Raw genomic sequence first — 115,343 nt, forward strand, 5'->3', positions numbered from 1 at the left:
TNGCTTAACGGTNAGTCTNNANGTNTACAACCGCTGGGGTAATCTGGTCTACAAAAACGAGGATTACAAAAACGACTGGGATGGCAAGCCNAACACGGGCATCGTGCTCAGCTCGGCCGACTCCAACGGCGTACCCGATGGCACCTACTACTACGTAGTCAACCTGAGCGATGGCCGCAAGTTTGTTCGATACATGACTATTAACCGCTAATTCGGATGGCAAACCAGTTTNNAANTAAACTTTGGGCCGCNGGNNTNGNGCTGCTGATGCTGGGCATCNGCAGCCGCCCCGTGCGGGCTCAGCAGGACAAGATGTTCTCTCAGTACATGTTCAACATGATGGCTCTGAATCCGGCCTATGCCGGNAGNCGGGATGTACTGAGTATGTCGGCGCTGTACCGCAACCAGTGGACGGGCGTCGAAGGGGCACCCCAGACAGCGACCTTCACGGCCGACATGCCCCTGAANCANGAACGGGTNGGGGTGGGNCTGCAACTCTACGGCGACAAGGCCGGGGTGATTCAGGAAGCCGGAGCGTTTGCTTCCTATGCGTTTCGGATCAAAGTAGGGAGTCGGACTACACTGGCGTTAGGGTTGCAGGCGGGGGCTTCGAGCTATCAGGCCAACCTGCTGGAGGTGCGTACCTCGCCCGACAACCAGATCGATCCGGCCTTTGCCAGCAACATTTCCAAGATACTGCCCAACTTCGGAACGGGGATCTACCTCAGCAACGACAAGGCATATCTGGGTTTGTCGGTGCCCCGGCTGATCAAGAATCGGCTGAGTGAGTACAATGTAGGGGATTACCGATCGGTGCAGGCCCGTCATGCGTATCTGGCGGCCGGTTTTGTGGTGGGTCTCAGNCCGGTGGTGAAGATGAAGCCTTCGATGCTGGTNAAGTATGCGGAAGGGGCTCCNTTGGGCTTCGACGGGAACNTCAACTTCTGGTTTGCGGACCGGATCGCGATTGGGGCCTCGATTCGCCGGAATCAGTTTTCGACCTGGTCGACGTTCACGACGGATGCGGTGGTAGGGATGCTGGAGGTACAGTTGACGGACCAGTTCCGGTTCGGGTATGCGTATGACCGGACGATGAACGGNTTGCAGAGTGTGGCTCCGAGTTCGCACGAGATCATGATTCGGTATGAGTTTGGTTTCGGCAAGAACCGGATCCTGACGCCGAGGTATTTCTAAAGCGAAAGCGCGACAAAGGGCAAGCGTGCCCCTGTGAAGAAGCGAAAAATTGCATCAGCATTTCGCTCTTTCACAGGGGCACGCTTGCCCTTTATCGTAGGCCATAAGGCCATTTGGCGGTTTTTCATTTTTCGATCATTCGCTCGTTTATGTATTGATTTTCGGCGTAGATTTTGCTTATGAAAGGGTATATTCTTCTGGATTCCGGCGGAGTGTACCCTTTCTTTTTTGCTACTGAAGTTTTCCAACTTTTATAGTGTATGAAGCATATTTTCTCTATTATCGTACTTGCCTGGGTTTTGGTAAGACCGGCTCTGGCTCAGTCGTTAGTAAAACAGGCCGATCGGCAGTTTGATCAGTTAGCCTATACCAAAGCTATTGAACTGTATGAACAGGCGCTAAAGAATCCATCTACACTTGCTGAAACGGATCGATTGGCGGCCCGCGCTAAATTAGGCTACAGCTATCAGCAAACGCGTGATATGCCCAACGCCGAGCGTGTATACCGGGAACTTATCAGCCAGGGAGCATTACCAGCCGATTATACCAAATGTTACTTGTACTACGCTCAGACGTTGGCCAGTAACGGTAAATATCGCGAAGCCCAGGAGGCCTATGACAAATATGGGGCTACCCAGACGAGTGATAAACGCGGTCAGGGATTTTCAAAATTGTATCAGGATGTAAGCGCATTGACCCGCAATGCCGGGAGCTATAAGGTTGAATACCTGAGTATGAATACCCGACAGGCTGAGTTTAGCCCTATGATGTATAAAGATGGGCTGGTTTTTGTATCGACGGGCAATGGGAGCACTGGTGTAAAACGGGTTTTTAAATGGAATAATACCCCCTTTCTGGATTTGTATTACCTGCCCGATCTGAAATCGATCCGTGGGTCAAAAGCCGCTAGTCTGGGGGGGAGTTCGGCGGCTACCAAACGCATTCGTACCCAGTTGATTCGCCCACTTGGTAGTGACGACTTTACGGCTCCAACCGCCAACGACTCCCGGACGGTTGGCTTCTATGGAGGTACCAACATCAGCCAGGGGTATGAAGATCAGCCCATTAGCGAGTCCGATCAGTTTAGCCGGACCTTGAATACCAAATACCACGAAGGGCCTGCGACCTTTACCAAAGATGGCTCACGGGTGATCTTTACCCGGAACAACTACAACGGTGGAAAGTACCGGAAAAGCAGTGATGGCATCAACAAATTAAAGCTATACACGGCTACACAAACGAGTGGGGTATGGAGTAAAGCGGAAGAACTGCCTTTCAACAATGACGAATACTCAACCGGGCACCCGGCGCTATCGAAAGACGACCAGTTGCTTTATTTCGCATCGGATCGGCCCGGCGGATTCGGTGGCACCGATATTTACGTGTCAAAATGGGTGAATGGCAAATGGGGCGAACCCGTCAACCTGGGTAAAGAAGTGAATACAAAAGGCAATGAGCTGTTCCCGTTTGTTGATGAAAAAGGAAACATCTACTTCTCCTCCGATGGACGGCCCGGCCTGGGCGATCTGGATATGTTCTATGCCCAGCTCTCGCCCGATGGGCAACAGGCTTTACTGTCGCGGAATCTGGGTGAGCCACTAAACTCGTCAAAAGATGATTTTGGCATTGTAACGGATGGCGACCGAATGAGCGGTTACTTCAGTAGCAACCGTAAAAATGGAGGGGCTGATGATGACCTGTATCGGTTTACCCGTGAAGGCTCTCTGTACCCTTGCCGCGAACTTACCGTCAGTATTGTTGATGCCGAAACCAAGCAGCCACTGGCTAATACGTCGATTGCGATGGACAATCCCGCCAGCAACGGTCAAAAACAGCTTAAAACGGATACCGAAGGGCTGGTTCGGGTCTGTCTGACGGTCGATAGCGACTTCAAATTCCTGGCTACTCGGGAAGGGTATCTGGATAACCAAATCGGATTCTCAACAAAAGATATGTCCGACGACCAGCCGTCGCGGCTCGAAATTCCGCTTTCGAAACCGAAGGTAGAAGAAAAGCCGACCCTGGGTATGACCACGTTGCGTGGGCGTATTACGACCCAAACCGATAAGCAACCTATTGAGGGAGTAAAAGTCGTGCTGGTGAACGAGTGCGATGGAACCTCTCAGGAAACGACTACCGGACCAGATGGCAGTTATGAATTTTCGGTAAAACCCGGCTGCGATTATGCCATTGAAGCCATGAAAGACAACATGGGCACAACCGGGAGCCGAATTACCAAAGAGGGCGTTGGCTCAACAGACATCGCTATGTTCAAAAAGGGGGATATTATTAAAATCGACAACATCTACTACGATCTGAATAAATCAGCAATTCGGCCCGATGCCGCTGTTGAGTTGGATAAAGTAGTAGCGCTGATGAAAAAATACCCGACTATGAATATCGAAATGCGCTCACATACCGATAGCCGTGCATCGACCAAGTATAACGCTACCCTATCGAGCAATCGGGCCAAAGCAGCTGTATCGTACATCAAATCGAAAGGCATTGCTGCCAAGCGGATGATCGCTAAAGGGTATGGCGAAAGCCAGCTATTGAATAAATGCAAAGACGGTGTGAACTGCCCTGAAGAAGACCATCAGCAAAACCGCCGGACAGAAATCAAGATTCTGAAATTTTAGAAAACTAGTCCGTAGTACAGGTATAGACAGAGCCGATCGGTAGGTTCAGGGAGCATACAAGCTGATCCTCCCTGAACCTATCGATCGGTTCTGCGTAATGCTGGGTACTAATTTTAAGTAGGTTTTTCAGGCAAAACCTTGCAATTTGGGCCACTTTTCCTGCAGCTTTATGCGTGTTTTTACGTCTGTTATCGTCTCATTTTGTTTAGGGGTCGCTACCTTGCTGATTTCCAGTCAGCATGCATATGGCCAGAAGGAAGTGCTGTATTCGCAATACCTCCTGAACCCGCTCAGTATCAATCCGGCCTATGCGGGCAGTCGTGAGTCGTTTCATCTGACCGCCTTTCTCCGACGAAAATGGATTAGTGTACGGTATGCGCCCGTTACCCAGAGCGTTTCGGCCGATGGGGCCATTGCCAATGGGCGGCTGGGAGTAGGCTTTCAGGCATTAAATGACCGGATGGGGCTGTTTACGGCAACGGGAGTTTATGGAAGTGTGGCGTACCGTTTTAACCTCCCTGCACTGGCCAAATTGTCCATAGGTGTTCAGGGGGGCGTCAGTGTTGTTCCACTCTATGATGTGACCAGTGCCACAAGCATCAATCGGGCGGTAAGCAGTTTAGGCGTTGGGATTTACTACCGATCCGATCGTTTTTTTGCGGGCCTTTCAGCGCCTGAGCTAAGCGGGCAGATCAAGGATATTACGGGCCGCTATTCGTTTAAGGGCGTTCAGCCGATTATGCTACAGGTAGGTGTTCCCTTCGAAGTGGGCGAAACTACGGTCCTGATTCCGTCGGTTCTGCTGTCGAAAATAGCCGATCGTCCACTGGGTTTCGATATCAATATGCGAGCCTGGTTTCAGGAACAATTTGGGTTTGGGTTATCTTATCGGCAAAACAGTCCGGGCTATATCTCGACCAATTATGTGCAGGCCCTTGCCGAGTATCAATTGAGTAAATCGATTCGGATAGGGTATATTTTTAACTCGCAAACCCCCGAAAGTCCTAACGCCATGCAGTATGATCAGAAGAGCGTACACGAGATCATGCTGCGATTTGCCCCCAACGTACTTTCCACGACCTATTGATTAAAAGACCGCAAGAGTCAACCAAAAAAACAGTACATTGGTACCTTAGAAACGTAACATACCGCCCGATTGGAAGCCAACAAAGAGATTTTCAGGAACGATATGTTGCGCTATTTGTCGGCCAGCAGTCGTATGCCTAATCAATCCAGTATTCAGAATTTATACATTCCCAGCGATCTCGACCGAGAGTTTCCGCTGGCCCCTCATTTTGTCCAGGCATTTGGTAGCTATCCCAATTACCTTCATTTCAACGATGATTTTAAGCCATCGGCTCAACAGTTGCTCGATAGCCGGGGATTTGTACTGATCAATCATTCAACCCGCGTTACCGATAAAGGATGGCATGTTATTGAGCGAATCTATCAGCATGATGAGGGGTTGGTGATAAAGGCAGAGTTCGTTGGGGATCGATTCATCCGTCTATACGGTTACTTTCGGGACGAAACCTCCGCAAAAAGCTTACTGGATGGTTTTGAGGAGCACAGGTATGTGCATGAAGATAACCAGACACACATCTACCTCATTCAAAGCGGGCTGGGTGGACTGCACACCGAGCGGGTCGAAATTCTGCCGCCCGAAATTGATCTGGAGCTTCATTATAACGACGATTTTCCCGCCGTCCACGAGCGGCTGGTAGCCTTGTTGGGGCAGCCTAAGAGTAAAGGTCTGATTCTGTTGCACGGTGAGCCTGGTACGGGCAAAACAACCTACATCAAATACCTCAGTTCGCTGGTCAAAAAGGATATGCTCATTTTGCCGCCTTATATGACCAACTACCTGACCTCTCCCGAAATTATTCCGTTCTTGCTGGATAATAAAGATTCGGTACTGATTATTGAAGATGCCGAACGGATTCTGCAATCGCGCGAAGCCGGTGGGGATACCAATAGTGTGTCCAACATCCTGAACCTGACCGACGGTCTACTGGCCGACTGTATGCACATCCAGGTTATTGCAACCTTTAATGCCAGTAAACACCTTCTTGACAAAGCTCTCCTCCGGAAAGGCCGTCTGATGGTCGATTATGCGTTTGGAAAGCTAGCCCCTGCCAAAGCCAACCGACTGCTCGAACACCTGAGCATGGAGTACCGTACCAGTCAGCCGATGACGCTGGCCGATATTTTCAACCTCGATGAGCAGACCGTTTCGGGCGAGCGGCAGGAGGTCAGAATGGGATTCTAGGGCAGTGCGTTGACCCGCATTTTTTGTCTAATCCGCTTTAATGAAAAGCCCTCCCGCTTAACTGGATCATTAAAATTAGCCAGTTAAGCGGGAGGGCTTTTTGGAGTATATCAAATACTTAGAAAAATTAAGCTAAAGCCGATTCGCTTTCCATTTGCTCTGCCTGGTTGTAATAGCAGTAGAGCCATTCGGTTTGGGTTTGGCTGTTTCCAGAAGCCAGGCACTGAGTACGGCGGCTAGTTCGCGTTCTTGGGTATCAGGCGTAGGGGTAAGTTTATCGGGGGTGAAATAGCGGCTTACAAATCCTGTATCGAACTGGCCGGAGCGAAACGCTTCGTGCTCCATCACAAAACGGCAGAACGGTAAGGTCGTTTGTACCCCCGAAATCTGATACTCATCGATAGCCCGGATCATTTTCTGAATGGCTTCCTCCCGCGAATCGCCATACGTAATGAGTTTGGCAATCATCGGGTCGTAGTAGATCGGGATCGCCATGCCCTGCTCGAATCCATCATCTACACGAACGCCATTCCCCTGTGGACGCACATAGGTGTCGAGCGTACCCACATCGGGCAGGAAGTTATTGGCCGGGTCTTCGGCATACACCCGCACTTCTACAGCGTGGCCCTTGATCTGTAAATCGTCCTGTTTGATCGTCAATGGTTTTCCTTCGGCAATGTAAATCATTTGTTTTACCAGATCCACACCCGTGATTTGCTCCGTAACCGGGTGCTCTACCTGAAGGCGGGTATTCATTTCCAGAAAGTAGAAGTCCAGGTTATCGTTGACGATGAACTCGACTGTCCCTGCTCCATAGTAGCCGCAGGCACGAGCTACGTCTACAGCCGCACGGCCCATAGCCTCCCGAATTTCGGGCGTCAGAATAGCCGATGGCGCTTCTTCTACCACTTTCTGGTGTCGGCGCTGAACGGAACACTCCCGCTCAAACAAGTGGATAATGTTGCCGTGCTGATCGCCCAGAACCTGAATCTCGACGTGCCGGGGCGAGGTAACGTACTTTTCAATAAACACCGACCCGTCGCCAAATGCCGACTGAGCTTCACTAACGGCCCGATCCATCTGTTCGTCGAAATCAGCTTCCTGCTCCACCACACGCATCCCTTTACCCCCACCACCCGCGCTGGCTTTTATCAGAATCGGATAGCCAATTTTGGCTGAGATGGCTTTGGCTTCGGTACGATCCGTAATAGCCGACGGAGTGCCCGGTACCATCGGGATATTGTAATCGGCTACGGCTGCTTTAGCGGCCAGCTTACTTCCCATAACCTCGATACTTTCGGGCGATGGACCAATAAAAATGAGTCCAGCCTCACGCACCTGCCGGGCAAAATTGGCATTCTCAGACAGAAAACCGTACCCAGGGTGGATGGCATCTACCTGAAGTTTTCGGCATACGTCAATGATAACATCGGCGCGGAGATACGATTCGGTCGATGGGGGCGGGCCAACACAAACTGCTTCGTCGGCATAGCGGACATGCAGGGCATTACGGTCGACTTCCGAATAAATAGCAACGGTTTGAATCCCCATTTCGCGGGCCGTTCGCATGATCCGCAGGGCAATCTCTCCCCGATTGGCAACGAGAATTTTTTTTATGGTCATTGGGTATCGGTCATTCATGGTCCTTGGTCGTCATGAATAGTGACGATCAATGGATGGCCCTGAATGACAACCAATGACCCTGAATGACGACTTCATGACAATAATACGGAATTGAATTTTATGACTTCCGTTTGCGCTACCAAAAGATAACCGTATTTTTGCACTTACCGTATAAAAAAACGAGGCTGTAGCCTGATAAACACCAATAAAAAGTGGATTTATTTGAGAAACTGCGTAACAACTTAGGGCCTATCGGTTCACCGGCTAGGGATTTTAATGGCCACCACTATTTTGCATTCCCAAAACTGGAAGGAGAACTGGGTCCTCACATGCGTTTCCGGGGCAAGGAGGTGTTGAACTGGAGCCTGAACAATTACCTGGGTTTAGCCAATCATCCCGAGATTCGGAAGGTCGATGCCGAAGCGTCGAAGCAGTGGGGGCTGGCTTACCCAATGGGCGCTCGTATGATGTCGGGCAATAGCGACCTCCACGAGCAGTTTGAGAAAGAGCTGGCTCAGTTTGTTGGTAAAGAAGACGCATTTCTGCTAAACTATGGTTACCAGGGCGTTATGTCGGCTATCGAAGCCGTCGTTGATCATCGGGATGTCATCGTATATGATGCTGAATGCCACGCCTGCCTGATCGACGGTATTCGTCTGCACAAGGCCAAAATGGGTGAGTACTATAAGTTCAACCACAACGACATCGACAGCCTGGATAAAAACCTGCAACGGGCAACCAAAAAAGCCGCTGAAAAAGGAGGAGGTATTCTGGTGATTACCGAAGGTGTGTTTGGGATGTCGGGTAAAGTCGGTAGTCTGGATAAGATTGTTGCCCTGAAAGAGAAGTACGAATTTAAGCTGCTGGTCGATGATGCGCATGGATTTGGCACGATGGGCAAAACAGGCGCCGGTGTAGGCGAAATGCTGGGTTGCCAGGATGGTATCGATTTGTACTTTTCGACGTTTGCCAAGTCGATGGCCGCTATCGGAGCCTTTATCGCGGCCGATCACGACATCATCATGTACCTCAAATACAACATGCGGTCGCAAACCTACGCAAAGGCGCTTCCAATGCCTTATGTAGTAGGTGGAATGAAGCGGCTGGAGATGATCCGCAACTCGTCGGAATTCCGCGACAAGTTGTGGGAAAACGTTCGGGCGCTGCAAAGCGGTTTACGTGAGCGCGGCTTCGATATTGGCGATACACAATCGCCCGTGACCCCCGTATTCCTGCACAATCTGGAAGGGGGTGTTCCCGAAGTAGCGGCTCTTACCAAAGACCTGCGCGAGAATATGGGCGTGTTCTGTTCGATTGTGGTATACCCCGTTGTGCCAAAGGGAACCATTATGTTACGGATCATTCCAACTGCTTCACATTCGCTGGAAGATGTAGAGTATACCTTGAATGCGTTTTCGTTAGTAGGCGAACGGCTGCAAAAGGGTTACTACAAGAAATTTGCGGCTGAAATCGCCCAAAAAACGCTTCAAGTATCGGCCGAAGCGGCTACAGAATAGGGTTTTGTGCCGAAAATAGGATTTTTTGGGCATTTTTTTGGCTCAGCTATTGCGCTGTATGATAGAATGCTTAAATTTCCAACCAAAACCGCGTTTTTAGCGGAATTTGGGCATTTTTCACACTTAAACCCATACGTATCGCTATGGCACGCTTCGAAGAAGTAAAGAATTTGGTTATGTCGCTCGAGAGCGATTTCGAGAAATTTTACGAGAAAAATAACCAGGCTGCCGGTACCCGCGTTCGGAAAGGAATGCAAGATTTAAAAACGCTGGCGCAAAACATTCGGGCTGAAGTTCAAAATACCAAGAACACACCCGCTAAGTAGCGTTAGCATCTGGTCGATTGGCCAACTATAAAAACTCCCCTGTCAGGCAATGTTCTTACAGGGGAGTTTTTATTTGGCTGGTCATCAGGTCAGGAAGGTATCGGGTTGAGTAGCCATTCGCCGACTCCCAAAGGGTATTACCCTATAGGCCGCCCGCCCTTGCTATGGATTATATTTTTTCCCGGTGCATCAGTGTAGCTATACCCCGTGTGGTGACTTTCCCCGTTTGGACATCTTTAAGTTCGCCAAGAATCTGGGCGGTATGTTTGACCGGGTCGACCGATTGAACGGTAAACGTGGCTTCGTAGTCGGTATCGACAAACATAGGCCGTAAAAACTCCAGCGTTTGCCCCAGATAAACCGACCCATAGCCTGGGAATTCGGTACCCAGAACTTTGGTGAAGATACTTGCCCCCAGCATACCATGAATAATAGGTCGTTTAAATGGGGTTTGCGCTGCGAAATCAGCATCAAGGTGCAATGGATTGTTATCGCCCGTAACTCTGGCAAAATCAATTACGTCGGCCTGTGAGAACCGAAAGCCGTAGCGATGAACAGCATGTAGACCAAATTCCATATGGGAAATGGATAATGTACAATGAAAAATGAATACCAATGACGGCAAAGTTCGTCATGGAATTCCATTTTCCATTTTTCAATATCCATTATCCATTATTTATTCCTCCGTACCTTCGCGGATACTTATGCTTACGAAACTATTTTCAACCGATACGGCGACAGCAAAGCGCGTATTTGGGCTGGATGTAATGCGGGCGCTGGCTATCCTGATTGTTGTAGACGCCCATGCTACCATTGCGCTTAAAGAGTACTATAACGGGCTATTTATACACCATCTGCTGCCCGATGGCGTTGAGTTATTTTTTGTTCTGAGTGGCTTTCTGATTGGTGGTATACTGATCCGTTCGTACGAAAAGAAAGGCCATTTCAATCGGGAGCTATTGCTGAATTTCTGGACGCGACGCTGGTTTCGGACCCTGCCGAATTATTACCTTGTGCTGAGTGGGTTGATCCTGTTCGCGCTGGTACGTGCCTGGCGAAGTGGGTTGCACCATACCTTACCGGGCAAAGTAACCTTGATTAAGTACTACCTTTTCATTCAGAATTTTGCAAACCCGGTTCCCGACTTTTTCCCCGAAACCTGGAGCCTGGCCATTGAAGAATGGTCGTACATTACTCTACCACTGGTTTTGTGGGTAATGCATACGCTGTTTTCGTCCCGGTGGCCCCGTCAGCGGATTGTTTTGTCGACCATCCTGATCATTATCGTCGGAACCAATCTATATCGATTCATTACAGCCCTTCAAATTCCGCTTTCAGAAGGCGAGTTGCAATATCGGGGCATGGTAATAACCCGGCTGGATGCGATTTCTTACGGGGTGCTGGCGGCTTATGCCAAAAATTACTGGCCGAGCTACTGGACCAACAAGACCCTTCAGCGACGACTGCTGCTGATTGGTATATTGATTAGTGCGCTGGTTTCCTTTTCGGCATCGATTCTGGTCATTGGCTATTACTATAAAGCGGGTATCCATCTGGGTTATACATTCTTTAAGCGGACTTTCTATTTTCCGCTGATGGGGTTGAGTATGGCCCTGATTGTACCCTATATGGACGGCTGGCGGACAGCAACGGGCATTTGGGCGAAAGCCGGAATCAGTCGGATTATTACGCATATCAGTCTGATTTCGTATTCGATGTACCTCCTGAATCTAACGCCCATTATGCTGACTATTGTGGAGCGAATACCCACTACATCGTTTGCCGTTGGCTGGACCAAAGTTGGTGTATTCTGGGTGCTGGTCCTGGTTGCGTCGACGCTTTTATATCATTTCTTTGAAAAACCTGTCACCGAACTCCGCGAACGAATTTCAGCCAAAGAACCAACCCTGTTAATGAATGAACGAGTGAACGAGTAGGCTGACACAGCCGCAAAATTCCCTCGTTCATTTAGCTTGTATGGTCGCTGATGATGACCCAGCGCCGTTTGACTTTACGCCAGAGCAGGGTGAAATACCCATCGGTATCACCTACTTTGGGGCGCGTGAGGTGAAACCGACCAATCACATAGGCGACATTCGGACTTGGGAAATCCATATTGAGCACATCGAACCGGAGTTTCCCCATCGAAGCGCGGTCGGGATATCGCTTTTTATAGTTTTCGAGGGTAGCCTGATAGCCGTACGTAATGCCGGCTTTGCCTATAAACGTCAGCGAATCGGATGTCCAGTAAGCAGTCATGAACTTGTCGATACGCCCGGCATTCCAGTCGTCGGTCTGACGCTTTAAAAGCTGGAGAATTGCCCGTCGGTCGGGGGCAGTGCCAATGGATTGGGCGCGTACACCTATCTCGAAAAATAAGCTAAGAATAAGGAGGGTACTTAGTTGGCGCATCATAAGCCGGTTTTGTGGAGTTTAACGAGACAACAACCCGAATACGGGACTATTGTCTGGCAGTAAGTTAATCAGGAATTGATTGACAAGTTCGCAATAGTTTAGCGTTATTCGCTGCATTATTCGATTACTCTGTTTCTAAACCGGAAGTTATGCGATTACAGAATAAAGTGGCTATCATAACGGGGGCTGCACGGGGCATTGGCCAGAAAGCAGCCGACGTATTTTGCCGGGAAGGGGCTACGGTCATTATCTGGGATGTACTGGACGAAGGCGAAACCACCGCCCATACGTTACGTTCGCAGGGATTCCATTGTGAGTTTAAGCATGTGAGCACAACGGATGTAGAACGTATTGAAGCCGCTGCCCGTGAAGTGATTGACGCGTACGGCCGGATTGATATTCTGATCAATAATGCGGGCATCACACGCGATAAAACCCTGCTGAAAATGTCGTTTGCCGAGTGGCAGCAAGTGATTGACGTGAACCTGACGGGCGTGTTCAACTGCACGAAAATCGTAGCGCCCTATATGGTCGAACAGAAGTACGGACGAATTATCTGTACGTCGTCGATCAATGGCGTACACGGGGCATTCGGGCAGACGAACTACGCAGCCGCCAAAGCCGGTATTATCGGGATGGTCCGGTCGTGGGCTAAAGAACTGGGGCCCAAAGGTGTCACGGCCAATGCCGTAGCCCCCGGTTTTATCCAGACCGCCATGACCGATGCCATGCCCGAAGATGTTCGGAATCATGCCGTTGCGGCCATCCCTGTCCGGCGGATCGGAAAACCCGAAGATATTGCCTATGCCTACCTTTTCCTGGCATCCGACGAAGCCTCCTTTGTGAATGGTCATGTCTTGGCCGTAAATGGCGGGCAGGCACTTTGAGTGTTTACGGTTTCAAGTATTCTGGTAAGTTGCCTGACAAGGGTAGTGCCTGACACCTGAAACCGTAAACTGACTATCTTTACAAACGCATTTACCGTAACTTGATCATGTGGAAAAAAATTCTGGACTTTTATCAGGAGTATAAGCCGTATGTGTTTTCAGACGGCTGGTACTATATTTTTATCGTCGTGTTTATTCTCATCCTGTTCATTTTCTTTTCCTGACAGGGTAGGGGCAGACTGTACAATTGTAACCTTTAATTCATCTACGTGGCAATCCGGTCAAAAGTTCTGGCCATTATTAATCCCAACTCAGGCACAACCTCGGCCGAGCAAAAGCAAGTGCTTCTGGATGCGTTTATGCGTCGTGCCGAAGCGCTGGAGTATGATCCCGAAGTCCTGCTGACGACGCACGCAGGGCACGCTACCGAACTGGCAGCCGATGCCGTAAAGCGCGGAGTGAACCGGGTGCTAACCATTGGGGGCGATGGCACCATCAACGAAATTGCCCAGGCCCTTCGTCGAACATCCACCGCTCTGGGTATTGTGCCCATCGGCTCTGGCAATGGTCTGGCCCGGCATTTGGGCGTTCCCCTGAATCCAATGAAGGCCATCGACCGGGCTTTGAGTGGGCGCCCGGTGGTGATCGATAGTGCGGAGATTAACGAGTATCCGTTTTTCTGTACGGCAGGAATGGGTTTTGAAGCGTACGTTGCGCATGAATTCGCTAAGGCTCCCATACGTGGGCTACCCACCTATATCCGAACGGCTTTTCGGGCCTTTTGGGCCTACAAGCCGCAACGCTACCGAATTGACGGACAGGAGAAAGCCTTGTTTTCAATGACCTTCGCCAATGCCGGACAATTCGGTAACAATGCCTGGATGGCCCCAACTGCCAACATTGCCGATGGGAAACTGGAACAATGCGAAATCAGACCATTTCCAGTTCAGTCGGCAGGTATGCTCACCTGGCGGCTCTTCAACAAAAGCCTGAACCAATCTGCCTATTGGCGTGGCCGCTCCATTACCAAAGCTGTGGTTGAGGCCGATGAACCGCTGCGCATTCATGCCGATGGCGAGCCGCTGACATTGCCCACAGGCCGGGCCGAGGTGCGCGTGTTGCCGGGTAGTTTACTGGTGTTGTTGTAGGAGCGAATTGCGGAAGATAAAAATTGAATAGTACCTGGGTTATTGACGATCAACGGAACTGTCGGTTTTTGTCAGCAATCGAATACAAACCAGCAGAGAGGATTTCTTAAGGTCTGGTCATCCAGAACAAGCTCACGAATGTCGGGGGGAAGTTGGTCACGCTGCCATTGGCATTCAGCCTGCCCCATTTTGTCCTTCCCGGTTTCGTCGACAGATTCTCTGACGGCTCGAATGGCATAGGCTGCCGCACCAAGTTCATGGGCCGCAACATGGGCTACTGCCACGGCCTGTCCGGCAGCCAGGGCGGCAAACCGGGCCGCTTCGGGCATGCCTTTGGCGGCAGCATTGGCCGCGAAAGCCGCCTTGTGCGCTTGTTTCATGCTGATTTCTCCATTGACCCACGCTCGCGCCAGTTCGATGGCTTTTCGGGGCCGTTCGTCATTCGGGTTAGCCTGTTCAAACAGATGAAGCACGTGTTCGGCACAGGTAGCCGCCCATAAGGCAAGCAACTGGTGGTTTGAATCGGTCAAGGTACCGCCACGGCGTAGGGTAATAAATCGGGGGTCTCTTTCTTTTGGTAAGATCATGGTCTGCCTGACGAAAATAGCTGTTGTGCGCTGCTTTATTTAGCATTCAGTTCTTCGGCTAGCCCGATCAAAAGTCCTTCGGGACCGCGAATGTAGCACAGCCGATATACGTCTTCGTACTGAACCACCTCGCCAACTAGATGGGCACCCTGTTTGTAGAGTCTGGTGAGTAGTTCATCAAGGTCTTTGACGGCGAACATGACACGCAGATAACCCAGCGCATTGACAGGGGCATCTCGATGGTCGGCAACGACAGGCGGGTTGAGAAACCGAGAGAGTTCGAGTCGGCTGTGGCCATCCGGGGTTACCATCATGGCAATCTCGACGCTCTGATCGCCTAGCCCGGTGACCCGCCCGGCCCATTCACCTTCGACCATGAATCGCCCCTGAAGCTTCAGACCCAGCTCAGTAAAAAAAGAAATAACTTCGTCCAGAGATTCTACTACGATACCGACATTGTCCATTCGTAGCAGGTTGTTGTTTACCATAGTATGCATTCGTTTTATTGTTCAGCGTGAAGCCCGACCTTGTTTCCTTCGCTGTCGAGGATGATGGCGATGAACCCTGCCGGGATTTGCATTTTTGGGGCAATGATCTTTCCACCTGCCTGATCAACACGGTCAAGAACAGGTTGAATACTCGGGCTTGCGTTGATGTAAACAACCGTGCCGTTGCTTGACGGATGGTTCCTTGCCGACTTTGATAATACGCCTGTGATCCGCCCCGATGTTGCCTGAATAACGCCTGGATTAAACGGAAAGAAAACGGCTTCATCGTTTCCGTCTGCCCGTTTCACCATGTCAATGTCCAAAATAGTTTCGTAGAATTTTTTCGCCCTGTCAATGTCGGTTACAGGTATTTCAAACCAGGTCAAAACATTCGTTTCCTCGTCAATCTTCTTTAGCTTTTGCATAGTTTCCAGTTTTTTCTGCAAAGGTCAAAAGCAGCGCAATGGGCTACCTGTGATAAACGTCACATAATTACGTCAACACCCTACGCTTTCTTATCCGACTTAACGTTTCCCTGGCTACCCCCAGAAAAGAGGCTAATTGAGTGAGTGAAACCCGTTGTAAAATTTCGGGGTGATTGCTTTCCAGGTATTCCAAACGCTCCTGGGCTGAATAGAGGTTGAATAAGGTTGAGAACTCTTCTTGCTTGATCGCAAACAAGCGGATGCAGTTTCGTCCCAACGCTTCTATCTCGCTGGATTGTTTAGACGCCTGAAATAAGTTGTCCTTGTCGAACACGATTGCGGTCAGCGGTTCACAGGCCACGATAGCATAGGTCGATTTCTGCCCGTTTCCAAAGCTGCTGATGTTGGTTGCGATATCGTTTTCAAAGAAAAACCCTGTGTTTTTTATAGCTCCGTCAATGACATAATAGCTTTTACAATAACCCCTCTCAATGTAAAAAAGTGAGTTGCAAACCTGCCCTTCGTTCAGTAGATAGTCATTTTTCTTAAACTCTTTTTTCGTTAATGCACCCTGCAATAGTTCCCAGCTTTGGTCTGAAAAATCGGTCAGTGAGCGAATATACTTTAATAGATTGTTCATGTAATTTGTATCTGCTGTGCAGCCTATGCTCCTAGCCGTCAATGTGCCTTGGTTCGGGGTGTGGTGGGTTTTAGTACAGTAATACAACAAATGGAATACTCAGTGGTTTCTAAAATTCCATTTCGAATTATCGCTGTCAAACTCAAATTCGGCTAAGGTTGGGGTGCTATCGCCGGATGATACCAGCGCTAACTTCTTGCCTGAATTCGGTACTACCTTCGGCATGATCCGGTAGGTGCCGTCTGTCAACTGATCGATTCGCCATAACTGTTCGGGTGCGCCGGTGAAGGCCGGCACGGTGATCACGTCTTCATTGGCCGTGGCGGCTAGGGCCCGATCGGTTCCGGCCAGTACAATTTTGTAATAGGGGCCACCTAAATACCCGGTGGTATCCGGCGCATCGGTAATGGTCCATTGCTGATGAGGGCGGGACATGTAATCGCCTATTCGCAAATTGATGTTCCCGGTGGGCCAGGTTTTCTGGACATCGGCGAGTTGCTGAGCCGGAACGGGCTTGATGGGCTCATTGTTGGGCTGACCAAATCCCCGTACAACGGGCATCCGTGTAAAATCAACGGCCAGTTCTAAAGCATAGCCGCGTCGAACGGATTCAATCTCATACGTACCTTCTTTAAATTTTTCTCCGGCAATGGGCCATCCATCTTTCCAGACCACCGGAAGGATGCCTAATACGCTTCGACCGCTCTGCTCCAGATCGGCTTCGTAATGGATAGACATTTTCTCAACGCCTTTCTCCAGAACGATGTGCCCGAAATGGCCGGGGCCAATCAATCCGCCACGGGTAGCGACTACTAGCTTACCACCGCCTTCCAGCATGCTTCTGCCAACATTATCGAGGTATGGGCCGGTTATTTTTTTGGAACGACCCACCACCACATTGTAAGTCGAATTAGCTCCATCGCAGCAACTGCCATGCGTGGCCAGTAGGTAGTACCAGCCATCGCGATAGACCAACGTGCTGGCTTCACAGACAATGGCGACATCGACGGGTTTATTGCCCGCCTTGAGCTTGCCGGTTTTGGGGTCTAATTCGATCAGGCGCGTATAGCCAAAATAGGTGCCGTAAGTGAGCCAAAGGCGTCCGGTGGTTGGGTCCAGCATAAGGCCGGGGTCGATGGCGTCGTTCTCTTCATAGCCATCCGACGTGGCCACCACAATCGGTTCAGAATACTTAAAATCAGGCGACTTGGGGTCTAATGTCTTGTTCCACATGGTCAGGATGGCGCCTTTGTGGTTGGGCGAACCACCCGTGGCCCCATAGACGACCAAATACCGATCCCCAATTTTGAGAATGTCGGGGGCCGCACCACCACCCGGTCTTATCCCGCCCCCATGCCACGTCCAGCCATCGTTGGAAATTAATCCACCACCGCCTGTGCCGAAGGTGTAATACTTGCCGTCGCATTCGGTAACGGTTGCCGGATCATGAATAAAGGGTCTGCCGACCTGGGCTAGCACGGTTTGGGTTATCAATAAGGCGAAGAAGGTAGTCAGGGTGGTTTTCATTATTTTATGGACTATGTTGTCTTAACTAGCGTAAAACAGACTAAGAACTTATTTGAACCTTTTTGTCAAAAGCGTTTTTGTCATCCCGACGCAGGAGGGATCTTCGGGTGAGGCTGAAAACCTTCGATTATCGAAGATCCCTCCTGCGTCGGGATGACAAACGTGTTCGTAATGAATCGATTACAGAAAGTATAAAAGGAACCTATCACTCAATTCCAATACGGAGGTTTTTGATGGGAGCCCCTTTTTTATCCAAAAAGCGCATACAAAAGTTAGCCATGCCCGGTCCGTTTATGACGGCTCCCCGGATGATGTTTTTGCCCTTTTTGAGCGTTAAACGGCCAGAGGTACCATTGTCGGCAATCATATCCCGGTCGCCGGAGAGTAGCAGGGCTTCCTGACCATTCAGCCACCACATACTTCCCGAATTACACCCGGCCGCCAGCCTGACGTTTTGGACTTCTTCGGGGCTATCGATGACCGTGACCAGCCAGACCAATATGCCGTATTTAGGCTTGTTGAGGGCGTAGGTAAAATGATATAGGTTGAAGTTGAACGCCTTGCTATCCAGCGCATACCACTTTAGATCCTGACTTCCTACTTTTACGGTTTCGCCATTGTGGGGAACGAGGGTGTAGTCGCTGGAAAAATTATCGGTCGAAAACGTGGTTCGGAGGTAGTTGTCGGTGAATATATTGTTTCGGACAATATCTTTCTTGACGGGTTCCAGCACCAGCCATCGTTGAATAAAGCCCTGGGCATCCGGTGCTTTTTTAGCGGCAGAGGCCGGGGTAAAGTGTTTGGATAGGGTATGGGTCGTATCGCCTTTTAGCGGAATGGGTGGGAGGGGGATGCGTGGCCCCGGCCCTTGGGCAAAAGCCGTAAGGCTGCCTAGTTGTAAGCTTACTAAAACGACAAACGATAGAAACGGCAACAAGGGTTTATTGTGTCTGTTCATAGCAGATTGCCCTGGTAAGGATCAGTGTTTATACAGTAAGCGTAGTTTAGGCAAACCTACTCAAGCTATTACATAGGGTTTGATTCAGCGAACTTTAGATTCTCTTGGATTTAGGGTAATTATAAAAAGTGGCAGATGCTGGGGATAAACGTTAGCACCTTATACTACTTTTCATTTAGCAGTTCCTGAAATCGGTCGGCAAATAGCCCAACATGGTAACCATCCATCAAGCCGTGATGAACATGTATTGAAACGGGCATCGATTTGATCTGATCTTGCTCTGTCAGTTTTCCAAAAGATATTTTTGGAGAACTATCGGGAAAAGAAAAGCTTCTGGCGTGCGATAAACTTGTAAAGTTCAGCCAGGGAATTGCTGAAAAGTGAATAACACTTTCACCCGAAACGGCTGGCCGCAAACCACTTACCTGACGAACCTTTTCCATTTCCACACGAGCGCTTTCGTAAAACTCATTTTCATTGGTTGTATAATCAATATACGAAAACCCAAATGTTCCGTTTGGGCGATTCACAGTAGCCGACGCTTGTGTGCTATCATATACATATACTTCATTCTCGTAAATCCGGTAGCGGAAATTTTCTACTTCGTTAGCTGCTTTTATAGCCCGGTACAGGTAATAGAGAAAGAATGAAATGTTCCTGGATTTTGCCTGTTGATAAGCCAGTGTGCAATTAACTGATATAACAACACCAAAGAATGGCTCTTCAAATTGGGAGAAAAAAAGATAGTGTTCTTTCCGGTTCCAATGGTCAATATTGATACCCCGTTTCATTGCTACAGCAGATAAGTAAGAATGTCATCAATGGATTGTAATTCAAAAAAACGATCGTGTTCCACTCTTGCTTCGTAGCGTTCGTGCTGCCAGGTAACATGATAAGGGGTGTGTGCAGCAAAGCCGCCAAGTTCCAGGACGGGGAGTATGTCTGACTTAATGGAGTTGCCTAGCATGAGCAAGTTTTCGGCCTTGCAATCGAGATGTTTGATAAGTTTTTGATAGTTAGTAACTTGCTTGTCGCTCATGATTTCAATGTGGTGGAAGTATGTCTCCAGCCCCGATTGTTTAAGCTTGTTTTCCTGGTCGAGCAAATCACCTTTTGTAGCCACTACCAGCCGGAAATTTCCTTGTAGTTGTTTCAGCGTTTCAGCAACGCCCGGCAATAATTCAATTGGTTTTTGCAACAATACCTTTCCGATCTGGATGACTTTTTCTGCCAGGTCTATATTGGCCTTCCCGTTTGTAATCCGGTTTGCTGTTTCTACCATGCAAAGCATAAACCCTTTTACGCCGTATCCATACAAAGCGAGGTTTTGCATTTCAGTTTTAAACAGTTCCTGAGCTGTTGAGTGCTGTGGCAGGTAGTCTTCCATCAGTTCGCAAAACAGCTTTTCGGCTTCCTGGAAATAAGGTTCGTTTATCCACAGCGTGTCGTCGGCATCAAAGACTACGGTGGTGATGGTATCTTTTAGCATATTGTCTATATTCGGTGGGCAAAAGTGAGCAGGGCGCAAAACAAAAAAAAGGACATTTGTCTCACCGTACAGATTTTATGGTACGCACCAATCAGACGTTTTTAGAATACATCGAAACGCTTTACGAAAAGCAGCAGCACAAAGAGGAAATTCGTATAAAGCAGTTTACAAAGGGGCAAAATCTGTTGAGGCAGGGCGAAGCTGCTACCAAAGTAATGCTGATAAAGGAAGGCATTACAAAATGTTATCTCAGTGAAGAGAATGACAAAGAGTACATTGTTGAATTTCTGGGAACAGGCGAAATCGTTGGCGAAATAGAGAGTATAAGAGCAATCACCTGCTTATGCAGTGTAGATGCCATAACCGATACGTCGGTATTTGCGTTTTCAACTCCATATTTTCTTCACTTACTACAAACCGATTTACAATTGAATCATTTGCTGTTAAATTCATTTGCCGGGCGAATTATTAACACATCCATCCGTGCATCATATCAACAACTTTATACGGTAGAACATAGCCTGAAAAAATTGTTGGAACTACAAGCCAAATATGACCTTAAACTTTCAAAAGAAGAAATGGCTTCTTATCTGGGCGTTACAATCCGTACGTTAAATAGAAGCCTGAAAGGTTTATTAGATTAACTGTTTTAAGGCTAACAGCACTGCCGCTAATTCTTGAATATACGAATTAAGAACCTACGTAAGCCTGATTGCCGAGATTGCTCCCAACGGTCGTATTTACGTGGCGGGCCAGAACCAAGCGTTCAAAGGTGAAGATATAGTCGCTTCGGTGATCGGGTTGGTATTTAAGTCAACTTTATAAGTGCTACCGGAAACACTACGACATTAATTCACGGAGCAATAAACACCATGTTATAGCCAGTGCTTTTCAATATTTTTTCAGTTACAGTCCATTATCTTTGAACTGGTGTAGGAATAATTTTGAAAAAGCAGAAATATCAATAGCGTAAGTACAGAATTTGTATTAGCCGTGCAAAAGACATTGTAATGGGCGTTGTGTAGGCAACTTCTTTGCGGCACGTTGCAGACCGCAACATAAGGTGGTTTGTTGCGAGCAATACTCATGCATCGGTACACTCTCACTAACGAAAGGCTGGAATTAAGGCGGGTTTTTCGGGAACAAGCCCGATATTTGCCCCTCCAAAACTAGACTGATCATCGGGTGGTTAGTAGCCCGGTATCTTTTTGCCGATGTCTCAAAAAGTAGTTCTTGCCTTTAGTGGAGGTCTTGATACCTCCTTCTGCGTTAAATATCTGTCCGAAGACCGGGGTATGGATGTGTACTCGGTACTGGTCGATACGGGCGGTTTTTCGGATGCCGAACTCAAAGCCATTGAAGAGCGGGCGTATTCGCTGGGCGTGAAATCGCACAAAACGATTTCGAAAACCGACGATTATTACCAGCAGTGCCTGAAGTTTCTGGTGTTCGGTAATGTCCTGAAAAACAATACCTATCCGCTGAGCGTGAGTGCCGAACGAATTTTCCAGGCGATTGCTGCGGCTGAATATGCCCGTGAAATCGGTGCGTCGGCCATAGCCCACGGAAGTACGGGGGCTGGTAATGATCAGGTGCGGTTCGACATGGCGTTTCGGATCATAGCGCCCGACGCTGAAATCATCACGCCCATTCGCGATCTGCGTCTGTCGCGGGAAGCCGAAATCGAATACCTCAAGTCGAAAGGCGTGGATCAGGAGTGGCACAAAGCGGCCTATTCGATCAATAAAGGTTTGTGGGGAACATCGGTGGGTGGTAAGGAAACCCTGACATCCGATCAGTTCCTGCCCGAAGCGGCCTGGCCTACCCAGATCACCAAAACTGAACCCGAAACCATTACGCTGACGTTCCAGCATGGCGAAATCCGGGGTGTGTCGGGCGCTACGTTCTCCGAAATGTACCCCAATTCGGTCGATGCCATCCGCAAAATCACTGAACTCGCCGGGCCATTCGGCATTGGCCGCGACATCCACGTAGGCGACACCATCATCGGTATCAAAGGGCGTGTCGGTTTCGAAGCTCCCGCACCGCTGATTCTGATCAAGGCGCACCATACGCTCGAAAAGCACGTACTGGGTAAATGGCAACTATACTGGAAAGAGCAACTGGCCAACTGGTACGGCACCATGCTGCACGAAGGCCAGTTTATGGACCCCGTCATGCGCAACATCGAAACCTTCCTGGCCGATACGCAGGCGCATGTGTCGGGAAAAGTACACGTACTGCTGGCTCCGCATCGGTTCCAGGTGCTGGGGATTGAGTCGGAGCATGATCTGATGTCGTCGAAGTTTGGTTCCTATGGCGAAATGAACAATGCCTGGACTGGCGACGACGTACGGGGCTTCTCGAAAGTGGCCTCCAATCAGGTGATGATCTACGAGAAAATTAACAACCAGTGATCGGTAAAGCCCGAAAATACTGCGCTCCCCGGAGTGTAGCCTATCCGCTGCAACTGCTCGATGTCGTGGTGGATGGCTATGCCCGGGGTAGCTACTCCCGTCGGGATTTTGGTGCGCCAAACCTGGATGCGCCCGTTATCCTGGTGATGACATCGGGTCACCTGGGCGATGCGTTGATCCTGTCGTACATTTTCCCGCTTATCCGGCAGCGTTACCCCTACGCACAGATCGATGTGCTGGCCGGAAGCTGGTGCGACCCCATCTGGAAAGGCAATCCCTTCATCCGGCGGGTCGTCCATCTGGACCATCCGAACACCAATCGGCGGCCCCTGTCGACATGGGCCAAATGGCAGGCGTTTTACCAGACCACAAAAGCCGCGATTGACACCCTGCACGATACCGTCTACGATTTTTCGATTGATGTACGGTTTTCGGATTCGCCCATGCACTTTGTGCTGCCTTATCTGAAAGTGAAGCGTAAAATCGGCTATGGCACGCGCGGCTTCGGTGGCCTGCTCGATCACGAGTTTTTTATGCCCGACGAGGAGGTGCATAACTTCGACCTGATTCTAAAGCTGTTGAAGCCGATGGGTATCGAAGCTGATCTACGAACCGTTACGCCTTATTTCGTGCATCCAGCCGAATCGTCTGAGCAATTGTGGTCTAAACTAGGGCGACCCGTTCCCGATCAGAAACCGATTTTGATCTTCCCCGAATCGGGCGATGAAGTGCGGATGCTGCCAATTGCGTATTGGGCTAAGCTTGCCGTTCGGCTGTTGCAGGAAAGTGCGTCGCCCATTGTCTTTGGCGGTCAGAAAGCGTTTACGACAAACCTGTATGAGCAGGTTCGGGCGGCTGAGCCTGCCTTGGCCGACCGACTGGTATCGGCGGTGGGTAAGCTAACGCTACAGGATATGGCCAGTCTGAGCGAACAGGCCAGGGCCGCGTTTACGCTCGATTCGTTGCCGATGCACCTGTGCTGTCTAGGCTGCCCTACGCTTTCGTTTCAGAAAAGTGGCATGGGGATTCAGTTCTTTCCCATTTCGAGTCAGCCGACACTGGTCATCCACAATCACCAACTCAGCCGATCCCTCACACTCGACCGTCCCGATTTTACCAGCGAATACGTCACTACGTTCGATGATGCCGTACTGGATCGGGCGATGGAATGGTTTCGGACAATAACTGGTTAGATAGCTATGGCACAGAGATACATGAAGAAAAACGGAGATTCACAGAGGTTTTAGATTCTGTTTAAGAGCGGTTAAAAATCCGAATAAAAGTTGAAATGGCTGTTTTTGTCATGGCTCCGGCCACCCGGTCCGACGAAGGAGGAATCTTAATAGTTTCCTACCTCTGAGTGTTTGGAACCTTGACAAAAACACTCTAATCGGAGCCTTCTCAGGAAATTTCAACCGATTCAGTATCAAGTATTTCTTTGTGAATCTCTGCATCCCTCCTTGTATCTCTGTGTTCCAACTCTTTACATAATGGAAAAAATTAACGTTGGTATTATTGGCGGAGCAGGCTACACGGGTGGCGAACTGCTGCGTATTTTGATTAATCACCCCTTTGTCAACGTCGCGTTTGTACACAGCAAGAGCCAGGCCGGAAAACCCGTCTGGTCAACGCATACCGATCTGCTAGGCGATACCGATCTGACCTTTTCGGGCGCGGAAACGACTGAACTGGTGGCTCAGGAGGGGCTGGATGCTATTTTCCTTTGCTCGGGGCATGGCGCATCGGCGACCTTTATGGCCGATCATGACGTATCCGACGATGTGATGGTGATCGACCTCAGCGCTGATTTTCGGGATGAGCACAACGATTTTGTATACGGCCTGCCCGAACTGCAACGCGAGCGGATTCAGGAGGCTACCCGGATTGCCAACCCCGGCTGCTTTGCGACCAGTATTCAACTGGCGTTGCTTCCCTTAGCGAAAGCGGGTAAACTGACCGATGCTGTACAGGTGAGCGCTATTACGGGTAGCACTGGGGCCGGACAGGCGCTTGTTCCCACTACGGGCTTTACCTGGCGGAACAACAACGTGTCGATCTATAAAGCGTTTACGCACCAGCATCTGGCCGAAATCCGCCAAAGCCTGACGCAGTTGGAGCCTGATTTTAAAGCGGCTATCAATTTTGTTCCGTACCGGGGCGATTTTACGCGGGGCATCATGGCTAATGTGTACACGCCTTTTTCGGGTACGCTGGACGAAGCGAAACAATTGTATAAAAACTACTACGGCAGCCATCCGTTTACGCACGTGAGCGACAACCCTGTGGATGTGAAACAGGTGGTGAATACCAACAAATGTTTGCTCCATCTCGAAGTACACGACGGCCAGTTGCTCATTACCAGTGTGATCGATAACCTGACTAAAGGCGCATCGGGTCAGGCCGTTCAGAACCTGAATCTGGTGTTTGGCTTACCGGAGGATTCCGGCCTTCGGTTGAAGTCGGTAGCGTTTTAATGTCGTAACGCGGCTGGGAAGCCGCAGCCTAGCCAGAATAACCACGGCTTCCCAGCCGCGTTACAGATATGTTTGAAACCGATCGCCTATTACTTCAAAAGTTCACGGTCGAGGACGCACCCTTCATTCTGGAGTTGCTGAATACCCCAGCCTGGCTTCGGTTTATAGGTGATCGGGGCGTTCGGACGCTTGGTGATGCCCGGCAGTATATTCTGGAAGGGCCTCTGCGGAGCTATGAACAACATGGCTTTGGGCCCTATCTGGTCAGGCTAAAAGAAGCGGGGCTGCCTATCGGAATGTGCGGCTTATTCAAGCGTGATACGCTGGAAGATATGGACATCGGGTTCGCTTATCTGCCTGAGCACATTGGTAAGGGCTATGGCCTGGAAGCCGCCACTATTGTGCTGGATTTTGCCCGTAATGAGCTAAACGCGAGCCGTATCGTGGGGGTGGTTGATCCGCAGAATACCAATTCGATCCGGCTGCTTGAAAAGCTGGGCATGCATTATGAACGCAGCGTTCGATTAAATGGTCACGAAGAAGAGTCGTGGTTATTTGCCCGTGCTCAGTAATTTTTTTCTGACAGGATTTACAGGATTAACATGATTTCAAATGAATAAAAATCATGTTAATCCTGTAAATCCTGTCAGAAAAAATCATAGACGAGCCAACGCATCCTGCCATTTTTTGAATGCTGTCCGGTACACTTTGTGTCGATGTAAATCCGGCTCAAAGGTTTGTCCAAAGGCCACGCGTTCGGCGGCTTCTTCTAATGTTTTGACTAGTCCAATGGCTTTCATGGTCAGCAAGATAGCGCCCATCGAGCCACTCTCATTGCTGGCATTCAACCGAACGGGTACGCCAGCCATATCGGCCAGCATCTGCACCCACAGGGTCGATTGCGCAAATCCACCATTGGCATGAATAACACGGGCTGGACCTGTAAATTCGGTCAGGAGCTCGTTAATGCTGAGCAGGTTAAAGAGAACGCCCTCCAGTGCCGCCCGTACAAAATGCGCCCGCGTATGCTGCCAGTCGACGTGGAGGTAAGCCCCACGTACCGAAGCATCCCATAACGGAGCCCGTTCTCCTTGCAGATAGGGGAGGAACAGTAACCCGTCGGAGCCGGGATCGATTGTAGCGGCTTCTTCCAAAACCGCTTTTGTTTCCTGCTGGGTAAGTTTTTCGGAAACCCATTCCAGCACATTCCCGCCGTTGTTGGTCGGTCCGCCCACTGCATAATGGCCTTCGTCCAGATAATAACAGAACAGGCGAATCTGGGCATCACGGAGGGGTTTTCGAACGGTTTGGCGAATGGCCCCACTCGTACCGATCGTCAGTGTGGCCGTACCGCGTTTGATGGCTCCTGCGCCCAAATTGGCCAGACACCCATCCGATGCCCCAATCAGCAGCGAAACGCCAGCGGGTAAATTGGTAGACCGAGAGCTGGAATTTGGCTGATACGTGCGCTGGTAGGTGGTTGGTACAGGGGGTGAAAGCTGGTCGGGGCGGACACCGGCATAATCGAGGGCTATTTTGCTCCACTCCCGGGCGCTTTCGTTGAACAGCCCGGTAGCGGTCGCAATCGAAAAATCGACTTCGAACGCGCCGGTAAGCTTATGCCACAAAAACTCTTTGATGGACCCAAAGTGAGCGGTCCGGCGGAGCATACGTGGATCATGTTCGCGTAACCAGGCCAGTTTGCAGAGTGGAATCATCGGATGCAACGGCGTTCCCGTTTCCTGATAGATCGACTTGCCTAAATCGGCTTTTGTAGTTCGAAGTTCGGTAGCCTGCGCTTCGGCGCGGTTATCGGACCAGAGGATGGCGTTGCCCAGGGGTTTTCCGTCATCGTCCATCGGCAGGAGGCTGTGCATAGCGGTACAGAAGGCCAGATGGGTGATCGTATGCCCACCTTTGGCCGTTTCCTGAACTACTTCCGCAATAACCTGTACAAATGCTGACCAGATTTCGTTGGGGTCCTGTTCGGCATAGCCGGGCTCAGGGTTCAGCATTGTCAGCGGGGCCGATGCATGGGCCAGAATCTGACTCAGATCGGCAGGCATAGCCATGGCTTTTACATTTGTGGTGCCGACATCAACCCCAACAAAACAATCCATACAATTGGTGGTAATTAATTGTTACACAGAGCTACACGAAGACATCATGGAGGTTCACTGAGAAAAATAAACCTTTGTGAATCTCCCTATCTCCTCCGTGTAGCTCTGTGTTTTAATTTTTTAGCTCAACCGATAAAACGACACGGCATTCGCACCAAAAACTTTAGCCCGTACTTCGTCGCCCCAGGGTGCTACGTACTCTTCGATCAATGTTTTGACCTGAGTATAATTGGCAGCTACCAGACAAACCGGCCAGTCGGACCCAAACAGGAGCCGATCCGGACCAAACTGCTCAAATACCACATCCAGATACGGGAAAAAATCCTGCTTGCTCCAGTTGTGCCAGTCTGCTTCGGTCACCATGCCCGACAGTTTGCAGGAAACATTCGGGTGGTGGGCAATCTCGGTCATGTAATTCGACCAGCGATTGATTTCCTTTTTCGTAATGTACGGCTTTGCCAGGTGGTCGATCACAAAGTTGACCTCCGGTACCGCGCGTACCAGTTGCAGCGCGGCTTTTAACTGGCTGGGATAAATCAGAATATCGTAGGTCAGGCCAAACTCAGCCAGTTGACGGATGCCTTCGATCACGGCAGGTCGGGCCAGAAAATCGTCGGGTTCGGCCTGAGCAACGTGGCGGTATCCTTTGATCTGGCTATGTTCCGATAAAACCGTCAGGCGATTCTTTAGCTGCTCCGACTGTAAATCGACCCAGCCAACAACGCCTTTCACGATGTCGTAGGATTGGGCCATGTTGACCAGAAACAGCGTTTCTTCTTCCGACTGGGATGCCTGAACTGCTACACAACCGTCGATGCCGTTGGCTTTGAGCACAGGTTCCAGGTCGGCCGGCAGAAAATCGCGTTGGATGACGGCCATATCATCCGTTATCCAACTATCGCGGACGGGGTCGAAATGCCAGAAGTGCTGGTGCGAATCGATGGTCATTGAAAACTAACAGCTACTTGCTTTTGTGAGCCCAGCCCTTCGATGCCTAATTCAACGACGTCGCCTGGTTTGAGGAAACGCTGGGGTTTCAGACCCATACCGACACCGGCTGGCGTACCTGTCGAGATCACATCACCAGGGAGCAACGTCATGAACTGGCTGATGTAGCTAACCAGCGTTGGTACGTTAAAAATCATGTCGTCGGTATTCGAGTTCTGCAATTCCTCCCCGTTCAGATTCAGCCAGAGCGGTAGGTTATTGGGTTCAGGCACTTCGTCTTTCGTAACCAGATAGGGGCCTAGTGGAGCAAAGGTGTCAGCACTTTTGCCTTTTACCCATTGGCCGTTGCGCTCCAGTTGCCAGGCGCGTTCGCTGTAGTCGTTATGAACAGCATAACCCGCGATGTAATCGAAAGCGTCGTCCAGTTCGACATAGCTGGCTCGTTTGCCGATGATGATCGCCAGTTCAACCTCCCAGTCGGTTTTTTCGGAGCGTTTCGGGATCACAATGGTATCGTTTGGCCCCGATAGTGCCGTAGTTGATTTGAAAAACAGAATGGGTTCTGTTGGTACGGGGGCATTGGTTTCTGCTGCGTGTTTGGCGTAGTTCAGGCCAACGCATACGATTTTGGAAGGTCGCTTGACACAAGGGCCAAAGCGGTCGGGTGTCACCTCCGGGCAGGTATGGGCATGCGCCGTTAGCCAGTGAGCGAGCCGTTCGGGGCCGTTGCTGGCGAAAAACGATTCGTCATAATCTTCACCAAAATGGGTGACATCAATGTGCTGGCCGGTAGGTAATACAACGCCAGGGTGTTCGTGGTCGGGTAAGCCGAAGCGGAAAAGTTTCATGCGGTAAAATTCAGATTTTTTTTGATAAAAGACGCCCTCAAATTCTTTTTAATCAGGCTACCACCGACTTTCTGAGGGTTTTTGGCCGATAGGGTTCAGGGAGAAAGTAGATAAAGGTAATTTGAATGATAGCGGGAAAAATCTGTAATATTGCCTGTCATTAAAGCCTACACTGCCCTTTGATGATGCATTATGACAAGCCCTGTTCGTTCTGACGTACCTGATACTGAGCTATGGGACGCCTTTCGGCGGGGCGATGAGTTGGCGTTTGGTCAGATTGCCCAGCGGTATTATAAAAGTTTGTTCAGCTACGGAGCAAAGTTTTCAAAAGACCGCGAGTTCGTCAAGGATTGTTTGCAGGATTTATTTATGGAACTCTGGTATCGGCGCGAAACCCTGGGCGATACGGAGTTCGTTAAATTCTATCTGCTAAAATCACTTCGGCGGAAGATTTACAGGGAAAGTCTTAAACACCAATGGCTTACCAGTGAAGAGGAACTGGATTTTGAAGCCGATGGTCTGGGCGAACTTTCCATCGAACAGCAGATCATTGAAGGCGAAACGCATCATTTACAGCTACAGCAACTGAACCGGCATCTGGCTACACTCTCCAAACGGCAGCAGGAAATTATTTATCTTAAATTTTACGAAGGGCTTGAAAATGAGGCTATCGCGCAGGTAATGTCTATTTCAAGGCCTGCCGTAGCCAACTTGCTTTACCGAACGGTGCAGGAGTTGAAAAGCAGGTTGTAAGGGTATCTTTTCAGGTCTGGTCCAGTCGTTGAAAAAAAATCTGATTTTTTTTGATTATTCCCTGCCAAAGGCTGCCTATGTATGGTAGAAGCCTTTGCTACGATGGACCACTACGCCGACTATTGCCTTGAAGATTTTGTATTGGATGCGCGTTTTCAGCGTTGGGTGCGGTATCCGTCTCCCGATGAAGAAACCTTTTGGCATACCTTTCTTGCACAGCATCCGCAGCAAACCCAGGAAATTGAACGAGCCAGAACATTGCTTCAAAGTGTTTATCGGCGTTATGAAAGCCAACTGAGCGATTCAGAAATTGATCTTGAAATCCAGAAGTTGATTGCCAGAGCACGCGCCAGTAAAGAGTCCAGCGCTGGTAAGTTCACGGTTGAAGAAGAGTCGCCAGCACCCAAAATCATCTCGTTCAGGGGGCAGTATGGATGGCTCTTACGGGCTGCTAGTGTTGTTCTGGTGCTGGGTGTTGCGGGCTGGTTGTGGCTGGCTCAATCGCCCAAAAGCGCTTACGATCAGCGGGTAGCGGGGCAGTCGCTTACCGAACATACGAACCATACCCGTACCCGGCAGCTTATTCGGCTGGCAGATGGCAGCAAAGTAACCCTCGAACCAAATGCCCGGCTGAGCTATCCGGCTCAGTTCTCGGCCAGTAAACGACAGGTGTACTTATCGGGAACGGCTTTCTTCGACGTGGCTAAAGATGCGAAACGCCCCTTTCTGGTATATGCCAATGAGTTGGTTACGAAGGTGTTGGGTACTAGCTTTATTGTCAGGGCCCCCGACCGATCGGCCCGGACAATTGTGGAGGTGAAAGAGGGGAGGGTGTCGGTAATGGAAGCGGCAAACAGCCCATCGCACCAGTTGGAAGCGAGCCGGGAGCTAACAGGGCTGATTTTAACGGCTAACCAGAAAGTTATTTTTGAACGGGAGCAGGATCGTATGGTCAAAACCCTCCGGGATACACCAGAAATTGTGCCTTCTGCCAGCCAGGTTCCGACCTTTCAATTTAAGGATACGCCGATTTCAGAGGTGTTGACGGAACTGGAGCAGGCGTATCAGGTCGATATTTTGTTCGATAAAGAGGTGCTGAGCCATTGCCCATTGACGGCCACCCTGACCGATCAGCCACTTTTCGAAAAACTAACCGTGATCTGCGAAGCTATCGGAGCCCATTATGAAGTACTGGATGGGCAGATTGTAGTCGATAGTAAAGGTTGTAAATGAGAATCTATCAATGAGTTGTCTACCCTTTCTCCCCTGTATTTTCCCTATGCCTGTAGCGTAATCCTGCCTTTTCAACACAAAAGAGCACCAGTGGTTCCAGCACCGGTGCCCTATGTCTGATTCCCCGCCACTTTTTGCCTGATCGAACATCTTCTATAAAGATGACGGGGCTTGCTGTATCAAAATTTTCACCTTAATACAAAGCCAAAACAATGAAAAAACGACTATACTTCCAAATAGTCCTGACCCTTATGCGCCTATCGCTCACTCAATTCATTTTTATTGTATCGTTTGTGAGCGGTGCTTATGCCATTGATGGTAAAGCCCAGGAGGTATTGCAACAGAAAGTAACCTTCCATTCACAAAAACAGAACGTAGAAACGTTGCTGTCGCATCTCGAAAAACAGGTGACAGCCCGTTTTGTGTTCAGCGGGACGCTCATTCAGGCTGATCGAAAAGTTAGTATTCATGCCGAACAGCAACCCCTGGTCAGGGTACTTGAAGAACTACTGACCCCTCTGGAGTTGAATTATCGGGTTTCGGGTAAACTGATCATTATAACCCCAGCCCCTAAATCAGAAGCTCCGGCAACCAATGTGACGAAAGAAGCTCCCAAAGCCAATCACAAAATTTCGGGACGGGTGACTGATGCCAAAGGTGAACCGCTGATCGGAACGACCGTTATGCTCAGTTACCAGAATATGGGCCAGGTGACCGATCAGAGCGGAACGTTCGCCTTCAACAACATTCCTGAAGGTATATACACACTCAGTTTGAGCAGTATTGGATTCATTACGTTAAAAAAGGATGTGGCTGTTGGGGCAAATGATGTTCAGCTTGAACTGACTTTACAGGAAGATAACTTACAGTTAGAACAGGTCATTGTTACCTCCAGTGGCTCACCTAAAAAGAAAATAGAGTCCAGTGTCGCGATTTCAACGGTTAATGCCAAACAGCTTAGCCAGCGGCCGCCCCTCAACAGTACTGATATGCTCAAAGCCATTCCGGGGCTGTCGCCGGAGGCTAGTGGGGGCGATGGGCCTGGTAGCGTGCGAGTGCGTGGACTGCCCGGTGGTGGGTACGTATTTATGGGTGTGATGGAAGATGGACTGCCCGTATTGCCAACCGGCTTCAGCAGCATCCCATCGGCCGATCAATACTATAAAGTTGACTTAACCGTAAAAACGGTAGAGGCCGTTCGGGGTGGTCACGCGGCTATTTTGCTGGCGAATACGCCGGGGGCGCTGATCAACGTGATTTCGAATACGGGTACTGACCGATTGTCGGGGAAAGTGAAAGTTACACGCGGTTTGTCGCAGAATGCCAATCGATTCGACTTTAATCTGGGCGGCCCTCTGGCTCCTAAACTAAAATTCAATGTAGGGGGCTTCTATCGGGCCGATGATGGCATTCGCCCGCCTTCGTATCGCGCTAACGACGGAGGCCAGCTAAAAGCTAACCTGACGTATCAGTTTAAGCCCAACAGTTATATCCGAGTATATGGTAAATACCTGAACGACAAAACCTCATGGCTGGTGCCAGCCTACTACAGTTATGATGGCTCAGGAGTAGGGAAGGCGCTACCTTCGTTCGATCTGCTGACCCAGACGTTGGCTACCCGCGATACAAAGGTCAGTGTGAAAGCGCCCAATGGGATTACGTATAATTATGACCTGGCCGATGGTTTCCATACAAAGTCACTGGCAGGAGGGGTCGAGTTTAAACATACTACGCAAAATGAGTGGACGATCAAAAACAATCTGCGGTACCAGAAAACGGATGGTAGCTTCAACGGAGCTATCGTGACGGCGGCATCGGCCTATCGAAGTGACGCCAAGTATTATTATCTGGGCGGTCAGCAACTGGTTAATCCAACCGGATACTACACGGGCCAGTCGCTTACGGCTACGACCAATGCCGATAAGCAATTTGCCGACAATCTGGATATAACCAAGCAGATCAGGAACCATGCCCTATCAATCGGGGCCGGTATTCATACGTATGATATCGATATGCTCACCATTGGGGCTGCGTTCAATACCGAAATAGTGGATAAGCCCCGAATTCTGCTGGTAAATACCGATCAGGGCAATGGGTTTTCCAATGTGACTATTTCGACCTATCGGAAGGGCACAACGACCACGGCTTCAGCCTGGGCTTCCGATGAGGTGAACTGGGGTAACTGGACCGTCGATCTGGGGTTGCGGATGGATCGTTTCCGCATCAAAGGACAGCGTTTGCAAAATGTAGCGCCTTACAGCAATTATACCCCGTTCGACGAAAACAATACCTATGCTACGGTTTCGCTCGGCTTGAACTATAAAATTAATGAGCAGCATGCGCTTTTTGCCCGGTCTACCCGTACATACAGCGCGCTCACGATTGGGGACTATGCCAACTTTAACTTCGATCCGGCCGGAGTGAAAGATCGGGGGGTATTCATGGCCGAAGCGGGCTACAAAGTCAACATGCCGAAGTTTTCGCTGTTTAGTTCGCTGATTTACGCGAGTCTGACCAATATCTCGTCCAGTATGTTGATTCCTGACACGAAAGGGTCGTTCATTACGATTCCAACCTTTGCATCGAGCCGGAATCTGAGTGCGGAGATCGAAGCCACCTACATGCCAAAGCCCAACCTGAATTTCCGGTTTGTGGCTACCTTCCAGAATAGCAAGTACACCAATTATGAAGTCGTAGCCCCATCGACGGCACGGGCCGATCTGGCTGGCAAACCGTTTGTCTGGTCGGGTAACAAAGCCGAACGGATTCCAGACGCACTGCTTGAGCTTTCGGCAACATACACCTATAAAAAGACAGACCTCTTTGCCAGTATCCGGCACATCGGCAAACGGTGGAGTTCGCCCAGTAACGTATATCAGTTAGGGGGATATAACGAGCTGTCGGTGGGAGTCGATTACCGGCTTCTGAAGGCTGTCAATCTGCGTGTTTGGGGCGATAATCTGCTAAATAGCCGAGGATTGACCGAAGGCAATGTGCGCGGTGACCAGTTCCTCCAAAATGGAAATTTCGAAACCGGCTCCTTACAGATTGGCCGGATCATTCTGCCAAGAAGTTTCTGGGCGTCACTCACCTATTCTTTCTAGTTCAGCAAGGGGGATAAAGCTACTCTCCCTCGTCTTACCGAACTCAATACCGCTCCGTAGTGTCCACACCATCCTAAATCCCTCCTCTGAAATCAGGGGAGGGACTTTACTAATTTCTGTTTTAAGCACCTTCTCTGAAGTTCAGGGGAGGGGTTGTTAAAATCGCAATCGCTCCAGATAATCGTTTTCCTATTTTTTATGATCCGGTTCGCGTTTCTTTTTTGTCTGATTCCAGCCTGTTTGATAGCTCAGCCTGTCAGCCCGATGTCAAAGGCTTCAACTAGCCCCCAGTTAATTACGCGACCTAAACTGGTGGTTGGCGTAGTTGTCGATCAAATGCGTTACGACTATTGGTATCGCTATTACAATAAATATACTGACGGTGGTTTTAAACGGCTGCTGCGTGAGGGGTTTACGTGCCGGGATCACCATTATCACTATGCCCTCACGGTTACAGCAGCGGGGCATGCTTCGGTCTACACCGGATCGCAGCCCGCTATGCATGGTATTGTTGGGAATGAGTGGTACGATCAGCGATCGGGCAGACGAGTGTATTGCGTAGAAGACAGTACGGTAAAAGCCGTAGGGACTACCAATGCCGGAGCGGGAAGCATGTCGCCTAAAAACCTGATGGTCAGTACGATTACCGATCAGTTACGGATCGCTACCAACTACCAGTCCAAAACCATTGGTATTGCGCTCAAAGATCGGGGGGCAATTTTACCCGCTGGTCATACGGCCAACGGCGCATACTGGTTTGATAGCAAGACAGGCAACTGGATTACCAGCTCATTCTATCGCACCGAACTACCCCAATGGGTAAGTGCCTATAACAGCAAAAAACGACCGGCCGAATTGATGAAGTCGGGCTGGCAAACCCTGCTGCCGATCGAGCAGTATACCGAGAGTACGGCCGACGACCAGCGGTATGAGTATAAACTGCCGGGCGCACAAAAGTCGGTGTTCCCCTACGATTTGGCCGGGCAGTCGGGAGATGTGTTTGGGATTATAGCCAGCACCCCGCATGGCAATACGATTACGAAAGAAATAGCCCTTGAAGCCTTGACGCATGAAAACCTGGGTAAGGGTGAGGCAACCGATTTTCTGGCGATTAGTTTTTCAACGCCTGATTACGTTGGCCATGCTTTCGGCCCGAATTCGGTAGAAGAAGAGGATATTTATCTCCGGCTCGACCGCGATCTGGCCGATCTGCTGACGGCTCTGGATGGTTGGGTTGGTAAAGGGAACTATCTGTTTTTTTTAACCGCCGACCACGGGGTAATGGATGTGGTCGATTTGTGGAAAGACCATCATCTGCCTGCGGGTCGACTGAATATTGGGGCGATCAATACGGCGATTAAAGCCGCCCTGACTACCGCGTTTGGCGACGGTGATTATATCCGTACATCGGACAATTATCAGTTTTACCTGAATCATGATGTGTTGCGCGCAAAGAAGATTACCGTACAGGATGTCTGCCAGGTTATGCGCGACGTTACACGAAATACAGACGGGGTCGCCAATGTTGTTAACCTACATGAACTGGGAACCGCCAGTCTTAACGATTATCAGTTGACCCTCTACAAAAATGGAACGCATGCCAAGCGTAGCGGAGATATTCAGCTTGTGATCGAACCGGGGTGGATGGCGGGTTCGATTGCAGCAAGTCACGGTGGGCCTTATGCCTACGATACGCACATTCCGCTGTTGTTTTATGGGTGGGGGGTTAAGCCGGGCGAAACGTTTGCGCGTACGTCTGTGGCCGATACGGCTCCTACCCTGGCCGCTTTGCTTAAAATTCTGGAGCCGAATGGCAGTGTGGGCAAGGTTATAGGAACGCTGATCAAATAACTTCCCAACTGTGACCAGATGGGCCGAGCATGAAAAAAGCCCTTGCTGTTTTGCAGGGGCTTTTTTCATATAGCGATTTCTGTTTATTACCCAACGCTGCCTTCCAGGCTAATGGCGAGTAGTTTTTGGGCTTCAACGGCAAACTCCATTGGCAACTGATTCAGCACTTCTTTGGCGTACCCGTTGATAATCAGGGCTACCGCCTGTTCGGTTGGAATGCCGCGCTGGTTGCAGTAAAACAACTGATCTTCACCAATTTTTGACGTTGTCGCTTCGTGCTCGACGGTGGCTGTTGGATTTTTTACTTCCAGATACGGGAACGTGTGTGCTCCGCATTTATCACCCAGCAACAACGAGTCACATTGCGAGTAGTTACGGGCATTTTCGGCACGCTTCATCACCTCCACCAGACCCCGGTACGAATTCTGGCTTTTACCCGCCGAAATCCCTTTCGATACGATCCGGCTTTTGGTGTTTTTACCAATGTGGATCATTTTGGTCCCCGTGTCGGCCTGCTGCATGTTGTTGGTAACGGCCACCGAATAGAACTCACCGATGGAGTTATCGCCTTTCAGAATGACCGAGGGGTATTTCCAGGTGATGGCCGAACCCGTTTCAACCTGCGTCCACGAAATTTTGGCGTTCGGGCCATCGCAGATACCGCGTTTGGTTACGAAGTTGTAAATACCACCTTTCCCGTCTTTATCGCCCGGATACCAGTTCTGTACGGTCGAGTATTTGATTTCGGCATCGGCATGGGCAATCAGTTCAACGACAGCCGCATGGAGCTGATTTTCGTCGCGCATTGGGGCTGTACAGCCTTCCAGATAGCTCACGTACGAACCCTCGTCGGCAATGATCAGCGTCCGTTCGAACTGCCCCGTTCCGGCTGCATTGATGCGGAAATAGGTCGACAGCTCCATTGGACAACGAACACCTTTCGGAATGTAGCAGAAAGATCCATCGGTAAAGACGGCTGCGTTCAGAGCGGCAAAGTAATTGTCTTTGGCAGGAACCACCGATCCCAGGTATTTTTTGACCAGTTCGGGGTGTTCATGTACGGCTTCGGTGATCGAGCAGAAAATAATTCCCCGTTCGGCCAGATCTTTTTTGAAGGTCGTTGCTACCGACACAGAGTCCATGACAGCATCGACCGCTACGCGTGGCCGATCGCCCTGGGGCTCATCGACAACCCCCGCCAGCCGTTTCTGTTCGCTCAGCGAAATACCGAGCCGATTGAAGGTGTCCAGTAATTCGGGATCGATTTCGTCGAGCGAATTAACGGTTTTCTTTTGCTTGGGAGCAGAGTAATACTTGATCGCCTGATAGTCGATTTTGGGATAATGAACATTAGGCCAGGTAGGCTCCGTCATTTCCTGCCACATCCGAAATGCTTTCAACCGACTTTCGAGCAGCCACTCAGGTTCCTGTTTCTTCGCAGAAATAAAACGGATAATATCGTCATCAAGACCTGGAGGGGCTTCATCGGCCTCAATCAACGTCTCGAATCCATACTTATACTCGGCGTTGGTAATACTCTCTAAAATTTCAACGTCCTTGCTCATAGTCTCGGTTAATTGACTGGTAGAAAGAACCAGTGCAATGTATTTTTAACAATTTGCCGGATAGGTACGTTCCGGGCAGGCTGGACAAATATCGGAAACTTTCCGTTATTTCAGGTCTATTTTCTACCAATAGCCTATCTGCTTATGGCTGTTTCCAAATCCCGTTTCAACATTGAACGGCTCCTCGGCATCTCAGCAACGTTTTGAGTGCCGATACCTGGCTGCAGAGTGTGCTGAATACCTCAATAGGCTGGTTTCATAAAACCGACATCACCTCACAATCAGACGATCTATAAAAAAACACCCATGCCCTTACAGATTCGTAGAGGCATGGGTGACAATTGAATAGAAATGGGTACTACTGGAACAGCACATTTACTTTGCTGTAATACAGGGTTGTTAGGCCTTCAAAACCCGAATCCGTGCCGATGAGCAGCCAGAGTTCTCCTTTGTCGTTGGTGGTTACGCTGAAAGGCTTATCGGCATTCGTACGGGTAATGAGCGAGTAGCCTTCTTTGTCGTCGGTGGTAGCGATATTGCCCAACCGAATGGCATCTTTCCCATCATTATTCTGCGCACCCTTATCGAGGTTGAGCGAATAGAAATCGTCCTTCAACACACTTACAGGTTCAACCACAGAAGCTCCGGCTTTGAGGAAGACACTGCTTCCCGGCGATCCCCCAATGCCAATTGAGTTTTCGCCATACTGGGAGGCTAGTTCAATAGTGAACACCAGCTTATACTCCTTGTTGGGCTGTAAACCAACCACTTTCTTTTTGATGAACATGAAAGCATCATCACTCCGATTCATGCTCGATAGCATAAGCGATTTACGAGTCGTATCCAACGGGGCAGGCAGCCCTTTCCACGCTGCTTTAAACTCCATGCTGTTTTCCTGCGCCTTTCCAAAATCTGTAATCCCGGCCGACCATCCATCCGAGCCAGCCTGAAACGAGGATTGATACGGCAGTCCGGGCTGGAGGGGTACGTTGTCCTGATTACAAGCTGAAAAGGTGAATAAACTGCCTGCCAAAACGGCGATTACCATGAACGTTGATTGCATTATACACTTGGTTTGTTTCGTTTACAGACTCCCCAAGCTGAACGACCGTTGTAATGGTTTTAGGAATTAACGGAATCGGTTTGGCCCAGATTCTTCCAAGCCACTGAGCGCTAGGTAGAAAGCAATGATATAAATTAATTGATTTCCGGCCGTAGTCCAATCTTCTTTCAGGGTAGTACCGAACAGGAGGGCACTGACCGTCAATCCGCCCAAAAAATAGCCCCATTTACCGATCTGACCACCGACCAGGATCAAAATACCAACCGTCAGTTCAACAAAGGGCAGGGTATACAGAAAGGCTTTTGTGAGTAAAGAGGGCAGCATTGTATTTGCAAAACCAGCCTCCGTTTTCGCCACAAATGCGCCTAGCTTGGGAATGCGTACAAGGCCATGCATGAGCATGTTAATCCCCAGGCCGAGCCGGATAACGAGATGAGCTAACGCTTTGGCATTCATTCTTCATTCTCCAGTTCAACCTCGCCCTTTTCTACGGTTTCTTCTGCCAGCAGATCGTCGTTTATGCCCGGGTCTCCATCTGGGTCGGCCACTTCGGCTTTCTCTGGTTCGGGACCTGATGCGGTGATGGCCCGTAATGGGCTATCCTGAGGAACGCCCGTGTTCGACGCTTCGCTTTGCGCCAGTACCTGCACAACGCCCTGATTGTCGTCGTCGGCAGGATTATATGTGTTGTTATTTGTATTCATCGAATGATTGGTTCGTATCGTCTTAAGAACTTCTGGATACTTTTCAGGACGTGTTGGTTAGGAGCCCGAACGTGTCACATGGCCACCTAAGGCATAATTGTCGTCCTGATGATGATCATGTTCACCCGTTGGATCCCCATCTTCATCGAGGGGTTCATCGTATAATTCCTCGTCGGCCCCGTTTTCATCCACCTCATCTTTCTCGTCGACGGCGGGGTCATTCTGGTTTCGGAAAATGTCAGGGTCAATCCGGTCGATTCGGGAGCCAATGACGCCTGTGTCCGTTGCGACGGGATAATCGAATATCGTTTTCATACGGTTGAGTTGTTGGTTTTCATAGGGATAACCCGGTAGAATGCCGAAAGGTTAGGCTTATTGGCCTGTTCCTGATGAAGATAATCATCTTATGAGCGAGATAACCAACGGTGTTGCCTGTATGAAATCACTACTTCTGTCTGTTTGTTTGCTAATCGCTGTACTGGGCCAGGCTCAATCGAATCGGGAGCCGCTCTTTACCTCGTTCGATGGTACAAAAATCCACTACGATATTCTGGGTGAAGGCAAGCCGGTTGTACTCATACATGGCTTTATCAGCACCAGCGAAAGCTGGAAACGGTCGGCGGTACGGCAGACCCTGGCCGATGCCGGTTTTAAAGTGGTGACGCTCGATTTACGGGGCAATGGCCTGTCCGACAAGCCCCATGCAGCCGAAGCCTACCGCGATAACACCGAGTTGAAGGATGTGATGGCGTTGATGAAGCACCTCGGTTTGAAGAACTATGATGTAGTAGGCTATTCACGTGGAGCCATCCTGACGGCCAAATTGCTGACGATGGATAAACAGGTGCGCCGGGCGGTTATGGGAGGCATCAGTGTCGATTTTTCGGACCCCAACTGGATTCGACGTCGGAATTTCTTCGAAGCCTTAACGAAGCCCGGAAGCCACCCTGAACTGCAACCCGCCGTCGATAATGCCAAGAAAGCCGGGGCCGATACGGTGGTACTGGCGCGTTTACAGGAGTTTCAACCTGTAACTACCAAAGCCGAGCTGGCGAAAATCAGGATTCCGGTATTGGTCGTGAACGGGGATCAGGATATGGACAATGGTGATCCGCAAACGCTGGTCGATGCCATTCCGGGTTCACGGCTGGTCATTGTACCGGGAAATCACGGCGGTGCCATGCGGACGCCCGAATTCGCCAAAGCTGTAGTCGAGTTTCTGACGAAATAATCATTAAGCGTTTTCAACAGGTTACAGTCTCGGTTCGTTTTACCGATCGGTCAAGGATACTCACTATGAAAGCTACCACGCTGCTTAGCTTACTATTTATTGTTCCGGGTTTTGTCTGTGCGCAGAAAACCGGAACAACATTTCGCAATACAAAAGATAGCTCTGCCAACTATTATGTAACGGTTGAGCCTGTTGGAACCCCCAAAGGGCTTTTAGTTCTTCTGCCCGGTTTTGGTGAGCTGCCCGAGTCTGCCTATGTTGAAACAGAGTTGCCAAAAGAAGCTACGCAACGGGGACTTGTAACGGCTATTATTACACTCCAACAAGGCTGGCAATCCTTTTACATTGATGAGGCTTCTCAACAGACCATAGGTGAGGTAATCAGAGAAATCCAGGACCGCTACAAACTCGCAGGGAAAAAGCTTTATCTGGGTGGTTTCTCGTTAGGCGGAAGCGGTGCCGTTCGGTACGCCGAACGCGCTAGTGCTCATGCTGCTTTACCTAAACCGAATGCGGTGTTTGCAGGTGATCCACCGCTGGATTTTGTGCGATTTTATGAGGCTGCCTTGCACCAGCGGAAATACGGTAAAGTAGCTGTAGCCGTCAATGAAGCCAGTTTTCTGATAGATCGGATGGACAAAGAATTTGGCGGACCGCCAACCCGAAAATTTTCGCAGTATGTTGCCTTAGCTCCCTATTGCCGTGCCGATACCATGAATAGCAACGCTGATCTGTTAAAAAATATGCCCATCAGACTGATTAGTGAGCCTGATCTGGTCTGGCAACTAACAGAACGGAATCGGGATTTGTATGATTTGAATACGATTGACTGTGTTGGCCTGATCAATTATCTACGAACCACTGGAAATATGAACGCCGTTTTTGTGCCCACATCCGGCAAAGGCTATCGAAAACAACAAAAAAACAGAAACCCGCATTCATGGTCTATCATTGATCCAAAGGAAACGTTGGACTGGCTGATGCATTTCTGATGGCCTCCAATCAACTTGTTGATTCACAAGCCGTCGATTTGCAGCAGCTCGTTCGGATTGGGGCAAATAGCCAGGAATTTCGCCCGATCAGCTACTGAGCACACACCGGGGAAATCCCCTTTCAGCCCCAGCATGTCGGTCATGAGTTGAAAATGCAGGTGCGGGGGCCAGTCGCCGTTTTCGGGGTAGGGGCCTATCTCGCCCAGTTTATCACCAGCATTAAACGATTTCCCTTCATACAACCCTTCCAGCGATTGGCGGGTCATATGCCCGTAGAGAGTGTAAAGCGGCCCAGAAGCCAGATCATGGTGCTCCAGAATGATCGTCGGCCCATAATCGCCAAAATGAGCATTGTCCTGAAAACTATGAACGATACCGTCCAACGGGGCAAAAACGGGTGTACCGGCATTCGCCCAAAGGTCGATACCAAGGTGAATCTCGCGGGGTTCGGCTTCAGCATCGTTAAAATGAGGACTCCGACGGTAAATGACCCGGTGTTCATTATAACCGCCTACACCGACCTGAACACCAGCGGCTTTCAGTTTACTAAAAACGTAGTCGGTAAAAACAGCTGTATCGGTTAAATTGAGGCTGGCAAGATCGGGATTGGTAGCGGAGAAGTCGAGAATCAAATACGGGTCTTTCCGGAAGTCGAAGGGAAGAAGCATGCTGGAATCCAGTAAGAGACGGCAACGAAGAAAACAATGACGAAACGTTGGCTCAAAATAGGGTAAGTTGGTCTGTTGACCAACGATTCATCAGCAGAAAATCGTTCTTTTTACCTAAAAAGCCTGTTCAATACATGAAAATCAAGCTTCTATGGATGTGTATAGGCGTCGGCCTTTTGAGTCTGCTGGACGGCTGTACAGAAATGACGTCAGTAAATACCACCTTGGGAGACTGGACGGCAAAATCAGCGTTGGAGGGCGTCGGCCGTTCCGGAGCAACTGGTTTTGTTATTGGCAGCGTAGCTTACCTGGGCACCGGGCAGGATGCATCGAAAAATGCACTTACCGATTTCTGGGCGTATGATCCAGCCAGTAACGCCTGGACGCAGAAAGCAGCATTTCCCGGAAAAGGCCGAAGCGAAGCCGTTGGTTTTGCCATTGGGACGAAGGGGTATCTGGGTACTGGGGCCGATGCACAGGGCAACATGTTTCGGGATATGTATGCGTATGATACCTATAGCAACACCTGGCAGCGCGTGGCCGACTTTAGCGGAACCTCCCGCAGATCGGCAGTTGGCTTCAGCCTGTATGACGTTGGCTTTATTGGATTGGGTTTTGATGGGAGTGAACGGGCTGATCTTTGGCGCTATAACCCTTCGGCCAACATCTGGACACAGCGAAAATACTTTAGTAATACGGCTCGTGTAGGGGCTGTAGCCTTTGTGGTCAATAACCTGGTGTATGTAGGTATGGGCAGTTCGGGCGGAAACAATCGCAACGATTTATGGCAATACGATATGGACCAGGATACCTGGACTCAACGGCAAAGTTTGCCCGCATCCATACCTTCCAGTTCGTATGGGGTCAGTTTCACGATTAATGGGACAGGCTATGTCGTAACGGGTACTACAACCATAAACAATGTGCTAGCCTATACGCCCGGTACGGATTCCTGGGCGATAAAAGGCTCGTTTGAAGGGGCTTCCCGGTCTAAAGCCGTTGGTTTTTCGGTCGGTTCGAGAGGGTATGTGACAACGGGATTAACCGGAAATGCACCACTTGATGATACGTGGGCATACGATCCGTCGTATTGATGCGGCTTGCCACTTTTCGGGGATGAGGGTATATTTACAGCTATTTTTTCGTTATTTACCCATATTCTTTGGCAAACTAATCGATTCTCAAAACTGAATGGAAGCTACACCAGCTCAAACCGACGCAAAATCTGCTGCTACATATCCCCGGAGTATCCCTTTTATTATTGGCAACGAAGCTGCCGAACGGTTCAGTTTCTACGGCATGCGCTCCATTCTTAGTACGTTTCTGGTAGCCCAGTTTTTTAACCCCACGCATAATCCGGCGCTGCAATCGGTGGCTGAAGCCAAGGCAAATGACCAGGTTCATTTTTTCGTAGCACTGGCTTACTTCATGCCGTTGATCGGTGGACTGGTGGCCGACTGGTTTTTCGGAAAGTACAAAGTGATTCTGTACGTGTCGATGATCTATTGCGTAGGGCACTTGTTTCTGGCGCTGTTCGATACGGACCTGGAGTGGTTTACGTATGGGTTGCTGCTGATTGCGATTGGTGCGGGTGGAATTAAGTCCTGTGTATCGGCCAATGTGGGTGACCAGTTCGATCAGTCGAATCAGCACCTGATGTCGAAAATATACGGATGGTTTTATTTTAGTATCAATTCGGGGTCGGTCATCGCGACTATGCTCATTCCGTATTTGTATGCTACGTATGGAGCCAGTGTTGCCTTTGGTGTGCCGGGTATCCTGATGGCGTTGGCTACTCTGATTTTCTGGTTGGGTCGTGATCGCTACGTTAAAGTGCCGCCGATTGGTCTGAAAAATGCGCTGGCCGATGTGCAGATGTGGAAAGAGAACCTGGGAGCTATGGGGCGGGTGCTCTCCGTCTTTATTTTTATTCCGGTATTCTGGGCGCTCTGGGATCAGAACCTGTCGGAGTGGGTATTGCAGGCCACCAAGCTCGACCTGACCCTGGTGGATGGGTTTACCGTGCTGCCCGAACAGGTTCAAACTGTGAATCCCTTCTTTTTGGTAACTATGATTCCTGTTTTCACCTACGGGGTTTATCCGTTGCTGGAGCGACTGGGCGTAAAGGTTACTCCACTTCGGAAAATGGGGGTAGGTTTTCTGTTGGCGGGAGTGTCGTTTGTTATTATTGCCCAGTTGCAGGAGCGGATCGATGCCGGCCAGCACCCAACGGTCTGGTGGCAAATTCTGGCTTATCTGGTGTTATCGGCCAGTGAAGTACTAGTGTCGGTAACGAGCCTGGAGTATGCGTATACCCATTCGCCCAAAGCCATTAAAAGCCTGATGTCGTCGTTCTACCTGCTGGTGATTTCGGCAGGTAACTTATTTGTGTCCTTCGTCAACCAGAGTATTGCGAACAAAGGGTTTTTCTCCCGGTTCGAAGGGGCCAATTATTACTGGTTCTTTGTTGAACTGATGGCTGTTAATTTGGTCCTTTATCTCATTGCGACAGCCTTTGTTAAGGAAAAAGTGTACGTAGGACAGACAGAAGAAACGGGTCACCTACCTGAATAAATCCGATAACCCTCCAATAGTACGAAAGCCAAATGAAGCGCCAGGAGCCTCGTTTGGCTTTTGTACTATTGGGAGGTTTTGTTTGATAAATGTAACTGAGAACCTGCCGATAATTGGTGTAATAAGTAGATATACACCGCTCAGTAAATAAATTGTTACTCAGAAGGGCTTTTTTGATCTAAAGAATAAAATCACACATACTTAAATTTAGATTTTATAATTAGTGTACACTAAACTTGTTGTTTAACCTAACGCATGTTCACTTCATTGACTGATGAAGAACTACTTCGTCAATGTTTACCATCGCAGCCGAATCAATGTTTTGAAACACTTTATAATCGATATGTTAATAAGGTTTATCGTCGTTGTTTATCAATGACCAAAGATGCTGACCAGGCTCAGGATTTTACACATGACATTTTTATAAAGGTATTCAATAAACTTGATGCGTTTCAGGAGCGATCAAGCTTTTCGACCTGGCTCTATTCCATTGCGTTTAATTATTGCTCGGATCAGTTGCGACTGGCTAAACGGCTGCCGACAACGGCCATCGAAGAAGAACTGGAAGAAAATAGAGCTGAGTCGACAGAAACACACTTGCATGAAGAAACCCTTCATATTGTGAAACAGGCTATGGATAAGCTTTCTCAAAAAGAAAGGGCCCTGCTCCGGTTGAAGTATGAGGATGGTATGAGTATTGACGAAATTGCCCAGTTATACGATCTGAAACCCAGTGCGGTGAAAATGCGGCTGAAGCGAAGCCGTGAGAAAATATACAGCCTTTGCGCCCAGCACGTTTTGAATTGAACAGATAATATTGAAATTTTTTTCTGCTTTTGTGTGACTAAAAGTTTTATTTAACGTCAAAAGGTTGATTAAATGTTACTGTTGTTGTGAATAGGGTTCGGTCGATTAGCGATCGGGCTTTTTGGTTTATATAGACAATCAACTCGTAACAAAGTATATGTAGCTTATTTACTGCATTTTTATTGTCTGGTTTTCAATAGGTTACCTAGCTGTTGCGCTGTTCGAATTAAGTTTTGCCTGGTATTCGTAAGGGCTGTGGGCAAATCGGTTGGCCCATTGCCGATGGCCAGCAGCATATCGAAATACTTACCTAGTCCATCATGTTGATCAAGCGGTATTTTCCCGGCGAGGCCAATAACGGGTAAATTTTTCGCTTTCGCCCGAAACGCTACGCCATAAGGCCCTTTGCCATGTAGGGTCTGTTCGTCGATACTTCCCTCACCCGTAATGACCAGATCGGCATCCGCTAACGCTTCGTCAAAGCGGGTGAAGTCGAGGAAAAACTCAATCCCATTGATCAGTTTGGCCTTCAGAAAGGTGTAAAGTCCGGCCGACACTCCCCCGGCTGCTCCCCCATGTTTAACAGCGGCCATATCGATGCCCGTTAAGGACTGAGCCACATTCGCCAGGGTAGCCAGCCCGGCATCCAGCGTTTGCACCGCTTCGGGGGTAGCGCCTTTCTGGGGGCCAAATACAGCCGCTGAACCCTGATCGCCCAGGAGTGTATTGTCGACATCACATAGAATAGAAATGTCGCAGGTAAATACGCGCGGTTCCAGTTTCGAAACATCGATCGTTGTGATTTCGGTAAATCGGCCCGGTTCGGTAAGATCGTTACCCGATGCATCGAGAAAACGAATGCCTAAAGCCCGTAATATACCTGTGCCGCCGTCGACCGTGGCTGAGCCGCCAATGGCCAGAACAAGTTGGGTAACGCCCATATCCAGCGCCAGTTTAATCAGTTCGCCAGTCCCAAACGACGTAGCCCTCAAGGGGTTCAGTTCACTGGGGTCAACCAGATGAAGCCCTGATGCGCTGGCCATTTCAATAATAGCGGTTTTGCCCTTGGCGACGAGTCCGAACGAAGCGGTTATTTTTCGTCCGAAGGGATCATCGACTTCGGCCGAAACCCGCTGGCCGTTGTGCTTTCGAATCATCAGTTCGCCCGTTCCATCGCCCCCATCGCCAATGGGGAAGCATTCACACGTACAGTCGAGCGTACTCTGTTGAAATCCTTCCTGAATGGCAAGGGCAGCATCCAGCGCATTAAGACTGTGTTTAAACGCATTAGGGGCAATGAGAATGCGGGTCTGTGGCATAAGGGTAAGGAAGAAAAGACAAAATTACTTTTTTAGGTGGCTTGTTTGTTTGGCTATCGATACAAGCTGACCAGCATCTCGAAGTCATCGACTTTCGGCACGATACACTCGACCCAGCCATTGGTCTGGGTAAACGGCAAATGGGTACCTGCCCGCATCAGTCTTAGTTGCTTAACGGGTTTAGCGGGCTTGAAACGAACACGTGTATTTTGAATGGAGATTGGTTCGCGAAGCGACGCGCCGATTTGACCTGAGTGGTTGATCAGACCGATCCACTCGAAAGCACTGTTTCGGTTGGCCAGATGTGTCATTTCGATCAGGGGTGATGCATTGGTTTTGAGTGAACTGGCCGTTTGTAAGATAGTTTGGAGAGCGGCAATAAATAAAGCCCGGTGACCGTGATGGCCTTTGAACTCATATTGGGTGCCCAGGCGCCAGGGGATAAAAACGGTTTTGCCCTGCCCATACGTATTGGCTACTAATCCTGGAGCGTCGGTAATGTCGGTGGCAGTAAAGTACGATTTTTCGGGCGGGCCAAAGCGGGTATTCGGTACTAATCGCAGGTAAGACTGAGCCGATCCGCTGGGCTTGCAGTTGAGCAGGTCGGAATACATCATCAACAAATCGAGGTCTTTGAACCCGTCGGCTCCCAGCGTTTTTTTGTCGGCCTGACTGATTTGGAGGTAGGTCGATTTGGTTTGCGGAAATAGTTCGTAGTCTGGTAAAACCCCCAACGACTTCAGCCGAATACGTTTGAGTGGTTTACCTGTTTCATCATTGGTTGAACTGAACCCGGTGACCAGCAGTTTTCCGCCTTTCTGCACATACTCATCCAGTTGAGCCGTGAGCTGGTCCGACATATTGGCGACATCACCCACCAGGATGGCATCATACGCCTGCAACGGCTGGGGAGCAGTTTTGCTGCCGACGGTAGCGGGTTCGATGATGTCGTACATGATGTGTTCTTCGGAAAGCAGCTTGATCATTCCCCGGTATTCTTTTTCCGACCCTTTCAGCAGACCGACGTGACTCACGGGTTTCAGGTTGGTAAAGAATGCTTCATGCTTCTTATGAAAGCCGTACAGGTCGTTCAGGATGGGGATGAATACGCGGTCGTCCTGATTTACGAGCGTGCCAATGACGTTGAAATCGAGGGGAGCACCGTTGAGCATATTACCAAGCAGCCACACCCGGCCGATGTTTGGTGAAGTGGCGGTATGGCGGAACGGAATGGCCAGAAAATAAATGAAGACATTACTGGGCGTTTTGTCTTTGTATGACCCCAATACACGCTTGACGTGGTCGGTGCCGGAGTAATTCCACTCGTAATTGTCGGTTAGCCAGGAACTGGATTCGTCACGGATCATATCCACTCCGGCATCAGCATAGGTGTTGACGACCAGGTTGGGGTTCAGCTTTTTGATAAACTCGCCCGTTTTATAGAATAACTCGTCGGCTGTAGTTTTCTTGAAGGTATTGTACCGTCGGAACACCGGATCGCTCATATCAGCTTTGGTGGGGAGCGTCAGCCCTGTTTCGTCGTGAAATCGCTTTTGGCAGTTATTACACTGGCAAATACCGTGGTACGTGCCGCTATAGTCCGACGTGGTGTAGCCGATCATGTTGAAGAAAATACCATCGAATGAGTACTGGGTAATAGCCTCTTTCAGAATCTCGAATCCGTAGTTCTGCTGATAGCCACCGTTGATACAGGTGTGGACCTGCCCGTTGTAATTTACGTGCTGCCCGCTGGTGCCTACATATAGCCAGTCGGGCTTTTGAGCGGCAAACGTTTCGTTGATTTTACTAAAATCGAACCGTCCGATGACTTTTATGCCCTTCGCATGAAGTTTACGGACCAAGTCGCCCACCAGATCTCCTTTCATATGCTGATTGACAAAGTGGTAGGTCAGTTTGCTGGGGTAGTTGGCCACAATACCGCCCACGTTCAGCATCACCACGGTAGCCGACGCATCGACCATCGACTGAACGTACGCGTCGGTATCCATGAGAGCGTCGATTTCGCGCAGATTGGTCTGGATCAGCCGAACCGGGGTCCGATTCCACCAACTGCCGTCGTAACTTCCCGGATTAAGGGAGGTAAGGTCGAATTTCTGCGCTTTCGATGTCGACGGTGCGGCTTGCCCAAATCCCCTACTTGCGATCAGAATATGGAGGACAAAACCCAGAAGGTATGTAGTCGATTTCATAGATAAAGGAGGTTTAGGGGTAGGAATTCAAAGGCAATGAACACCTGAGGAGCTTATTCGGCGGCTACCGGACAAGCTCCCGATCAGGGAAGAAAATGGGTTAAAATGAAACGGTTAGGTATTGACCACGTTAACCGGATTGCCAGCCAGATAGGCTTCCAGGTTCGCGATGGTAATAGCCATCAATCGTGACCGGGCTTCTTTGGTTGCCCAGGCAATGTGCGGGGTAATCAGGCAGTTTTTGGCCGTAAACAGCGGGTTGTCGGCAGCAGGCGGTTCAACTGATAGCACATCAATACCCGCTCCGGCAATCACATCGCTGTTGAGTGCATTGGCCAAATCCTGATCGACAATGATTGGCCCACGGGACGTATTGAGCAAAAACGCCGTTGGTTTCATCCGCTTCAGGTTTTCCTGATTGATCAACCCTTTGGTTTCGGGCGTTAGTGGGCAATGAATACTCACTACGTCCGATTGCTCCAGAATTTCCGGTACGTCGGCCCAGCGGAAATTAGGTCGGTGCGACTGGTCCGTCTGGTGCCGTTTGGAACCCAGAATGTTCATGCCAAAGGCTGTGGCAATATCGCCGACTTTCTCACCGATACTACCGAACCCAATGATACCCATCGTTTTGCCAGCGAGTTCGATAAGGGGATAATCCCAATAACACCAGTCGGCCGATTTCGCCCATTTACCGTCTTTTACGGTATCGCTATGGTGTTTGACATGCTGGGTCAGTTCGAGCAATAAAGCGAAAGTCATCTGCACAACCGAGGCCGTTCCATAGCCGGGTACATTGCTGACAATAATCCCTTTTGCTTTAGCGACCTCTGTGTTAACGATGTTGTAGCCGGTGGCCAGTACGCCAATAAATTTCAGATTGGGTAGGTTTTCCAGAACGTCTTCACCCAGCGGAGTTTTGTTCGTAAAAAGGACTTCGGCATCGGCAGCCCGCTCCAGTACTTTGTCGGCTGGTGTGCGGTCGTATACGGTTAATTCGCCCAATTGTTCAATACCTTCCCAGGTCAAATCGCCGGGGTTCAGGGTGTATCCATCCAGTACTACAATCTTCATGTTTGTTCGGTCTCGATTAGGATAGAACACGGATTTTTATGATGATTATGATTTCTGCGGATCATGACAAATCATAATCATCATAAAAATCCGTGTTCTATTGTCTGTGTTATAGATTACCTTACACCCGCGCCCAGGCTTCGTTCAGGGTGCGTTTGGCGTTGGCAATTACGACATCCGGGTCTTCATCGCCAAATGGTTTGACTTCAAAGCTAAAGATTGGCGGGTTTTCGGTATTCAGATAGCCTATGTCGAGCAGCACTTTCAGGTAATGCGCTACTTCGGCCACATCGTTTTCGCCATTCGGAAAGCCAAAGCGGGGGTGTACATCCCCATAAGCGGGCATGTCGGGGCTTTTGACCACACAGTTGCCAACGTGGGCGTGGGTGATGTAATCTTTTACGGGCAGCAGCGACTCTTCAATGGTTTCGTGAATGAGCGGAATGTGGCTCAGGTCGACCATCAGCCCGAAATGATCGTGGGTTTTCCGGATTTCCTGCGCGTACCGTAAGGCCAGATCTGCCGGGCCGATCAGCGATTTTTTATCGACATCGTAATCGAACACTTCCAGTGAGATCTTCATATCGCCCTTGCTCTTGGCGTAGGCGCAGAGTTCGTTCGTCGAATCGACCAGCAGTTGAAACGCATTTTCTTTGTCTGCTTCATCGTATCGGCCACTCAGAAATGAAAAGCCCGAAGCCCCCAATTCATAGGCCTGATCGATGCCTTCCTTGGCATTGGCGAGTGCCTTCTGACGACCGTCTTCGTTGGTATCGTTGAGATTAAGTCCGGTAGTAAGTAATCGAGGCTGGGCCGCAAAAGCCACCTGCATATGCGAGGCTTCCAGCAGGCGTTTTACGTTCTGACGAATATCGGGATCGTTAACAGTGGTAATTTCAATAGCGTTGAAATAATCGTCGAGAACTACTTTTTTGATGGTTTCGACGATGGGCCCGTCTCCTTTCATGGTTTCGGGGAAAGCCATAAAGTGGACCAGGCCAACCTTCATGTAGTGGCTAAGTGGAGCAGTCATAAAATGGAATCGTATACGAGAAAAGAATAAGATGCCTACGGCCTCTACGAGCAGAGACGAAAAAGGTAGCCTGTACTACTTAGTTGGCAGGAGCCGGAGTTTGCGTTTTCTTTTTAGTTGTAAGTACCAAAATGGCTAATACGGCTAGGAGAACGGCCAGACCAATGAGATAGGTATAGCCCTTCGACAAGTCGGGAACGACTGTGGCTTTTGTTCCCGCTACCTTTTCATAAACCGGTATTATCCATTGAAACACATAGGCTTGCCCTAACGTGATCAGGCAGATGAAGCCCAACATAATGAAACTGTGCTTGACCGTAAACCGGAACAGATCCGACTCCTTGCCCACCAGATCACCAGCCGCTGCCGCCACAGCTATCGACTGGGGCGAAATCATCTTACCCACTACACCACCCGATACATTAGCCCCTACACTCACCACCGGATCTACGCCAATGGATTGCGCTGTGGCATACTGTAGCTTACTGAACAGAGCATTGGCTGAGGTGTCGGACCCGGTGATAAATACCCCCAGCCAGCCCAACACCGGCGCGAAAAAAGGGAACAGAACACCTGTTTGTGCCAACGATTCTGCCAGGGTGAGCGTAATGCCCGAATCATTCACGATATAGGCAAACCCCAGTACAGAAGCGATAGTCAGAACAGGAAATCGTAATTGGTGCAACGTAGCGCCAAAGACCTGTAGCCCTTGCCGATAGGTCAACCCGACCAGCGGTATGGTCACCAGCGAGGCAATCAGAATAGCCGTACCTGCCGCCGAGAGGTAGTTGAACTTGAACACTTTAGCCAACAACGTCCCGTCCTGGCCCTGAATGGCATTGTGCAGACCCGGAAACTCAAACTGAAGCTGGCCGTGGGCGTTGAGCACATCCTTGATCGAATGCAACCCCCAGAAGATGACCATGATGGTCAAGAGCAGGAATGGGCTCCAGGCTCGCAGTAGCTCCCCCCCCGAATACTGAATGGAGCTATCGAAAGTAGCCGCCGGTTCGTTGGCAAACCGCCAGACGGTTTTGGGTTTCCAAAAACGCAGAAAGGTCATCAGACAGATGATCGATCCCAGTCCTGCAATTACATCGGGCAGGGCTGGCCCCAGATAGTTGGCCGAAAACCACTGCAACAAGGCAAACGCTCCGCCCGACACCAGCACGGCAGGCAATACTTCCTGAGCTTTTTTAAACCCGGCAATGATGGTCACCAGATAAAACGGCAGGATCACCGACAGAATGGGCAGGGTGCGGCCCACCATCTGGGAGATGGGCAGTTCGGGAATGCCCGATACCTGGGAGGCTACCGTGATGGGAATGCCGATGGAGCCAAAGGCTACCGGGGCGGTATTGGCAATCAGGCAGATGCCGGAGGCATAGAGGGGGTTGAAGCCGAGTCCGACGAGCATGGCGGCCGTGATGGCGACGGGGGCACCGAATCCGGCTGTACCTTCGAGGAAGGCTCCGAAGGAGAAGGCGATGAGCAGGGCCTGGAGTCGTCGGTCGGAGGTGATGGATGCCATGAAATGTTTGATGATGTCGAACTGTCCGGCCTTAACGGTGAGGTTGAAGAGGAATACGGCCATGATCACCAGCCAGCAGATGGGAAACAGGCCATAGAGTGCTCCGTGTAGAATCGACAGCCCGGCCAGTTGAATGGGCATTTTATAGACGGCAATGGCAATGAGCATGGCCAGAGCCGTCGCGATAAGGGCAGCCTGGTAGCCTTTCATCTTGCGGATAATCAGCGCCCAGAAGATGAACAGGATGGGTAGGGCGGCTACGATTACCGATAGTGGGAGGTTACCAAACGGGTCTATTACTTGTTTCCAGGTCATAAGTTGGTTGGGTTTGGGCTACTTTTATTCGTTCAGGGACTCCCGTGTCTGTGTCCTCACCAACACGGGAGCCGGAGCTTTTACATGTTTAGGCCAGATCCAGAGCCACAATTTCATGATCGACTATTTTGGGAATTGCTACCATGAGCTTGCCGCCTTTGATCTCAAATTTAGGTTTTTGCTCACTCATCAATAGTTTTACCCCCGTTACTTTGGCCCCTGGCGGAACAGCTACAGAGACCTGAGCCTCAATAGGGATTAGCTCCCGGAACGGCCCCTTCATCATCATCGGATTGGTCAGGTTAACCAGGTGAACAGTCATCGAATTCGCCTGTCGCCATACATGTACATCAATCACACCGGGGCCGGTTACGGTGGCAATGGGTTCCTCATCTAATGCCCAATTTACTACATTGCTGAGAAGCTGACCGTGATCGACGCCCAGTAGTTGCCAAAACGACCGATCCAGATCGCCCGGGATGTAGGCCACCCGACCTTTGCCAATCTGTCGCAGGTATAATTCGCGCGTATCGGTTTGCGGCACACGCGGGTATACGTCTTCCATTGGTAAGTCGGGGTAGGTTGGGATGAGCGTGACCGGGCTGGGGAAATTGGTCGCCGTAGGTTTGACGTTGACTTTGTAAATGGCATTGATGATGCGCGGGGTATCTTCTAGTCCTCTGAGAATCAGTTGCGTCTGGCTGTCTTTGCCGCCCTGTTGCAGATGGAGGTAGCTGTTCCGCAAGGGACCTTCTACTTTCTGGTCGTAAGATACACCGAACAGACTCGCCAGCCCGAAATCAGACCGTTGTTTGCCGTCTTCATCGTACAGCGAGGTTTCGAACGTAGCCATAACGCTGCCACCTTTCTCGACAAAGGCCTGTATCTGTTTACACTGCGCATCGGAAAGAGCGGCAATATTGGGAAGGATCAGCAACTTGAACCGCTTAAGGTCGTCGGCCGTGAGCAGTCGGTCGTTCACCATGTCGAACGGAATCCGATTTTCTACCAGATTGTGGTACATACCGTCGAGGTGATCCCCACTTTTCTGCTGCCAGGGTTTTCCACCGTAGTTACGGTCGGTTTGTTCGGAATAAACCAGCCCAACTCTGGCCATTGGTGCGGTGTTGCGGAGGTATTTCTCGTTCTTGTAATAACCTTCGTACAACTTCGCTACAGATTCCATCCAGCGTTTGTCGTAGATGTCGCCCCCGAATTTTACAAAGCAGGGACGCATGCCATTGGCGGTTCCTTCGGCAACCCAGATTCGTATTTCGGCATCACTCTGTACCGAATCCTTCCACCGAAATTCTTCTTCAATACCCACGCTGAAAATACCGATGAGGGGTTTCATACCCAGCGTCGAGCGGAGTTCTTTAGCCCCTTTGCCATTGGCCCAGGGCGGAATTAGGCCCCGGCGAGCCTGCTGATCGGCGAAGAACAGATCGGCCTCTTTTCCCGTCATGACTTTGTCTGGGAAACCGTTAGGAATGAATCGGGCGCTGGGTTTTATTTGCCGGATGCCCGCATCCCAGGTCGCCCACACTTCCCGAAGCCGTTTCATGCGCCATTCTGCCCATTTGCGGTAGGTAGGGTCAAGCTTGTCGATTTTCTGGGGCAGATCCAGACCGGAGTAGGCTTTGAAATTACGCTGGCAGCTATCGCAGTAGCAGGTATCATGGCCATGCCAGCGGTTCGAGAAAATACCTTCCGGCTGGAATTTCTCCATGATCTCCTTGTTGACTAAAGTCATAAAGTCGAAGCTGTAAGGTCCTAACGCGCAGGTAACCCACAGATCAGGATTGGCCCAGTGACGACGTTTCTGCCCATCGGCGGTTACCGCTATCCACTCGGGGTGTGCGTCGTACACATCCTGCCGTACAGCGTGGGGATCGGTGCGAAGCATGATCTTCATGCCCTGCTTTTTGCAGCCTTCGACCAGATAGCCTAGTGTATCCGAATTGCCCATGAAGTCGCTCCGGTGGTGCAGCGGAATCTGGGTTGGATAAAAGGCCACGATGCCACCAGCACTGAGTAAGGCCCCATCGGCATGAATCCGCTTGAAGTAATTTAGCCAGAAATCGGGATCGTAGTGGCCGGGGTCGCGTTCCACGAAGGCCAGTTGTACCCAGCGCATGGGGCCATCGAGCCAGTAGGTTTCGGCAGGAGCTGCGCCCGGCGTCAGGAGGGAGGGGTATGCCAGCAGCGGTGCGCCTGAGAGAGCATAGGCACCACCCAGAAGGCCACTGGTTTTTATAAAGTCTCTTCGTTCCATAAGAATGGGTGAGTTCAAAAACTCACGTTAGGTCATCGGGTGTTGAAGGGCCGGTCAGGCTTTTGAGAAAATGAGTGTGGATAGTACCAACCTATCTGTTATTCGTATCCGGGATTCTGGGGGAAAATCGTCCGGTTGTTGATGAGCTGAATCTGACTTAACGGAATGGCAAATACCGTCATGTAGTCTTTCATACCCAACGATTTGAGGGTGTCGAATGCCCGTCCTGTTCTGACCAGGTCGAACCAGCGGACTCCTTCAAATGCTAACTCCAGCCGACGCTCCCGGTAAATTTTCTCCCGTAATTCATCTTTGCTCAAATCACTGTAAGGGGCCACACCCGCCCGGGTACGAACCTGATTGATAAAAGGCAGTGCCTGAGCCGTTTTACCGTTTTCATTGAGGGCTTCAGCATACATGAGTAGCACGTCGGCATAGCGGATGACCTTCCAGTTGGCCCGACTGTCGTTGCCGGTTGCGACGGGTGTAATATATTTTTTGGTGTACCCCTGCGACGTAGCTGAAGGAAGTTTTACGGGATTGCCGTTCTTATCGATGAAAAAGTCTTTCTGTACGGTAATATCTTTACGACGGTCATCGGCGGTGAAGAGGGCAATCAGGCCGGGCGATGGTGAGTTGGCCTCGGTCAGTCCGCCTTTTACACCGTATACATCGGCCATAGCGGCCGAATTAGGAAAAAAACGGTTGGTAAATACACTACCTTCGCCGATGCCTTCTTCGTATTCGATGTCGAAAATGTATTCGCTGTGGTGCTCGTCTTTGGTGTACACAAACAGGTCGTTGAAATTGGGCAGCAGCGAATACCCCAGCGTGGTTACTTCCTGAAGTTTGGCTTCGGCTTTTACAAAATCCTTGCGGGTCATGTACACGCGTCCCAGAATGGCTTTGGCGGCTCCTTTGGTTGCCCGGCCTACATCGGTTCCAGTATATCGGGTTGGTAGGACACTCTCCGCATCCATCAGATCTTTGATGATGATTTCATCGTAGATCCTGTCGGCTTTTTCACGGGCCAGCTTGTAGGCTTCGTCGGTCGTGGCGGGTTTGGTGAGCATGGGAACGTCCCCGAAAATGCGGACCAGATCGAAGTAGGCAAAGGCGCGTAAAAATTTAGCCTCGGCCATGTGGCGATTCTTGTTGGTGACAACCGCTGGGTCGGCATTTTCGATCCGGGTCAGGATAGTATTGGTCCGGTTGATGATGTTGTAGTAGTTCCGCCAGGTGGTTCGGAGCAGATCGTTGTCGCTGCTCAGAATGAACGCATCCGAGAAATACCAGGGGTCGGTTTTAACAACTTCCTGACGCGCGTCGTCGCCCCGCATATCGCCAAAAATCCAGAAATCCTGGTATTGCAGTTGCAGGGTGTTGTAGGCGGCCACCACAGCGTCCTGATAATCTTTGTCGGTTTTGTAGAGCGCATCGACGCTCACGGTGGAAACGGGCGGCACTTCAATAAAGTTTTTGCAGGAAACCATCAGCAGTGCGGTCAATGCAAAAAGGGAGAGTAAGGTTTTCATGATCGTATTTTTTGCAGATGGATGGGTATCAGAACGTAACATTCAGGCCGAACAGGAAGCTCTTTGCCAAAGGATAGTTGTTCAGGTCGATACCGGGTGTGAGGGCGTTATCCGTGTTGCTGACGTCGGGGTTAAACGAGGTGTTCTTCGTGAACAGGAAGGGATTGTTGGCACTCGAATACACCCGGATGCTATTGAGTGACAACCGTTTTACGAGTTCACTCGGAAGCTGGTAGCTGAGGGTGACGTTGTTGATCCGCAGGTACGTTCCCGTATCCACATAGCGCTGGTTCGACAGGCGAATACCGCCCGTTGGGGCATCGTTAGGCCGTGGGGTAACACCATCGCCGGGGTCCTGCTCCGATTTCCAGTAATTGATCTGGGTCGCCAGCGTCCGGCTGCGCGAACGGGTAAGTAGGGTGATGTTGCGGGCTGTGCTGATCACTTCACTGCCGTGTGTACCTTGTAGGTTGATGCTTAGGCTCAGGTTTTTGTACGAAATTCGGTTGGTCATTCCGTAGTAAAAATCGGGGTAGGGCGTCCCCATGATTGTGTTGTCGTAGCTGTTGATAACGCCATCAGGTTTTCCGTTCGGGCCACTCACGTCCACGAACCGAATATCGCCAGGTCGTGAGCGGTCAGCAGCACCTGGATTGTAGACGGGCCCTCGGTCGACATCGGCCTGGGTTTTGTAAATACCATCGACCAGAAAGCCGTAAAACATCCCGATGGGTTGACCAATCATGGTGATATTCCGGCCTGAAATGATGGGGTCGCCCTGTACGCCCAGTTTCACCACCTTGTTCTTATAGGTTGAAATGTTGAAATCAGTCGACCATTTGAGTGCCCGGTCGATGTTGACCGTTCCCAGTACAAACTCCCAACCTGTATTTTTGACCTCGCCAATGTTCTGCAACGCTGTGCTGAAGCCGGTTACGTCGGGGACGTTGACGTTCAGCAGTAAGTCGGTGTTGCGGGCTTGAAAGTGGTCCAGGTTGACAGTTACCCGTCGATTGAAAAAGCTGGCGTCCAGACCGATGTTAAACGATTTCTGCTTTTCCCAGGTCAGGTTCGGGTTGGCGGGTCGGGCCGCTGCGAATCCACCGATGGCTACCCCGCCCAGCGTGTACTTTTCGTAGTTGATGGTTGGGTAATGCTCGTAATTCCCGATGTTGTTGTTGCCCGTTTCACCGTAGCTGACCCGCAGTTTCAACTCGCTCAGGTTACGGACACTTTTCAGGAAGTCCTCGTCTGAAATCCGCCAGGCCACGGCCAGCGATGGAAAAATGCCGTATTTATGATTGTCGCCAAACCGGGAAGAACCATCGGTCCGAATCGAAGCGGTCAGGTAATACTTATCGCTGTAGTTGTAATTGACCCGCGCCAGGTACGAAATCAGCGACCATTGGTACATACTCGATGAGCCATCCGTCAGAATGCCGCTGACCGCACTTAATGTCGGTACCAGATTGTTCGGAAATTTGTTGCTGGTTAGGAAACTCGACTCGTTGGTTTCTTTCTGCATCGTGAACCCTGCCAGCCCGACAAGGTTATGTTTTCCAAAACTTTTCCGGTAGTTGAGAGTGTATTCGGTCAGCCAGTTGAGGGTATTGGACGTGCTGTCGGCCCCTACGGCGGCATTGTTGTAAAAGGCTGGAATCTGTGGCCGGAAGCGCGTTCCCCGCGTGTTGTACGACGTAGCGCCCAACAATACGTTCAGGCTCACGGCCTCGGAGAATTTGTACTCCAGATTGACGTTGCCCAACACCCGCATGCCTTTCCGTTTTCCCTGAATTTCGAGCGCCAGGGCTACGGGGTTCAGCAGAATGGTGGAGGCATCCAGATTGGAATAGACGAAATAGCTGCCGTCAGCATTATAGAGGGGATAGTAAGGCTGAGCCGACGTAGCCTGAGCAATGATACCGTCGTTATCACCACCACCAGGGCCACTGGCCGTCACTACTTTGGCATCCGTATAAGCCGTATTGAAATTCAGTTTGACTGATAACCGATTGGTCAGTTTAGCATCGACATTGGCGCGTAATGAATACCGGTTGAAGTTGCTGTTCCGAATAATCCCTTCCTGGTTGAAATACTCGCCACTGATGGCATACCGTACATTGTCGGTGCCGCCCGTTGCTGATAGTTGATACTGACTTTGAGGGGCTACCCGAAAGACGGCATCCAGCGCGTCGGTGTTGTACGTGTTTTTGCCAGACAGCACATCCTGGATAGTTTGCGGAACTGGAATGGCCCAGGTATTCATAGGGCCGGAGATGTTGTTGCCGTTATCGATATTCCGATTACGGATGCCATCGTAGTAGTACTGCGCCTGCTGCTGGGCATTGAAAAATTCGGGCCGTCGTAGAATACTCTGGAATCCGTAGTAGGTATCGAAACTGATGGTTGCTTTGCCCGACTTACCCCGTTTGGTATTGATGATAATTACACCGTTGGCACCACGAGAGCCATAAATGGCTGTAGCCGAAGCATCTTTCAGAATGTCCATGCTCTCCACATCATTGGGATTTAGCGTCTGGATGTTATCGATAGGAAACCCGTCGACTACATACAGCGGATTGGAACTGGCCGAAATACTCCCGATCCCCCGGATTCGGATCTGGGGAGCGGCACCTGGATCGCCCGACACGGTTTTTACCTGTACTCCGGCTACTTTTCCCAGCAATGCCTGGTCGATTCGGGCAACGGCTAACTCCTTAATTTCCTGGCTACCGACCGAGGCTATTGAGCCGGTTAAGTCCTTACGTTTTACCGAACCATACCCCACCACCACAATTTCTTCAAGCGTTTTATTATCGAGCTTGAGCACAACATCGACCGTAGAGCGGGTGCCTACGACCACTTCCTGCGATAGATAGCCTACGAAGCTGAAAATCAGGGTGGCCGATCCGTTTGGGACATCCAGTTTATACCGACCATTCACATCGGTGGTGGTACCCCGCTGCGAGCCTTTCAGAATGATACTGACGCCAGGTAGTCCTTCCCCTTTTTCGTCGGATACCGTTCCCTGAATCGGCAGATCGGCGATGGGTAATGGGGTTACGGAAAGGGTTGTCAGCCGATTGAAACGTTCCTGTTCGGATTTTGTTTCCAGCGGGTTGTATACGGAGCCATTTTGAGCCGACTCTTTGAGCAGACTTTTTTCATTGCTTTTGGGGTCAGCAACTGGTTTTACGCTGTTGTTCAATGGGAAAATCAGGTACGATTTTTTGCCATATCGTTCAAAGTTCAGTCCGAACGGTGCCAATATACGTTCGAGCTTTCCTTCCAGATTTTGTTTGTTATCGAGCAGGCTACGATCGATGGTTTTATTCTTGAGCAAGTTATCGTTGAACTCAAAAATTACCTTATAATGGCGGCTGAGAACGTCTAACGCTTCGTTTAGCGAAAGCCGGGTGGCATTGACCTCGCCCTGAAGGGCCGGGCGAACATAATTGGCTGCGAATATCTGAGCACTGGCGGCAGTAGGCAGCAGGGTAGCGCTCGATAAAAGCAAAAAAAATAGAACTGCTCGTATGGATGGAGACATTCTTTTTTTTAGGTTTAGGGTTGACAATCGATTACGCCCGTCCTTTCGCTATTCGTCCGGCAAGACCCAGCGACAAGGGCGGGATTTTTTTATCATTTCAGATGAACCACATCGCCATCTTTATGAATCGAGATTGGGTACATGCGCTGAAGTTTCGCAAAGAATACTTCGGCCGAATCGGCTGGAAATGAGCCTGTAAAGGTTTCCTGTTTGAGTGCGGGGTTGTCGATCACGACATCGAGGTTATACATGTCTTTCAGCATGTCCGCGATTTCGGCCAGCGACTTTTGTTTAAATAAAATGACCTTGTCTTTCCAGGCCGTGTAATCGTCAATCTGAATGGCCTGCTTGACCAGTCGGACTTTTTCGTGCGACTGACTCACTTTTTCGCCTGGTTTCAGCATCACGGTATTTTGTTCGTTCTGCTCATCGACCACTTTCACCGAGCCATGCTCAAGAGCCACATCGACCTTATCCCGGCGGTTGAGCACATTGAATGCGGTGCCTAATACCTGTATTTTCAGGGTGTTGGCATGAACCACAAACGGAACCCGCTTGCCATTGGCGCTACGCTTGACGACGTCAAAAAATGCTTCGCCTTCTACCCAGACTTCGCGGCTGGGCCTGTCTAGAAAATCGTTGGCAAAGTGCAGTCTGGAATGAGCGTTCAGCGTAACGGTTGACCCATCGGCCAGCGTTATCTGACGAATTTCACCATAAGCCGTTTGGATTTCTTTAGTTCGCAATGGGTTATAAATCAGGGCGTAGCTGAGCAGGATGACGGCTATGCCAGCGGCTACCACCCACACAGGCCGTTTCCACCAGCCTATCGAATGGGCAGGTTGTTCCCACAGCGGTACAACGGGCGTCGCGTCGTCGTTCAGGTTGGCCTGTATAGCCTGCCACATACTCGACCGCTCCGATGGGGTCCAGGTTTCACCGAACGAAATGTGCTGAACCAGCCATTGCGCTTTCTTGACGACAGGCCGTTTTTCTGGGTGCTCGGCAAGCCAGTTTTGCCAGAACGATTCACTCGCTGAGTCGGCTTCCAGCACCCATCGCTGAAAGAAATCATCAGCGGCAAAGTCTTCTTCCGTAAAGTGCAGATAGTTCATTGGAAAGGAGTAGGAGTTGTGTCGGTGTATACCCGTATAGAAAGGGCAATAAGGTTTTTGTAACCTTCCGAATTGGAAAATTTTTCAGAAAAATTTAAGCAAGAGAAGAAGCCGCTGATAAACAGTTAGATATTGGCCAGTACCAAGAACGGTAGTAGAAAATCGATGGTATGAATGAGGGCTTGTCGTAACGTTTTAATGGCCCGGTGAATAGTGTTTCGCAGAATCTGATACTCCAGTCCGGTCAGTTCGGAGATGTCTTCATAACTCATCTTTTCGAAGAATCTGAGAAAAATGATCTCCTGCTGACGAGGGGGCAACGACCGGACGGCTAGCTGCAATTTCTGAACATTCGACGCTTCGACTTCACTGACGTCGGTAGCATACTGCTGTTCGAGCGATAAGGTATTGTCGGGAAATGAATCGGTGGTGAGTCGTTCTTTTCGAACATCGGCCAGAATGATTCGTCGTAGAGAAACCATCAGGTAATATTTGACCGATTGCGGAACGCTGAGGTTGTGCCGTCGATTCCAGATCTGGACAAAAAGCTCCTGAACCGAGTCCTGTACCAACTCCCGATTGTACGCTACTGATAGCCCGTATTGCAACAGCCAGTCCGCATAGTTTTCGTAAAAGTAAGCCAGTGCATTCGATTCTCCCTGCTGAAGGCGTATCCACCAGCCTGTTTCATCTTCCTGTTGAACGGAGAAATCCATTACCCGATTAGTAGATACCATTTCGTTGAATCGCTAGCAAGTTAACCAGAATACTTCGTTTTGTTCTAAAAAATCACTTTAACTTACATTTTAGTTAGAATGCTATTATCTATTGACCCCATCGCTGTCTTTAGCCAACAGAATGTCGCGCTCCACCTGCGGTATGTACTTGGACCAGATGAAGGTTCGGGCATCGTTGAAGGCGTTTTCTTTCGAGACATACCCGTCGATATAAGGCACTTCGTGGTAATGGCTGGCAGTAATATCACTGACGGTACGCCAATGGGTCAGGCATCGGGTTAGTAGGGTAATGGCCTCTTGCTGATGGGCCTTATTTTGCGAAAGCCGGTACGTTTGTAGAGCCACCCCAGCCCGGAGTTTATCGGCGAAATACCGGCTCAAATAGGCCCAGGTTTCCAGATCGGCCAGCTCACAGGCCAGCGTAGGTGGAGCGCCCGGACGCAGTTGCTGAACTCGTGCCAGAACGGTTTTGCTATCAGCATCCAGCCAGTCAGCCAGGGTTAGCGGGCCGACTTTTCCGGCGGGCAGCGAGCCATTTGCCTGTTTCAGTGCGGCATAGTCCTTAATCGACAGATAGGTTGGGTCTAAGGGTTGGTGTTCAATAAGTTCGTTGACAGAAATAAACGACGATACATCATCCTGAAATCCTTTCCCTGCCGAAAAAGGGGACAAAAAACCTTCTGAATAGAGTGTGTAATCCCAGGTCGAGGCAAAATAAGAAGCAAGTCGTAGCGGCATCTGACTGGCAGCAGCGGTAGCTTCCAGCATCGGTTTACCCGATTTGGCTCCGTACCGACTGGCAAAGCTGGCTTCAAATACGGCATCGGGTGTTTTAGGGTCGTAGAGCAATCTACCCCAGAGCTGATAAAACAACCACTGTTTCTCGAAGGCATACGTCCAGGTGCGGTGCGCGTTATCGACATGCGAATACTCTTTGGCCGGAATATACCCTTCTGAGCCAACGAAATAGCCGTTGACATACGGAGCCGTATTCTGTGCAATATGCCGACGAATAAAATCGGGTTGACCCCAGCGCAGAATGAAAAAGTCCTCATTCCGAATCATCCATTCAATGCGGTAGTTATTGGGCATCGGATTCCAGTAGCCATCGTCGCGTTTGCCCGAATGTGAATCGTGCGTTAGAAGAAATGAGGGAGTCGAGTGGCCATGCGACCAGTTAAATTTGATCTCAACCAGCGTCGTATCAGATAAATGCGCGTTGTTGATCACCCGGCGCATCTCGGCTGGATCGGCAGAAAGGACGGAACGGTGCAGAAACTTAACCGGCCGATTGGCGGCTTTGATACCCGCCACAATGGTTTCTTCGAGCCAGTCTTCCCGGTCTTTGGGCGTCATGTTGGGTAGAGCAGTCCCTTCGGCTTTGAAATTGCTCATCCAGTCGGCCAGCGTAATGCCGATGCCGGCCAAATCGGGATACTCGTTGATAACCTGCGTAACGACCTCACGCGTGTACCGCTTGACAATCGCTGAGGTGTCGTTTCGCTCTTTCACCCCGTAATGCTTGGCAAATTCGGGCGATACGGCGATGTTCCAGTTGACAATGTATGGATCGATCCCTCGCTCTTTGGCCATCCGAAACAAGCCCGTCCAGAACTGTTTCCAGTCGGCCATTTCCTTGTCCGAGAAGCTGTTGGCTTCGGGAAAATGCGTCGGTTTGACCATAAACGAGAACGGGTGGACATTCCAGAGTGACAGCACGTTGAACCGATTCTCGGCCATCTGATCCAGCAACTTTTGCCAGTATGCCAAATCCCGGCAGGTTTCTTTATGCACGTCCATCACCTGACCTACCCGGTACGAAGACCACGGCAAATTGACTTTCAGCGCCCGAACTGTGAAGTGGGGATTTACCGTTTTCGGAACTACCGTTTTCCAGGTTTTACCCATCCGAATCTGCTCGGCAACATCCATTGATCCATACATGGCACCCGTTGCATTCGTGGCTGTGATCTGGAGTTGGTTGGCCTGATAGCTGATCCGGTAGCCTTCGTCCCGAATGGATGGATTCGTCTGACCAGGCAACACGCGAATGACAATCGCAGCAGTCGAATTTTGTGGCTTTCTGTCAATTGAATAACCGGTCAGTTGCAGTGCCTTTTCCAGATGATCAACTCCAAAACGAATCGGACGGCTTGTGGTGTCATAGGCAATTGTCAGCACTGATTGTTGGGTCTGACCAAAAAGCAATACTGGCCAGAAAATCAGCATAACGAACCCGGAACGTAAGAATTGATTAGTCATGCCGATTGAGTGATCGTTTGGGTATTAGGGGAGAGCAGGCTATAGCACCCCTAAATCCCCTAAAAGGGACTTAATTCAAAGACGAGCTAAGTCCCCTTCAGGGGATTTAGGGGTTAGTCAACTATAAATTCCGCGCTTTCAACTGGGCAACCGCATAACTGGCAGCCCGTGCTGTGAGCGCCATATAGGTCAGTGAGGGGTTTACATTGGAGGATGAGGTCATGCCCGAACCGTCGGTCACGAACACGTTTTTGCAGGCATGAACCTGATTGTATTTGTTCAGAACCGAGGTTTTGGGATCTCTGCCCATGCGGGCCGTACCCATTTCGTGAATCCCCAAGCCCATGTGCGCTACCGGATTGTCGTAGGGCGTTACATTTTTGAACCCGGCGGCTTCGAGCATTTCGGCGGCATCGTTCATGATGTCTTTCCGCATCGCCAACTCATTCTCACCGAAATCAGCGTCGAACACAAGCTGGGGTAAGCCCCACTTGTCTGTTTCGGTTTCGCTGAGATAGAATCGGTTTTTGGGGTCTGATAGCACTTCGCCAAATCCGGTGAGGCTGAATTTCCAGGGTCCGGGTTTCGTCATCTGGTTTTTAAAATCGGCTCCGAAGCCTGTTTCAGCCGCCCCGCGCGACCAGTCGGCCCGGCTGGCTCCTCCCTGATAGCCAAAGCCCCGGAGGTAGCTGCGTTTATCAGCACCCCAGTTGCGGAAGCGCGGAATGTATAAACTCCCCGGACGAGCACCGAAATAGTAGTCATTTTCAAACCCTTCCACATCCGCACGGGCACCGATGGCCAGGTGGTGATCCATCAGGTTACGGCCCAGTTGCTCGCTATCGTTGCCCAGACCATTCGGGAAACGGGCTGATTTGGAGTTCATCAGCAATGACGTAGAGCCGATGGTACCTGCATTGAGGAAAAGCACTTTGGCATAGAACTCCCGCACTTCGAGGGTATTCTGGTCGATGACTCGTACACCTTTGGCCTTTTGGGTTTTTTCGTCATACAGAATCTCCTTGACAATGGCGTTGTGAACCATCGTCAGCCGGTTCGTATGGCGGGCGGCTGGCAGGGTAGCAGCCAGTGAACTGAAATACCCCCCATACGGGCATCCGCGTGTACAGCGATTCCGAAACTGACAATCCGTTCGGCCTACGGCCAGATGCTGGGGCTGGGCTTTGGTCAGGTGAGCGACCCGACCAATCGTAATCGGTCGATTCAACTTTTGGGCTACGGATTTCTTCAGGTGAATCTCTGGAGCCGTCATCGCCATGGGGGGCAGGAAATAGCTGTCGGGCAACACGGCTAACCCTTCGGCCTGCCCACTGACACCGACAAATTTTTCGACGTAGGTATACCAGGGCACTAGATCTTCGTAGCGAATGGGCCAGTCGATCCCGATGCCCTCCTTGGCATTGGCCAGAAAATCCTGCGGGTTCCAGCGGTAGGTATGTTTGCCCCATAGTAATGACTTCCCACCCGTATGATAGGCCCGAATCCAGTTGAAGGGTCGTTTCTGGATGTAGGGATTTTCCTTGTCGTTGGTGAACAGATACTGCGAGCCTTCCTTCGCCGAGAAGAACATCGTGGCATAGTGTTCTTCGGCAGCAACGTTCGTGATTTTACCCCGGTGCGGAAATTCCCAGGGATCTTTCATCGCATTTTTATAGTCGGCAACGTGCTTCAGTTCGTAACCCCGTTCGAGGACCAGTACGTTCAGGCCTTTTTCGGTGAGTTCTTTGGCAGCCCAGCCGCCCGTCATGCCCGACCCGACCACGATGGCGTCGTACGTCTGGGCTTTATCTGCTTTGATATTGAGGTTCATAGTTTTTTACAGGAGTGGTTGTTTAGTAGTAGGAGTGAGGAGCGAGTATTGGGAGTAGCTGGCGTCAGAATAAAGGCTTGCGTCAGTTCTCCTAATACTCGCTCCTCACTCCTACTACTACACTTGATTTCCGTACATGAAATCTTTCTGACCGGGTTTGATTTTGATGGCTACGAACTTACCGGGAATGGGCTGGTAGTCGAAAGATGCTTTGATGCCGGGTTCCGATGTGAAGTAACCCAGTAAGGTTAGTTCTTTGGTAATGAGCCAGTACGTGGGCGCTGACGATGTTTGGGCCTCGGCTTCTACCTGTTTGAGCAGCGCCGTTTGCTGATCGGGCGTTAGTGTCAGGAAATTCTTACGTTCCAGGTCGCTCAAACCCGTCAGGAAGGCGTCCTGCGCTGGTTTTTTGTAACAATCCTGGAGCATCAGGTTGATGAAGTCGGGAACACCGGCATCGATTGCCCCCGGCGTATCGGTTCTGGGTAGGATCAGATCGGCGGTTCGGGCTACGATTTCGCGTTGGGTTTCGGTCAGAAACGAGTTCGTCCGGTGGTGTGTTCGACCGCTCAACGCAAGTTGTTCCCAGCGATTCATGGCCTGTAGGGTAGGAGCCGAGAGCGTGCCACCCAGTAACCAGGCTGTTCGTGTTAAAGCGTCCCGTCTGTTCATTTGCGTGTATTAGTTTCGATGGTTTATTCTTTCAAACGAGCGATCCTGTCGATTGCTCTCTAAATCACCACATAGCGACGTAGTATAAAGACTGGCAGGTGCATTTAATACCCCGGATTTCACTATTTTTCTTGATAACAGCTTTAGAATAGAAGGATTTGAGCCTCTTGAGGCTGGTGTGGAAAAATGTGGCTATAAAAAATCATGGATAGGGTCAGGATATAATGCTGTAGCGCTGCTTTTCTGGTTAAGAAGCTTCTGTTCACAAGCACCTTCTGCTTACCTGTACCACAGCCGGACTAATCAGACCGTTTCGTCCACGCCTATAGAGTATATCTCCAGGTTAATGGGATTTTAATCCCTATCTGCACTGTTAAATTCAATTTTTTGAAAAAATAATGAAAATGGACTAAGTGTTTTTAGGCTGATTATCGTCTTTACTAATACATGATCTGTAGTTTACGAACGATTCATTGGCCCAGTTACGAATCATTCTAGAGGAAATAATCAAATGAACCAACCGCTTCATTTACCCGTAGAGATGGGACAAGTCCTGCCCTTAAGACAACGGCCCGAGTTAGGGGCGGTGTATGTTTTGGAGTCGGAAGAAACAGGTACGCCGTCTTCTGGAAAGGCGGGTTGGGATAATGAATTATTCCTGCGAAAAGCTTTTCAGGAAGACGTCGAACGGGGGATCAGCTTGTTGTTTCGGCAATACTATACCCTGCTGTGCAGCCATGCGGTCCGGTTCGTATCGTCGAAAGCCATCGCTGAAGATATAGTCTCCGACATTTTTTATGAGTTTCAGGCGGAGTCGCGGTATAAGAGCATCACCAGTTCGTTCCGGGCGTATTTGTTTACGGCGGTTCGCAACCGGGCGTTCGATTATGTGCGGGCTGAAATGCGGCATAATACCTCGCTGGAAAATGCCGAGCTGATGCCCGCCCACAAAACCCAGAGCCCAGACTCGATTACGCAGTATGAAGAACTCTATCACGACGTCGAAAATGCCATCAACGCTATGCCCGTAAAGCGTCGGCAGATTTACATCATGCACCGGTTTGAGGGCAAAAAGTACCAGGAGATCGCCGACGAACTGCACCTGTCGCTGCGCACTGTGGAAGCGCATCTGTTTCAGGCCATGCGGCAAATTCGGAATACGTTGAAAGATAAATGGTTGTTGATTGCCTGCCTGGTAGGACAGCTTTGGCAATGATTGCGTATTTTTCTCTATGATGACTACGTGTTTTTTGTGTTGAAATCGTCATGATAGCATTAATAGTTAATCGATGAAAACTCAGGTATCGAAAGAATCACTTCTCAACTACTTTGCTGGCCGGGCAACGGCTCTGCAAAAGCAGGCTATTGACGAGTGGGCAAAAGAAGAGGATAACCGCGAGCTGTTTTTCGAGTACCTGGCCATGTGGGAAAGTCAAAACCCCCAATTCATTGCCGACGACCGGAAAGCATTGGAGCGGCATCGTCAGCGGATGCTCGGCGTAGTAGAACGGGAAGTAGAGACTGAATCCACCCCCATTGAAGAGCCTGTTATACAACAACTTGGTTCAACCTGGTATCGCTGGCTGGTAGCCGCTTCGGTGAGTCTGCTTCTGCTGGTTGGCGGTTATGTGTTTCGGGACTCGATCCGCTACACCACCTTCGAAACCGGCTTTGGTCAAACCCGGTCGCTGACGCTGGCCGATGGCAGTCGGATTACCTTGAATGCCAACTCATCGCTACGGGTGCCCCGATTTGGCTTTGGCCAGAAAACACGGGAAGTGGTACTGGCGGGTGAAGCCGATTTCTCCATCAAGCACCTGCCTAACCATCAGAATTTTGTGGTGCGGACCGATAAGCACTTTGAAGTCGTGGTGTTGGGTACGGAGTTTATGGTCAATACCCGCGAGCAAACGAAAAAGGTGGTTCTGAATAAAGGAAAGGTTCAGCTATTGTATCAGGAAGGGCAGACCAATAAACAGCTCACAATGAAGCCGGGCAATCTGGTTACCTTCGACAATACCGGAAAAGTAAGCTTAAAACTAACCGAGAAACCGGAAAACTACAGTTCCTGGAAAGAACATCGCTATGTCTTCGATGGCACTACGCTTTCCGAAATCGGCACTCTATTTAAGGAAAACTACGGTATCGTGCTGCAAATTCCTGACAAGGCCCTGGCCCAGGAGACCATTTCGGGGGCTTTTAAAGCCTATAGTGCCGATGAACTCCTTGAGACCCTGACGAGTATAGCCAACCTGAACTACCGACAACAAGGCGATACCATCATTATAACCCAGAATCATTAACCAAGAACCCCTTAACGAACGATGAAAAAACTGATACGTCTGCTACTCCTTTTCGGGGTAGTCCTGGGAGGAGTACGGCCGGGATTTTCGCAGGTGCTGGCCAAAGCCCAACAACTTCAGCAGCGGGAGGCCTACCCGAAAGGGACGGCCCTGAAGCTGAAGGATGTCCTCAAAAAGTTGCAGGACCATTATGAGGTCGATATTCTTTTTTTCGACCGGAATGTAGAAGGCATGGTAGTAACCGAGAATACCATCAACTTCAACGCGAACATCGAGCAGAACCTCAGCGCGGTGCTGAAACCGCTTGGCCTTCGGTATAAGAAGGTACGAAACGGTGGGTATGTGGTGATGGCCAAAGAACCCGCCGGTAAAGCCGAAGCCAGCAGTAGCCAGAATGCTACGTCTCTTCAGGAGCTTCAGACCAAATCCGATCAGGAAACCGATAGCCGGGAATCATCCCTGACACTACCCTCCAGGCTACCTGCGGAGGTTAAACTGGCGGATATTCCGGTGCAGGGGACAGTCATAGACGATAAGGGCGAGGGGTTGCCGGGGGTTAGTATCGTCATTAAAGGGTCGCAGAAGGGGACCACCACCGATGCGCTGGGAAAGTACCGACTGGATGTGCCGAACGCATCCGCCGTACTGATATTCAGTTACGTAGGGTACCTGGCGCAGGAAGTGGTCGTGGGTAATAAGACCACGCTCGATGTGACCCTGAAAGCCGATAACAAAACCCTCGACGAAATTGTGGTGGTGGGCTACGGTACGGTTAAAAAGAAAGATTTGACGGGTTCAGTTGGGGTTATCAGCAATAAGGAAATTAAAGATTTGGGGGTTACCCGGATTGAACAGGGTCTGGCCGGACGCGTCGCCGGGGTTCAGGTAAAAGTTGTTTCGGGCGAACCCGGTGCCGCTCCACAAATTCGTGTGCGGGGTATTGGGAGTATATCGGCCGGGGCCAGTCCGCTGTATGTGGTCGATGGCTTCCCCACCGATAATATCCAGACCCTGAACCCCAATGATATTGAAACCCTGGATATTCTGAAAGATGCTTCTGCCACTGCTATTTACGGGTCGCGCGGTTCCAATGGGGTGGTCATCATCACGACCAAACGAGGAAAAGCTGGTAAAGCCAACATCACACTCGACACTTACTACGGCTGGCAGAGTGTATCGAAAGTACCCATTATGAAGAACTCGAAAGAACAGGCGCAGTTCTTCTACGATGGTATGCGTAACAAAAACATGGATGCGGGTAAAGACGTATCGGGGCCACCAACATCCTGGGCTACACCCGTACCCGCCATCATCATGGATGTGCTGGAAGGCCGGAATACCACCGACGAAAATTCTCTGAATAAAGTTCTCATTACGGCACCCCAGCGTCAGATTCAATTGTCGGCGACGGGTGGGTCCGAAAATATTCGGTATGCCGTCAGTGGGGAATATTTCAATCAGGATGGTATTATTATCAACAGTGGTTTCAAGCGGTATTCGATGCGTTCCAACATCGATGCGCAGTTGTCTAAGCGGTTAGCCCTCAAAGTTAGTCTTAATCCTGCGTATACCGAACTGCGTTCCCTGCCGTCAACGGGCGTTAGTGGCGGCACGGCCAGTACACTAGGTATTGTCGCATCTACTTTACAGATTCATAATTTCCGTCCCTTGCTAAATCCCGACGGAAGCTATTTCAATTATGCTGGTCTGGCCGATATGGCCGACATCTACAATCCACTCGCCGTAGCTCAGGAAACGATCACATCACAGAAGAACCTTCGATTGTTGGGGAATGTCAATCTGGAATACCAGATCATGAATGATTTAAAATTTAATGTACTCCTGGGCGGTAGCCTGCTGACGAACAAAGGCATGTACTTCCGTCCGCAACGCGCCTATTTCGCCAACGAACTGCCCACCGGTACGGACAACGCGGGCCTGATCACCAACTGGCTCACGGAGTACACACTGAACTATAACAAAACAATCAATAAACACTCGATTGCTGCCTTAGCCGGTTTTACGGCCCAGAAAGAACGGGGCGAAACCAGCTCCATGACGAGCAACAAGTTTCCGAACAACCTGGTCCCTACACTGAGTGCCGTGGGTGGGTTGATCACCAACGGAACGGCAAACATTTACGAGTGGTCGCTGATGTCGTATCTGGCGCGGGTCAATTACAACTACAATAGCAAATACTACCTGACCACTTCGATTCGGACCGATGGTTCGTCACGGTTCGGAACGGAGAATAAGTACGGTATATTCCCATCGCTGGCCGTTGCCTGGCGTATTTCGGATGAAGCGTTCCTAAAAAACCGACCCGAAATCACGGAGCTGAAACTTCGGGCCAGTTATGGGGTAACGGGCAACAATAACATTGGTAACTACGACCAGTACGCGACCGTCAGCTACGAAAACTATGGGCTGGGCAACAGCGTCGCTACGGCCATTGCACCCGGCCGGATCGCAAACCCGAGCCTGACCTGGGAGACCCAGAGTTCGCTCAATTTTGGCGTAGATGCCAGTTTCTTCAATAGCCGGATTACGGCCTCCATCGACCATTTTACCTCGCACAATACCAATCTGCTGCTGAACGTAAACATCCCAAACAACACGGGGTTCAGCACAGCTTTGCAGAATATCGGCGAGGTTAAAAACACGGGCTGGGAGTTTGTATTGGGAACGGTAAACATTGACCGGAAAATCAAATGGTCGACCGATTTCAACCTGTCGACCTACCGCAATAAAGTGGTTAAACTAGGGCCACAGGGCGATCCAATCTATTCGGGCAACAACGTAACCATGATTGGACAGCCCATCGGCATGTTCTTTGGCTGGCTGACCGACGGGATTTTCAAAACGCAGGCGGACCTGGATCGGGGACCTATTTATAACCCCGGTGGCAGCGACCGTTCGCGCGTAGGCGACATTCGGTTTGTCGATATTAACGGGGATGGAGTCATCACCAATGCGGATAAAACCATCATGGGGTCGCCCTATCCCGATTTCTTCTATGGCATGACCAACCGGGTTACGTATAAAAACCTGAGCCTGAGCGTCAGTCTGCAAGGGTCGAAAGGCAACATGATCTACAACACCTCGCGGGGTGGAGGCAACAGCGGCCGGGCGCGGGTGAGAGGCTACGCCTTCAGCAACAACTACTGGAAGTCGGAGCAGGACCCCGGCGATGGCAAAACTCCTCGCCCCAACGATACCCCAACGGGTGGGGTTCGTCTGCCGAGTCAGTTGTTTCTGGATACAGGGACCTACCTGCGGATCAACAACATAACCTTAGCGTATGTGGTCCCGTCGGCCATTAGCCAGAAGCTCAAGCTGAACTCGCTGCGGGTCTATGTCAACGCCAATAATCCGTTCATCTTCACGAAGAACACGGCGTTTAACCCCGATGTCAGTACGACCGAAAATCCGCTGACGCCGGGCGTAGAGGCCAACGATTATCCACTGCCCAAAAGCCTGATGATTGGCTTGAATGTAGGATTTTGAGCCGTATCACGACAACTAAACGACTTAGCCAAATGAAAAAGATAATTTGTCTACTTACGCTGGCATCGGTGCTTACCACGTCGTGCCAAAAGAGTTTCATCGAATTGAACCCTATTTCCACCGTTAGTGTGGATGCCGTCTATAAAACGGATAAAGACTTTCAGGATGCCGTGGTCGGTATTTATGCCATGCTGCGGAATCAGTATCAGGACTTCTGGATTTTCGGTGATTTACGGGCCGACGATTCGTGGCATGCGCTCGGTAATGATGCCTTCCTGGTGTCGGTCGATAAGTTCAACATGAACAGCGATGCCAACCTGATGATTTCGACCTGGCGAAACTATTACAGCGCCATCAACCGGGCTAATCTGGTCCTGTCGAAACTGGAAACGGCCGACCCGGCTGTGGTAACGAATAAAGACCGACATATGGGTGAAGCGAAGTTCCTGCGGGCGTTTGCCTACTTCGATCTGGTACGGATTTTTGGTGATGTGCCGCTCAATATCAAGCCAACAACGGCCGACGAAGGCTACACGAAAGTTCGGGAGAAGGTCGATAAGATTTATGATGAGGTGATCGTCAAGGACTTGATGGAGGCCGAAACGAAATTGCCTGCCAAATATACGGGTGTCGATGTGGGCCGGGCTACGAAAGGAGCGGCTAAAGCGATTCTGGGCCGCGTGTACATGACCCGCAAAGATTTTGTAAAAGCCGAAGCCAAACTTCAGGAAGTGACCACGTTAGGGTATGCGCTCCTGCCGAACTACAGCGACCTGTTCGACTACACCAAAGACGAACACCATAGCGAGTACATCTTCGATATTGAATATCAGGATGGTAACCTGGGCGCGGGTAGCGGTTTTTCAAATAAGTTCTTGCCTAAATCAGCCAACTCAGCCGCCGAAACCTTCTACGGAATCAAAGGAGGAGCAGGTGAGCAGAACACGCCCACGCTGGCTTTGTTCGATTCGTTCGATCCGAAAGATCCCCGCCGGGATATTACCGTCGCCAAAGGCTATACCGATAACAATGGCGTGTTTCAGGGCTTTTTACAAATTGCCACCTTCACCAAAAAATACCTGGCCGCCACCAACTCGCTGAACGACAGTAAAGTGAACTGGAAAGTAATCCGCTACGCCGATGTGCTGCTGATGTATGCTGAAGCCCTCAACGAAAATGGGAAGACCGATCAGGCGCTTACCTACCTGAATCAGGTGCGTACACGGGCTAAAATGCCAGCCTACACCACCATGACCAAAGACCAGCTACGGACCAAGATTTACGACGAGCGCGTCTACGAACTATCGATGGAGGGCGTTCGCTGGTTCGATCTGGCCCGGACGGGACGTCTGGATGCGGTGATGGGGCCACTGGGCTACAAGCCGTTCAACGCCCTCTTCCCGATTCCACTGGTCGAAATACAGATTATCAACAACCCATCTATTCTGCCACAAAATCCAGGGTATAGTTAATCGTTTTATGTCCTTCCTTGCCCGCTCCCGTTTTGGAGTTGGGCAAGGATGAGGTTAACCCTAATAGACCTATTCCGAACCTTCCTCTTCATAATTATGAAACAAAAAATCAGCTCATTCGTCGTCTTGTCTCTCATAAGCTATCTGATGGGTGTTCAGGTGGGTTTGGGGCAGAAGAAGTCGAATTCAGCGGATGGATTGAGGTACATTGATCCGACCATTGGCAATGTAGCGCCTTTGCTGAACAGCAATCGGCCGGTGGTTCATTTGCCGAATCAGATGGTCCGTATCTACCCCAAGCGGCAGGACCACCTCGACATGCAGATTACGGATTTCCCGATGCTCTCGCAGAACGTCATTACCCCCCAAATGATTTTTGCCATCAAACCGTACTCTGGTGCGTTGGCTGATACGGGCTGGTATCGACGCCTGACCTACGATCACGACTTTGAAACCATTCACCCCTGGTATTACTCAGTTCGGCTTACCGACGACAATACCCTGACCGAATTTACACCGGGTGCCCGCACCGGAATCTATCGGTTTACCTTTCCGGCTGGGGTGAAAAAACACCTGCTCTTATCGCACTACTACGCCAACGGCAAATACGACTTTCAGAATGGAAATGCTATCGTCGGCACTGAGGCCGTAAATGATGGTATCCACGAGCAAAAAGGCATGGCGTATCTGTATGGGATATTCACAGGCAAACCGCAAACTGGCAAACGCGATGGCGAAAAAGACTGGGGACGCTATACGGTAACAGGTACGCAGGAGAAACCCAAAAAAGTGCCGGGCGAACGGGCATATGCGAGTTATTCGGAGTCGGACAGTCCGACGGTGGAGTTCCGGTATGGGGTTTCGTTCATTAGCGTCGAACAGGCCAAAAAGAATCTGGAAGCTGAACTCACGGGCGTCAGTTTCGATCAGCAAAAAGCGAAAGCACAGGCCGCCTGGGCCAAAACCATTGGTCGGATTCAGGTAGAAGGGGGCACTGAAGCGCAGAAACGGAGTTTTTACACGGCTCTCTACCGTTGCTACGCCCGCATGTTCGATATGACCGAAGACGGGAAATACTACAGCGGCTACGACAAGACTGTTCACACCGACAAACGGCCTTTTTACAACGACGATTATACCTGGGGCAACTATTTAGCCTTACATCCGTTACGCTGCATCCTGGACCCGGACCGGGAAGCCGATATGCTGGAATCCTACGTGCGGATGTACAAGGAGAGCGGCTGGATGCCCGAGTATCCGAAGCCCTACGGCGACCGACCGGGTATGTTTGGCTTCAAATCCTGTGTGATGTTTCTGGATGCTTACCGCAAAGGAATCCGCAACTTCGACGCTAAAACGGCGCTGGAAGGAATGCTGAAGAATGCCGAGCAGGCGACTATGCTACCCTCCCGAAACGGGCCTAAAGGCGCTTTGGAAGATTTTTACTACGCCAAAGGCTATTACCCAGCCCTGCGCCCCGGCGAAACGGAAACTGATCCCTTTGCGTCGCAAAAGCGGGGACAGAAACGGTCGGCGGTGGCGATTACCCTGGGTAATAGCTACGATAGCTGGGCTTTGAGTGAATTGGCTAAAGAGCTGGGTAATCAGCCGGTAGCCCAAAAGTTTGCGCCCTACGCCCAGAACTACAAAAACCTATACTACCCCAAAACGGGCTTTTTCATGCCCAAAGATGCCCAGGGCAACTGGATCGAAATCGATCCGAAGTTCGACGGCGGGCATGCAGGGCTTGATTACTACAACGAGAACAACGGCTGGAATTACCGCTGGAATGTACAGCAGGACATCAAAGGGCTGACCGAACTGATGGGTGGCCCCGACAAGGTAGAGCAAAACCTCGACCAACTGTTTCGGGAAGGAGCCGACCGACCTAAACCCGTTTTCTGGGAGAAATTTCCCGATCAGACCGGGTTGATTGGCCAGTTTGCGATGGGCAATCAGGTGACGTTCTTCATTCCCTACCTGTTCAACTACACCCATGCGCCCTGGAAAACCCAAAAATACACCCGACTGCTGCTGGACACCTGGTTTCAGGACAATATCTTCGGGGTTCCGGGCGATGAGGATGCCGGTTCCATGAACTCGTTTGTGGTTTTCTCGGCGATGGGATTTTATCCGACCACGCCCGGTATTCCCCGCTATTCGATCACGAGCCCACTGTTTACTAAGATCAGTGTGGCTCTGCCCAATGGTAAAACCTTTACGGTCGTTGCCCGGAACAACTCCCGAATCAACAAATACATCCAGTCGGCCACGCTGAACGGCAAGCCACTCACCTCCCTCTCGTTTACGCATGATGAACTGATGCAGGGCGGTACGCTGGTGCTGGATATGGGTGAAAAAACCGATAAAAAATGGGCGATACTCTATTAACCCTCATGACGATCTCAACGCGCAATCAATCCGGAATAAAGCGAGGGCTGGCGAGTTTGCTGGTGAGCGTACTAGCGGCTCAGTTCAGTTTGGCGCAACCTGGCAAACCGACTAATTCGGCCCTGAACTACATCGATCCGACCATTGGCAATGTGGCCCCGCTGCTGAATACCAATCGGCCGGTAGCACATCTGCCCAATCAGATGGTTCGTGTGTTTCCGCATCGGCAGGATCATCTGGATATGCAGATTACGGATTTCCCGATGCTCTCGCAGAATATCATTACTCCCCAGATGGTGTTTGCCATCAAACCTTCCAAAGGGGCTTTAGCCGATACGGCCTGGTTCCGTCGGCTCACCTACGACCACGATCTGGAAGTAACACGCCCCTGGTATTACTCCGTCAAACTGACCGACGATGACATTCTGCTGGAGTTTACACCGGGTGCACGGACGGGTATTTATCGGTTTACCTTTCCGGCTGGGGTTAAGAAAAATCTGCTTTTGTCGCACAATTACGCCAACGGTACCTACGATTTTCAGAATGGGAACACGATTGTCGGTACCGAGGCCGTAAACGATGCCATCCATGAGCAGAAAGGTATGGCTTACATATATGGCGTATTTACGGGCAAACCGCAAACCGGCAAGCGGGATGGTGAAAAAGATTGGGGACGATATACGGTAAGTGGCATTCCTGAAAAGCCTAAAAAAGTGCCGGGCGAACGGGCGTATGCGAGTTATTCGGAGTCGGATGGACCGGTGGTGGAGTTCCGGTACGGAGTTTCGTTCATCAGTATCGAACAGGCGAAAAAGAATCTGGAAGCTGAATTGAATGGCGTCAGTTTCGATCAGCAGAAGGCCAATGGACAGGCGGCCTGGGCCAAAGCCATCGGGAAAATCACGGTAGAAGGGGGCACCGACGCTCAGAAACGCACGTTTTACACATCACTGTACCGCTGTTACGCCCGCATGGTCGACATGACCGAAGGTGGAAAATACTACAGCGGCTACGACAAGACCGTTCATACCGATGCGCGCCCGTTCTACACCGACGACTATACCTGGGGTAACTACCTGGCCCTGCATCCGCTGCAAATTATCCTGAATCCGAAAGGCGAAGCCGACATGCTGGAATCGTACGTGCGGATGTATAAGGAGAGCGGCTGGATGCCCGAATACCCCAAGCCTTACGGGGATCGGCCGGGTATGTTCGGCTTCAAATCGTCAGTTGTCTTTTTAGATGCCTATCGCAAGGGAATCCGAAATTTCGATGTGAAAGCTGCGTTCGAAGGGATGCTGAAAAATGCCGAACAGGCCACGATGCTCCCCTTTCGAAATGGCCCCAAGGGTGATCTGGAAGACTTCTACGCGAAAAATGGTTATTATCCGGCGCTACGTCCCGGCGAAAAAGAAACGGATGCGTTTGCGTCGAAGAAACCCGGTCAGAAACGGTCGGCGGTAGCGATCACCCTGGGCGACTGTTACGATAGCTGGGCGTTGAGTGAGATGGCCAAAACGCTGGGCAACGAAACCGTCTACGCCAAATACGCCCCCCGGACGCAGAATTACCGGAATCTGTGGAACCCCAAATACAATATGTTCATCCCGAAAGATGCGCAGGGCAACTGGATCGACATCGACCCGAAATTCGATGGAGGGCATAACGGATTCGATTACTACAACGAGAACAACGGCTGGAGCTACATGTGGAACGCCCAGCAGGATTTGTCGGGCTTACGGGAGTTGATGGGCGGGCCTGAAAAAATGGAGCAGAATCTGGACCAGCTTTTCCGTGAAGGTATGGAGAAGAGCAAACCCGTTTTCTGGGAAATGTGGCCCAACCAGACGGGCATGATCGGCCAGTTTGCGATGGGCAATCAGGTTACGTTCTTTATTCCGTATCTGTTCAACTACACCAACGCATCCTGGAAAACCCAGAAGTACACCCGGCTACTGCTGGATACCTGGTTTCAGGATACCATCTTCGGCGTTCCGGGCGATGAAGATGGTGGGTCGATGTCGTCGTTTGTGGTTTTCTCGGCAATGGGTTTTTATCCGACCACGCCCGGTATTCCCCGCTATTCGATCACCAGTCCGCTGTTTACCAAAGTCAGCGTCGCGCTACCCAACGGCAAGACATTTACCATATCGGCTCCCAAGTCGTCCCGCACCAACAAATACATCCAGTCGGCCACGCTGAATGGCAAGCCACTCACCTCCCTCTCGTTTACGCATGATGAACTGATGCAGGGTGGTACGCTGGTGCTGGATATGGGCGAGAAGACCGATAAAAAATGGGACATGCAAAATTGAGTTTTTGATGAGTTTGATTGTAACACAGAGACTCACAGAGAAAGCACGGAGCGGCACAGAGATGATACTGTGAATGTATGATTTTAATTCTTTAGGCTTTAACTAACTATGGTCTGGAAACAAGTAATAGACCCGTTCGATAACCTCATTCTTTCGGCTCTGGTGGCTTCGCTGCCCATTCTGTTCATTTTCTGGGCACTCATCATCCGCAAGATGAAAGGCTATCAGGCCAGTCTGATTGCTATCGGGATCGCTGCGGTCATTGCCATTGCCGTTTACAAAATGCCCGTTCAACTGGCCGGACTTTCGATTCTACACGGGGCCCTGTATGGGTTGTTTCCCATCTGCTGGCTGGTGATCATGGCCGTATTCCTCTTCAACCTCACCGTTAAGGCCGGACAGTTCGACATCATCAAACACTTCATGGCATCCATCACCTCCGACCGACGACTCCAGGCCCTGCTCATCGCCTTCTCCTTCGGAGCCTTCCTCGAAGGTACAGCCGGATTCGGTGCCCCCGTCGCCATCACGGCCGCCATGCTCGTCGGACTGGGATTCAACCCCCTCTATGCCTCAGGTATCTGCCTGATTGCCAATACCGCCCCGGTCGCTTTTGGCTCCATCGGTATTCCCATCACGGTAGCCTCCCAGGTGTCGGGTATTCCCGAACTGCCCATCTCCCAGATGGTGGGCCGCACCCTGCCCATCCTGTCGGTGATCCTGCCGTTTTATCTAGTGACCATCATTGCCGGGTTCAAAAAAGCCCAGGAAGTGCTGCCCGCCGTGCTGGTGTCGGGCGGAGCGTTTGCTTTATTGCAGTGGTTTTCGGCCAACTACCTGGGTCCAGCCCTGCCCGATGTGATTGCTGGACTGGGCTCGATCATCTGTCTGATGACCTTTCTTCGGTTCTGGAAGCCCAAAACCATCTGGCGATTTGCCAACGAGCCCGCGGCTACTTTCGATAGCTCCATTCAGTATTCGGGGGGGGAGCTACTGCGAGCCTGGAGCCCGTTTCTGCTCTTGACCATCATGGTTATTTTCTGGGGATTGCAGTCGATCAAGGATGTGCTCAACGCCCATGGTCAGCTTCAGTTCGAGTTTCCGGGTCTGCACAATGCCATTCAGGGCCAGGACGGAACGCTGCTGGCCAAAGTGTTCAAGTTCAACTACCTCTCGGCAGCCGGTACGGCCATTCTGATTGCCTCGCTGGTGACCATTCCGCTGGTGGGGCTGACCTATCGGCAAGGGCTACAGGTCTTTGGGGCAACCCTGCATCAGCTTCGGTTCCCAACCCTGACGGTGGCCTCGGTATTGGGGTTTGCCTATATCGTGAATGACTCCGGCATTACCCTCACCCTGGCCCGAGTGCTGGCTAGTACAGGAAGTTGGTTCCCCTTTTTCGCGCCGGTACTGGGTTGGCTGGGTGTGTTCATCACCGGGTCCGACACCTCGGCTAATGCCCTGTTCAGCAAGCTCCAGTACGCTACGGCTCAATCCATTGGGGTGGACCCGGTGGTGAGTGTAGGGGCCAACGTGTCGGGGGGCGTGGTGGGTAAGATGATCTCGCCCCAGTCGATAGCGGTGGCGGCAGCGGCTGGGGATCTGGTGGGCAGGGAGTCGGATTTGTTCCGGTTTACGGTCAAGCACAGTTTCATCATGCTGGTCTTTATCTGTGTGCTCACGCTGGCCCAGGCCTATGTGTTTCAATGGATAATACCGGTCTATGAAAAGGTAGCAGGTACGAAAACCACAGCGGTTCCTGACTTGTCGAAAGGCTATACATACCTCATTGGCCTGATTGTCATACTGGTCGTCTTTGCTGTGGCGGTTCTGACCATGGTAAAGAAAAAGCCTAAAGTACCGACGCTGGTCGACTGAGTCATACTGGGCTCTGTTCTTAATCGCACTACCCTAAAGGGGGCTTAGCTTACGAATGTTCATAGCCCCCTTTAGAGGGTTGGAGGTAGTACAAAAACTATCTCGAATCTACTAAACTCAACTTTTATATAGTAAACCTCATGACATTGATGACTCTTCCTAAACGCCATTTGCTGGCAGCCCTTTTTTGCCTGTGTGTGCAATGGGTACAGGCTCAGGCCCTAAAACGGTCGAATGTTCCCGCTCCAGCCTTCGAGGTTACGGGCAGTATTTACCCCTGGGAAGTGCATGACGAAGGGATGGACCTGATTCTGGACAATATGACCCGAATTGCGGGTGTTAATTCGGTGTACCTGATCGCCGTTATGCACGAAGAACACCGCCCGTTCAATAACGATAAATTGCCCGGTACATTTACGTTTATCCACAATCCGGTTCGGTCGCAGTGGGATGCCGAAGACTCCCGTGCCTATTTCAAACCGGACATGGCTATGTACGGAAAGATAAAGCCGCTGATGTCGCGAGAGTCCTGGCTGAACGATACCGACTGGTTAAAAATTGTACTCGATAAAGCGCACGCACGTGGATTGCGGGCTGGGGTAGAAGTGTCGCATACCTACATACCCGTCGAAGTGCTGAACGCACATCCGGAATACAAACAGCGTGACATCAATAACAATCCGGTCGACCGGCCCTGTACGAATAATCCCGATGTACGGGCGTACCTAACCACGCTTTACACCGATCTGGCCAGGCATTATGATGTGGATTACATTCAGACCTGTATGCTGCTGTTCAGCCGGTCCGACGATCCAGTGAAGGGCGGATCCTGTTTCTGCGAGTCCTGCAAGCATAAGGCCAAAACAATGGGCTTCGACATGGAAGCGGCTATGCCCGTTCTGAAAGATAACCCCTATGCCGAGCCGCAGTTGAGCAACTGGCGCAAATTCCGACGCGATTGTACCACCGAGATTTATAAGGAAGTAACGGATAAGATTCACCACGAAAACCAGGCTATCGATTTCCGGCTGAACGACCTCAACGACCGGACCTCGGGCTTAACGCTGGAAGAACTGAAAGGAAACATCAACTCGGTCCATCTCTCGACCCATACCGAGCAGAACGGATATCAGAAATCGGATCGGAAATCGCGGATACTGACCACCCAATATTTCATGGGCAACGATATTCGGATTATCCCTGGTGTACCAACCCGCCTGCTTACCACGCCCGACATCATCAAATCGAGTATTAAAATCTCGGTCGAAAATGGTTCGAAAGGCATTGGTATCAAACACTACGATGGATCACCTTATTCGAATCTGCGGGCGGTTCGGAATGGATTAAGCGAAGCCGGGGTAGCGGGTTTTACGCCCATTATGGGTATCGAAGCCGAAGACATGACGTTGTCCGGTTATACTCCCGATAAATTCCTGATCGAACAGGGTGTGCAGACAACTGGTAAAGGAACGGCTAAATCGACGTTCAATCATCCGTCGGGCGTGTATGATGTGGTGGTTTCGTATGTCGATGAAAAAGGTGGTCAGGGCAATTTATCGCTGGCCGTAGCGGGGAAGCAAAAAGCATCGTGGAAGCTCAGCGAAGATGTGGACTGCTGGCGACGGAAAACCATTCCCAATGTAAAAATCAACACAGGCGATACGATTGAACTAACGGGTGTGGCCGATGGTAAAGAAACCGCCCGTGTCGATTTTATCGAGTTTGTGGCGCAAACGAAACCAATGTCTGCTCAGAAAGGTGATCGCCGGGCAGAAAAGAGCGAATAAAGCAAGATAGGTAAATAGTTTATTGTAGGTTGGTTGGAAAGCATGATAGAGCTTCTATCATGCTTTTTTATGGGCCACCTTTTTAGGCGTTACTTCCTTTTTATGGTCTACTTTGTGCGCATGCACCCCCAGCTTTTCTTCCGTTTTGTCAATCGCTTCTTCCACCGAGTGCGATTTGCGCAGGTCGCTGGTTTGCTTGGTTAGTTCGGCCATAGCGCAGTAGTGTTTATACAGAATTTCCAGTTCTTCCTCGCTCAGGTTTTCGCTGGCTACCAGTCGGTTGCTGGCTCCCTTGGTAGCGGCAATCAGCTCGTTCAATTTGAGTTGAACCGAAAGCGACTCTTTATTCTGCGCTTTCTGTATCACAAATACCATCAGGAACGTGATAATCGTTGTTCCGGTGTTGATGACGAGTTGCCAGTTTTCGGAGTAGCCGAAAACGGGACCCAGCGCGGCCCAGACAATAACGGAGGCCATGGCCAGAATAAAGGCGGGTGATGATCCGGTGGCTTTAGCTACGGCTGATGAAAAGCGTTCGAAAAAGCCTTTGTGTGTATGTTCTGCGGGGTTGAAGGAAGCTTCCATAACGTGTTTTTTAGACATGACTTGTAAATAGAGGGATTAATTTAAATTCAGACCAAGGGTTAGCCCCAGCCAGGGTTTATGCTGGTAAATCCAACGGGCACGATTGCGATCAAACAAAGTATCATAGCCAAAGGCCAGACCAAGGCTCACCGCCCGATAACCGAAAATAGTAGCCAGTCCATAACTCAGACAGGCGCCTTCGTACTCATCGGCGACCTGGTCCATAGTCGAGAAAGGCCCTACTGTGGCTGAACCAATCCCAATCAGACCACCGACTCCCAGACTAAACGAGCGAATGTCGGACCGTTGCTGGTAATGATAAAAGACGTTCCGCTGATAACCCTGATCGAAACGCAGACCTACATAAAGCGCAGCATTGGCGTTGGTATTCAGTTCGGGGGGCTGGCCCTGCTGCGCCAGTCGGTATTTGAACGGAATCGTCACCAGATCCATATCGAACGAGGTAAAGTGGTAGCGAAACCAGGGGCTTTTACCATCGACCGGTATTTTTTTTGGCTTTGGATTAACAAAAAAGACGAAGGCCGAGTCTGATACATCCAGCGTAGCCGGGTTATTATCGTTTGGGCGTAGCGATGCCTTCAGTGGTTCTACAAACAGGGTGTCGTTCTGTAAATAGAGCGCTGCGGATATGGTTTGCGCAAGCTGTTTGTGTTGGGTCCTGCCCGCATGATCCGTGTAGAAAAGTGTCTGGGCTTTGTTGACAGCGAACGTTTGGTCCAGTTCCTGAATGCTCCGTCGGCTGTGGTACATTTTAGTACAGCCCGACATCAGCACACCCAGCAGGCTTGTGAGCAGACTTAACCGGACAGGCAACGCCATAGGCAGCACGGCCATCCATTGAGGGCCCGTAGGTATCAGGAAAATAGAACGTGACGATGGTGGTTTAATGGTATTCATAGGTGCTCAGTATAAGGCACTATCCCCTAAACCCGCAAATCCCGGTTTGGTTTGTTGGGTTGTATTCCCGTATGCTCATTTATTGATTAATTTTTGATTAATTCGTGGCCATTCCGTTGAACAGGCAGTTAGCCAGTAAAACACAATACTCAACAGAATCAATGAAAAAGATCGTAATGATGGGAGCGCTGTTTGTGGCCGTAGCCAGCTTCAGCGCACAGGCACAGTCGACCACGGGCAGTGGCACAGGTAACGGAACAAATGGCTCAGCTGCTCAAAATGGATCATCGGACCCAACGAGCCGAAATGGGCAGCCACCCCGATCGAAGATGAACAAACGGTCGATGGATCGGAACATGAACTCGACGGGTAACAGCGATAGTTCGGTATCGACCGGCAGTGGGATGACCAATCAGCAGAATTCGCAGGGACAGGGTCGCAATGGGCGAAAAATGAAGCGCAACAGTAACCGGATGAATCGGGATTCGTCGTCGAACGGCAATCAACGGTAAGTTGTATAAGTGTAAATATTGGTAAAGCAAATGCCCACCCTTCGGCTGAAGGGTGGGCATTTGCCTGGTAGCGGTAATAAGTAGTGAAACAATGGGCGACAGGTGTTGGACTTATCTTTCGGCAAATAGCTAAACAGGTGATGAGAAAACCAGGAGAAATAGCTTCTAGGTGAGGAGAAATTACCCTACTGCCTCTAACCTGATTCTATGAAAAAGACGTCCCTACTTGTTCTCGCTTCTTCGATGCTCATCCAGTTGTCGTATGCACAAAAGTCAGTTGACGAGCGGATGCGCATAGCGGCCGAAATGGAGAAGTCTATTCAAACCGAAATGATGAATAAATGGTATCCACAGGCAGTCGATAAAGAGTTTGGAGGTTTTCTGAGTACGTTCACCTACGATTTTACTCCCACCGGACCGCAGGACAAAATGATCGTGACCCAGGCCCGGCATGTCTGGACAACGGCTAAAGCGGCTGAGCGATACCCGTCTGTCGCCTATTACAAAGTAAATTCCCACCACGGTTTTCTGTTTCTACAGGATGTGATGTGGGATAAGCAATACGGTGGCTTTTACAACCTGGTCGACCGGAAGGGGAATGTAAAAGGTGGGGATACGAAGCTCGTTTATGGAAACGCCTTTGGGTTGTATGCCCTGAGTGCGTACTATCACATGTCGCATGATACAGCGGCTCTGAATCTGGCAAAAAAATCGTTTGCCTGGCTCGAAAAGCATAGCCATGATCCCGTATACAAAGGGTATTTTCAGCATATGCGCCGGGATGGAACGCCGATAAAACGGGATGCATCGGTTCCTTCTACATCCGATGTAGGCTACAAAGATCAGAACAGTTCCATTCACCTGCTTGAAGCCCTGACCGAACTCTATAGTGTCTGGCCTGACCCGCTCGTCCGCGAACGGCTGGCCGAAATGCTGCATCTCGTTCGGGATGTAATCACCTCACCCAAAGGCAATCTGGTTCTGTTTTTTCAGCCCGACTGGACACCCGTATCGTTCCGCGATTCGTCGGAAGCGGTCGTTTTGAAACACCGGAATCTGGATCATGTATCGTTCGGGCATGATGTCGAAACTGCCTACCTGATGCTGGAAGCCTCACACCTGCTGGGCCTGAAAAATGATACCAAAACCCTACAGATTGGCAAGCGAATGGTTGACCATGCCTTAGCCAACGGCTGGGACAAAAAAGCAGGTGGTTTCTACGATCAGGGCTACTACTTTAAAAACAAGCCGGGCATGACCATCATCGATGAAAGCAAGAACTGGTGGACACAGGCCGAAGGATTGAACACATTGCTGCTGATGGCCGATCGGTTTCCCAACGATTCGATGCACTATTTTGATCAGTATAAATTGCTCTGGCAGTACGTGCAGACCTACATGATCGACCACGAGCATGGCGATTGGTATGAGGAAGGACTGGACAAAGACCCCGAGCGGAAAACAGCCCTGAAAGGGCATATCTGGAAAGCGGCCTATCATACGTATCGGGCGTTAACGGGTTGCGTCGATCGCTCCAAACGTAAACCTGCTTCCCATTCATCGGCGACTAAACCCTGATTCACCCTGACCTGTCAGGAATCATTTGGAAAATGAAGAGCCAGCTACGGCGGACTGGGGCTAGTTGGTCAGCATGGTTTTCCAGGTAGTTCCATTCCAGAACTCTTTGGTGTGCGTTGTCAGATTGTAGATTTCCAGCCCTTCGTAGGGCGTCAATGCATCGCGTTGGGCGGTGGTAAATCGATTGCCAAGAACCCCAAATCGCCCATTTTCATCGACGACTACCGTTTTCAAACTACCCGTCAGATCTGTGCTGTTGCTCGTCATATCCGGTGTTCGGATCGGCGTAGGGCCGTATAATACACTCTTGTAATTATGATTGGTAGGATCGAAGTAAGCCTGTCCCTGTACCAGTGTTTGGCCATATTGGAAAAGCCCACCTTCGATGTTTAACGTTGGCGGAAAGGTTGCGTTGTCCTTGCATTTTACACTCAGATTATAGCCTCGATGCGCTTCCGATATAAGCGAAAGGCCCGTAAATGAACCCATTGTGAACACCAGCGGGCCATGCATGCCCACACTCACCTGGGCTCCGTATCCGCCTGATGGTCGTAAAACGCTCTGATTATCGGCGCTGAATACATAGGTCGAATTGTCGAGATACATTCTTCCCACCGTAATGACATACAGGTTTGAGCACGACACAGAAGGTCGTATCGTACAGCCCTGCACAATAACATCGCCCCCGTCTACCACCAGCCGATTCGATCCATGTAAGGTCAGGTCGAGGGTCGCGAGTTGCAGCATGGTGCCCGTACTCGCATATAGTCCTGCATTCAGGGTCATATGGGCGGGTGTAGGATACGCCAGTGAATACAGGATAACGGATTTATTGATAACCTCGTGGTCGGTGCTTAGCACAACCGGATTCTCTGGCGTCGTGTTACGAAGGCTAACATAGTAGCTATAGCCCGAACTGCCGTTTATCCATTCAATTGCTTTATCCAACGACTTGAATACAACCCCGCCCGTAAAGCTTTCGGTCTGAACCGTATAGGCAGACGGTGCTTTTGAGTCGTCTCCATTTATGGGGTCAATACCGATGAATAGCGAGCCGCTCGTATTAAGGGTGTGATAGGTTAATTTATCAACCGTATTAACCCCACTTATGGTCACATTTCCGGAAAGCGTCGTGCTGAGGGGCTGGTTGCTTACATCGGCCTGAATACGGCTCGACATTGGATTGATTTGTCGGCTTATGTCAGCATTTTGGCCGAACCCCAGAAAGCTCGTCAGCGATAGAACGAAGAACAGAATACGTTTCATTTCGGGCTGTTTGATTGAATATACATACTGGCTGGTTAGCGCATAACCTGGTGGAGGGGGCGGATAAAGTTGTTTGCACAATTGAGTAAATACGAATTGCCGTTGCCGATAAGTGATCGCTGGAAGCGTCGGTTTCTCTGAAACGGCATCCCAAATCTTTACTAAACGGATTAATTTGCCTTGCCGGAATCGGTTACTTAAAAGTATCGAAAACTGGTTGAATGACGAGTTGTGTGCCTTCAAAAATCGAGCCTATTACGTACCGATAGCTACCCATCAAAAGTCGATGGAAAAGTAAAATTCAGGTGCGGCAGCCTTATTTATACAAGGTTATTATATGTTCCAGACTTTTAGCTGGTAAGCGATGAATTGTTACGCCACGAGTACCCCACGAACGAACGCACTAAAACGGCACCTTCTCATTTTCCTTTTTTTATTGACTACGGTTCAGCAACTGTTTGGGCAATCGGTGAAGCGGGCTACCTTTCGCAAGCAACTGATTGCTTCCGAGAGTGCCGAATCGGTAGGAGTGTTCGACGTCAATGGCGATCAGCACCCCGATTTAGTTTCGGGAAGTTACTGGTACGAAGGCCCCACTTTTCTGAACCGCCACCTGATCGGGCAGAGTGAACGCAAAGGGGAGTACTTCGATGATTTTGCCACCATTCCTCTCGATATTAATGGCGATGGCAAACTGGATTACGTAACCGGGGGGTGGTTCAGCAAAAAAATGGTCTGGCGTGAAAACCCCGGCAATAAGGGCGAATGGAAAGAGCATGACCTGGCTCAGTCGGGCAATGTGGAAACGATTCGTGCCTGGGACGTAGATGGCGATGGGCGGATCGATATTGTCCCCAACACACCCAACCTGCCGTTGGTCTATTACAGTCTGGTCCTCGATCAGGCCGGAAAACCGACGGGGCAGTTTTCGGCTACGAAAGTGGCGGAAAAACATGGGCATGGTCTTGGCTTTGGGGATATCAACGGCGATGGCCGGGGCGATTTTATTGTGGCCGATGGCTGGCTGGAAGCCCCCGAAAAGCGATCTGATAAAACGCTGTGGAAACATCACCCTACCTTCAATCTGGACCATGCGAGCGTTCCGATTCTGGTAGTCGATGTAAACAAGGATGGCCTGATGGATGTGATCGTTGGACAGGGGCATAACTATGGACTGGACTGGTACGAGCAAAAACGAGTCAATCAAACGATAACTTTTACCCGGCATGCCATCGATCCATTTCAGTCGCAGTACCATACCATGGAATGGGTAGATATTGATCAGGACGGTGAGATGGAGTTAATAACCGGCAAACGATACCGGGCGCATAATGGCAATGATCCGGGGGCGAATGATCCTCTGGGCCTCTATTATTTCAAGTGGAATGGGGAGTCTTTCACAAAGAATTTCATCAGCTACGGACCGTTTGGCGAAGGTAAAGGGGCAGGGCTCTACTTTTCTGTGGCCGACCTGCGCGGTACGGGCCGAAAGGATATAATCGTTGCCGGGAAAGATGGGCTGGTCATATTTTTTAATGAACCCCGCTAACTAAAATCGGTATTTTCTGTAGGTAGTTTGCCTTTCCTGGTAAGATCGAGAACCAATACTCCTCCCGTACTCTTCCATGCGAAAGCAGTTGATTGTATTGACCTATTGCTCAAGTTTATTGTTTATAGGGCTTTGCCTGGTGGCTTCAGCCCAGTCTCCAGCGGTTTCTGGCGTCAGTAGTTCCGACACTGCCTTTCGGCTGACGGATGGCGATCGCGTTGTTTTTCTGGGCAATTCGCTGATCGAAGACGATGTCCAGTTCGGCTATCTTGAGTTGGCGCTCACCACCCGATGGCCCGGCCGAAATGTTACGTATCGCAACCTTGGCTGGTCGGGCGATAATGTATTTGGCGATGCCCGCAGTTACGTTACTTCGCCCCCCACGCCCTACGAACTACTCATTCAGCAAATTACCAACGCCAGACCAACGGTGGTCTTTCTGGCGTATGGTGGCGTCGAAGCGCAGGATGGAGAGACGGGGTTAGCGCGATTTAAGCAGGGCCTGAATCAGTTGCTCGACAAGATCGACCAGCTTGGAGCCAAAACCATTCTGGTGTCGCCTATCCCTGTCTTGTTACCCTCATCGACCAATGTAACCCAGCGCAACGCAGCTCTGGAACGCTATGCATCGACCATTGCCCAGACGGCGTCTGAGCGAAAAAAACGCTATATCGATGTGTTTAAGCCGATTCAGGAGGCCGGAAAACAACTGCTGATTACGGATGATGGAATCCACCTCAATGAAACAGGCTACTATTATCTGGCTAAAGCTTTTGAAACGGGTCTGGGCCTGCCACCGCGTACCAACAACATGACGATCGATCTGGCCAAACAGACTGTTGACTCAGCTACTCCTCTCAAATTGATGAATACAGACCAGGCAACAGCCACTGTGCGTTTTGTTGTCAACGAAGCCTACCTGCCTCTACCGGCCCCAAAGCAGGATGACAAAGCGCTGGAGGTTGACAACGGACAGCTATTGACCATTAAAGGGCTAAAAAAAGGATTTTATTCGCTACGTATTGATGAAGATGAGGTGATTACAGCGTCGGCGAAGCAATGGGCGGAGGGGGTTGTCATTCGGCAAGGCCCCTCGTTTACGCGTTCGACGGAGTTGCAGAGCCTTGTTCAGAAAAAGAACAAGCTGCATTTCTTCCAGTACCGACCGCTCAATCAAACGTACATCATCGGCTTTCGCTCTTACGAACAGGGGCGTCATAAAAAAGGGCTGGAGGAACAAAGTTACCTCATTACCTGGCTGGAAGGAGAAATTATGGCTACCAACCAGCCGAAGCCCGTAACCTATTCCCTTACTCTGCTAAAGTAACCCGCCATGAGGCCGCGTAATCGTACCCTACATCCTTTCTCGCTACTCCGTAAAAGTCTGCTCGTTCCAATGCTGGTGCTGACAACGGCACTCGTCAACCAGGATAAAGCACCTGATGTACCGGACCCCGATGTACAGAAAGAACTCGAATCGTTCAAACTGGCCGATGGCTTCGAGGTAACTTTGTTTGCCGCCGAACCGCTGGTAGCCAAACCCATTCAGATGAACTGGGATGCGCAGGGACGGCTGTGGGTAGTGAGTAGTACCGCCTACCCGCATCTGAAAACGGGCGAACAGGCCAACGACAAGATCTTTGTGCTCGAAGACACCAACGGGGATGGTAAGGCCGATAAATCGACAGTTTTTGCCGAAGGTCTGCTTACGCCAACGGGAATTCTTCCGGGCGATGGGGGTGTATATGTAGCCAACTCGACCGAGATTCTGCATTTTTCCGATACCGATGGCGACGGTAAAGCCGATAAAAAACGGCGTATCCTGAGCGGGTTTGGTACGGCCGATACCCACCACCTGATTCACACGTTTCGCTGGGGGCCGGAAGGAAGTTTGTACTTCAACCAGTCCATCTATATCTACAGCCATGTCGAAACCCCATCGGGAATCAAGCGACTGGAAGGGGGGGGCGTGTGGCGACTTCGCCCTGAACATCTTGACCTCGATATTTACGCTAAAGGGCTGGTCAACCCGTGGGGCTTACAGTTTACACGCTGGGGAACAACGTTTATGACCGATGGCGCTGGCTTTGAGGGGATTAACTACGCCTTTCCGGGGGCAACCTTCCTGACGGCTCCCGGCGCAGAGCGGATTCTGCGAGGACTTAACCCCGGTCAGCCCAAACACTCGGGTCTGGATGTTATTTCGGGCCGACATCTTCCCGATGATTGGCAGGGAACGCTGATCACCAATGATTTCCGGGCTAACCGAATCAATCGGTTCAGACTGGAAGAGCAGGGGAGTGGGTTTGCTTCGAAACAATTGCCCGATTTACTGTGGACAGACCATGTCGCGTTTCGCCCGGTCGATATTTCGGTGGGTCCCGATGGGGCCATCTATGTGGCTGACTGGTATAATCCGATCATTCAGCATGGGGAAGTCGATTTTCACGACCCCCGTCGCGATCAGCAGCACGGACGCATCTGGCGAATCGTCGCTAAAAATCGACCCTTGGTCAAACGCCCCCAGCTGGAAAAAGCTACCGTGGCCGAACTGCTCGATGCACTTCGCCAACCCGAAGACTGGACCCGTTTACAGGCCAAACAAGTGCTAAAACGGCATGGTGCTAAAGAGGTGATTCCTGTATTGGCACAATGGGTGAGTGGGCTGGATTCAAAAGCGACCGACTACGAACACCTGCTGCTGGAAGCCCTCTGGACCTACCAGACCCTCGACACCGTAAACGAGCCGCTACTGCTGAAACTGCTGAAAGCCAGCGATCATAATGCTCGGGCAGCCGCTTTACGGGCCTTTCAGTTGTGGCATGGAAAAATAAAGGATGAGCCTGCCTTATTGGCCAAAGCGGTACAGGATGAGCATCCGCGTGTGCGGCTGGAAGCCGTCATTGCTTTACGGAATCTCCAATCGGCCGAAGCGGCTCGTGCGGCACTTGCCGCCCTTGACCAACCGATAGATGAGTTTCTGGATTTCGCTCTCTGGCAAACCATTCGTGAACTGGAGCCGCAGTGGGCCAATCGGCTGAAAGCGGAACCAAACTTCCTGGGCGATGCCCGTAAAACGGTATTTGCGTTGAAATCGGTGAGTAATGCCGAGGCTGTCGCTCAATTGACCCGACTTTATCGACAAGGGCAGGTGCCCGACGAGTACCAGAAAGACGTACTGGCTTCGATTGCCAAATGGGGTAAACCGGACGAACTGAATACATTGTTCGACCTGGCTGTGCAAGGTAATTCCCAACGCGACAAACAGACCGTAGCCCGTTTGAACGCCCTGGCCGATGCGGCCCGTCAGCGAAAGGTTAAGCCCACGGATGACCTCAGCCGGATTGCCAGTTTGATCAATAGCACTGATGAAGAGGTAGCCACTACCGCCATGCGCCTGATCGGCCTATGGCAGATGGACGACTTGAGCAACCGATTGGTCGGCGTTATCCCCAAAGGCACTACCCCTGTTCAGAAAGCCGCTTTAGGCGCCTTGGCCGCAATCGGCAGTGATCAGTCGAAAAAGAGGCTGGTCGATCTGAGTCGTCCCGGAAATCCTCCCGCCCTACGCTTGCTGGCTACGGCACAACTGGTTTCTGTGGATGCCCCCGAAGCCGCCCGCATCGGTACGGAACTCCTGCGGACGCTTCCGGCCGAGACAGACGCTACGGATTTGTTTCAGGCGTTTTTTACTTCCAAAGCGGGGCTACAGGCGTTGGCGGATGCCCTCATCGCCCAAAAGATTCCTGCATCTTTCGCCAAAGCGGGACGCCAGCTGATGGCCCGGAATGTACCTTTCAACCGACAGCGGGCGGATGAGATAACCCGATTGCAGAAAGCCCTGGAAGCATCGGGAGGTACACTGCCGGTAGAACGAATGCCCCAGCAGCTAAGCAATCCCGAAATCACGGCTCTGGCCCAAACCATCAGCCAATCGGCAGACCCCGCGCTGGGCGAACAGGTGTTCCGGAAAAGCGAATTACTGTGCCAGAACTGCCACGCCCTTGGGGGCGCTGGTGGGCGAATCGGGCCAGATCTGAGTAGTTTAGGGACCAGTTCACCCGTCGAAACCATCATTCGTTCGGTCTTATATCCGTCGTTGTCGATCAAAGAAGGGTACGAACTTCAGCGCATTGTCAAAAAAGACGGTTCGGAAATGATGGCCTATCTGGTCAGTAACGGGGTATCGGAGGTCGTTGTGCGCGATGTGGGCGGCCAGGATTTTGCGATCCCGAAAAGCCAGATCAGCACAATTGAAAAAACACCCGGTACGCTGATGCCCTCTGGCCTGACAGCAAGCCTGGACAAGCAGGAATTTATCAATCTGATCGGCTTCCTGTCGAAGCTGGGTGGGTCTGGTGGTTTTCGCGTACCGACAACCCAGTTTGTCCGGCGCTGGAGTACGGTTTCGGCCAGTAAAGAGCTGGTCCGCAAATTGGCTGCTGAGGGAACAAGTTATGTCACAAAAGATGCCGGGAAACTGCCAACCATGCCCATTTATAGTACGGTATCGGGAACCCTGCCCATCCACGAATTACCGATTGTAGAGGTAGGGCCAAACAAACGATACAGTTTTGTTCGGTTCGACCTGGAAGTGGTTAGCAAAGGCAACGTCGATCTGGGCTTTACGTCAACGGCTGGGCTGACGGGTTGGGTAGGAAACAAAGCCTTAAAAATGTCTGCTCAAGGCGTAATTGCCGATCTACCTCAGGGTGTTCAGACCATCACCTTAGCCATCGACCGCACGCAGTTTACAGCTCCACAATTAGGCATTCAGTTGCAGGAAGCTCCACAATCGCCCGCACAAGTCCGGCTCGTTATGGGTCGATAGGGGGTTAGGATAGCTTTTTGGTCAACAGAAAACCTGGCTTCTACAGGTTTTCTGTTGACCCGCTATTCGTTTACGGCTGTACTCACCGGAGAAGCGATTGCCGACTGCCTGAGGCCTTTATCTTTCAGCATCTGACCGATTCCGTTAGCTATATCGATAGATGCTTCGATCTCTGCTTTGCGAATGGCCACACTTTCAATATTAAATCCGAAGGGAATGGCACGTTCCAGGCAGAATGTGGTAAGTGCCGAGGCAATATCGAGGCATATTTTTACCGATTTTTCGAGTATGTCGTCCGACGTCTTCAGGTCTTCTTTCAACTCATCGGGAACGTGAATACCGAGCCATTCCATAAACTGGAGGGTTTTGGCCGATCCACAGGCGGTAATTGTAAAAATGATCGTTGGGGGAGGGGTGTTTTGTCGATGACAACTGAGCGCCAGGTCTTCGATAACCTGCTTCGCATAGTCGAGATTGAAAATACATTGTGAAATAAAGTACGACACTCCGCAGTTCATTTTGTCCAGCATTCGGACATCTTCATCGTGCAGCACATTATGTCGTTCGGGAATGGTCACCGCACCGATAACGGATGTGTCCTGATACTGTTTCCATAGGTCGTAGGCTTCCTGAAGGCTCGTTTTTACCGGAAAATCGGGGGCTGGTACACCGACAAAAACAGGATAAAACGAGTGGTTATGGAGTTCTTCCAGCCAGTCGGAAAGCTCAGCGGCTGAAAATTTACCCGCAGGTCGGTAGATTATTTTGGGGATGGTCAAAGGCCCCAGATACGAAGACGCAAAAGCAAACGGGTCGAGTGCATTGATAAACGGGAAAGGCCTTTCTTCTTTTGTTCGGGCCGATTCATCCTGAACGTCATAAACAACCAGGGCATCGATATCCAGCGTGGCCAGTCGCTCCATTGTTTTTTGGGCAATCTCGGCAACACGTTCCGGGGAAGTACCCGTTTTGGGGGGCGTAATGCCATACAGCAACACACCTGATTCTGCAGATTTGATTTTTTCTAGAAACATAATGGCATTTGGGCGAACTATCCAGTCTGCTTTTCAGAAACGCTGTAAATGGCTTCTTTTTACAGACCTATACATTCAGGATAGTATGTACCCATTATTCGTAGGGCTGACCGTACATCTGGGCAAAATTCTACACGTCAGCAAAGATGGTATCTTGATAGGCAATGGGCAAATAGATGGTCATAAATTTCAACAGAAGCTTCAAGGTCTTATCCGTCAACGTGATTGACGGTTGTGGCATTGGCTGGTGGGCTACACCGCATCCAGAACGAGGAAGTTAGATGCGACGATAAGCAATCTGCCTGGAGTTTTATTTAGAAAAGCTCAGACCATTCGATCATCATTTCGGAGGTTTGATCCGTGGGTTTTTCTCCGCCAGATACACTAAAAGGAGTAGATTGTAAAATACACCTTTAGGGCGATTTTACGCGCAATCGTAAGCATGAACTTTGTTGTGTAAGCAGAAATTGCGAATCGAATTCTCCAGTTCTGGATTTGAAATAACGACAGAATGCTTTAGCAATTAAATGAATTGAGGGAGCTATTTTAGGTAGATCAATCTTTCGCTTAAAATACTTCAGCGAGTAATTATAAATATAGGAAGTCGTTTACTTCCCGTATGGCTTATCGAGGAATCTGTTTAAACTTTTCTTTTTCAAGAAGAACTAGGTGTTTTTTGTCATCTCGAGGAACGAGGGATCTTCGGTAGGGGCAAAAACAATCCTATTACCGAAGATCCCTCGTTCCTCGAGATGACAAAAAATACTTATTGCCAGCTATTTATGAAGGTTTAAACAGCTTCGAGGTAAGGGAACTTAAAAATAGGAATTCAGCCACTATTCAGCCATCACCTAAGCGGAACCTGCACATTGTAGGACTGCGTCTGATCAACGGTAGTGGCCAGCAAAAGCACGGCGGGTTTGCCTTTGTCGAACCAGAGTTGAGGACGCTCCAGGTACCCAACCGGTTGAACACGACCATCGGCCCACCGAATCTGTAGGGTCGATACCAGCGGATGTTTGGCCAGATTCCAGTCGAAGCCGTCTCGTGAATCGAATAAGACCAGTGATCGGCCTGCCGATGTAAAAGCCCCGTGCATGTCTTTTACGATGGCCCAGTACCGATCGCCCTGGTACCAGATGAACGGATCTTCGGCTGGGAAGTCGGTCCCTTTGGCATTGAAAACGGTTTGTGGGTATTTGGTAAAGGGGCCTGTTGGACTGTCTGCCGTGGCGACCATGTGTACGACCGGTCCACCGAACACGCCGGGTCGTTTTTTGCCGACGGCCTTATAGACCATCAAGAATCCGCCATCGGGCCGTTGAGTAATGGACGGATTGCTGGTTAAAAGAGCATCGGGAGCCGTTGAGTCAGGGCTTACGTCGATCAGTGGCGTATTCGTTCGTTTCCAGGGGCCACCGGGATTGTCAGCCACGGCTACGCCAATGCGCTGGTTATTACGGTGCACGAAATTAAGTGTCTTCATGTTCTTACCGTCGCCTGTATTGCCCATGTAATACAGGTAGTACTTTCCATTAAATTCATGAACAGTTGGGTTGTGTGTGCAAAGGCCATCCCAGAACTGTGCGCCACGGGCAGGCAGGGCTACGTCCTGAAAAACATAAGGGCCCAGCGGGTCACGCGCGGTAGCATGGGCCACTTCGGAATGGGTTACCCAGGCATTAAATCCCAGTTCGCGTCTCCAGCGTGAATAGTACAAATGGCAGGTGCCATCTTTACCACGTACCATAGTGCCACACCAGATAAAATAAGCCGAATCGCTCATGACCGCCGTGGTCGGTACGGGCTGCAGCATGGTCTGTATGTTCAGATCCGTTGTTTTTTTACGTTGATGGGTCGTCGACGTTCGGCAACCCGGCATGACCAACAGTAAGGCCCAAAGCAGGATAAATGCACGCTGTATGTGTTTCATGAGTCAGTGCTTAACGAATAGTACAGGTAGCCAGACTGCCCAGCCCCCAATATCCGTACGATACCTTAAGTTGTTTAGTACCCCCCGATGGGAGGGCGTAAAGGGTTGTGAAAATCCCGGAATCAGGCCCGGTTTCCTGCACCGCCACGTTGACCGGATCGTTTTCATCAAGCTGGACAAGTACCCATCCCGACTCCACTTTAGCTGGGTCCAGGTTGAGGGCCGCTTTGAGTTCCAGCCGTACCGATGCGCCTGCTTTTACCATTTTCAGCGGCTTTTTGCCCTGCTTATCCAAGATGCGCACAGATTGGGTGCCCAGGGGGGCAAAGGTGAGTGTCGCCATCCAGCCCCGGTTCGAGATGGCCCACCCTTCCGTTGCATAGGCGTTTTGTCCGATATGGTCTACCTGCCCTTCGGTCGATTTATCAGTAGCCACTAGTTGACCCGGTCGTGGAAACTGTGCATCAAGGGGTGTACCATCGAGCGTGCCGCGTACCTTACCGAGCATTCCATAACCATTGGGGTGACTACGCGGCCAGCCGTATTCGACTCCATCCCAATAGCCATTAATGGCCAGTCGGTCGGCGCTTTTGTTGCTCAGATGGGCTCCAATGGGGTTAAGGCCAAACACAAAGTTAACCTGCGACCAGCCGATGTCTCGTAGCTCGCGGTCGCCCAGTAAATGGGCCACGGCAAACATAGACCCACCCAGGGCTGGAGCACCACCAAGTTCTTTGGTACGCGGGTGCGCCCATTCGGTATCGCTATGTACGCGGTATTGCCAGAAATTGGCCGTTTTCTGCTTCATGTGGTCACGCCAGGCCATCAATTTTTCACGAGTTCCGTTGGGGGCTTTGTCGGGTGCTACCAGTAGAAAAAAAGCCAGTGCCTGTGGCGTGATGTGTTCGGCATTGCGAATCCACCACATATGCCGGGGGTTGTTAAAATCCCAGTTTTTGATGATGTCTTCGGCACTTTCCTGGGCCCAGCGCAGATACTGTTCGGGCTGCCCGTCGGTTTCCTCTTTCTCAGAGAGATACATATACAAGTTGCTGAATACCGACTGCCCGAAGGCGTTCCCCATCTCGTTGAACTCCTGAAAACCTTCATCTACCCACTTGGTACTGTAGGTCCAGTACCGTACAACTTTGTGGCGGTCGTAGGCCTGCCATCGCTTACGGCATTCGTTACGATACTTGAGATACGTTTCTCGGGGAAGATAGGGTTTTAAGAAACTATGATAACCCGCGCAAACGGCCGCCAGTTGATCGAGCGTATTCCAATAGTCGTACGTCATACGGGGCTGACCTTCGTAGCCCAACGTTCCATGCCGATTAGCGACCGGACCATTGTAGTCGACATGGTGGTAGGCAAATTCACCGTGCCAGAGAATCAGATCAATCAGGTCGGCCGTTTTTTTATCGCCCAGTTCGGTTGTCCAGCGGTCAAACAAAGCCGGGTTCGACGCATAGAAGAGCGTTTCAAAGGTAGTTTCCAGCCCATACGAGCCCTGATCACGGGAGGGGCCGCCCCCGTACACCTTCGCTTCATTGGAATGCACCGGATCTTCGGAACCTCGTACGTCCACGAAGAAATCGTAGGCTAGTTTTGACGAAATTCCTTCGATGAGGTGATCGGCAATCCGGAATGGCACCGACGGCTCACGACCTTTTACGGAAATAATGTATTCTGTCTGGCCCTTTGGGGGATTGAACGCTGAAAAAACGCCCGCCCGATCCCTGATGGTTCCGTTGAAAACAACGGCTTTGTCCGACTGACGGATTATCTGAAACGGAGTGCCATCGGCGGCTTCGTAACAAACAAACCGTTTCGCTTCGCCCCGGTTATAACCGGCCTGATTCACCAGCGGAACAGCCAGTGGCTTTGTGGGTTGTGCTATTCCCTGAACAGAGCAGGCTATTAGGGTAACCAGAATTAAATACTTCATTTGGAAGAGGATAAAGGGACAAAAATGTTCATCGCATGGGCGCGTTTCTGAATGCCCATAGCGCCAAAAAGAAGTTTCGGAACGCCCTTCTCCGTGTATAAGCATGGACGTTCGAGCTTATCATCAAACGGCTGACCATTCGACTGATAAACGGTTTTGCCGATAACCTTGGGGTAAGGGGCAGGTTGCCAGTCATAGCCATTGGTAGACGTCAGCAAGGCCAGCCCCGTATCGCCGGTAAACTTCCCCACCACATCGCGCACAATGGCGTAGTTTTTCCCTTTATAATGCCAGATATAGGGGTCTTCTGCCACCATCCACTCACTACCCCGGTCTTTGGCGTCAAAAATAGGGGTAGGGTGTTTGACAAAGGGGCCGGTCAGTGACGGTGAAAACGCCACCCCAAACCGGACCTTACCCCCTTTCAGGGTGCCGTTTTTTTCGACTTGTTTATACACCAGCATTACCCGGCCTGTTTCGTCGACAGTAGCCGCCGGATTCGACACCAGCAGTGCATCGTGGGCAGTACTATCAGCACTCACGTCCAGTACTGGCTTATCGAATCGCTGCCATTCCCCTTCCGGGTCATCGGCGATGGCAACTCCAATTCGCTGGTTGTTCCGATATTCCCACCAGTTGGGGTTTTCATAAGCTGTATGCGGTTTTACGTACGATTTACCCGTTGTGCCCATATAATACAGATAAAACCTGTTTTGGTAGGCAATCACAGCAGGATTGTGGGTACAGACTCCGTCCCAAAATTGATTCCCCCGGGCGGGTAACACCACTTTTATGTGCTGATACGGGCCTTCGGGTCGGTCGGCTCGTGCCAGGGCAATTTCGGAATGAGTAACCCAGGCTTCGTGCCCTTTGTCGCGTGGCCAACGGCTATACAGCATATAAAATTTGCCATTCTTCCCTTTAATCATCGACCCACACCAGATGTTATAATCGGGTAGTATGAACCGATTTGATTCGGGAACCGGCTGCACCATCGCACGAATGTCAACACGGTCCATCGAAACGAGCCAGCCATTTTTATCAAGTTTGGGCTGCTGGGCAAAAGCCAGATGACTCAGCAACACGAAGGGGATGATACGTTTGCAGTGCATAGAAGGTTGTTCTAGAAGGGTTCAAGTCAATCATCCGGGGATTAAAGGCATACCGATTGAGCAAATGAATTATTGTAAAGCCTGATTTACGGTTGTTGGATGCCCGGCTACCAACCGAATCTGTTTTACCAACTGCCCATATCGTACTGTAAATAAACCCGTCCGATCGGCCCTCAACTGGGCTTGATCGAGAACGCCCTTCTTCCAACGCATAGCCACCGTTACACCACCCCGCGCCCGCAACCCCGACACCTGCCCCTCGGGCCACGCAGTGGGCAGAGCAGGCAACAGGTCAATTTCACCGGCATGGCTCTGTAACAACATTTCGGTTACGCCCGCCGTATAGCCAAAGTTACTGTCAATCTGAAACGGTGGTCCTACGCCAAACAGGTTCGGGTAGGAGCCCCCTTCATCGGAGTACCCTGTTTTTTTCAGGTCACGGGGTGTTACCAACCGCTGAACAAGGGCATAGGCATGGCCTGGCTCACGCAGTCGTGCGTATAGGTTGATTTTCCAGGCCGAGCTCCAGCCAACGCTTTTGTCGCCACGCGCCTTCAGCGATACAAGAGCCGCCTTTGCCCAGTCGGGCGTCGTTAACGGCTGAATCTGTCGACCCGGATGCACGGCAAACAAGTGCGAATTGTGCCGATGATGATCGTTGGGGTCGTCTACGTCGTCCATCCATTCCTGCAACTGCCCCCATTTACCAATTTGCGGCCCCAGCAACTGATTTCGCATGGCATCGATCTTTGTGCAATACGCTTTATCGACCCCCAGAATCCGGGCCGCATCGAGATAGTTGGTAAACAGATCATACACGATTTGCTGATCGTAGGAGGCCCCTGGGTATTCAGAGACATCCTTTTCATTCCGTCCCGGCCCGTGTTCGGGCGACCAGCCATCGGGCGTGATCAACTTGCCGTTTTTCCCTACAACCAAATGACTTACCCAATACTCTGTGACCGCTTTGAGCAACGGATAGGCTCTGTCTTTCAAAAACGTCTTATCGCCCCCAAACGCATAATGTTCCCAAAAATGCTGGCTCAACCAGGCACTCCCCGGCCGGTGAATATGCCAGCCAGAGGTGCCTCCCATGGTGTTATTGGTGCTATAGATAATCCATCCTTTATCCGTTTTTAGTGCGGGGTCGGGGGATTTCTTTTGCACCCTGGCGAGGTTCTCGGTCCAGTCGAAAAGGGGCATATGGCATTCCGGCAGGTTGGTTTGCTCAGCCAGCCAGTAGTTCATTTCCACATTGATATTCGTTGTATACTGCGAATACCAGGCTGGTTTTGTTTCCGCATTCCAGAGCCCCTGTAAATTGGCGGGTAAGCCACCCGGCCGCGATGAGCTGATGAGCAGATAACGCCCATATTGAAATAGCAGGGCGTCAAGTGCCGGATCGGTTTTCCCCTGCGCGTAGGCCGCCAGCCGATCTGGCGTAGGTTGTGCGGCTTCAGTACCGGAAACCCCCAGTTGTAAATTGACCCGCCCAAAAAGAGACTGATAGTCCTTCGTATGAGCTGATTTCAATTCCTCAATCGACCTCTTGGAAGCTTTGTCTAGTCGATGGCTAAGGGTTGGGTGCGGATGTAGACCTGTGAAGTTGCGGGATTCATCATTGATAAACGAAGTACCAGCGGCCAATAACACGGTTACGGTTGTGGCCTTGCTGATCCGAATCCCGGCGGCTGTTACCGAAACGTGACCTCCTTTTGCCATGACTCGGACCTGAGACTCATGCGTCATGCCATTGTCGAGTGTTCCGGTGGCCATCAGCTTGTCATCCTCAATCCGAACGGGCGCCTGATGGGCGTCGCTCAGTCGAATGATTCCGGTGAGTTGTCCGGGCTTATTGGCAGAAAAATGAAGTACCTGTACCTGGTCGGGAAAGCTGGCGAAAGCGATTCGCTCGAACCGCACTCCATTGGCTTCATACTGAACCGTATGCACCGCGTTCTGTAGGTTCAGTTCCCGACGGTAGTTTCGGACAGGACCCACTGAATCCAGCTCAACAAACACATCGCCAAAAGGCTGATAATACCCCATTTTCTGCGTGGTCCCGGTCACCAGCGACTGGTCGTTGAATTGTAGATGCTCACTCCGGATGCCCCCAAACAGCATACCTCCCATTCGTCCATTGCCTATGGGTAAGGCTTCCAGCCACTGCGTAGCTGGTTTCGTATACCAAAGCACGGTAGAGCCCTGGCTGGCTGTGGACTGACCCGCTGCCCATGTCGTTATGGCCAATTGGCAGATGAGCAATACCCATAAACTTTTTCCCTTTATTCTGTTATGCATAGAAAAGAATTTCAATCGTGAGCCATCCATTACTTTGCCACCATAATGAGGTCAGTTATTCGGTAAATCCACTCTCATGACAAATAAGAGTCAAAATGAAAGCTTTAGGTAAGGGGGTAGCATCGAACCTCCATGAGCGACGCTGGCGCAGCACCATTCATGGCGTTCAGATGGATACTTAGGCTCCTCGTACTGATCGGTTGCGCAAATCGAATCGTGTGCTGACTCAGATGATTGTTAGTCAGTTCGTAAACCCGTTGTTTTTGGTCGTTGCAAAGGACCAGGTCGCGGACGCAAAAGGGGGAGGCCGTTTCGGGGTGAGTCATCAGTACCGACTCCAGTGGGTGGTCAAAATCCGTATCGAAGCTTAAGACTACCTCCTGAATCTGTTTTACTTCGGGCCAGGTTAATGTCAGGGTTGGATGCCGATCGGTAGGGGCAGCTACCCAGGCATTCGGTGCGTTTGTAGGGCGCTGAAAGCCGTTTCGTACGTTCTCACGGCCAAACATCCGAATCCCAGGCTCCAGGTGAACGGCCAGATTGTGACCTTTAGGGCGACGGTCTGGGGTCCAGAATTCGAACGTATCTACGCCTATGTCGCCCGTCGGTTCCTGCTTTCCGTAGTTCGATACGGCCGGATTGGTCTTGTTGAATACCGACACAATGCCCGACACCCGCAACTGGCTACACTGAACCGATACCTGATCGTTTTTCAGGAAGCAGATAAACGCATAGCCATCGTACGGCATTGGCTCCGCAAAAGCCAGTTGCAGAGGCTGTCTGCCTTTGGTCAGATGGATTTCGTGTCGTTCAAGGACGTGGTCCGGCGTGTGGTTTTGTGGTTTGCTGCTCACCCGAAACTCCACGACGAGTGTCGTTTCCTGATTGGCTACTACCCAGAATGTGCATTGCGGGGTTGGGCCTTTGGACAACGGAAGCATCTGCCCAGCCGAATGCCGAAGGACCATCATCGGGCCATCAGGGGGCAGTTCATTCAGGACGAATTCGCTCGATACAGACAGGGTAGCCTGATGCATGAGGTCTTGCTCATCCTGCAGTCGTAGGCCGGGAATATGCTGACCTGTTTTGAGTAATGCGACTTGGAGCTGGTTAAGTAACTTCGGCTCGGTTGTGATGTCGCGGGGCAACCGTCCCTGACGGGCACATAGCGCAGCCGCCATACCTACCGCCTGCCCACCATAGGCACTCGTTCCCATCACCCGCGATGACCCAAACGCTACGTGCGAAGCCGAGATAATACGTCCTGCCAGGAACAGGTTCGACACATTACGGCTATAAAAACAGCGGTAGGGTAACTCATAAATGCCTTTACTGTGCCATTGGTTACAGCCTGGTTTTTCCGAAAATACCCCATCTGCCGGGTGCAGGTCAATACTCCAGCCGCCAAAGGCAACGGCATCATCGTGGTGCCGTTGTTCCACGATGTCCTGTTGCGTCAGGATATAATCGCCCTCAAATCGGCGGCTTTCGCGCTTGCCGGGTATATGGCCAACCCATTCCAGGGTCAGGTTAGCGGCTTCGGGGAATTGGCCTGAGTTTTTGATATGGTTCCAGGCTCCGTATACCACCCGCCAGAGTTCCCACTTGATGGTTTCGGTGTCGTGAACGGTATCGTGTCGGCCGCCGTATTCAAGCCACCACAATCGACAGCCGTAATCACTGGTGTTGAACGAGCGAAACCGAGGAATCTGGGTAATATCGTCCAGGGCGTAGGCTGGTGGTACAAACCGGACAGGTTTGCCCGTGTCTTTGGAATAGAAATACAACGAATGGCCCAGCAGTTCGCCATAGTCCGTTGAGGGGGCAAACTTTTCGCCAAACTCTTCCGACGATTCAGCGCCCATCCGAAAGGCCGCCCCCGCCTGAAACGCAACGATACCATCGCCCGAGGCATCGCAGAACAGAGGGGCTGCCAGTTCATAACGTGTACTGTTCTGGGCACAGAACCCTTGTACCGACTCAATGTGGCCCGTACCGTTAGCAGCCATGGTTACGTTGTACACCGCTGTGTTGAGCAATAGGGTAATATTGGGTTCCGTGACTACTTTTTCCAGCAGAATCGTGTCAAAAATCAGCGAATTACCCTCCGGGTTCCGATACAGGTTTTCGAGCAGGAGTTCATCGATAATACCCCCTTCCCGCGCCCAGCGGTTATTGTTGCCCATGTGCGAGGTAGCGCCAAGCACCCATAACCGCACCTCGCTCGATGCATTGCCCCCCAGTACGGGTCGGTCCTGGACCAGAACCACCCGAATACCGGCCCGGGCTGCTGTAATGGCGCAACAAACGCCCGAAAGCCCCCCGCCAATTACCAGTAAATCGGCGTCGTGCCGTATCGTCCGAAGGGGACGTTTATCAGTTGCCTGTTCGCGTATCATTCGTTAAATCAATCGTTTGGGTGAATACTGTATAGCCCGTTGGTTTACGGATTTCGAGCAGCAACCGACGCTCGAAGCCGCGAACGGTCAGGTCGATGTCGATGTGTTGGCCAGGTTGTAAGTCGGGAATACGTATCTGTTGAAAAGGAGTTTTGAGCAAATAGTATCGAATGGGGTAAGCCGGGAAATCGGCGCGGGCCGTCAGCCGGACACGGAGGGTATGAACGCCTTCGTCGCCGGGTGTAACCTGAACTTTTTCCAGCGTAAGCGGTGCCATTTCGCGTTGATGTGCCTTGTACAGTGGGCGCGGATTACGGTCATTATCGACCAATCCCCAGGGCCGGAATCCGTTTGGATTTGTGTTCTGAAATCGGCTCTGATAATCGTTGAATGACCACCAGGACATACCTACTACATAGGGCCGTTTGCGGACTGCGTTCAGGTAATCGGTCAGGTAGGCTACCTGTCCTGCTTCGCCCTGCTGACCATCCGCCCGGATCCCGTATTCGCTGATCAGAATGGGTTTGTCTGGATACAATTCATGGATGCGATCCAGGACCTTAGCCGGGTTGCCATAGGTGTTGGTCGATACAAAATCGACGTATTGACTGGCTTCCTCTTCCGGTTTCTCCGGCAATTGGTTGAGCCGCATGGTGGCAAAGGTGTACAGTCGGGTCGGGTCGAGTTGGCGGGCATAGGCAATCATGTCTTTGGTCCACTGCTGGCCTTCGGGTGTGCGCGACTCGTACTCGTTTCCCACGCTATAGGCAATCACCGACGGATGGTTCCAGTCGCGCTCCACCATCTCCTGAAATTGCTGCCTGAAGTTGGACCGGATAGCCTCATTGGCCATTTGCCTGGGGGTTAATTGCCAGTTGCCCGCTTCGGCTACGATCAGCATCCCGTTCCGGTCGGCCCAGTCATACACCGTTTCGGAAGGAGTATAATGCGTCAGCCGATGAAATTCCATACCCGTTTGTTTCATCTGCCGTAAATCCGCTTCGACCAGCCAGTCGGGCTCCATCGACCCCAGACCTGGGTAATCGACAACCCGGTTGCCACCAGCCAGTCGCAGCGGCTCCCCATTGAGGAGTAACTGGGCATTTCTGACCTCCACCTTACGAATACCGAACGATGTGCGTACGGTATCGGTACCCATACTGGTCTGAAGATCATACAGGGAAGGGGAATCGAGCTGCCAGCGCTTTACCTGGGCGGCTTTGAGCGTGGTGGTAGCCTCCAGCCAGGCCGTTTGTCCGGCAGCAATCGAGCCAGCCTTTGCCAGCCACTTGGTGGCTATTGGCTGTTTATTCTGTTCCAGCATCAGCGCCAGTTGGGTCGTTTCGGTCTGTGCGCGGGTATTCCGAACGCGGGTTCGCACGGTGATGGTGGCCGTTCCCGTAGCTAAGTCAGGAAGGGCTTCCACTTTTACCCGTTCAATGTACAGCGCGGGTTCAACCGTCAGGTATACCGGCCGAATCAGACCGCCGTAGTTCACCCAGCCCATGAAGGGGTCGTTTGGCTGTCCATTGTCTTTAGCACCGGGTACTGTGCCGGGTTTCAGGGTATTATTATCGACCGACAGAGCCAGCGTATTCTCTCCTGAGATTAACTGATCCGTAATGTCGAATTGAAAAGGCGTATACCCGCCTTCGTGCGTACCGATTTTCTGATTATTCAGGTAGACCGTGGTTTTATAGAAAGCGGCATCGACATGAAGGAGTACCCGTTTTTCGGACTTTTTATGCCACGAAAAGGTGCGCCGATACCAGGCTATACCTGTATAGTTGAGGTACCGTTTATCGCTCGAAAAGCAATGGGGGACCGTTACGTTATCCCACCGTTGCAGCGATGCGCCTGTACGGAACCACCCGTTACTTTCGCCCATTTCGGCCGGGTCGAGGGCAAACGCCCAGTCACCATGCAGCGGTATGGCGTTGGGGTCCCGAATGGCATACTGGGCTGCCAGCGAGAAGGGTACTACTAAAAAAAACAGGAATAAGTGATGACGCATTACGCAGATGGATTGAGAGGCTGTCTGATTGGGTTAAAGGCTGGGGATTTCGGCCGTTTTTGCCGATTTTTCCGGAAGGTTCATTCGGGCTGCAGCCCGCCAGGGAATCAGGGCCGTAAGGAGTATCACCCCGGCCAATAGGGCCGTTATGCCAGCCCCCCGCGAGGTTAGAAAACTCAACCCAAGCAAAATGAGGGCAGTAACGACCAGCGAGACGGCTATAACCCGCAGGCCAAACTGGTTTTGACGGCTTATTTCGGCAACTTCATCGGCTTGCTCCTGGCTGGCAACGAACTGCTCTTCAGCGCGAATAGTCTCGTAAGCGCGATAGTCTGGACTGTCAATCCGTTTGCGTGCCGCCAGCCATTCCGCCAACGCCAATACCAGAACGGGAACGCCCACCCCAATAACAATTTCTTCGGCCCGGCTGAGTTTAACGCCTACCGTAAGTGGTAAAATAATCTTGCCGATCAGGTTCAGCGACAGCGTGATCAGGGTTATACGCAGGGTGGTCCGGCCCGTCAATCGCCTGGAGAAGAGTGCCCAGATAGGGGGAGCCAGCAGCGGCCCACCCGTCACCGCACCAATGGTGAGCACTACCTCTACAATACCGCCAATGTAAGGCACCAGCAAGGCGATAACGATCATACCGACACCAAAACCCCAGGAAGATAACCGGGCTACCCGTATCAATTGACGGTCGGTTGCGCGGGGATTCAACAGCCCCTTGTAAATGTCGTTGGTAAACACCGCCGAGACCACATTGAGGGTGGTGTTGGCACTGGCCGAGGTGGAAAAATACATACCCGTCAGCATGAGACCCAGCAAGCCGGGAGGCAACACCAGCCGGCAGATTTCGAGATAGGCATTTTCCGTATCCAGTCCGGTCAGTGCGGGGTTGATCGTCTTGTAGATCATCGGCGGCAGCATCCAGATGACCGGGCTTACCAGATACAGACCAGCAAAAAGAAACGCCACTTTTCGGGCCGATTTCGGACTGTCGACACTGGTATAGCGCTGCACGAATGTCCAGTTTCCACCGATGTAGGCTACCTGGTAAATGAAGAAAGCAAGCATGAAGCCAAGGGTGTACTCGCCGTTGAGCAGCTTGAAAAAATCGTCGGGCGCCTTTGCCGCGAAACCAGCAACACCCCCTACCTGATCGAAGGCCAATGGCAGCAGAATACAAACGGCTGCCGACAGGACCACAAACTGAAGGATATCCGTAACCATTACGGCCCAAAGCCCGCCCACCGACGTATAGGCAATCATGAAAATGCCGAGCCCAATGGTCGTGGGAACCAGGGGCAGACCCAGCGAGACGCTTACCAGTTTGCCCACCGGATACAAGACCGACCCTTTAATGAAAATGCTAACGAGGGTAAAAATGAAGATATAGGTCTTCTGAACCGTTAATCCTAAACGTTGCCGGATATACTCGGCGGCTGTCAGCACCCCCGTTTTTTTCCAGCGAGGTGCCAGCCAAAGTCCCGTTACCAGCGCCCCGGCACACATCATCCATTGAATGGTGATGGCTACCCAGCCGTGTTTGTAAGCGATACTTCCCCAGGCCACAAATGTACTGGCCGAGAAAAAGCTCATAAACAACGACAAGCCGCCGATAAACCAGGGAACGGCTTCGCCCCCAGCAAAGAATGATTTCAGGTTGCGGCCTGTGCGGGCAAATAACAGCCCAATCCCCAGCACAAACGCTGAAAACAGGACAATGACTACCGTGTCGATGGTTGTATTCATGCGTCGAGTTTGACTTGAATGTTATAGGATAAGTCCGTATCGTCGTCGTCGGATTTTGCTTTAACGGCCAGAAACAATACGGAAGGCTTTCCGCCGTGGAGCCACACCTGAGGTTGTTCGAATCGGTGCAGTCGCTCGCTTACCCGCCCGTTGGCCCAGTGAATGTGAAAGTCGGATACAAAAGGGTGTGCCGCCAGCTGCCAGTCGAGGCCGTCTACAGAGGTAAATAGGACAAGCGATTCTTTTTCCGTCGAACCCGGCCGGGCCTGCTGGCTGTATAGGCCCCGGTAGTCTTTCACGATGGCGTAAAGCCGTCCTTGCTGGTTCCAGATCACATTGTCGTCCGTAGGGAACTGCATCGATTCGTGGCCGAAAACGGTAGTAGATTGCTTCGTAAACGGACCAATCGGGCTATCGCCCAGGGCTACGTGCATCCTGACTTTGCCGCCAAATGGACGTGGCCCGTCAGAAACTCCTTTGTAAATGAGTACGTACTTCCCATCGCTCCGGCGGGCCACCGTCGGCGAATTGGTGAGCATATGGTCGGTGCCACCGGGCGTTGGCTCAATCAGTGGTTTGTCGAACCGTTTCCACGGACCCGCTGGATGATCGGCTACGGCCACGCCCGCCCGCTGGTTGTTCCGATGAATCCACCAGCCTTCTTTCGTGCCATTGCGTGGACCATAGTTACCGGAATAATAGAGGTAATACTTGCCATCGAATGCCTGAATCAAAGGGTTATGCAGATTGTCGGCATCCCAGAAGCCTGCCCTTCGCTCAAACACGGGACCCATCATCGTCCAGGGTCCGAGCGGATCGGGGCTGGTAGCGTATACGATCTCCGAATGCGTTACCCAAGCATTATAGCCTTCTTTTCGGGGCCAACGGGCAAAAAAACCGTGGCAAAGCCCATCTGCCGTACGAACCATACCGCCACCCCAGATAAACCAGTCGGGGTCGCACAATACCGATCTGTCCTGTACGGGCTGCATCATGGCGTTGAGGTTGAGTGTGTCAGGGGCTATAATGTCCCCGGCTTCGGTCGAGCCTGAGTCACTGGCTACGAGATACCGTGAACAGGTTCCAGCCGAGAGGAGTGCCGTCGACAACAAAAACTTTCGTCGGTTTAGGAATAAACGGTTCATGGCAAACGGGTTCGGGGTTAGTTAAGCTGTTTACGGACGAATCGAGCCGTTTTCTGCCCAATGTCGTTGAGTCCTGTCTGATTATAATGCACAAAATCTTTCATCCAGCCGCGTTGAGCGAACTCGTTTGTTTTTCGATAAACCACATAGGTTTTAGGAAGGCGTCGGCTCACAGCCCGCTGCGCAGCCCGAACAGCCTTGCTTCCGGCTGGGGTACGTCCGGCCTGATAGCCTGTCTGCACGATATAAAAGGGCACGTCAGTACCGAAGGCCTGTCTATAGCGATGAATAACCTGAGTAAGCGCCTTTGCGTAGTCGTTCCCTGTCATTAGCGTATCGGCAATAGCATTGGCATCGCGTTCGCCCTGAATCCAGATGATACCCCTGAGCGGAAGTCCGGTTTTCAGCATAGCCCGTTTCGTATTGGCTACCGATTCATTGAGTAAGGGTAGGTGACCCGTTTCGGCCCAGGTGCCATAGTTGCCTAATTCGGCCCGTTGATGACAGGATGACCCACCGCGTGCTGTTGAGAGCAACACAGTCCTTTCTCCGGTGATCCGATAAAACTCCTGCGCAAAGGCAGGGGCTATACTGCCCGTTGCCGCCGGTTCGAAATGCCCTACTCGCTCACCAAAGGGATCGGCCAGCGCCACCAGCGAATCGGTAGACACCCGATAGGCCCAGGCTACACCTGGCGAGCAGATCACCGATTGGGTAGCGGTTCCCTGTCCAACGGCATTACTCTGGCCCGCAATCAGGAAAAGATGCTGCTTTTGGGCCGTGGCCGTTTTACAGTAAATCAGCAGTAATAACCCAGGAAGCCACTTCATCTGATAATCCATACCCTACATTTGACAATGAAACGGCTCTGCACTCAACAGAGCCGTTTGCATAAACACCAACCTATAATAAACGCTGTACTATTTCCAGGCTGGGTTCTGCTCCAATTGCGAGTTGGTCAGAACCTCCAGGTTTGGTATTGGAAAGAAGCGATGTTTATCCTGAACCGGGCGTGATGGGTAATAGGAGTTCAGCACATTAGCCACCAGCTTAAATTTGCCCGTTCGGGTAAGGTCATACCAGCGATCTGCTTCGTAGCATAGTTCCCACGACCGCTCCTGCAAAACAGCCTCAATGAAGGCATCTTTGGTTAAACCCTGGGTCAGATCGGGAATACCCGCCCGCCGACGAACGGTGTTGATCGCCGTGTAGGCCACACTCGTCGGGCCATTTTGACGCGCTTCGGCTTCCGCAGCAATCAGATACACATCGGCAAGGCGCAGGATTGGAAAGTTGTTTTCGCCGTTGGCACCGTTCGAGTTAGGGTCGAGGAATTTCTTGACCAGTATACGGTCTTTCAGCGTGACATCGGACTGACCGATCAGCACACCGGCCGAATTTACATAGGCGGTGTCCAACAGTTGTCGGCGTTTGTCAGTTGGGCTAAATGACTTGTAGAATGACATATACCCAAAGGCCGAACCGAAGGCTGTTTTTGAAAAGACCGGGGGCGAGTTGGCGGGTGCATAAAAACCAACCAGATCGTATCCGACCAATCCGCTGAGCGCTGAAAATTCAGCGGCAAAAATCATCTCCACCCGAGCGGCATCTTCTTTGAGCGGGTTGTAGAGGTCAAGCACATTGGACATGAGGCTATACCGATTCGACTGGATCAGGGCCTGCGCATTTTCGGCCGCTTTGGCATAATTGCCCGCATAGAGATAGGCTTTGGCCAACAAGCCCTGCGCGGCTCCACTGGCGGCCCGCCCCCGGTCTTTGGGTTGAGCTGGGAGGTCTTTGACGGCCTGCTCCAGGTCTTTTATCAAAAAAGCGTACACATCTTCGGCCTTACTCTTGGGAACCTCAGTGCTGGCAATGTCTTTGGTGCTGGTTTGTTTTAGGGGTACATCGCCAAACGTTTTTACCAGATGGAAATAGTAAAGTCCGCGAAGAAACTGGGCTTCAGCCAGAATTTGTTTTTTGCGCGTTTCATCCATCGTAACGCGGGGCACATTTTCAATGACCTGATTGGCCCGATTGACCCCGTTGTAGCAGTGCTGCCAGTACTGACCGATCAGATCGTTGGTGGCGTCGTAGGAGAAGACGGTTAGCTGCTCTCGCCCGACAACCGCCCGGGGAAAGCACTGGTCCGCCGAGTAGTCGGGTACCTGCGTACCTACCCGGCTATACAGGTCCGTAATGGGTGTGTAGGCCGCTGTAAGAGCTGCTTCCGCATCTGAGGCTGTATTGTAAAACTGGTTTGGGGTAATGAAGGAATACGGTTTTTCGGCCAACTGACAACCGATAAACGCGGACGCTAAGGCGACAAAAAACAGGGGTAAAAGATAGTTCCGTTTCATGGTTCAGGAATGCTTAGAACGTTAGTTGAAGACCGGCGATAAAGGATTTGGCAACCGGGTAGCCAATGTTGTCGACACCCAGGTTCAGGTTGTTCTGTCCAGCCGTATTTACTTCTGGATCGAAGCCCGTGTAGTTCGTGATCGTCACAAAGTTGTTGGCGCTGACATAAACACGACTGTTTTTAAGCCAGTTGAGCTTGCCGATCTGGGGGAAGGTGTACCCTAGCGTTGCGTTTTTGAACCGGACAAAGGAGCCATCTTCGATCTGAAAATCAGACTGACTCACCCGCTGCCCAATCGACGCTTTCTGGTAGCGATTCGACGGGTTGGAGGGTGTCCAGCGGTCAACCATCGTAGCGTATTGGTTAAAGCCACCAGAGGCACTTTCCATCCGTAGTCTTGCTACGTTGAAAAGCTGATTTCCCTGAACGCCCTGGATGAACAGGCTGAAATCAAAACCTTTGAATTTTACATTGTTGGTCAGGCCGAAATAGTAGTTTGGGTTTGGGTTACCTATAATATCCTGATCGGCAGCCGAAATAATACCGTCGCCATTCAGATCTCGGTAGCGGATATTGCCCGCCGTCTTTCCGGTAGGAATATTGTCGCCCGTTTGGTAAATACCATCGAAGAAATAGCCGTAAAATGAGCCGATTGGCGCCCCGATCCGAAGTAGACTGGTGTTTGAAAAGGCCGCAACGGAACCGCCCCCATCGCCAGGAATGATCTCGGTCCGTTTTCCATCGATCAGCGTCAGCTTATTCCGATTGGCCGATATATTCCCGCTGATAGCCCATTTTAGTGGTCCATTCAGGACACCCACGTTGAGCGATAGTTCGATACCCCGGTTTTCAATCCCTCCGAAGTTGCCAAACACCGAACCAAAACCCGACGAGAGCGGAATGGCTCGCGATAGCAACAGGTCGGTTGTGTTTTTGAGGTATACATCGGCGGTAAGCTGAATCCGGTTATTGAGCAATCCAAGATCAACCCCGATATCAGTCTGTGCACTTTTTTCCCAACGCAGGTCCGGGTTGGCAATATTGGCCGCCAGAATACCAATATTCCGGGTGTTGTTGAAGTTGTAATTACCAACCGAACTTAGGCGCGATAATGAGTTGTAAAGGGGAATATCGGCATTACCCGTAATACCAAAACTGGCTCTCAGCTTAAGGTCGCTCACGATCTGCTGGCCCTGCATGAATTTCTCTTCCGAAACGCGCCAGGCGCCCGCTACTGACGGAAAAAAACCATACTTATTGTTAGCCCCAAAGCGACTCGACCCATCAACCCGACCCGTTAGCGTAAGCAGGTATTTGCTTTTGTAGTTGTAGTTGATACGACCCGTATAGGAGTCTAACCGCCAGGATTGTTTGTTACTGCTAATGGTGACAATGGAGGCCTGACTTAAATTGTCGTTGAGTATCAGGTCGTTGGGGAAGGTCTGGCCCGTCGAGGCATCGCTGGTCTGTAACTGACTTTGGGTCGAGAAAACCCCCGTTAGGGCCAGGCTATGCGCGCCGATTGTTTTCTGATAATTCAATAAACTCTCATGCAGAAAAGTGTTGCTGTACGTGTTCCCTTTGCCACCGATTCCGTTAACCTGAGCCCCCGTCCGTACAAACCGATTCACGTACGAATCGCGGGTGTCATTCACAAGGTCCCCACCAAACGAAGCCCGGTACGTTAGCCCGTCGATAATTGTCCAGTCGGCAAAAATGTTACCCAGAAACCGGCGGGTTGTGTTGCGGTTCAACACGTTCGTTGCAACGGAAATGGGATTGTTAATGTCGATATACCGACCGCTGAAGATGGTCGGATTTCCCTGTGCATCATAGGGGGCTACGGTCGGCGGGGCAAACAAGGCCGATATAACGATCCCGCCCGCGCCTGCATCGGCCAGAGTTGAGGTCACGGCGCCATTGTTTTGGGAATAAGTATAGGTCAGGCTGGTGCCGATCTTGAAATGGTTACTGATCGTATTATCCAGATTGACCCGAACCGAGCCCCGTTTAAAGTTCGAATTGATGATGATGCCGTCCTGATCGAAGTAGTTCAGCGATACATTGAACAGGGATTTTTCCGTACCACCCGACACCGACAGTTGGTGGTTCTGCATACCCCCTTTCTGAAAAATGTAGGATTGCCAGTCGGTTCCTGCTCCTAACTGCTCAGGATTTGGATAAAGATTCTGCCCCGAAATTTCGTTTTCGTACTGTGCAAACTGGGTAGCGTTCATAAGCGGCAGCATACGACGTATCTGCTGCTGGCCGTAATACCCTTCATACGTAACCCGGGTTTGGCCCGCCTTCCCGCGTTTGGTTGTAATCAATACAACCCCATTGGCACCCCGGGTACCATAAATAGCGGTAGCTGATGCATCTTTTAGCACTTCAATACTTTCAATGTCGTTGGGGTTGAGGGTGGAGAGTACAGAAAGACGGTTGCCATTGTCGGTACCGAAGCTACTACCGCCCCCCGCTAGTGGATTATCATTGCCTGAGATCGGAAACCCATCGACCACATAAAGGGGTTCACTGCTGCCACTGATGGAGCTATTGCCCCGAATCCGTACACTGATGGTGCCGCCAGGAGCACCCGAATTTTGGGTTACCTGAACACCGGAGGCTCGGGCCTGCAATCCCTGAACAAAGTTGGCAATGGGTGTTTGTTTTAATTCTGCCGCTTTTACCGACGATACAGCCCCCGTCAGGTCGCTTTTCTTCACGGTACCATAACCCACGACAACCACTTCATTTAGGGAGCGATCATCCGTTTCCAGCACTATATTGACGTTGTTTTGCCCGACGATCGAAACGTCTTTCGTCTGATAACCGATGTAGGAAACCGTTAGGGTACGGGCTCCTTCGGGAACAGAAATAACAAACGCCCCATCCGCATTGGTGGTCGTGCCAAGCTGCGTGTTTTTGATGATGACGTTGGCACCTGGTATCCCCTGTCTGGTATCTGCGGATGAAACAATGCCTTTCAGCGTGATCGAGCGGCCAGACTGTGCCTGGCAATAAACACTCAACAGGAGCATGAAGCCGACCAGCCAACGGCTTTTCTTCCTTCTGGTAAAAGCGGTAAAAAGGAGCATAAATGAGCGTATGATTAAAGGGTCTGTATTGGAATAAGTCAAAAATATTCTGTAGCTTAAAAGCGCCTGGGTAAACCCAGTACCAATTTAGAAGTTGGGTTTTGAAGCTTCAGTTTATGCGCAATTCGAAAATTTTCTGCTCTTAATTCACAGAACAGTACAAACATTGAAATATATAGTACTAAATTTTCGGAGCTTTAAGTAATTATTTTCATGGGAACGCTCCCATTTTGTGGGAGCGTTCCCATGAAAATAATTCAAACCTATAAAGGCTTGTCTTCTAAATTATTGGTATAATACAATGCTGATAACTACATTCATATGAAGCGACACCAGGTAACCATTATTGACATTGCCCAGAAGTTGAATATTTCAAAGTCCACCGTTTCGCGGGCACTCACCGGGCA

The 115,343-nt window shown here is 50.8% G+C and carries 86 protein-coding genes (2 of these 86 running past the window's edge); 38 read left to right on the plus strand and 48 right to left on the minus strand.

Annotated elements, in window-relative coordinates; all coding sequences use genetic code 11:
* The 5 genes from B153_RS0125680 to B153_RS0125705 form a co-directional block, all read left to right on the plus strand.
* Positions 1-211, plus strand: partial view of an SdrD B-like domain-containing protein gene (locus tag B153_RS0125680; protein WP_020599619.1) — the final stretch only. It extends 11,792 nt beyond the left edge of the window; 211 of the gene's 12,003 nt are visible here — the last part of the coding sequence; its start codon lies off the left edge, out of view; the stop codon is at positions 209-211.
* Positions 212-216: 5 nt separating this feature from the next.
* On the plus strand, positions 217-1,194 hold the full coding sequence (locus B153_RS0125685) for a PorP/SprF family type IX secretion system membrane protein (RefSeq protein WP_020599620.1): 978 nt from the start codon (positions 217-219) through the stop codon (positions 1,192-1,194).
* A gap of 260 nt (positions 1,195-1,454) precedes the next feature.
* Positions 1,455-3,833: an OmpA family protein gene (locus B153_RS0125695; protein ID WP_020599622.1), complete on the plus strand. Its 2,379-nt coding sequence runs from the start codon at positions 1,455-1,457 to the stop codon at positions 3,831-3,833.
* A gap of 169 nt (positions 3,834-4,002) precedes the next feature.
* On the plus strand, positions 4,003-4,920 hold the full coding sequence (locus B153_RS0125700; protein WP_020599623.1) for a PorP/SprF family type IX secretion system membrane protein: 918 nt from the start codon (positions 4,003-4,005) through the stop codon (positions 4,918-4,920).
* Positions 4,921-5,022: 102 nt separating this feature from the next.
* Positions 5,023-6,102: an AAA family ATPase gene (locus tag B153_RS0125705; protein WP_026262455.1), complete on the plus strand. Its 1,080-nt coding sequence runs from the start codon at positions 5,023-5,025 to the stop codon at positions 6,100-6,102.
* Between the two features lie 132 nt (positions 6,103-6,234).
* On the opposite strand, the gene accC is transcribed toward B153_RS0125705, so the two are convergent.
* The gene (gene accC / locus B153_RS0125710; protein ID WP_020599625.1) at positions 6,235-7,725 is read right to left on the minus strand and encodes an acetyl-CoA carboxylase biotin carboxylase subunit; all 1,491 of its coding nucleotides are present in this window, start codon (positions 7,723-7,725) and stop codon (positions 6,235-6,237) included.
* Positions 7,726-7,937: 212 nt separating this feature from the next.
* On the opposite strand from accC, the gene B153_RS0125715 reads away from it, so the two are divergent.
* Together B153_RS0125715 and B153_RS0125720 are read left to right on the plus strand one after the other, a co-directional pair.
* Entirely contained in the window at positions 7,938-9,242 is a 1,305-nt protein-coding gene (locus B153_RS0125715) for an aminotransferase class I/II-fold pyridoxal phosphate-dependent enzyme (RefSeq protein ID WP_020599626.1), read from the plus strand.
* A gap of 143 nt (positions 9,243-9,385) precedes the next feature.
* The gene (locus tag B153_RS0125720; RefSeq protein WP_020599627.1) at positions 9,386-9,568 is read left to right on the plus strand and encodes a hypothetical protein; all 183 of its coding nucleotides are present in this window, start codon (positions 9,386-9,388) and stop codon (positions 9,566-9,568) included.
* Between the two features lie 169 nt (positions 9,569-9,737).
* Here the strand turns inward: B153_RS0125720 and B153_RS0125725 are convergent, their stop codons facing one another.
* Positions 9,738-10,145: a MaoC family dehydratase gene (locus B153_RS0125725; protein ID WP_020599628.1), complete on the minus strand. Its 408-nt coding sequence runs from the start codon at positions 10,143-10,145 to the stop codon at positions 9,738-9,740.
* Positions 10,146-10,272: 127 nt separating this feature from the next.
* Here B153_RS0125725 and B153_RS0125730 point away from each other — a divergent pair, with 127 nt between their 5' ends.
* Positions 10,273-11,505, plus strand: a complete 1,233-nt coding sequence (locus B153_RS0125730; protein ID WP_026262456.1) for an acyltransferase family protein — start codon at positions 10,273-10,275, stop codon at positions 11,503-11,505.
* A 31-nt stretch (positions 11,506-11,536) separates the two neighbouring features.
* On the opposite strand, the gene B153_RS0125735 is transcribed toward B153_RS0125730, so the two are convergent.
* Positions 11,537-11,980, minus strand: a complete 444-nt coding sequence (locus B153_RS0125735; RefSeq protein ID WP_020599630.1) for a YybH family protein — start codon at positions 11,978-11,980, stop codon at positions 11,537-11,539.
* A gap of 152 nt (positions 11,981-12,132) precedes the next feature.
* Here B153_RS0125735 and fabG point away from each other — a divergent pair, with 152 nt between their 5' ends.
* Positions 12,133-12,870, plus strand: a complete 738-nt coding sequence (gene fabG, locus B153_RS0125740; protein ID WP_020599631.1) for a 3-oxoacyl-ACP reductase FabG — start codon at positions 12,133-12,135, stop codon at positions 12,868-12,870.
* Between the two features lie 269 nt (positions 12,871-13,139).
* Positions 13,140-14,018 carry a diacylglycerol/lipid kinase family protein gene (locus tag B153_RS0125750; protein WP_020599633.1) on the plus strand — a complete coding sequence of 293 codons (879 nt, stop codon included), beginning with the start codon at positions 13,140-13,142 and terminating at the stop codon, positions 14,016-14,018.
* 71 nt (positions 14,019-14,089) lie between these two features.
* Here the strand turns inward: B153_RS0125750 and B153_RS0125755 are convergent, their stop codons facing one another.
* From B153_RS0125755 to B153_RS0125790, 8 genes are all read right to left on the minus strand, one after another.
* Positions 14,090-14,605, minus strand: a complete 516-nt coding sequence (locus B153_RS0125755; RefSeq protein ID WP_020599634.1) for a putative immunity protein — start codon at positions 14,603-14,605, stop codon at positions 14,090-14,092.
* Positions 14,606-14,640: 35 nt separating this feature from the next.
* Positions 14,641-15,102 (minus strand): VOC family protein, encoded by a 462-nt coding sequence (locus tag B153_RS0125760; RefSeq protein WP_245564948.1) that lies wholly within the window; start codon positions 15,100-15,102, stop codon positions 14,641-14,643.
* Between the two features lie 5 nt (positions 15,103-15,107).
* Complete coding sequence (locus B153_RS0125765) at positions 15,108-15,518, minus strand: VOC family protein (RefSeq protein WP_020599636.1); 411 nt, start codon at positions 15,516-15,518, stop codon at positions 15,108-15,110.
* Between the two features lie 67 nt (positions 15,519-15,585).
* Positions 15,586-16,158 (minus strand): Crp/Fnr family transcriptional regulator, encoded by a 573-nt coding sequence (locus B153_RS0125770; RefSeq protein WP_020599637.1) that lies wholly within the window; start codon positions 16,156-16,158, stop codon positions 15,586-15,588.
* A 99-nt stretch (positions 16,159-16,257) separates the two neighbouring features.
* Positions 16,258-17,685: a family 43 glycosylhydrolase gene (locus tag B153_RS0125775; protein ID WP_020599638.1), complete on the minus strand. Its 1,428-nt coding sequence runs from the start codon at positions 17,683-17,685 to the stop codon at positions 16,258-16,260.
* A 205-nt stretch (positions 17,686-17,890) separates the two neighbouring features.
* Positions 17,891-18,643: a hypothetical protein gene (locus B153_RS0125780; RefSeq protein ID WP_020599639.1), complete on the minus strand. Its 753-nt coding sequence runs from the start codon at positions 18,641-18,643 to the stop codon at positions 17,891-17,893.
* A gap of 164 nt (positions 18,644-18,807) precedes the next feature.
* Positions 18,808-19,434, minus strand: a complete 627-nt coding sequence (locus tag B153_RS0125785) for a CatA-like O-acetyltransferase (protein ID WP_020599640.1) — start codon at positions 19,432-19,434, stop codon at positions 18,808-18,810.
* 2 nt (positions 19,435-19,436) lie between these two features.
* Positions 19,437-20,132: an HAD family hydrolase gene (locus B153_RS0125790; RefSeq protein WP_020599641.1), complete on the minus strand. Its 696-nt coding sequence runs from the start codon at positions 20,130-20,132 to the stop codon at positions 19,437-19,439.
* 14 nt (positions 20,133-20,146) lie between these two features.
* Between B153_RS0125790 and B153_RS0125795 the strand changes: the two genes are divergently transcribed.
* The 5 genes from B153_RS0125795 (at position 20,147) to B153_RS0125815 (ending at position 25,595) form a co-directional block, all read left to right on the plus strand.
* Entirely contained in the window at positions 20,147-20,776 is a 630-nt protein-coding gene (locus tag B153_RS0125795) for a Crp/Fnr family transcriptional regulator (protein ID WP_211221713.1), read from the plus strand.
* A gap of 570 nt (positions 20,777-21,346) precedes the next feature.
* Positions 21,347-22,549: an argininosuccinate synthase gene (locus tag B153_RS0125800; protein ID WP_020599643.1), complete on the plus strand. Its 1,203-nt coding sequence runs from the start codon at positions 21,347-21,349 to the stop codon at positions 22,547-22,549.
* Positions 22,546-23,742: a glycosyltransferase family 9 protein gene (locus B153_RS0125805; protein ID WP_020599644.1), complete on the plus strand. Its 1,197-nt coding sequence runs from the start codon at positions 22,546-22,548 to the stop codon at positions 23,740-23,742. Before B153_RS0125800 ends, B153_RS0125805 begins: the two co-directional genes overlap by 4 nt.
* Before the next feature lie 297 nt (positions 23,743-24,039).
* Positions 24,040-25,023: an N-acetyl-gamma-glutamyl-phosphate reductase gene (argC, locus tag B153_RS0125810; RefSeq protein WP_020599645.1), complete on the plus strand. Its 984-nt coding sequence runs from the start codon at positions 24,040-24,042 to the stop codon at positions 25,021-25,023.
* 68 nt (positions 25,024-25,091) lie between these two features.
* The gene (locus tag B153_RS0125815) at positions 25,092-25,595 is read left to right on the plus strand and encodes a GNAT family N-acetyltransferase (protein ID WP_020599646.1); all 504 of its coding nucleotides are present in this window, start codon (positions 25,092-25,094) and stop codon (positions 25,593-25,595) included.
* Between the two features lie 84 nt (positions 25,596-25,679).
* Here the strand turns inward: B153_RS0125815 and B153_RS0125820 are convergent, their stop codons facing one another.
* The 3 genes from B153_RS0125820 to B153_RS0125830 all read right to left on the minus strand — a co-directional run bounded on the left by B153_RS0125820 (position 25,680) and on the right by B153_RS0125830 (position 28,939).
* Positions 25,680-27,143: a gluconokinase gene (locus B153_RS0125820; protein WP_020599647.1), complete on the minus strand. Its 1,464-nt coding sequence runs from the start codon at positions 27,141-27,143 to the stop codon at positions 25,680-25,682.
* Positions 27,144-27,263: 120 nt separating this feature from the next.
* Positions 27,264-28,091: an amidohydrolase family protein gene (locus B153_RS0125825; RefSeq protein ID WP_020599648.1), complete on the minus strand. Its 828-nt coding sequence runs from the start codon at positions 28,089-28,091 to the stop codon at positions 27,264-27,266.
* Positions 28,088-28,939, minus strand: coding sequence for a fumarylacetoacetate hydrolase family protein (locus B153_RS0125830; protein WP_020599649.1), 852 nt, complete (start codon positions 28,937-28,939; stop codon positions 28,088-28,090). The genes B153_RS0125825 and B153_RS0125830 overlap by 4 nt, the downstream gene beginning before the upstream one ends.
* Before the next feature lie 192 nt (positions 28,940-29,131).
* Here B153_RS0125830 and B153_RS0125835 point away from each other — a divergent pair, with 192 nt between their 5' ends.
* The 4 genes from B153_RS0125835 to pafA all read left to right on the plus strand — a co-directional run bounded on the left by B153_RS0125835 (position 29,132) and on the right by pafA (position 35,880).
* Positions 29,132-29,692, plus strand: a complete 561-nt coding sequence (locus B153_RS0125835) for an RNA polymerase sigma factor (protein WP_020599650.1) — start codon at positions 29,132-29,134, stop codon at positions 29,690-29,692.
* Positions 29,693-29,773: 81 nt separating this feature from the next.
* A complete protein-coding gene (locus tag B153_RS0125840) occupies positions 29,774-30,925 on the plus strand; it encodes a FecR family protein (protein WP_020599651.1) in 1,152 nt (383 codons plus the stop codon).
* Positions 30,926-31,137: 212 nt separating this feature from the next.
* Positions 31,138-34,029, plus strand: coding sequence for a TonB-dependent receptor (locus B153_RS0125845; protein ID WP_026262459.1), 2,892 nt, complete (start codon positions 31,138-31,140; stop codon positions 34,027-34,029).
* Positions 34,030-34,227: 198 nt separating this feature from the next.
* On the plus strand, positions 34,228-35,880 hold the full coding sequence (gene pafA, locus B153_RS0125850) for an alkaline phosphatase PafA (protein WP_020599653.1): 1,653 nt from the start codon (positions 34,228-34,230) through the stop codon (positions 35,878-35,880).
* An 86-nt stretch (positions 35,881-35,966) separates the two neighbouring features.
* Here the strand turns inward: pafA and sufB are convergent, their stop codons facing one another.
* From sufB to B153_RS0125875, 5 genes are all read right to left on the minus strand, one after another.
* The gene (gene sufB / locus B153_RS0125855) at positions 35,967-37,445 is read right to left on the minus strand and encodes a Fe-S cluster assembly protein SufB (protein ID WP_020599654.1); all 1,479 of its coding nucleotides are present in this window, start codon (positions 37,443-37,445) and stop codon (positions 35,967-35,969) included.
* 358 nt (positions 37,446-37,803) lie between these two features.
* Positions 37,804-38,508 carry a hypothetical protein gene (locus B153_RS0125860; protein WP_020599655.1) on the minus strand — a complete coding sequence of 235 codons (705 nt, stop codon included), beginning with the start codon at positions 38,506-38,508 and terminating at the stop codon, positions 37,804-37,806.
* A gap of 66 nt (positions 38,509-38,574) precedes the next feature.
* On the minus strand, positions 38,575-38,964 hold the full coding sequence (locus B153_RS0125865) for a hypothetical protein (RefSeq protein WP_020599656.1): 390 nt from the start codon (positions 38,962-38,964) through the stop codon (positions 38,575-38,577).
* Positions 38,961-39,212, minus strand: coding sequence for a hypothetical protein (locus tag B153_RS0125870; protein WP_020599657.1), 252 nt, complete (start codon positions 39,210-39,212; stop codon positions 38,961-38,963). The genes B153_RS0125865 and B153_RS0125870 overlap by 4 nt, the downstream gene beginning before the upstream one ends.
* 57 nt (positions 39,213-39,269) lie before the next feature.
* Entirely contained in the window at positions 39,270-39,527 is a 258-nt protein-coding gene (locus B153_RS0125875) for a hypothetical protein (protein ID WP_020599658.1), read from the minus strand.
* A gap of 121 nt (positions 39,528-39,648) precedes the next feature.
* Between B153_RS0125875 and B153_RS0125880 the strand changes: the two genes are divergently transcribed.
* Both B153_RS0125880 and B153_RS0125885 read left to right on the plus strand, forming a co-directional pair.
* Positions 39,649-40,443: an alpha/beta fold hydrolase gene (locus B153_RS0125880; RefSeq protein WP_157634857.1), complete on the plus strand. Its 795-nt coding sequence runs from the start codon at positions 39,649-39,651 to the stop codon at positions 40,441-40,443.
* Between the two features lie 65 nt (positions 40,444-40,508).
* The gene (locus B153_RS0125885) at positions 40,509-41,435 is read left to right on the plus strand and encodes a hypothetical protein (RefSeq protein ID WP_020599660.1); all 927 of its coding nucleotides are present in this window, start codon (positions 40,509-40,511) and stop codon (positions 41,433-41,435) included.
* A gap of 23 nt (positions 41,436-41,458) precedes the next feature.
* On the opposite strand, the gene B153_RS0125890 is transcribed toward B153_RS0125885, so the two are convergent.
* Positions 41,459-42,103, minus strand: a complete 645-nt coding sequence (locus tag B153_RS0125890; RefSeq protein ID WP_020599661.1) for a peptidoglycan DD-metalloendopeptidase family protein — start codon at positions 42,101-42,103, stop codon at positions 41,459-41,461.
* A 134-nt stretch (positions 42,104-42,237) separates the two neighbouring features.
* Between B153_RS0125890 and B153_RS0125895 the strand changes: the two genes are divergently transcribed.
* The 3 genes from B153_RS0125895 (at position 42,238) to B153_RS35905 (ending at position 45,484) form a co-directional block, all read left to right on the plus strand.
* The gene (locus tag B153_RS0125895; protein WP_245564950.1) at positions 42,238-43,197 is read left to right on the plus strand and encodes a Kelch repeat-containing protein; all 960 of its coding nucleotides are present in this window, start codon (positions 42,238-42,240) and stop codon (positions 43,195-43,197) included.
* 97 nt (positions 43,198-43,294) lie between these two features.
* Positions 43,295-44,677: a POT family MFS transporter gene (locus B153_RS0125900; RefSeq protein WP_020599663.1), complete on the plus strand. Its 1,383-nt coding sequence runs from the start codon at positions 43,295-43,297 to the stop codon at positions 44,675-44,677.
* Positions 44,678-44,932: 255 nt separating this feature from the next.
* Positions 44,933-45,484: an RNA polymerase sigma factor gene (locus tag B153_RS35905; protein ID WP_026262461.1), complete on the plus strand. Its 552-nt coding sequence runs from the start codon at positions 44,933-44,935 to the stop codon at positions 45,482-45,484.
* Positions 45,485-45,663: 179 nt separating this feature from the next.
* Here the strand turns inward: B153_RS35905 and B153_RS0125910 are convergent, their stop codons facing one another.
* From B153_RS0125910 to B153_RS0125970, 13 genes are all read right to left on the minus strand, one after another.
* The gene (locus tag B153_RS0125910; protein WP_020599665.1) at positions 45,664-46,803 is read right to left on the minus strand and encodes a glycerate kinase; all 1,140 of its coding nucleotides are present in this window, start codon (positions 46,801-46,803) and stop codon (positions 45,664-45,666) included.
* Between the two features lie 53 nt (positions 46,804-46,856).
* Entirely contained in the window at positions 46,857-49,013 is a 2,157-nt protein-coding gene (locus B153_RS0125915; RefSeq protein WP_020599666.1) for a hypothetical protein, read from the minus strand.
* 114 nt (positions 49,014-49,127) lie between these two features.
* Complete coding sequence (locus B153_RS0125920; protein ID WP_020599667.1) at positions 49,128-50,087, minus strand: D-2-hydroxyacid dehydrogenase; 960 nt, start codon at positions 50,085-50,087, stop codon at positions 49,128-49,130.
* A gap of 121 nt (positions 50,088-50,208) precedes the next feature.
* Entirely contained in the window at positions 50,209-51,120 is a 912-nt protein-coding gene (locus B153_RS0125925; RefSeq protein WP_026262462.1) for a sugar phosphate isomerase/epimerase family protein, read from the minus strand.
* 79 nt (positions 51,121-51,199) lie between these two features.
* Positions 51,200-52,966, minus strand: coding sequence for an L-lactate permease (locus B153_RS0125930; protein WP_020599669.1), 1,767 nt, complete (start codon positions 52,964-52,966; stop codon positions 51,200-51,202).
* An 88-nt stretch (positions 52,967-53,054) separates the two neighbouring features.
* Positions 53,055-55,241: an alpha-amylase family protein gene (locus B153_RS0125935; RefSeq protein ID WP_020599670.1), complete on the minus strand. Its 2,187-nt coding sequence runs from the start codon at positions 55,239-55,241 to the stop codon at positions 53,055-53,057.
* Positions 55,242-55,339: 98 nt separating this feature from the next.
* On the minus strand, positions 55,340-56,776 hold the full coding sequence (locus B153_RS0125940) for a RagB/SusD family nutrient uptake outer membrane protein (RefSeq protein WP_026262463.1): 1,437 nt from the start codon (positions 56,774-56,776) through the stop codon (positions 55,340-55,342).
* Positions 56,777-56,804: 28 nt separating this feature from the next.
* The gene (locus tag B153_RS0125945) at positions 56,805-60,326 is read right to left on the minus strand and encodes a SusC/RagA family TonB-linked outer membrane protein (RefSeq protein ID WP_020599672.1); all 3,522 of its coding nucleotides are present in this window, start codon (positions 60,324-60,326) and stop codon (positions 56,805-56,807) included.
* 92 nt (positions 60,327-60,418) lie between these two features.
* A complete protein-coding gene (locus B153_RS0125950) occupies positions 60,419-61,441 on the minus strand; it encodes a FecR family protein (protein ID WP_020599673.1) in 1,023 nt (340 codons plus the stop codon).
* A gap of 125 nt (positions 61,442-61,566) precedes the next feature.
* Positions 61,567-62,178, minus strand: a complete 612-nt coding sequence (locus tag B153_RS0125955) for an RNA polymerase sigma factor (RefSeq protein ID WP_026262464.1) — start codon at positions 62,176-62,178, stop codon at positions 61,567-61,569.
* Between the two features lie 84 nt (positions 62,179-62,262).
* Complete coding sequence (locus B153_RS35910; RefSeq protein ID WP_040762052.1) at positions 62,263-64,440, minus strand: hypothetical protein; 2,178 nt, start codon at positions 64,438-64,440, stop codon at positions 62,263-62,265.
* A 121-nt stretch (positions 64,441-64,561) separates the two neighbouring features.
* Positions 64,562-66,271, minus strand: coding sequence for a GMC oxidoreductase (locus B153_RS0125965; RefSeq protein WP_020599676.1), 1,710 nt, complete (start codon positions 66,269-66,271; stop codon positions 64,562-64,564).
* Between the two features lie 117 nt (positions 66,272-66,388).
* Positions 66,389-66,943 (minus strand): gluconate 2-dehydrogenase subunit 3 family protein, encoded by a 555-nt coding sequence (locus tag B153_RS0125970; RefSeq protein ID WP_020599677.1) that lies wholly within the window; start codon positions 66,941-66,943, stop codon positions 66,389-66,391.
* Positions 66,944-67,454: 511 nt separating this feature from the next.
* On the opposite strand from B153_RS0125970, the gene B153_RS0125975 reads away from it, so the two are divergent.
* The 8 genes from B153_RS0125975 to B153_RS0126010 all read left to right on the plus strand — a co-directional run bounded on the left by B153_RS0125975 (position 67,455) and on the right by B153_RS0126010 (position 82,596).
* Positions 67,455-68,159: an RNA polymerase sigma-70 factor gene (locus B153_RS0125975; protein ID WP_020599678.1), complete on the plus strand. Its 705-nt coding sequence runs from the start codon at positions 67,455-67,457 to the stop codon at positions 68,157-68,159.
* Positions 68,160-68,232: 73 nt separating this feature from the next.
* Complete coding sequence (locus B153_RS0125980; RefSeq protein WP_020599679.1) at positions 68,233-69,246, plus strand: FecR family protein; 1,014 nt, start codon at positions 68,233-68,235, stop codon at positions 69,244-69,246.
* 21 nt (positions 69,247-69,267) lie between these two features.
* Positions 69,268-72,753: a SusC/RagA family TonB-linked outer membrane protein gene (locus tag B153_RS0125985; protein WP_020599680.1), complete on the plus strand. Its 3,486-nt coding sequence runs from the start codon at positions 69,268-69,270 to the stop codon at positions 72,751-72,753.
* A 32-nt stretch (positions 72,754-72,785) separates the two neighbouring features.
* A complete protein-coding gene (locus tag B153_RS0125990; RefSeq protein WP_020599681.1) occupies positions 72,786-74,225 on the plus strand; it encodes a RagB/SusD family nutrient uptake outer membrane protein in 1,440 nt (479 codons plus the stop codon).
* 96 nt (positions 74,226-74,321) lie between these two features.
* Positions 74,322-76,616 carry a GH92 family glycosyl hydrolase gene (locus B153_RS0125995; RefSeq protein ID WP_026262465.1) on the plus strand — a complete coding sequence of 765 codons (2,295 nt, stop codon included), beginning with the start codon at positions 74,322-74,324 and terminating at the stop codon, positions 76,614-76,616.
* Positions 76,617-76,621: 5 nt separating this feature from the next.
* Positions 76,622-78,931 (plus strand): GH92 family glycosyl hydrolase, encoded by a 2,310-nt coding sequence (locus B153_RS0126000; RefSeq protein ID WP_026262466.1) that lies wholly within the window; start codon positions 76,622-76,624, stop codon positions 78,929-78,931.
* 108 nt (positions 78,932-79,039) lie between these two features.
* Complete coding sequence (locus tag B153_RS0126005; protein ID WP_020599684.1) at positions 79,040-80,809, plus strand: L-lactate permease; 1,770 nt, start codon at positions 79,040-79,042, stop codon at positions 80,807-80,809.
* A gap of 149 nt (positions 80,810-80,958) precedes the next feature.
* Positions 80,959-82,596: a hypothetical protein gene (locus B153_RS0126010; protein ID WP_020599685.1), complete on the plus strand. Its 1,638-nt coding sequence runs from the start codon at positions 80,959-80,961 to the stop codon at positions 82,594-82,596.
* Positions 82,597-82,653: 57 nt separating this feature from the next.
* Here B153_RS0126010 and B153_RS0126015 read toward each other — a convergent pair whose 3' ends face one another.
* A complete protein-coding gene (locus B153_RS0126015; RefSeq protein ID WP_157634859.1) occupies positions 82,654-83,199 on the minus strand; it encodes a low affinity iron permease family protein in 546 nt (181 codons plus the stop codon).
* 18 nt (positions 83,200-83,217) lie between these two features.
* Positions 83,218-84,099, minus strand: coding sequence for a hypothetical protein (locus B153_RS0126020; RefSeq protein WP_051097350.1), 882 nt, complete (start codon positions 84,097-84,099; stop codon positions 83,218-83,220).
* A 161-nt stretch (positions 84,100-84,260) separates the two neighbouring features.
* Between B153_RS0126020 and B153_RS0126025 the strand changes: the two genes are divergently transcribed.
* Entirely contained in the window at positions 84,261-84,611 is a 351-nt protein-coding gene (locus B153_RS0126025) for a hypothetical protein (RefSeq protein WP_020599688.1), read from the plus strand.
* 207 nt (positions 84,612-84,818) lie between these two features.
* The gene (locus B153_RS35915) at positions 84,819-86,189 is read left to right on the plus strand and encodes an AGE family epimerase/isomerase (RefSeq protein WP_040762053.1); all 1,371 of its coding nucleotides are present in this window, start codon (positions 84,819-84,821) and stop codon (positions 86,187-86,189) included.
* A 60-nt stretch (positions 86,190-86,249) separates the two neighbouring features.
* On the opposite strand, the gene B153_RS0126035 is transcribed toward B153_RS35915, so the two are convergent.
* Positions 86,250-87,455, minus strand: coding sequence for a hypothetical protein (locus tag B153_RS0126035; RefSeq protein ID WP_020599690.1), 1,206 nt, complete (start codon positions 87,453-87,455; stop codon positions 86,250-86,252).
* 436 nt (positions 87,456-87,891) lie between these two features.
* Here B153_RS0126035 and B153_RS0126040 point away from each other — a divergent pair, with 436 nt between their 5' ends.
* The 3 genes from B153_RS0126040 (at position 87,892) to B153_RS0126050 (ending at position 93,835) form a co-directional block, all read left to right on the plus strand.
* Entirely contained in the window at positions 87,892-89,004 is a 1,113-nt protein-coding gene (locus B153_RS0126040) for an FG-GAP repeat domain-containing protein (RefSeq protein WP_020599691.1), read from the plus strand.
* A 76-nt stretch (positions 89,005-89,080) separates the two neighbouring features.
* Positions 89,081-90,331 (plus strand): GDSL-type esterase/lipase family protein, encoded by a 1,251-nt coding sequence (locus B153_RS0126045; protein WP_020599692.1) that lies wholly within the window; start codon positions 89,081-89,083, stop codon positions 90,329-90,331.
* A 69-nt stretch (positions 90,332-90,400) separates the two neighbouring features.
* A complete protein-coding gene (locus B153_RS0126050; RefSeq protein WP_020599693.1) occupies positions 90,401-93,835 on the plus strand; it encodes a PVC-type heme-binding CxxCH protein in 3,435 nt (1,144 codons plus the stop codon).
* 62 nt (positions 93,836-93,897) lie between these two features.
* Here B153_RS0126050 and B153_RS0126055 read toward each other — a convergent pair whose 3' ends face one another.
* The 12 genes from B153_RS0126055 to B153_RS0126115 form a co-directional block, all read right to left on the minus strand.
* The gene (locus B153_RS0126055) at positions 93,898-94,869 is read right to left on the minus strand and encodes a methylenetetrahydrofolate reductase (protein ID WP_020599694.1); all 972 of its coding nucleotides are present in this window, start codon (positions 94,867-94,869) and stop codon (positions 93,898-93,900) included.
* Positions 94,870-95,716: 847 nt separating this feature from the next.
* Positions 95,717-96,802 (minus strand): glycoside hydrolase family protein, encoded by a 1,086-nt coding sequence (locus tag B153_RS0126065; RefSeq protein WP_020599696.1) that lies wholly within the window; start codon positions 96,800-96,802, stop codon positions 95,717-95,719.
* 10 nt (positions 96,803-96,812) lie between these two features.
* On the minus strand, positions 96,813-98,750 hold the full coding sequence (locus B153_RS0126070) for an early set domain-containing protein (RefSeq protein WP_020599697.1): 1,938 nt from the start codon (positions 98,748-98,750) through the stop codon (positions 96,813-96,815).
* On the minus strand, positions 98,747-99,862 hold the full coding sequence (locus B153_RS0126075; protein WP_020599698.1) for a glycoside hydrolase family protein: 1,116 nt from the start codon (positions 99,860-99,862) through the stop codon (positions 98,747-98,749). The genes B153_RS0126070 and B153_RS0126075 overlap by 4 nt, the downstream gene beginning before the upstream one ends.
* 69 nt (positions 99,863-99,931) lie before the next feature.
* Entirely contained in the window at positions 99,932-102,163 is a 2,232-nt protein-coding gene (locus B153_RS0126080) for a glycoside hydrolase family 95 protein (protein WP_040762095.1), read from the minus strand.
* A gap of 104 nt (positions 102,164-102,267) precedes the next feature.
* Positions 102,268-104,562 (minus strand): FAD-dependent oxidoreductase, encoded by a 2,295-nt coding sequence (locus B153_RS0126085; RefSeq protein WP_020599700.1) that lies wholly within the window; start codon positions 104,560-104,562, stop codon positions 102,268-102,270.
* On the minus strand, positions 104,540-106,576 hold the full coding sequence (locus B153_RS0126090; RefSeq protein ID WP_020599701.1) for a glycoside hydrolase family 2 protein: 2,037 nt from the start codon (positions 106,574-106,576) through the stop codon (positions 104,540-104,542). Before B153_RS0126090 ends, B153_RS0126085 begins: the two co-directional genes overlap by 23 nt.
* 33 nt (positions 106,577-106,609) lie before the next feature.
* Complete coding sequence (locus B153_RS0126095) at positions 106,610-108,331, minus strand: sodium:solute symporter family protein (protein ID WP_020599702.1); 1,722 nt, start codon at positions 108,329-108,331, stop codon at positions 106,610-106,612.
* On the minus strand, positions 108,328-109,476 hold the full coding sequence (locus B153_RS0126100; protein ID WP_020599703.1) for a glycoside hydrolase family protein: 1,149 nt from the start codon (positions 109,474-109,476) through the stop codon (positions 108,328-108,330). The genes B153_RS0126095 and B153_RS0126100 overlap by 4 nt, the downstream gene beginning before the upstream one ends.
* 17 nt (positions 109,477-109,493) lie before the next feature.
* Positions 109,494-110,306, minus strand: a complete 813-nt coding sequence (locus B153_RS0126105; protein ID WP_026262470.1) for a sialate O-acetylesterase — start codon at positions 110,304-110,306, stop codon at positions 109,494-109,496.
* Positions 110,307-110,396: 90 nt separating this feature from the next.
* Entirely contained in the window at positions 110,397-111,836 is a 1,440-nt protein-coding gene (locus B153_RS0126110) for a RagB/SusD family nutrient uptake outer membrane protein (protein WP_020599705.1), read from the minus strand.
* Positions 111,837-111,849: 13 nt separating this feature from the next.
* Positions 111,850-114,936 carry a SusC/RagA family TonB-linked outer membrane protein gene (locus B153_RS0126115; protein WP_020599706.1) on the minus strand — a complete coding sequence of 1,029 codons (3,087 nt, stop codon included), beginning with the start codon at positions 114,934-114,936 and terminating at the stop codon, positions 111,850-111,852.
* 321 nt (positions 114,937-115,257) lie between these two features.
* Here B153_RS0126115 and B153_RS0126120 point away from each other — a divergent pair, with 321 nt between their 5' ends.
* On the plus strand, positions 115,258-115,343 hold the beginning of the coding sequence (locus B153_RS0126120; protein WP_020599707.1) for a LacI family DNA-binding transcriptional regulator. Its footprint extends 937 nt past the window's final position; the window shows 86 of its 1,023 coding nt (coding positions 1-86); it begins with the start codon at positions 115,258-115,260; its stop codon lies off the right edge, out of view.

Source organism: Spirosoma panaciterrae DSM 21099, from assembly GCF_000374025.1.
GTDB classification, from domain to species: domain Bacteria; phylum Bacteroidota; class Bacteroidia; order Cytophagales; family Spirosomataceae; genus Spirosoma; species Spirosoma panaciterrae.

What these genes read in the sequence shown, in the direction of transcription:
- B153_RS0125700 (WP_020599623.1), top strand. Translation starts at nt 4,003, where the DNA reads ATGCGTGTTTTTACGTCTGTTATCGTCTCATTTTGTTTAGGGGTCGCT.
- B153_RS0125840 (WP_020599651.1), top strand. Translation starts at nt 29,774, where the DNA reads ATGGTAGAAGCCTTTGCTACGATGGACCACTACGCCGACTATTGCCTT.
- B153_RS0125895 (WP_245564950.1), top strand. Translation starts at nt 42,238, where the DNA reads ATGAAAATCAAGCTTCTATGGATGTGTATAGGCGTCGGCCTTTTGAGT.
- B153_RS0125770 (WP_020599637.1), bottom strand. Translation starts at nt 16,158, where the DNA reads ATGAACAATCTATTAAAGTATATTCGCTCACTGACCGATTTTTCAGAC.
- pafA (WP_020599653.1), top strand. Translation starts at nt 34,228, where the DNA reads ATGATCCGGTTCGCGTTTCTTTTTTGTCTGATTCCAGCCTGTTTGATA.
- B153_RS0125860 (WP_020599655.1), bottom strand. Translation starts at nt 38,508, where the DNA reads ATGCAATCAACGTTCATGGTAATCGCCGTTTTGGCAGGCAGTTTATTC.
- B153_RS0125945 (WP_020599672.1), bottom strand. Translation starts at nt 60,326, where the DNA reads ATGTCTCCATCCATACGAGCAGTTCTATTTTTTTTGCTTTTATCGAGC.
- B153_RS0126080 (WP_040762095.1), bottom strand. Translation starts at nt 102,163, where the DNA reads ATGCATAACAGAATAAAGGGAAAAAGTTTATGGGTATTGCTCATCTGC.
- B153_RS0125790 (WP_020599641.1), bottom strand. Translation starts at nt 20,132, where the DNA reads ATGCTAAAAGATACCATCACCACCGTAGTCTTTGATGCCGACGACACG.
- B153_RS0125970 (WP_020599677.1), bottom strand. Translation starts at nt 66,943, where the DNA reads ATGAACAGACGGGACGCTTTAACACGAACAGCCTGGTTACTGGGTGGC.
- B153_RS0126090 (WP_020599701.1), bottom strand. Translation starts at nt 106,576, where the DNA reads ATGCGTCATCACTTATTCCTGTTTTTTTTAGTAGTACCCTTCTCGCTG.
- B153_RS0125800 (WP_020599643.1), top strand. Translation starts at nt 21,347, where the DNA reads ATGTCTCAAAAAGTAGTTCTTGCCTTTAGTGGAGGTCTTGATACCTCC.
- B153_RS0125870 (WP_020599657.1), bottom strand. Translation starts at nt 39,212, where the DNA reads ATGAATACAAATAACAACACATATAATCCTGCCGACGACGACAATCAG.
- B153_RS0125950 (WP_020599673.1), bottom strand. Translation starts at nt 61,441, where the DNA reads ATGAACTATCTGCACTTTACGGAAGAAGACTTTGCCGCTGATGATTTC.
- sufB (WP_020599654.1), bottom strand. Translation starts at nt 37,445, where the DNA reads ATGAGCAAGGACGTTGAAATTTTAGAGAGTATTACCAACGCCGAGTAT.
- B153_RS0126105 (WP_026262470.1), bottom strand. Translation starts at nt 110,306, where the DNA reads ATGAAGTGGCTTCCTGGGTTATTACTGCTGATTTACTGTAAAACGGCC.
- B153_RS0125725 (WP_020599628.1), bottom strand. Translation starts at nt 10,145, where the DNA reads ATGGAATTTGGTCTACATGCTGTTCATCGCTACGGCTTTCGGTTCTCA.
- B153_RS0125975 (WP_020599678.1), top strand. Translation starts at nt 67,455, where the DNA reads ATGAACCAACCGCTTCATTTACCCGTAGAGATGGGACAAGTCCTGCCC.
- B153_RS0125930 (WP_020599669.1), bottom strand. Translation starts at nt 52,966, where the DNA reads ATGACCTGGAAACAAGTAATAGACCCGTTTGGTAACCTCCCACTATCG.
- fabG (WP_020599631.1), top strand. Translation starts at nt 12,133, where the DNA reads ATGCGATTACAGAATAAAGTGGCTATCATAACGGGGGCTGCACGGGGC.
- B153_RS0126055 (WP_020599694.1), bottom strand. Translation starts at nt 94,869, where the DNA reads ATGTTTCTAGAAAAAATCAAATCTGCAGAATCAGGTGTGTTGCTGTAT.
- B153_RS0125755 (WP_020599634.1), bottom strand. Translation starts at nt 14,605, where the DNA reads ATGATCTTACCAAAAGAAAGAGACCCCCGATTTATTACCCTACGCCGT.
- B153_RS0125825 (WP_020599648.1), bottom strand. Translation starts at nt 28,091, where the DNA reads ATGACCATCGATTCGCACCAGCACTTCTGGCATTTCGACCCCGTCCGC.
- B153_RS0125845 (WP_026262459.1), top strand. Translation starts at nt 31,138, where the DNA reads ATGAAAAAACGACTATACTTCCAAATAGTCCTGACCCTTATGCGCCTA.
- B153_RS0125935 (WP_020599670.1), bottom strand. Translation starts at nt 55,241, where the DNA reads ATGGAACGAAGAGACTTTATAAAAACCAGTGGCCTTCTGGGTGGTGCC.
- B153_RS35910 (WP_040762052.1), bottom strand. Translation starts at nt 64,440, where the DNA reads ATGACTAATCAATTCTTACGTTCCGGGTTCGTTATGCTGATTTTCTGG.
- B153_RS0126025 (WP_020599688.1), top strand. Translation starts at nt 84,261, where the DNA reads ATGAAAAAGATCGTAATGATGGGAGCGCTGTTTGTGGCCGTAGCCAGC.
- B153_RS0125865 (WP_020599656.1), bottom strand. Translation starts at nt 38,964, where the DNA reads ATGAATGCCAAAGCGTTAGCTCATCTCGTTATCCGGCTCGGCCTGGGG.
- B153_RS0125835 (WP_020599650.1), top strand. Translation starts at nt 29,132, where the DNA reads ATGACAAGCCCTGTTCGTTCTGACGTACCTGATACTGAGCTATGGGAC.
- B153_RS0126050 (WP_020599693.1), top strand. Translation starts at nt 90,401, where the DNA reads ATGCTGGTGCTGACAACGGCACTCGTCAACCAGGATAAAGCACCTGAT.
- B153_RS0125990 (WP_020599681.1), top strand. Translation starts at nt 72,786, where the DNA reads ATGAAAAAGATAATTTGTCTACTTACGCTGGCATCGGTGCTTACCACG.
- B153_RS0126010 (WP_020599685.1), top strand. Translation starts at nt 80,959, where the DNA reads ATGACTCTTCCTAAACGCCATTTGCTGGCAGCCCTTTTTTGCCTGTGT.
- B153_RS0126115 (WP_020599706.1), bottom strand. Translation starts at nt 114,936, where the DNA reads ATGCTCCTTTTTACCGCTTTTACCAGAAGGAAGAAAAGCCGTTGGCTG.
- B153_RS0125765 (WP_020599636.1), bottom strand. Translation starts at nt 15,518, where the DNA reads ATGCAAAAGCTAAAGAAGATTGACGAGGAAACGAATGTTTTGACCTGG.
- B153_RS0126035 (WP_020599690.1), bottom strand. Translation starts at nt 87,455, where the DNA reads ATGAAACGTATTCTGTTCTTCGTTCTATCGCTGACGAGCTTTCTGGGG.
- B153_RS0126065 (WP_020599696.1), bottom strand. Translation starts at nt 96,802, where the DNA reads ATGAAACACATACAGCGTGCATTTATCCTGCTTTGGGCCTTACTGTTG.
- B153_RS35915 (WP_040762053.1), top strand. Translation starts at nt 84,819, where the DNA reads ATGAAAAAGACGTCCCTACTTGTTCTCGCTTCTTCGATGCTCATCCAG.
- B153_RS0125735 (WP_020599630.1), bottom strand. Translation starts at nt 11,980, where the DNA reads ATGCGCCAACTAAGTACCCTCCTTATTCTTAGCTTATTTTTCGAGATA.
- B153_RS0125985 (WP_020599680.1), top strand. Translation starts at nt 69,268, where the DNA reads ATGAAAAAACTGATACGTCTGCTACTCCTTTTCGGGGTAGTCCTGGGA.
- B153_RS0125875 (WP_020599658.1), bottom strand. Translation starts at nt 39,527, where the DNA reads ATGAAAACGATATTCGATTATCCCGTCGCAACGGACACAGGCGTCATT.
- B153_RS0125830 (WP_020599649.1), bottom strand. Translation starts at nt 28,939, where the DNA reads ATGAAACTTTTCCGCTTCGGCTTACCCGACCACGAACACCCTGGCGTT.
- B153_RS0126005 (WP_020599684.1), top strand. Translation starts at nt 79,040, where the DNA reads ATGGTCTGGAAACAAGTAATAGACCCGTTCGATAACCTCATTCTTTCG.
- B153_RS0125955 (WP_026262464.1), bottom strand. Translation starts at nt 62,178, where the DNA reads ATGGTATCTACTAATCGGGTAATGGATTTCTCCGTTCAACAGGAAGAT.
- B153_RS0126000 (WP_026262466.1), top strand. Translation starts at nt 76,622, where the DNA reads ATGACGATCTCAACGCGCAATCAATCCGGAATAAAGCGAGGGCTGGCG.
- B153_RS0126015 (WP_157634859.1), bottom strand. Translation starts at nt 83,199, where the DNA reads ATGTCTAAAAAACACGTTATGGAAGCTTCCTTCAACCCCGCAGAACAT.
- B153_RS0125890 (WP_020599661.1), bottom strand. Translation starts at nt 42,103, where the DNA reads ATGCTTCTTCCCTTCGACTTCCGGAAAGACCCGTATTTGATTCTCGAC.
- B153_RS0125920 (WP_020599667.1), bottom strand. Translation starts at nt 50,087, where the DNA reads ATGAAGATTGTAGTACTGGATGGATACACCCTGAACCCCGGCGATTTG.
- B153_RS0126070 (WP_020599697.1), bottom strand. Translation starts at nt 98,750, where the DNA reads ATGAAGTATTTAATTCTGGTTACCCTAATAGCCTGCTCTGTTCAGGGA.
- B153_RS0125885 (WP_020599660.1), top strand. Translation starts at nt 40,509, where the DNA reads ATGAAAGCTACCACGCTGCTTAGCTTACTATTTATTGTTCCGGGTTTT.
- B153_RS0126075 (WP_020599698.1), bottom strand. Translation starts at nt 99,862, where the DNA reads ATGCACTGCAAACGTATCATCCCCTTCGTGTTGCTGAGTCATCTGGCT.
- B153_RS0125880 (WP_157634857.1), top strand. Translation starts at nt 39,649, where the DNA reads ATGAAATCACTACTTCTGTCTGTTTGTTTGCTAATCGCTGTACTGGGC.
- B153_RS0125915 (WP_020599666.1), bottom strand. Translation starts at nt 49,013, where the DNA reads ATGAAATCGACTACATACCTTCTGGGTTTTGTCCTCCATATTCTGATC.
- B153_RS0125760 (WP_245564948.1), bottom strand. Translation starts at nt 15,102, where the DNA reads ATGCATACTATGGTAAACAACAACCTGCTACGAATGGACAATGTCGGT.
- B153_RS0125995 (WP_026262465.1), top strand. Translation starts at nt 74,322, where the DNA reads ATGAAACAAAAAATCAGCTCATTCGTCGTCTTGTCTCTCATAAGCTAT.
- B153_RS0126085 (WP_020599700.1), bottom strand. Translation starts at nt 104,562, where the DNA reads ATGATACGCGAACAGGCAACTGATAAACGTCCCCTTCGGACGATACGG.
- B153_RS0125900 (WP_020599663.1), top strand. Translation starts at nt 43,295, where the DNA reads ATGGAAGCTACACCAGCTCAAACCGACGCAAAATCTGCTGCTACATAT.
- B153_RS0125780 (WP_020599639.1), bottom strand. Translation starts at nt 18,643, where the DNA reads ATGAACAGACACAATAAACCCTTGTTGCCGTTTCTATCGTTTGTCGTT.
- B153_RS0125785 (WP_020599640.1), bottom strand. Translation starts at nt 19,434, where the DNA reads ATGAAACGGGGTATCAATATTGACCATTGGAACCGGAAAGAACACTAT.
- B153_RS0126045 (WP_020599692.1), top strand. Translation starts at nt 89,081, where the DNA reads ATGCGAAAGCAGTTGATTGTATTGACCTATTGCTCAAGTTTATTGTTT.
- B153_RS0125775 (WP_020599638.1), bottom strand. Translation starts at nt 17,685, where the DNA reads ATGAAAACCACCCTGACTACCTTCTTCGCCTTATTGATAACCCAAACC.
- B153_RS0125720 (WP_020599627.1), top strand. Translation starts at nt 9,386, where the DNA reads ATGGCACGCTTCGAAGAAGTAAAGAATTTGGTTATGTCGCTCGAGAGC.
- accC (WP_020599625.1), bottom strand. Translation starts at nt 7,725, where the DNA reads ATGACCATAAAAAAAATTCTCGTTGCCAATCGGGGAGAGATTGCCCTG.
- B153_RS0125940 (WP_026262463.1), bottom strand. Translation starts at nt 56,776, where the DNA reads ATGAAAACCTTACTCTCCCTTTTTGCATTGACCGCACTGCTGATGGTT.
- B153_RS0126110 (WP_020599705.1), bottom strand. Translation starts at nt 111,836, where the DNA reads ATGAAACGGAACTATCTTTTACCCCTGTTTTTTGTCGCCTTAGCGTCC.
- B153_RS0125695 (WP_020599622.1), top strand. Translation starts at nt 1,455, where the DNA reads ATGAAGCATATTTTCTCTATTATCGTACTTGCCTGGGTTTTGGTAAGA.
- B153_RS0126100 (WP_020599703.1), bottom strand. Translation starts at nt 109,476, where the DNA reads ATGAACCGTTTATTCCTAAACCGACGAAAGTTTTTGTTGTCGACGGCA.
- B153_RS35905 (WP_026262461.1), top strand. Translation starts at nt 44,933, where the DNA reads ATGTTCACTTCATTGACTGATGAAGAACTACTTCGTCAATGTTTACCA.
- B153_RS0126020 (WP_051097350.1), bottom strand. Translation starts at nt 84,099, where the DNA reads ATGAATACCATTAAACCACCATCGTCACGTTCTATTTTCCTGATACCT.
- B153_RS0125910 (WP_020599665.1), bottom strand. Translation starts at nt 46,803, where the DNA reads ATGCCACAGACCCGCATTCTCATTGCCCCTAATGCGTTTAAACACAGT.
- B153_RS0125965 (WP_020599676.1), bottom strand. Translation starts at nt 66,271, where the DNA reads ATGAACCTCAATATCAAAGCAGATAAAGCCCAGACGTACGACGCCATC.
- B153_RS0125820 (WP_020599647.1), bottom strand. Translation starts at nt 27,143, where the DNA reads ATGGATTGTTTTGTTGGGGTTGATGTCGGCACCACAAATGTAAAAGCC.
- B153_RS0125705 (WP_026262455.1), top strand. Translation starts at nt 5,023, where the DNA reads ATGTTGCGCTATTTGTCGGCCAGCAGTCGTATGCCTAATCAATCCAGT.
- B153_RS0125925 (WP_026262462.1), bottom strand. Translation starts at nt 51,120, where the DNA reads ATGACTGCTCCACTTAGCCACTACATGAAGGTTGGCCTGGTCCACTTT.
- B153_RS0126095 (WP_020599702.1), bottom strand. Translation starts at nt 108,331, where the DNA reads ATGAATACAACCATCGACACGGTAGTCATTGTCCTGTTTTCAGCGTTT.
- B153_RS0125730 (WP_026262456.1), top strand. Translation starts at nt 10,273, where the DNA reads ATGCTTACGAAACTATTTTCAACCGATACGGCGACAGCAAAGCGCGTA.
- B153_RS0125815 (WP_020599646.1), top strand. Translation starts at nt 25,092, where the DNA reads ATGTTTGAAACCGATCGCCTATTACTTCAAAAGTTCACGGTCGAGGAC.
- B153_RS0125980 (WP_020599679.1), top strand. Translation starts at nt 68,233, where the DNA reads ATGAAAACTCAGGTATCGAAAGAATCACTTCTCAACTACTTTGCTGGC.
- argC (WP_020599645.1), top strand. Translation starts at nt 24,040, where the DNA reads ATGGAAAAAATTAACGTTGGTATTATTGGCGGAGCAGGCTACACGGGT.